We start from the raw sequence: 115343 nt of genomic DNA, 5'->3' as shown, positions 1-115343 counted from the left end.
TGACCTGCATCAGGCCTTTGGAGGGGATGCCGGCCGCGGCGTTGGAGTCGTAGAGGTTGATGGCACGCGGGTTGCCGCCCGACTCGCGCATGGCATTGCGGTAGATGCCGTCGTAGCTGCCCGGAATGCCGTGCTGGCCCATCACGAAGAGCGCGTGCTTGATCCAGCCGTCGAGGTTGTCGGAATAGGTCTGCGGGACCACCTGCTGCAGCGGCTGCGGCAGGGTCTGCAGGAATTGCTGAGCCTGGTCCTGCTGCGTCTGCGGCAATCCCTGCACCAACTGCTGCAGTTGCGGCGGCACAGCGGGGGCATCGGCGTGGGCCGCGACGGGCACGGTGACGACGGCGGCGAGGACGGCGAGGGGTAACAGTCTTCTGATCTGCATGGCGATATGAACTCCGGATGCGTCGAACGGTGGTGGGACCAACGCGACGATCTACAGAACAAAAGCCCGCTCGCCGCGGTGAAAACAGACCGTTTGTCTGCTTCTTGGCGAGTCACAGACTGATTGCGGCAAGTTAACGTAAACATAACGTCAAGTGAATAACAGATGTTATTACGCTGAGAAAAATCGGCTGGACCTGCAGTGATGTGTGCGACCGATCACACACCGGGTTTATCTCGATCAGGTCACGCGCCCTCGGCGCATGCGGAACTCGGGTCGCCGCGCCCGCCTAAGGCGCTGAGACACAAGCGAACCCGGGCGCGCAGCGGGCGCGCCCGGGGACAGGTTCAGCCGGCGGGCACAGCCCGGCAACCGGCAGCGCCACACGGCGAGCGAGGCGCTGCCGATTCGCCGTCGGCCATCCCGGCGGTTGCCGAACCGGTCATTTCCGGCGCATCAGCAGGGCCGTAGCTCCGCACCGCCGTCAAACGCACCTGGCGAAGGCCGTGATGGGCAGCGGCGAGCAGGCGGCGGCGATCAGGCGGCGGTGCCGGCCACCGAGCCGCTACCCGCCGGGTGCTGTCCGCCCGCGACAGGTTCGCCTGCCGGGTGATCGTCGACGCTGTCGTCGCTCACACCGACCGGCAGGGTGGGCAACGGTCCGTCCAGTTCCTCGGCCCAGCGGACGACGTTCGGTGGGCGGTAGGTCGGGCACGGCGCGGCACAGTCTGCGAGGTAGACACGTCGATCACCCGGAGCGGACAGACGGCGCCAGGAATCCGCGTAGAAGCGGGGGTTGCGCGGATGCAGCGCCCAGCCCACGCGATTGAGGACGCGGTAGAAGACGGTGAGTGAATCGTGCGCCCGCGGAGGCGAATCCGGCACCGTGACCGCCGGCTCCGCCGCCGCGACCGAGGGCACGGGGGGCACGGCGGCCGGGCGGTTCAGGAGTTGTTCGATGCGCTCGTCGTCGAAGCTCAATCCGGCGGTCCGCGCCTGCTCCACCATCCACCGCAGCGTGATGTCGGAGAGCCGGCTGTCGGCGTAGCCACCGCCGATATCGGTGTGCACACCCTCGAACCAGATCTGCTGCACCCGGTCGGCTCCGCTCGGGCCGCCCTCGGGGTCGTCGGTGATCTCCCACAGGCACGGTGCGTACATCCGGCGGCGTTCGTCGATCGCGAGTGCCTGCCGCGCGTACCGCACATTTCGCGACAGCCGCACGTCGTGGAAGCGGTAGCGCCACGACGTCAGCAGCGGCACCCCGAGCGCGCCGACGGTGTCGAAGACGCCGAGGAAGGTGATCGGCACCGGATAGACGCAGTTGCGCTCACGGAATTCGATCCACTCCGGCCGATCCGGACCGTCGGGATCCACTTTGCGCTGACGGTAGATCTTCAACGCCTCGGGATAGGCGCGCTCGACCATCGCGTCGGCGGTGAGCAGTCCGAGCCGGTTGATCATCCCGACGAGACTGCGGGCGGTATAGGCGCCGCGACTGAAGCCGAAGACGTAGATCTCGTCTCCCGGTTCCCAGTTCAGTGCCAGCTGCCAGTACATCGTGGACAGGTTGGCGTCGAGGCCGAGCCCGAACGCGCCGCCGAGCAGTTTGTCGGCCAGATAGCCGCGGGAGCCGGGGCCGTCGACATAGAAAACCCGTTGTCCCACATGGTCGCCCGCGTCGGTGACGGCGCTCGACCGCACCGACTCGGCGATCTTCACAACATTGGAGACCGTCGGATTGCTCTCCGATCCCCACGTGCCGTCACAGCACACAACCAAACGCTTCATACCGGCAATCCTCCCGCCCCGTACCGTGCCGCTCGCGAGTAGCGAACTACTCGAATTATCCCGCCGGGCGCGTGATTACGTTAATGCTCGCCGGCATCGGAGGGCAGAGATGCGAGTAGTGGGAGCCCGCCCGTCCGCGATCCGCCGGCAGCTACCTGGGACGGCGTTCGACGGCGAAGAGAACGACGGCGACGAAGAAATGATGACGGCCGACCGCCCTCGTCTCGGTCGACCGTCATCGGCGAGACGGGGAGCGGCACGATGACCGCCGACCGCCGTGACGCACCGATCTGCCCTTCCGGACCGTTCGTCTCTCGCAGCCGGGTTATCGCCGCCGGGCCCGCGCGGCGTTACCGGTGCCACTCGAATCCGTTCCGGCGATCGCCCGCCCGCCGCGGTCGCGGCGGTGAGGTTCGCCACGGCGATGCGGGGCATTCCCGGCGATTCCGGGAGACTCGCCCGACACGCCGAGCTCCGAATTGCACGCATGTAGTTCCCTGGCGTCGGCTGTCGGTCCGGTCGACTAGGATTCCTCGCGTGGCCGACTCGGGATTCGTACATCTGCACAATCACACCGAGTACTCGATGCTCGATGGCGCCGCCAAGATCACGCCCCTGTTCAAGGAGGCGGAGCGGCTCGGGATGACCGCGGTCGGGATGACCGACCACGGCAATATGTACGGCGCCTCGGAGTTCTACAACTCGGCCAAGAAGCAGGGCATCAAGCCGATCATCGGCATCGAGGCCTACATCGCGCCCGAGTCCCGGTTCAACACCAAGCGCGTGCAGTGGGGTGACCCGAGCCAGAAGAGCGACGACGTCTCCGGCTCCGGCGCCTACACCCATATGACGATGGTCGCCGAGACCGCGACCGGTCTGCGGAACCTGTTCAAGCTGTCGAGTCTGGCCTCGATCGAGGGCCAGCTCGGCAAGTGGGCGCGCATGGACGCCGAGATCATCGCCCAGTACGCCGAGGGGATCATCGCCACCACCGGCTGCCCGTCGGGCGAGGTGCAGACCCGGCTGCGACTGGGGCACGAGCGCGAGGCGCTGGAGGCCGCGGCCAAGTGGCAGGAGATCTTCGGCAAGGACAACTTCTTCCTCGAGCTGATGGACCACGGGTTGTCCATCGAGCGCCGGGTGCGCGAAGGCCTGATCGACATCGGCAAGAAGCTGGGCATTCCGCCGCTGGCCACCAACGACTGCCACTACGTGCACGAATCCGACTCCACGAATCACGAAGCGCTGCTGTGCATTCAGACCGGTAAGACGCTGTCGGACCCGACCCGCTTCAAATTCGACGGCAGCGGCTACTACCTGAAGTCGGCCGCGGAGATGCGCGAGATCTGGGACGGCGAGGTCCCCGGAGCGTGCGACAACACCGTGCTGATCGGCGAGCGCGTGCAGTCCTACGAGGATGTGTGGACCCACCGCGACCGGATGCCGAAATTCCCGGTGCCCGAGGGTGAGACCGAGGCCTCGTGGCTGCGCAAGGAGGTCGCGCGCGGCCTGGAGTACCGCTTCCCCGACGGTGTCCCGCAGAAGTACCTCGATCAGGCCGAGTACGAGATCGACGTGATCCTGAAGATGGGCTTCCCGGCCTACTTCCTCGTCGTCGGCGACCTGATCAACCACGCCCGCGAGGTCGGGATCCGGGTCGGGCCGGGCCGCGGTTCGGCCGCCGGTTCGCTGGTCGCCTACGCACTGAAGATCACCAATATCGACCCGCTGCCGCACGGTCTGCTGTTCGAGCGATTCCTCAATCCCGAGCGCGTCTCGATGCCCGATATCGATATCGACTTCGACGATCGCCGCCGCGGTGAGATGGTCCGCTACGCCACCGAGAAGTGGGGCACCGACCGAGTCGCCCAGGTCATCACCTTCGGCACCATCAAAACCAAGGCGGCGCTGAAGGATTCGGCCCGCGTCCTGTTCGGCCAGCCCGGCTTCGCGATCGCCGATCAGATCACCAAGGCGCTGCCGCCGCCGATCATGGCCAAGGACATCTCGGTGTCGGGTATCACCGACCCCGAGCACGAGCGGTACAAAGAGGCCGCCGAGGTCCGCACCCTCATCGAATCCAATCCCGATATCGCCAAGATCTACGACACGGCGAAGGGTCTGGAAGGCCTGATCCGCAACGCCGGCGTGCACGCCTGCGCGGTGATCATGTCCTCGGAGCCGCTGACCGACGCGATCCCGGTGTGGAAGCGAGCCCAGGACGGCGCCATCATCACCGGCTGGGACTATCCGTCGTGTGAGGCCATCGGCCTGCTGAAGATGGACTTCCTCGGCCTGCGCAACCTCACCGTGCTCGGTGACGCGATCGACAACGCCAAGGCCAACCGCGGCGTCGACGTCGACCTCGACGCGTTGCCGCTGGACGATCCGAAAACGTTCGAACTGCTCGCCCGCGGTGACACGCTGGGTGTGTTCCAGCTCGACGGTGGGCCCATGCGCGATCTGCTGCGACGCATGCAGCCCACCGCCTTCGAGGACATCGTGGCCGTCGGCGCGCTGTATCGCCCCGGCCCGATGGGCATGAACGCGCACAACGACTACGCCGACCGCAAGAACGGGCGCCAAGAGGTCAAGCCGATCCACCCGGAGCTCGAGGAGCCGCTCAAGGACATCCTCGGCGAAACCTACGGTCTGATCGTCTATCAAGAGCAGATCATGCACGTCGCCCAGAAAGTGGCCGGCTACTCGCTCGGACGAGCCGATATCCTGCGCCGCGCGATGGGTAAGAAGAAGGCCGAGGTGCTGGCCGCGGAGTTCGAGGGCTTCGAGGCGGGCATGTTGGAGAACGGCTACTCCAAGGCCGCGATCAAGGCGCTGTGGGACACCATCCTCCCGTTCGCCGGTTACGCGTTCAACAAATCGCATGCCGCCGCCTACGGCCTGGTCTCCTACTGGACCGCCTACTTCAAGGCCAACTATCCGGCCGAATACATGGCCGCCCTGCTCACCAGCGTCGGCGACGACAAGGACAAGGCCGCGGTCTACCTGTCGGACTGCCGCCGCCTCGGCATCACGGTGCTGCCGCCCGATGTCAACGAGTCCGAACAGAACTTCGCGCCGGTCGGCACCGATATCCGCTTCGGCCTGGGCGCGGTGCGCAACGTCGGCACCAACGTGGTCTCTTCGATCATCGCCGCACGCACCGAGAAGTCGAAGTTCACCGACTTCTCGGACTACCTGAACAAGATCGACACCATCGCCTGCACCAAGAAGGTCACCGAATCCCTCATCAAGGCAGGCGCTTTCGACTCCCTCGGACATCCGCGCAAGGGCCTGCTACTCGTGCATTCCGATGCCATCGACGCGGTGATGGCCACCAAGAAGGCCGAGGCGATCGGGCAGTTCGACCTGTTCGGCGGGCTCGACGACGCCGACGATTCGATCTCCTCGGTCTTCGACGTCAAGGTGCCCGACGAGGAGTGGGAGGCCAAGCACAAGCTGGCCCTCGAACGAGAGATGCTGGGGCTCTACGTGTCCGGCCATCCGCTCAACGGGGTCGAGCATGTGCTCGCCGCACAGGCGGACACGCCGATTCCGGCCATTCTGCAGGGCGATGTCAAGGACGGCGCCCAGGTGACCATCGGCGGCATCCTCGCCTCGGTGACCCGGCGCGTCAACAAGAACGGAATGCCCTGGGCCTCGGCACAATTGGAGGACCTCACCGGTGGTATCGAGGTGCTGTTCTTCCCGCAGGCCTATTCGGTGTACGGGATGGACATCGCCGAGGACGCCGTCGTGCTCGTGAAGGCGCGCGTCTCGGTGCGCGACGACCGGATCTCGCTGATCGCCAACGATCTGGTGGTGCCGGATCTGTCGTCGATCGGTATGGAGAAGCCTCTGGCGGTGACGATCCCGACCCGGCTGTGCACTCCCGACAAGGTGAGCGCGCTCAAGCGGGTCCTGTCCAGCCACCCCGGCACCGCCGATGTGCACATCCGCCACGTCGGATCACGCGAGAAGACCACGATGCTCAAGGTCGCCGACAACCTGCGGGTCTCCCCGTCCTCGGCACTGATGGGTGATCTGAAAGCGCTGCTCGGCCCGGGCTGCCTGGCGAGCTGAGGCACACCGGGGCGCCACGCCGGACTCCTCGATGGTCCGTACGAGGGGCTGGGCGCACGCGGATTCGACTACCGTGCGCGGGTGGTGTCGCCGTCAGGCGGTGCTACCTCGGTGGGCAACAGCTCCCACAATCCATCGCAGCGCCGCCGCGCCGGCGGCGACCAGGACGGCGAGCTCTGCGGAACCGGTGATGAGGCCCAGAATCAGCGCGAGCAGCGCGCCCAGCGCGACGGACTCGAGCTTGTACACCGGCCACGGCACCCCCGCGATCCGCACCGTATGCGTAGCACGGCGGACCGGGCGAACGATGGGGCTGACCGCTGTCATGTCGTCAGGCTACACGTATCCGGAATTTCGGTCCACCGAACATTTGCGGCGATCCGGTCACGGCGATCCGGTCACGAAGGACGTGGGGAACACATCCGTGGCCGTCGATGTTGTGCCGGGCATGCCACTCACCGGAGATTACGCACCCAGCACATCCGACTGGGCCCGCGAGCAGGCCGAGAAATACGAGGCTTCCAACGGGTCCGAAGCGAATACCCTGCTCGACCGCGGGATGCCGATCATCCTGGTCACCAGCATCGGCGCCAAGACCGGCAAGCTGCGCAAGACTCCGCTCATGCGGGTCGAGCACAACGGCGAGTACGCGGCGGTAGCCTCACTGGGCGGCGCTCCGAAGCATCCTGTCTGGTACTACAACCTCAAGGCCAACCCGACCGTCGAACTGCGCGACGGCGATGTGGTGAAGGACTACACCGCACGCGAGGTGACCGGCGAGGAGAAGGCAGTCTGGTGGGAGCGCGCCGTCGCGGCCTACCCGGACTATGCCGACTACCAGGAGAAGACCGCCCGCGAGATCCCGGTCTTCGTCCTGACCCCGAAGTCCTGATTCACCCGGATCACCACGGTCACCGGTCCACGACGATCACCGCCGCGACGCCCGGCCTACGGTCCGGGCGTCGCCGGTTTCCGGGCGTTCCGGACCGCTACGGAAACTGCCGCGCGCCGGACCGAGCGCGACCGATAGCATGTTCGGGTGTCTGAACCGCTGGATGTCGTAGAGAAAGTATCCGCTCCGCTGCCCGAACTGAGCGCGGACGAGATCGACGCGGCCGCCAAGCGAATTTCCGACATCGTCGAGCCGACGCCGCTACAGCGAATCGAGCGGTTGTCGGCGGCCACCGGCGCGAACGTCTACCTCAAGCGCGAGGACCTCACCGCGGTCCGCTCCTACAAGCTGCGCGGCGCCTACAACCTGATCGTGCAGCTCGATGCGGGCGAACGCGCGGCCGGAGTCGTCACCGCCAGCGCCGGCAATCACGCCCAGGGCGTCGCCTTCGCCTGCCGCGCGATGGGGATCCAGGGCCGCATCTACGTACCGACCACCACGCCCAAGCAGAAGCGCGACCGCATCCTCGCCCACGGCGGCGACTTCGTGGAATTGATCGCCGTCGGCGACACCTTCGACGCGGCGGCCGCGGCGGCCGCCGACGACGTCGCCCGCACCGGCGCCACCATGGTCCCGCCGTTCGACGACGCCCGCACCGCGGCCGGGCAGGGCACCGTGGCGGTGGAGATCCTCGAACAGCTGCCCAGCGCTCCCGATCTGGTGATCATCCCCGTCGGCGGCGGCGGATGCCTGGCCGGCATCGGCACCTATCTGCGCGACCGCTCGCCGGCCACGGCCATCCTCGGCGTCGAGCCGGCCGGTGCCGCCTCGATGACGGCCGCCCTCGTCGCGGGCGGTCCGGTCACGCTGCCGCAGATCGATCCCTTCGTCGACGGCGCGGCCGTGCGGCGGGTGGGCGACCTGCCCTATGCCACGATCTCGAAATTCGGCGGGCGCGTGGTGTCGCATGCGTCGCTGCCGCTGCTCATCGGCACCGAATCCCCCAGGGGCGCGGGCTCTTTCCGCATGATGCAGGTCGACGAGGGCGCCATCTGCACCGCCATGCTCGAGCTGTACCAGAACGAGGGTGTGATCGCCGAACCGGCGGGTGCGCTGGCGGTGGCGGCGTTGGCGGAGATCGATATCGAGCCGGGGTCGACGGTGGTGTGCCTGCTGTCGGGCGGCAACAACGACATCTCGCGCTACGGCGAGATCATCGAACGGTCACTGGTGCACCGGGGCCTCAAACACTATTTCCTGGTGAACTTCCCGCAGGAACCCGGCGCGCTGCGCCGGTTCCTCGACGAGGTGCTCGGCCCCGACGACGACATCACCCTCTTCGAATACGTCAAGCGCAACAACCGGGAGACCGGGGCCGCACTCGTCGGCATCGAACTGGGCGTGCCGTCCGGCCTGGACGCACTGCTGGCGCGCATGGATGCCTCGCCGATCCAATGCCAGCAGCTGGATCCCGACTCCCCCACCTACCAGTACCTCACCTGATCTCTACGAACGAACTGCCCTGTGCCGCGAGATGTTCTGCGGCACAGGGCAGTTCGGCGTCCGATCAGGCAGCGCGGCGCTGCGACGAACGACGGCCGTCGCGCATGGCCCGCGCGCCGCGAATCACCAGCGGCAGCACCCAGGCCGCGGCCAGCTGATCCCACACGAACGACTGGGGCGTGAACCGGTTGTGCACGAATCCGACGGACAGGCCCAGCCGCGGTTCGGCCCAGCCGAAGGATCCGGCCAGGCCGATATGGCCGAATCCGGAGGAGGCCCCCGGAATAGGGAACGTGTGGTATCCGAGATGCCACATCATCGGGAAGTAGAACAGGGCGTGATCGAGCCGGCGCGTCTGCACGCGCCGGATATGACGCATGGTCTGCGCCGACAGATATCGGCGACCGGCGATCATGCCGTCGTCGGCGAGCACGCCGTAGACCGAGGCCAATGCGCCCGCGGTGAATACGCCGTTTCCGGCGGGCATTTCGGTGGCGAGGATCGACGGCTCGTCACCGTCGAAGAGGGCATGCACGCCCGGCAGGAACAGCGCACGAATCGCGGCGCCGGGCGGACCCGGAAAACGCCCGGCCTGCCCGAGGAGCAGGGCACCCAGTGCGGTGCCGGCCACGGCCAGCCGGGAACCGGCGAGCGCGGCGACGGTGGTGGTCGAGTCCGGCGCCGGGCGCCCGAGATGCAGGCCGTCGATGCCCAGCGGCTCCGAGACTTCGGTGCGGAACAGCTCGCGCATACTCGTACCGGTGACCGCGCGGGCCAGTCCCGCCAGCAGCCATCCATAGGTGAGTGCGTGGTAGGCCGGCACCCCCAGCAACCGGTCCGGCGCGGCGGCGGCCAGCCGGTGTTCCATGAGTTCGTGGTCGAGCACCTCGTCCAGTCCGCCGGCGACACCCGGCAGCGAGGACAGTCCGGCGCAGTGAGTGAGCAACTGCGCCACCGTGATTCGCGATTTTCCGGCAGCGCCGAATTCCGGCCAGTATTCGGCCACCGGGGCCGCGTAGTCGATCAGGCCGCGGTCGGCCAGGCGGTGGATCACAGTGGAGGCGATGCCCTTGGTCGCGGAGAACGCGACGCTACCCGTATCGCGGGTCCAGGGCGTGGTGAGATCGGAGTAGCCGGTCCAGACATCGACCACCGGCTCACCGTGCCGAAGCACGGTCAGACCGCCTCCGGCTCCGGCACGGCCCCCGACAATACGCGCGAAATTGCGCACCAAGGGTTCGAACTCGACCGCGGCCGAGCCACGCACACCTGCGGGCAGAGCCGCAGAACCTGCGGGTAAAGCGTCGTTGCTCACATACCCTACGGTACGGGCGTACCGTTGTGCGGGCAACGACGTTGTCCGCACAGTGACACCCCCGAGACCGGTTCGAGCCGGACCGCACACGGCGCCGACCCTGTCCGTGATCTTCGGACCACGTGCCCACCCAGTGTCGTGACCTGCCGAAACACCTCTACACCCGCTGCGGTGTGTCATGGTTGAGACATGCGATCGTTGCGGTCAACGAGGTCCGAATTGCCGGAATCCCGCGGCTGGGCGGGAACCTCGCCGAGATCGCGGCGGCATCGGGATCTGATCGTGGCAGTGGCCACGCTGCTCGCCGTGGCCCTGGTGGCCGCCTGCTCGAGTTCCGACAAGGTGACCGCGACGCCGCGCCCGGCCCCCGTCGTCGGTGACTGGAACGCTGTCCTGCCGCTGCCGAACCAGCAGCTGCCGATCGGGGTGACCTTCACCGAAGACGGTGGGAGCGTGACGGTTCCGGCGCAGGGCATCTTCGATCTGCCGCTCGAACAGGTCGATACCAACCCGGATGCGATCGCCTTCACGATCCCCGGATTGCCGGGCGATCCGCATTTCACCGGCCGCTACGACCGCCGCGCCGATACCGTCACCGGAACCTTCACCCAGTCCGGTCACGATCTGGCACTGACCATGCATCGGGGGAAGGTGCCGACTCCGCTGCGCCCGCAGGAGCCGCACCCGCCGTGGCCGTACCTCTCCGAGGACGTGACCTATCGCAGCGACGGCATCACCATCGCCGGGACGCTCACCCGGCCGCGCGGGCCGGGGCCGTTCCCGGCGGTCGTCCTGGTGACCGGCAGCGGCCCCCAGGATCGCAACGAGGAGATCGCCGGGCACAAACCGTTCCTGCTGCTCGCCGATACCCTCACGCGCGCCGGATACGCCGTCCTGCGCACCGACGACCGAGGCGTGGGCGGCACCGGCGGCCAACTCGACACCTGCAGCTACACCGACCTGACCGACGACATCATGGCCGGGCTGGGCTATCTGCGCAGCCGTCCCGATATCGACGGCAACCACATCGGCCTGCTCGGCCACAGCGAGGGCGGCTATCTCGCGCCGCTGGCCGCCACCCGCCCCGACAGCCGGCTCGCCTTCGTGATCATGATGGCCGGACCGGCCGTCTCCGGCTCGGATGTGCTGCTCGCGCAGAACGACCTGCTGCTGCGCAGCGAGCACGCCGACGCCGACGCCATCCGCAAGCAGGTCGGCTACATCACCACCCTGACCACGTTGATCCGCACCGGCGACGACGAACAGATCCGCCGCTTCGCCACCGAGCACAACGACTCCCTGCCACCGGAGCAGCGGCAGCCGCAATCGGCGATCGATCAGCTGACCACCCCGTATTTCCAGGCCCTGGTCGACTACGACCCGGCGCCGGCCCTGCAGGCACTGCGTATTCCGGTGCTGGCCTTCTACGGAACCAAGGACATGCAGGTTCCGGCCGCCCAGAGCGCCCCGGCCGCGCGGGCGGATCTGGCGGGCAACCCGAATGCCGACGTCCACGTATTCGACGGCCTCAACCATCTGATGCAGCCCGCCGATACCGGCAGCCCGAAGGAATACCCGACCATCGAAACCACCATCGCACCCGAGGTACTGAGCTACATCACCACATGGCTCGGCAAATACGTCACCCCCGTGCCCTGACGGGTAGCGGCGCGCAGGGCGACTTGACACAGTGAGAGGGTGGGAATTTACAGCGAGCGGGTGCTGCCGCGGTTGACGGATCGGGTCTGTGGAGTGCCGGCCAACGATCGGCTGCGCCGACGGGTGTGCGCGGGGTTGCGGGGCCGGGTGGTGGAGATCGGATTCGGCTCGGGTCGCAACGTGCCGTTCTACCCCGCCGGGGTGAGTCGCGTCAGCGCCGTGGAGCCGGCGGATCTGGGGTGGCGACTGGCGGCGGCGCGGGTCGCGGACTCGCCGGTGCCGGTGGAGCGGGCGGGCCTGGACGGGCAGTCGTTGCCGTTCGCGGACAACAGTTTCGACAGCGCGCTGTCGACGTGGACGCTGTGCACGATTCCCGATATCGCCGTCGCGCTGCGGGAGGTGCGGCGAGTTCTGCTGCCCGGCGGCACATTTCATTTCGTCGAGCACGGGCTGGCGCCGGATGCGAACGTGCGTGCCTGGCAGCATCGGCTCGATCCGGTTCAGCAGGTGATCGCCGGTGGATGCCACCTCAATCGCGATATCCGCGGATTACTGGACGAGGCCGGATTCGAGATCACCGAAATGGATCGGTTCTACGATTCTCCGGCACCGAAAACCTTCGCCGCACTGTCGCTGGGTATCGCGGTCTCGCCCTGACAACGGGGGAATTCGATCGAAAAAAGACCGGCGGCCGAAGCGAATTCGGCCGCCGGTCGCACACTATCGCTGTTCGCCGGTCGCCGCGGGCCATCCGCCGTACGGCACGGTCAGCAACTCCATGTAGTGACCGCTGGGGTCGAGGAAATAGATACCGCGACCGCCGTCGTTGTGGTTGATCTCGCCTTCCCGGCTCTGCCGCGGATCGGCCCAGAACCTCAGGCCCCGATCCCGGATTTTCGCGTAGGCCGCGTCGAATTCGGATTCGGACACCAGCAGGGCGTAATGCTGCGGCTGAATCTCGGTGATATGCGGCGGGACCGGAGCGAAATCGAAGGTGACACCGTTGTGCACGGTGACCGGAATGAACGGCCCCCACGGCGTTCCCACGCTCAATCCCAGAATATCGGCCCAGAACTGCGCCGATTCCCGATTGTCACGACAGCCGACAATGGTGTGGTTGAACTGGATGGACAGGATTTCTCCTCTGATAGTGACGATCCCGACCCCGGACCGGTACTCGTCGGCCTACGGGAGCATCGCCACGAATCCGACATTAACCCAGCGCGTCCCGCCGTGCCAAGCGCCGGGATCGGTGCAGCGCGTCGGCGGTGAATACCGCCAGAGCCGTCCAGATCAGCCCGAATCCGATCCAGCGCGAGGCCGGCATCGGCTCGTGCCCCACCAGCACACCCCACGCCAATTGCAGTGCGGGAGTGAGATATTGCAGAATTCCCATGGTCGACAGCGGCACCCGCGAGGCGGCGAAGGCGAACAGCAGCAGCGGAATCAGTGTCACCGGGCCGGTGGCGACCATCAGGGCGGTGTGGCCGGCGCCGTGCCCGAACTCGGCGTCCCCGCGCACCCCCAGCGCGATGACGACCGCCAGTGCGAACGGCGCGGACACCACACCCTCGGCGGCGACGCTGCGCATCGGGTCGAGCCGGATCACCTTCTTCACCAGACCGTAGGTGGCGAAGGAACAGGCCAGCACGAGCGCGATCACCGGTGGCTTGCCGTAGTCGACGGTCAGCACCACCACCGCCGCGCCGCCGAGCCCGAGCGCCACCCACTGCGGCCACACCAGCCGCTCCCGGAACAGCACCACTGCGAACAGGACCGTGACCAGCGGGTTGATGAAGTAGCCGAGCGCGCATTCCACCACGTGCCCCGACGTCACGCCGTAGACGTAGGTCCCCCAGTTGATCGAGATCGCCGCCGCCGCCACCGCCGCCAGCCGCCAGGTCCGGCCGTCGATCGCTCCCAGTTCGCGCAACCGCCCGGCCGCCAGCAGCAACACCAGCACCACGACCAGGGTCCACAGAATCCGCTGCGCCAGGATCTCCACCGGCCCCGCGAAACCGAGCAATCCGAAGAAGGCGGGGAACATGCCCCAGATCAGATACGCCGCCGCGCCGACCGCCACACCGCCACCGGCCGGAGAGCGCCTCCACCGTCCTCGACCCCCGACGGCACCTCCCGCGCCGGTCGCCTCCTCCACGTCGTTCACCGATCCACGCACCCGCACCAGCCGCACGCTACTTCCGTCCGGTAACGCCTGTCGAGCGGGTTTCGGACCACGCGCTCATTCGTCGGCACGGCCGCGGACCGCCGCGGTCACGGGTGCCCGGCGGTCGCCGGTCCGCTCCGGCGCCGGGAGCGGATTCGTTCAGGGCGAGATCGGCAGAATTTCAGCCTGCGGGAGGCGGACCACTCCGTCGAGGTAGCGGTGGCAGCGGCCGGTGAGCAGCACGCGCGAGCCGATGACCGTGCAGCGCAGGCGGCCGGTGCGGGCGGAGAGCTGGCGGGCCGACAGATCGCCGCGGCCCAGATCGCGGGCCCACAGCGGTGCCAGCTGGGCGTGCGCGGAACCGGTGACCGGGTCCTCGTCGACACCGACGCCGGGGGCGAAGAAGCGGGAAACGAAATCCGTGTGGTCGCCGGGTGCGGTGAGGATCACCCCGCGGCGCAGCACCGGGAAGGCGGCGAAATTCGGGCGGGCACGAACCACTTCCGCTTCGGTGGCGACCACGACCACCTCGTCCTGGCCGGTCAGCACGCGCAGCGGCCGCACCCCGAGGGCCGTGATCAGATCCGGGTCCGGGACGGTGTCCACGGATTCCACGAGCGGCAGATCGAGTTCGAGTTCGTCGCCACTGCGGCTCACCCCGAGCCAGCCACTGCGGGTGTAGAAGTGCAACTGGCCGGCGGCGGGATGCATATCGTCGAAGATCTGCGCCGCGGTGGCGAGGGTGGCGTGCCCGCACAGGTCGACCTCGGTGGCCGGAGTGAACCAGCGCAGCCAGAAGGCCGGGCCGTCACCGGGCGGCAATCCGGCCTCCACCGGCAGCGCCGAGGTGTAGAAGGCCGTTTCCGACAGCCGGTTCTCCTCGGCCAGTCGCTGCAGCAGCTCGTCGGGCAACCAGCCGAGCAGCGGCATCACCGCGGCCGGATTACCCGTGAAGGGCGCATCCGCGAACGCATCGATCTGATGCAGCAGGACCTCCATACTGCCGAAGGTACCCGCGTTGCGAATCGATGCGTGGCACAAGGACGTTCACGGCGCGCCATACCATGCGACCAGTTGACGCGCGTCGCGGCTCAGTCCTTGCGCCCCAGCGGCTTCCGGCCCGGCGAATCCGGGAACAGGTGCCGCTGTTCACCGGTCACCATCGCGGTGACCCACCACGCCACCTCCACCAGCACGATGCCGACCGCGCCGCAGGCGAACGCCACCCCGGTCAGCTCGGCATTCGACGGGTCGAGTTTGAAGAAGTGGCGGGTGAACGGCACCGTGAACAGGATCAGATAACCCGCGACCGAACCGGCGATCAGCAGGATCTTCCACCAGTTCCACGGCCGCGCCACGATCGCCAGCACCCACACCGCGATCACCAGCAGCGTGATCAGCGCCGTCGTGCCGATCTGCACCTCGCGCGCCTCCGTCGGCAGGCTCTGGTCGGCGCTCCAGTAGGCGATCAGGTAGGCGATGAAGGTCATCACCCCGATCACCGTGCCGGAGGGTACCGCCAGCCGCAGCACCCGCGGCACGAAACCCGTTCGCGCCCTTTCGTTGTTGGGAGCCAGCGACAGGATGAAGGCCGGAATGCCGATGGTGAACCAGGCGGCGATCGTGACGTGCCGCGGCAGGAACGGATACGACAGCGGGGCGTAATCGAAGATCTGCGATCCGATGCCGGCCACCCCCACCAGGAAGGCCAGCAGGACCGAGTACACCGTCTTGGTGAGGAACAGATTCGAGACGCGCTCGATATTGCCGATCACCCGCCGGCCCTCCCCCACCACATACGGAAGGGTGGCGAAACGGTTGTCCAGCAAGACGATCTGCGCGACCGCGCGGGTGGCCGGACTGCCCGATCCCATCGCGACACCGATATCGGCATCCTTGAGCGCCAGGACGTCGTTGACGCCGTCGCCGGTCATCGCGACGGTGTGCCCGCGCGACTGCAACGCTCCCACCATCGCCCGCTTCTGGTCCGGGCGGACCCGGCCGAAGGTGGTTTCGCGGTCCAGCACATCGGCCAATTCGGCCTGGGCGGCAGGCAATCGGCGCGCGTCGACGGCGTGCTCACCACCGGGCAGGCCGAGCGAGGAGGCCACCGCGCCCACCGACACCGCGTTGTCGCCGGAGATCACCTTGATCGAGACGTCCTGGCCGGCAAAGTAATCCAGCGTTTCGCGCGCGTCCGGGCGAACCCTCTGTTCCAGCACCACCAGCGCCTGCGGCGTCACCGTGCCCGGCGCGTCCGGATCGTCGACGGGCCGATCCGAGGAAGCCAGCAGCAGCACCCGCAGCCCCTGCGCGCCGATGTCCTGGGCGGTGGCGGCGATGCCGGAATCCGGGTCGAGGAGCACATCCGGCGCTCCGAGCAGCCAGTTCCCGTGCTCGCCGTAGGAGATGCCGCTCCACTTCTTGGCCGAGCTGAACGGCGCGACCGCGGTGGACGACCAGTCCGGATCCTCGGTCATGGCCTCGGCGATGGCGAGCACGCTGGCGTTGGGGCGCGGATCGTCGTGGGCGAGCGCGGCCAGCACCGAACGCAACCGGTCTTGCGGCACATCGCCGACGACCCGCAGCTCCGACAACCGCATCCCGTTCTCGGTGAGGGTGCCGGTCTTGTCCGCGCAGACCACGTCGACCCGGGCCAGGCCCTCGATCGCGGGCAGCTCCTGGACCAGGCATTTGCGCTGGCCGAGCCGCACCACACCGACCGCGAACGCGATCGAGGTCATCAGCACCAAGCCCTCCGGCACCATCGGGACCAGCGCGGCGACCATACCGTTCAGCGCGTGCTGCCAGTTCTGATGGCTGGAGAACAGCTGGTTGTAGATCGTGACCAGGCCCGCCGGAATCAGCAGGTAGGTGATGACCTTCAGGATGGTGTCGATACCGCTGCGCAGCTCCGAATCGACCAGCGTGAACTTCGATGCCTCGTGCGCCAGCTGCGCGGCGTAGGCGTCCTTGCCGACCTTGGTGGCTCGGTAGGCGCCCGATCCGGCGACCACGTAGCTGCCGGACATGACCTTCGCGCCGACCGACTTGTCGATCGGATCGGCCTCACCGGTGAGCAGGGATTCGTCGACCTCGAGCAGTTCGCATTCGACGACCTCGCCGTCGACCACGATCTGGTCACCGGGCCCCAGCTCGATCAGATCGTCGAGCACCACATCCTTCGGGCCGACCTCGGTGGCGGCACCGTCGCGGCGCACCACCGGTTTGGCCTGGCCGACGATGGCGAGTTTGTCCAGGGTCCGCTTGGCGCGCAGCTCCTGCACGATGCCGACCACGCTGTTGGCCACGATCAGCAGGCCGAACATGCCGTCGATGATCGATCCGGTGGCCAGGACCAGCACGAACAGGACGCCGAGGATGGCGTTGATCCGGGTGAACACATTGGCCCGGACGATGTCGGCAACCGATCGGCTCGCCCGATCCGGCACATCGTTGGTCTGCCCGTCACGAACGCGCTGCGTGACCTCGGCCGCGGTCAGGCCCGGTGCGCGCGCTTGCTGCTCGGTGATCGACATGTCCGACAGCCTAGAGCGTTTCCGGCGAATCGGACGGCACGCGGTCCCGGCCCCACAGGCGGGCAATCATCCGGCATCCGGCCGTACGCGCGGTGCGATCCGGCGATCGACGATGCGGCGGGTGAGCGCGACCAGATCGTCGCCGCGCAGCCGCGGATATCCGTGCAGGAGCGCGACCCACTGCGGCGGAATCGCCGACAAACCCCAGCGGGCGCCCAGTAACCCGCCCGCGACGGCGGCGGTGGTATCGGTATCGCCGCCCGCGCGCACGGCCGCTTCCAGTGCGGCCGGCAGGGATTCGGTATGGGTGATCGCCCACCACGCCGTCTGCAGCGCGTGCACCACCCAGCCATTCTTCGGAAAGTCCGCGGGAGTGCCGGATTCGGCCTCGTCCAGTACCGCGGCCCAGAAATCGGCGTCAACGAAGGCCAGGCCGCCGCGCACGCCGTCGTAGTCGCCGTAGAGCACGGCATGCCGGATCGCCCACGACCACAGCACGCACGCCTCACCGGCCCGGACGTCGCTGTGGGTGAGTTCGCTCACCGCCCGGGCGGCGCGGGCGCAGTTGTCCGGGTCGTCGAGATAGCACAGGGCGAGCGGCGCGGTGCGCATCAGCGATCCGTTGCCGCCGGTGAGCCCGTCGAGTTCGAAGGAGCGCCGGCGCATATCGGCGGCGTCGGCGCTGCGCCACTGCAGCACCTGACTCGTCTGATATCCGACGTCCTTGGGCCGGCTGTCCCACCAGCGCACGAACTCCCGGGCGACGGCGTCCAGGCCCGCCGGGTGGTGCAGCGCACCGTGTTCGGCCGCCGCGAGCGCGATACCCACCGCCATCGCGGTGTCGTCGGTCCACTCCCCCGGTTCCCACCGCAGCGAGCCGCCGCCGCGCATTTCGATCACCGAATCCGGTGCCGGATGGGTGAATTCGTATCCGGCGCCCAGTGCGTCACCGGCGGCCGTCCCCAGTAGCACCCCCTGCGCCCGGTCCCGCTGCCCTGCGTCTCGATCCACCGGCACATCCTCTCCCCTCGCCCGCTGCCTCGATTATGCCGCGCGGCACCGACAGCGCAGGCCGGCCTCAGTGGTCGGGAATCGGGCCGTCGTCGGGTCCCGGCGCCACGACGTCGACGTGTTCGGGCAGCAGCGGCACCACCGCGAACGCGCCCGCGGAGGCATCCGGCGGCAGCGCCTGCACACTGCGAATCCCGCTGCGCGAGGCCAGACCTCGCAGCTCGGCGAGAGTGCCGCGGACCACGAAGTTCACCGCACAGGCGCAGCCGGAGTGCAGGCGCGCGGCCAGCACCGCCGCCAGGCGCCGGGAGCGGTCGTCGTCGGCCTGCACGTGATCCATCGCGCCGGCGGCCGCCGCCTGCGCGGACCGCAGCGCGGCGGTCCCGGCCGGGACCGGCACGGTGATCACCGGGGTGTACACGCGCTCGATCGGAACGTGGTAAAGCACCTGCGAAATACGCAGTCCCGCACCGATGTCGACGACGGCAGCGGTGTTCAGGCCGGTATCGGAGGTCACCAGCGCCCAGCGGGGCGCGGTGTCGGCGCCGGACAGCGATTCGTGCGCGCGCTCGAGATAGTCGGCGACGCGTTCACCGGAGTCCGGCCCGAGCCGGTCGGTGCCGAGGACAGACGCGCGCGGCGGCCGCGCCCAGCCCAGGACCACCACGGCGATCAGCAGCACCACCACGACCGCGAAACCGATTGCGGGGCGCCACTTCTCACTCACCGGCCGCACCCGTCACACCGCGCGCAGCACATCCAGGGCATGCTCCAGATCGTCGGGATAGTCGCTGGTGATCTCGATCCAGCGGCCGTCGGCGGGATGGGCGAAGCCGAGACTGCGCGCGTGCAACCACTGCCGCTGCAGACCCAGCCGCTCGGCCAGTCGCGGATCGGCGCCGTAGGTGAGATCACCGCAGCAGGGGTGGCGGATCGCGGAGAAGTGCACGCGGATCTGATGGGTGCGCCCGGTTTCCAGGTGGATGTCGAGCAGGCTCGCGGCCTGGAACGCCTCGACGGTGTCGTAGTGGGTGACGCTGGGCCGGCCGTCGGCGGTGACCGCGAATTTCCAGTCGTTGCCGCGGGCCCGCCCGATCGGGGCGTCGATGGTGCCGCTGGAGGGATCCGGATGTCCCTGCACGAGCGCGTGATAGCGCTTGTCGACCGTGCGCTGTTTGAAGGCCCGCTTGAGCACCGTGTAGGCGTGCTCGGACTGCGCCACCACCATCACCCCGGAGGTGCCGACGTCGAGCCGGTGCACGATGCCCTGGCGTTCGTGCGCGCCGGAGGTCGAGATGCGGTACCCCATCGCCGCCAGTCCGCCCACCACGGTGGGACCCGACCAGCCGACACCGGTGTGCGCCGCGACGCCGACGGGCTTGTCGACCGCGACGATGTCGTCGTCGGCGTAGAGGATCTTCATGCCCTCGACCGGAGTGGCCTCGACGGTGAGCTCCCGTTTCGGTTCCGGGAACTCCACTTCCAGCCAGGCCCCGGCCACGAGCCGATCGGACTTCCCCGCCGCGGCGCCGTCGATCTGCACCGAACCGTCCTCGGCCAGTGCGGCGACCGCCGTCCGTGACAGGCCGAGCAGCCGCGAAAGCCCGGCGTCGACCCGCATGCCGTCCAGACCGTCGGGGATCGGCATGGCTCGTGTCTCTCTCATTCGCCCGCCTTCCCGTCCTGATCGTCACCGGCGCGGGCGCCCTCGTCATCGTCGTGGCCGGCGCGGGTGCCGTCGGGTTCGAATCCGAACACCGTCAGCACCACCAGCAGAATCGCCCCGCACACGATCGAGGAATCGGCGACGTTGAACACCGGCCACCATTTGGTGACGGCGATGAAGTCGATCACATGTCCCTGCAGCGGGCCGGGCGAACGGAACAGCCGGTCCACCAGATTGCCCAGCGCACCACCGAGGACCAGGCCGAGACCGATCGCCCAGCTCAGCGAGCGCAGGGTGCGGCCGATGCGGATCACCCCGATCACCACGGCGACCGCGATCAGGGTCAGCAGCCACGTCATGCCGGTGGCCATGGAGAAGGCCGCGCCGGAATTGCGGATGAGGGTCAGCCGCACCACGTCGCCGATGACCGAAATCGGTTCGCCGGGGGTCATCTTCGCCACCACCAGGGCCTTCGTGCCGAGGTCCACGGCCAGCACGACGGCCGCGATCAACAGCAGCCACGGCAGGCGGCGCGGGAAGGCCGCCGGGGTGCCGGAGGTCCCGTTCGTCGCGGAATCGCCGGGAGCGCCGGCGCCCGAGCCGTCCCGCGCCGGAGCGGAATCCGCGCTGTCGCCGCGGGTGCCGGATCCGTCGTCGCGGTCGGCGCCCCGATCCGCCGCGGATTCGCGCGGGGGTTCGTCGGGGTCGTCGAGGTGCTGCTCACGCGGCCGGTCCGTATTCACAGCTAGACATCATTCCTTATCACGTCATCACCGGTTCGCGGTGCTGTCACCCAGCGCGTGGCCGGACGGGAGTCAAAGCTGTTTTTCAGGAACCGGTCGTACCCTGTTCGGCGTGACGGTGTTGTCTTCCCACTCCTGCGCCTCGGTGACCGGTCTGCGCCCCGCGGGCGCGTCCGGCCGGGGCCCGAATCCGCGCGCGGTGCGCTCGGGAGTGCTGTTGATGGTGCTGGCGGTGACCCTGTCCGCGCTCGGCGTCGGTTGCAGCGACGGGACCGAGGCCACCAGCGACGCCGAGGTCGAGCCTTCGGGTTTCGGCAAGGAGGTCACCCTGCCGATCTCCGCCGCGGTCGCCACCCTGGTCACCCCGGGCGAGGAACCGCACGCTCCGCTGCGCCCGGCCGTGCGCCCCGGCACCTCCCAGCAGGTGACCCTGCGCACCGACCACCACGTCGAACAACAGATCAACGATCAGGCGGTGCGGGACTTCTCGCCGCCGTCGGTGGCCATTCCGCTGACCGCGGACGCGAAGGCCGACGGGGTGGACCTCGTCCTCGGCACGGCCACGTCACCGGACCCGGCCCTGGATCAGCAACTGGTCGCGGCCGACGGATCCCACGCCGGCATCGAGTTCACCGACCTCGGCGCCGTCACCGCGCTGCGGATGGCACCGGCCCCGTCGACGCCCGACACCGCGCGCGCCGCCATCGAACAAGCCTTCTACCAGGCGGTGTACGAGGCGATCGCCTTCCCCGCCGACGCGGTCGGCGAGGGTGCGGTGTGGACGGTGCATCAGCGCGTCTCGGGAGTGGTTCCGCTGGACCAGATGACGACCGCGACGCTCACCAAGCGCGACGGCAATCTGCTGACCATCGCCCTCGACATCACCCAGACGCCGAAAACGGCCACCTGGCAGCTGCCCAACAATTCGGGCGACCTCGACATCATCGACTACCTGATGCACGGTGCGGGCACCATCACCGTGGATCTCGGCCTGCCGCTTCCCGTTTCGGGCGCGATCACCATCGGCGGCAATCAGTGCTACCGCGATCCGCACACCGATGTGCTGCTGCGCCAGGACGTCCGGACGCAGGTGCGATGGGGCGAGTGAATCGCGCCGCGGTCGTGCTCGCGGGCGTCGTCGTCGGGGTGAGCGCATGCGGGCACCACGACGATTCGCTGCCGTCGCTGCCCGCGACGGCGACCGTACCGCCGATCACCGCCCCGGCCGTCACCGATTCCGATGCGCTGCGGGCGCGATTGCTCACCCCGGCCGATCTTCCCCCGGGGTTCACGCAGCTCGAGGACGCCTCGGCCGGTAACGGGCAGACGCCGCCGGACCGCTCCCGCACCGATCCGGCCGAATGCGCGAAAGTGCTGGCACCCGTGGGTGATCTGTACAGCGGGCCGTCCGCCCGGGGCGCGGTGCACTACTCGTCGCCGAACTTCGCGAGCATCGATATCGATATCGCCAGCTACGCCGACGGCAATGCGGCGCAGGCGTTCGCGGCGGCGCAGAAGCTGCTGCGCGACTGCCGCAGCTATTCCGGCACCGACGCCGACGGCACCTCCGTCGACTACCGGCTGGGCGGGCTCGATCAGCCGAAGGCCGGTTCCGCGTCGAGCTCGTTCCAGATCCGCACCACCAGCGGCGGCATGTCGCTGTATTCCGCGGCCACGATCGCCGTCGTCGGCAGCAGCGTCGTGCAGATCGCGGAAACCTCACCGGCGCAGGTGGATCCGTCCTCGCTGCAGGACCTCACCACCAAGCAGGTCCGGCGACTGGAGGGCGTCGCCGGACCGTAGGGGCCTCACCCCCAGGCGGTGTTGATGTGGCCCGGATTCCACATGCCGCCGTGGGTCTCCCGAGTCACCGTGGGCACCGCGGCGGTCGCGGAGGTGTCGCGCGGTGTCAGCCGCTGCAACTCACCCCAGTCCCGGCGCCAGTCGTCCTTCAGATACGTGGCCAGGGTCTGCGAGCTCAGCAACTGCTGGCTCCAGCCCAGCGGGCCGCCGCCGTCGTGGCTCTCCCACAGCGTGGTGTCGTGCGCGGCGGTGCGATCGGGCAGGATGCGCCAGCTCGGAACCTGTGCGATCCCGTCGCGGTGATCGTAGGGCCGCTGGCACGGGAACTGCAGTCCCACTGCCCAGTCCAGCAGCACCGGGCTGCGCGAGCCCACCATGTCCTGCAGGGTCGTGGTGCGCGGGACGCGCGGCGGCGTCAGCGCCACCCACTGGTTGGGGTCGCGGCTGCTGTCCTGGGCGACGATGCGGATCACATCGGCCTGCGGCGGAATCTGGCCGAACGGCACACGCAGGTTGCGCCACGACGGCGTCGGCCCGATATCGACCGGGATCACCGAGCCCAGCGCATGCGCCTCGGTCGGTGAGTCGCTGGTGCCGTATTCGATCTCGACGCGCTGGCCCGGGGTGACCACGCCGTCCTTGTCGACCGAGCGAATGCGCCCGGCCGCGGTGATCGCCACGATGCCGGTGCGCTCGGCGGCCGGGGGCAACCGGTACCAGCCGGTGGTGAGTTCGGCCGGATCCTGCTCACCGGCGGTGCCCAGTTCCGGTGTGGTGGCCGAGTCCAGGCCGTACGGCAGTGGCGCACCGGCGGTTTGGGTGCCGGCCTCGCCCTGGTTCTTCCCGCTGTCGAAGGCGCTGGAGATACTGCTGCTGTTTGTCGGCTCCCCCTCCGGGGTCAGATCGCCGACCCCGTTGGGCACGAATCCGGTGGCGCCGGCGGTGAAGGTCGTCTGCGGATCGCCGGTCAATGGCGGCAGCATCGAGGCGTTGGGATCGGTTTCGACCAGCACATCGTTGGCCAGCCCGCACGGTTTGCCCAGTACCGCATCCACATTGGAGCGGGCCAGCGAGAACGCCGGATACTGGGCGACCGCCCCCTTGGCGAACGAGGCCATCTCGAACACCACCAGCAGCGCCGCGGCCACGGTCAGCGGCGGGATCTTCGCCCATCGCCACGCCGGTCGCGAAATCCGGTGCGGGGTACCGGGTTCCGGTGCGCGCACATGCCACCATCCGGCCAGTGCCAGCAGCACCACGGCCACGGCGAGGAAGACCTTGCTCAGCCCGAAGCCGTGGACCGACGGCGGTTTGTCCCACCACGGAATGCCGTAACTGGACACGTACCACCATTCGTTGACGCTGGTGAAGATCTGCGCCATCACCAAGGCCACCACGGCGCCGAACAGCGCCCGGTTGCGCGGCGACCGCATCACCCGCGGGCCGACCGCGACCGCGGTCAGCACCGCTACCGCACCGGCCAGTCCGGCGTACACGCCGTTGTGGTGGGTGAATTTGGTGGGTGTGGTCGCCATCAGCAGCATCGACGCGAAGGTGATGCCGAGCAGCCGGCGCGCCGGCCCGCCCGCCGTGAACGGGATCCGCCCGCCCTTGCGCAGCAGGACGAAGACACAGACGAGCAGGCCCAGCCACATCGCCACCATGCCGAAGCGTCGCCCGATCGAACCGTCGGCGGTCGGCATGAACAGCCACTGATAGTTCAGGTAGTCGTTGTACCAGGGGTCGGACGGGCCGACCGCGGTGTGCACGCGGCGCATCTCGAACATCGCCGAGAGCGGCTGCACCGCGAACGCGAAGGCCAGCACCAGGGCACCGGCAGTCGCCAGCGGCGCGAGCAGGGCACCGTAGCCGTACCCCACGGCCCAGCGGGAGCGGGGTTCACCGGTCCGCGGATCGGCGGCCAGCTCGCGCGCCCGGGCACTGCCGAAGCGGAACACCGAGCGCATCCCGGCAAGCAGCGGCGCCACGCAGATCACGCCCGAGGGTGCCGCGGTGAAACTGAACGCCGCCACCAAAATCGCGATCGCATACGGCAGCAGGCGCCGGGTCGCGATGGCACGTTCGACGAAACACCAGGTGAGCAGGACACAGACCGCGATCACCGGTTCCGGCCGCAGACCGTTGTTGTAGGGCAGCCAGACCGCCAGGAAGATCAGCGCGCCGGTCCACACCGCCACCCGGTCGTGGCGCACCGCCACCCCGAGGCGGGGAATCACCTCCCGGCTCAGCGCCAGCCAGGTGACCACACCGGCCAGCAGCGTCGGAATCCGCATCCACGGACTCGCGGTGCTGATCTCGGTCATATGCGCGATGATGTCGTACGGCGGTGTGCCGACCGGGTTCTCGGGCACACCGAAGAACCGGAAGTAGTTGGCCATATAACCCGACACCAGCGACGCGCGCGCCATGCCGAACTGATAGCCGTCGTCGGAGGTGGTCGAGCCGATGAAATGCCAGATCACCAGTCCGCCCAGGACCACGGCGTCGACGGCGCCGAAGCTCCACCAGCGCTGCGGCAACCAGCGCCGGATGCGACGGCCGTCGAGCCGGTCCAGGCGGAACAACGCGGCCAGCGCGATGAGGGTGAACACCACCGCCAACACGGTCGCGATCCGCTTGATCACGGTGGGCACCACGGAGAATCGGCTGTCGACCTGAGCGGTGACGCTGGTTCCGGCGGCCCGGGTCAGGTCGCTGTACACGCCCACCAGCTGCGGTCGCCAATCACCCTGCAGCGTCACCGGTTTCGCGTCGGTGCCGGTGAAAGTTGCTGTGGTGTGCGAGATTTCGGAATGCACCGTGAACGCGCAGTCGCCACCGAGCCGGTCCACCGGCACACTGGCCAGAGACTGATTGCGCAGCACCGCTTCGAACTGACCGGGCTTACCGTCGGTGCCGGGCCGCACCCGCGCGACGAAACCGTAGCGCTCCAGGTCCGGGGCGCCGGCCGGGATGGTCGCGGTCAGCGTGGAGCCCTGCGCGGGCAGCTGCGCGATCGCCGCGCACGGGACGGTGGCGTCGAAGGTCAGCGGGGCGTAGGAGACCAGCGGCGCGTCGATGCCGCGGGTCGAGCCCTGCTGCGGCCACGACAGCGTCGTGTGGTCGACCTGGACCGGCAGCAGCGGTACGGCGATGGCGCACAGGGCGCCCAGGAGTCCTGCGATCAGCGCGATCGGCTGGGCCCAGCGAGCGAGTCGTGACCGGTCGACCCGGTGTCCCTGTCCTGCCGCAGGCGTGTCGTCCGCCCTCACCATCGTGTCGGTCACGGAGGCAGATGCTAGCGCGGGGTGTCCGGGACGAGCGAAGTCGTCCGACCTTTCTCAGTCTTTGTTTAGTTTCGTTGTGACTCCGGCACGGCATAGCCCCTCGTCATCGCCCTGCCGACGACTCGGGCCGGTACGACGAGAACTACTCGCACGCGGGCGACTGCTGGCCCAGGTTCTTCAGTCCGGCGCAGGCCCAGCTCTTCTGCAGCTTCCAGCTGTTGTCCTGGGCGACGAACGGCACGTCGGCCTTGGTCGGCGCACCGCCGTTGACGGAGAAGTCCACCTTCGCGGTCAGCGTGTCGCCGCCGAGATACGCCACATCGGTGACGTTGATCTTGGCGTTGTTCTGCTGGTAGGCGTCGGTCAGCTTCTGCATCATCTCGGGGTCCTTGGCCAGGGCGTCCTGACCGTCCTCGAGCCACTGCGCCTTCTGCGCGGCCGGCACGCCCGGGTCCAGCGCCTGCGCCAACTCCGAGTTCAGATCGGCGACCGTGGGCACCGGCGGCACGTTGGCAGCCGAGGTGGCGGCGGCCTTGGTCGTGGTGGACTTGTGGCTCGAGTGCTTGTCACCGCTGCCGCAGGCCGACATGCCGAGCGCAGCCACGACTGCCAGGGTGGCGACCGCGATGCGTCCAGTCATCTGAAGCTTCAATGCTCGTCCTTTGCGTTCGAGTTGGTCTGGTTCCGTTCACGTGACAGCTCCCACCCGACCGGCGGCAGTGCACGAGTGGCCTCACGCTACCCGCCAAATTTCAACGAAGACTAAGGAGCGGATCGGCCGGGGTGAGATCGTCATCGTCGGCAGCGAACGTATACGCCGGTCCCGGCCCTGTCGAGCGGGTCTCGAATCGGACGGTGACCCGGCCGTGCCCGCTGCCCTGTACCCAGCCGTGGCCATACCGGGGATGGCCGACATCGCGTCCGGGATACCAGAACTCGGTGGTGTAGGAACGCGTCGGCGGCGGCACCACGGGCTCGGCCGCCGGCGCCGACGCGGCGATCGGCTCTTCGAAGATCGCGGCGCCCACCGCACCGGTGTCGCGGTCGAGTTCGGGGAACAGTGATTCCTGCCGCACCGCGGACAAACCGCCGAATCCCACGCCCACCAACCGGATCGAGCCCAGTTCGACGGGATCGATGGCCGAGCGCTGAGCCGCGGCGGTGAGCGTGGCCGGATCGGTGGTGGCATAGGGCAACGTGAGAGAACGCGTCACGATGCTCATATCGCCCTTCTTCAATTTCAGGACCACCGTGCGGGCCGCGCGACCGTCGCGCAGCAGCCGCCGGTGTGCGGCCTGGGCCATCGCCTCGATCGCCGGGCGCAGCTGCGCCAGCGTGACGATGTCGGTCTCGTAGGTGGTTTCGGCGCTGATCTGTTTGGCCTCGGCCCGCTCGGCGACGGGTCGTTCGTCGATCCCGCGGGCGAGCCGATGCAGCGCCGCGCCGACACTGCCGCCGAGCAGCGAGACCGCCTCCGGCTCGGGCAGCGCCGCGAACGCACCGACGGTTTCGATGCCCACCGACCGCAGCCGATGTTCGGCCACCGGCCCGATACCCCACAGTTTGCGCACCGGCAGCCCGGCCAGCAGCGCCTGCTGTTCGGCCGGTGAAATCACCCGCACCCCATCGGGTTTCGCGAGTCCCGAGGCGATCTTGGCCAGTTGTTTGCCGGTACCGGCGCCGACCGAGGCCACCAGCCCGGTTCGCTCCCGCACCGATTGCCGCAGCTGCTCGCAGAATGCGCGCACCCGCCGGACATCGGCGCCGGCGAGTTCGGCGGGTTCACCGAACGCCTCGTCGAACGACAGCGTCTCGAGCACCGGAATCCACGACCGCAGGGTTTCGAAGACCTGCCCGCTGACTTCGCCGTAGACCACCCCGCGCGGCGGGATCACCACGGCGGTGACGCCGACCAGCCGGCGCGCCTGATGCATGGGCATCGCCGACCGGGCGCCGAAGACCCGCGCCTCGTAGCTGGCGCCCGCGACCACGCCGCGGCCGCCCATCCCGCCCACGAGTACGGGCCGGCCGCGCAGCGTCGGGCGGGTCAGCTGTTCGACCGAGGCGAAGAAGGCGTCCATATCGATGTGCAGCACCCAGCGGCGCGCCGCGACCGTGTCGGCGCCGAAATTGCTGTCGGATTCCTGTGCGTGCAGATGCACGGCCGGCCCACCCCTGGCACCCGTACCGACCCCGGCGGATGCGCGCTGACCAGGCACGAGACCGCTGGTAGCCGCATCGGGGACAGAGTGCATACCCGGAAATCTACGCGTGGGGACCGACATATCCGGCGGCGGAAGTGTGTGATGATCGGTTCATGACCATCCGCAAGGCAGTGATCCCAGCCGCCGGCATCGGCTCCCGCCTGCTGCCGCTGACCAAGGCCATCCCCAAGGAGATGCTGCCGGTCGGCGACAAACCGGTGATCGAGCACACTGTGCGGGAGCTGGTAGCCTCCGGCATCACCGATATCACGATCGTGGTGAGCGGCGGGAAGTCCCTGATCCAGGACCATTTCCGTCCCAATCCGGCATTGGTGGCGCAGCTGCGCGCCGACGGCAAGTCCGCCTATGCCGACGCCGTGGAAGAGGTCGGCGAACTCGGCCGGCTCGGCCACATCACCTATCTGGACCAGCACGGTCCCTACGGCAACGGCACCCCGGTGCTCAACGCCGCCCGCACGCTGGGCGACGAGCCGATGCTGGTGCTGTGGCCCGACGACGTCTTCGTCGCCGAGGTGCCGCGGGCGCAGCAGCTCATCGACGCCTACAACAAGACCGGTTCGCCGGTGCTGGCGCTGATGCCGATGGATCCGGCCGACTCCCAGCGCTACGGCGTGCCGGTGGTCGAGGATTCCTTCGAGCCCGGCCTGATGCGCATCAGCGGGCTGCGGGAGAAGCCGAAGCCGGAGGACGCGCCCTCGGCCTACGCCGCGATCGGCGGATACGTCGTGACCCCCGGCATCGTCGACGAACTGCGCAAGCAGGTCGACAAGTGGTACACCCACCGCACCGGCGAGGTGTACCTGACCGACGCGATCAACGTGTTCGCCGCCTCGAACCCGGTCTACGGACAGGTGATTCGCGGCCGCTGGTACGACACGGGCAATCCGGCGGACTATCTGGTCGCCCAGTTCGCCTCCGCGCTCAGCCATCCCCAGTACGGGCCGCTGCTGCGCGAGCTGTGCAAAGAGTGACCAGCACGGTGTAACGACCCGCCCCTGGCGGGGACGGGCGTGGGGGAAGTGCGGCGTTCAGCCGCCGTCGGCGGCGTTGTAGCGCTCCAGATAGGCGGCGAGCTGGGCGACGTCGCGATCGTCCCAGTCGCGGAAGCGCTCGGTCACCGCGGCACTGCGCGCGCGTTCGGAGTCGGCCGCGACGCGCCTGCCGTCGGGCGTGGCGTGCAGGACGTGATTGCGGCGGTTGGCCGGGTCGACCTCCTTGACCAGGTAGCCCTGCTTCTCCAGCGCCGCCACCTGCCTGCTCATCGTGGATTTGTCGAGCACGAAGTAGTCGGCCAGTTCGGCGGCCAGGCAGCCGTCGCGCGCGATCACCAGATCGAGAATGCTGTAGGCCACCAGCGGCAGCTCCGGATGCAGTTCCGCGGCGCGACCACGGGCGCGACGGGCGAACGCGGTGAGCTCACGCTGAATTGTCTGAATCGCCACAGTGCGCGACGGGTATGGCTGCGACCCCTTCATGGTTGTATAGTACAACAAACAATAGTTGTATTTACCAACCTTTGGAGTGGCGAACATGTCTCCGCACCAGCTACGGCACATGGCCGGACATCTGCTGACCCCGTTGCTCATGTGCCTGGGCATGGGCCTGGCCTATCTGGGCGCCTTCCACCAGCCCGAGCCCAACCACGTGCAGGTCGCGATCGTCGGCGACAGCCCCGAGGTCAAGGTGATGGCCCAGACGCTGAAGGACCGGGCGGGTGACGCGCTCGAGGTCGTCACGCTCGCCGACCGCGCCGATGCCGTCGACCGGCTGCGGCATCGGGATCTGGCCGGCGCCTTCGTCCCGGATGCGCAATCCCCCGAACTGCTTGTCGCCAAGGCGAATTCGGACACCACCGCCATGGCCGTCGAGACCGTGTTCGGCGCCGTCACCGCCCAGCAGAATCTGCCGCTGCACACGATCGACGTCGCGCCCACCGCCTCGGGCGACCCGACCGGACAAGGCCTGTTCTTCGTGCTCGTCGCGCTCAGTATCGGCGCCTACGGCAGCGTCGCCGCGATCAGCGTCGCCGGAGCGGGCACGCGCATGGCCGTGCGGGCGCTCACCGCGGTGGCCACCTCGTTGGTCGTGAGTGTGATCGGCATCGTGCTCGCCGGACCGGTCTTCCACGTCGTCGACCACGACTACGCCTCGATCTGGGCGATGGGCTGGTTGTACGCCGCGGGGATCCTCTTCATCGGCATCGGCCTGCACCCGTTCCTGAAGCGCTGGACCACGCTCGCGGTGATGGTGCTGTTCGTGATGCTGAACTTCACCACCTCCGGCGGCATCTACCGACCCGAACTGCAGAACGGCTTCTTCGGCGCCCTGCATTCGTTCTGGAACGGCGCGGGCTTCGTCGAGGGCGCCCGCAGCCTGCTCTACTTCGACGGCAACGGCGGCCTCGGCGGCCGGATCGCGAGCCTGGCGCTGTGGTTCGCGGCCGGTGTGGTGCTGGTGCTGGTCGGCGGCGTCTACGAACGCCGCCGCGACGCGCAGTCCACGGCACATGTTCCGGCGCACGCGGCCACACCCGGCGCCGCGCACTCCGCCGTCCCGGTCACCAGCGGAATGCCTGTCGAAGCACACCGCCCCGGTACATCGATGCCCGAGAACGCCGCAGCCCGCGGAGACATCGACGAGGACTCCGACGCCGAGGAGGAGATCGAACAGGCGGTGGGCATCTGAGCTCCCGCCCCTCCGAGCGGATCGGCAGATCGCGATTCGGGACGCACGCACACCGCCGAGTAGTCGGCGAGTGTCCGGACTACGGCGCGAGATCCCGCAGCCCGGACACTCGGCTCAGAAGAAGCGCCGGATCGCGTAGATGTCGAATTCGCTCAGCGGCGTCAGTCCGATCGGCACGCCGGGCCCGTAGGCGTTGAGCAGCATGCCGCCGCCGGCGTAGATGCCCTCGTGCGAGCCGTCGGTATTCACGATGACCACATCGCCGGGCATCATCGCGCCGACCGGCACGGCGCTGCCGGCGGTGGCCTGCTCCCAGGTGGTGCGCGGCAGCATGATGCCGACCTGCCGGAACGCCCACTGCACCAGCCCGGAGCAGTCGTAGGCGTTGGGCCCGGTCCCGCCCCATTCGTAGGGCTTGCCCGCCTGCGAACCGGCGATGCTCAGGGCGATCGACGCCCGCGGGCTGGGCAGCGGTAGCGCCGCCGAACCGCTGGCGCTACCGGAGCCTGATCCGCTCCCCGACCCGGAACTGCTCCCGGAATCGCCGGAGAGGGAGGAACTGCCGGTGTCGGCGGGTGCGGCGGTGGCCGGACCCGCCCAGATCGATACGGAGACGGCCGCGGCGATCGCGGCCAGGAGATAGCGGGTGGATCTGCGGCGCGAGGATCCGCGCACGGATGACGGTGCCATGTGCTCGCCCTTCATTACATGTAGCCACCACGGCACGCCGACCGGCGATTACACAGCACACAGCATGGACTTGGGATGGCCGCTTCCCCACGGGCATCTCAGCCGGTCAACTACCTGGTAGTGCAGTTTTCAGCGGGGGTCGATCCGGGAAAAACACCTAAGCTCAACTAAAGAGTGACGGTTGCTGTGACATAGCTGTTTTAGCGCAAGTCACATGCACACCACAAGTGCCAATCCGCAACCGTGATCCGCTCCGGCCTCACAGGACACACTCCAGGTCATACCGGGAATCGGCGAATCGCCCACCCCGCTCGCACCTGTCGCCGCCCGCCACGGCCATGTGTAACCCTCGTCTAGCTGGGTATACGTGGGACCGACCCCGACCTGACAGCGGACGCGACCTGCCCACGCAACCCATCGATCTCGCACCCGCCCTTTCCCCTAGGCGGGCAGAAATTCGCAGCGCGGTAACGAACGAGCCCGGTCCGCCAGAAGCGGACCGGGCTCGTTTCGCGACTCGCGCGCGTACTCAGGCCTTGGCGATCGCCGCGCGTACACCACCGACCACGTCGGCAGCCCCGGCGCCCGCCGCGCCGAAATCGAGTGCGGTGGCGAGGATCTCTCCGGCGATGAGGTCACGGTGGGTCCGCGCCCACTCCGCACGCTCCTGCGGCACCTCCAGGACCACGGTGATGCGGTCGGAGACGTCGAGGCCCAGCGACTTGCGGGTCTCCTGCAGGTCGCGGATCAGGTCACGGGCCCAGCCCTCGGCCTCAAGTTCCTCGGTGACCTCCGAATTCAGCACCACCAGGCCGGCGTTGCCGGGCAGGGCGGCGGTGGATTCGGGTTCGGCCGCCACCAGGCGCTGGGTGTACTCCTCGGGCAGCAGCGCGATGCCGTCGTCGCGGCCGGGGACCAGCGCCTTGACCACACCGTCGTCCTCGCGCCACTGTCCGGACTTCACCGCCTTGATCACGTGCTGGACGTCCTTGCCCAGCCGCGGACCGGCGGCGCGGGCGTTGACGACCAGTTCGAACCGGCCGTGGGCGGCCACATCGGTGGTCAGGTCCACCTTCTTGACGTTGACCTCGTCGGCCACGAGATCGGCGAACGGACGCAGCCGCTCGGCATCGGGCGCGGCGATGGTGACCTCGGACAGCGGCAGCCGCACCCGCAGGTTCTGCGCCTTGCGCAGGCTCAGCACCGTCGAGCACACCGACCGCACCTCGTCCATCGCCGACACCAGTTCCGGATCGCGTGGCAGTTCGGTCTCGCCCGGCCAGTCGGTCAGATGTACCGACCGCTCCCCCGTCAGCCCACGCCAGATCACCTCGGTGATCAGCGGCAGCAGCGGGGCGGCCAGCCGGCAGGTGACCTCCAGCACGGTGTGCAGGGTGTCGATGGCGTCGCGGTCCTCCTCCCAGAACCGCGAACGAGACCGGCGCACATACCAATTGGTGAGCGCGTCGGCGAACGAACGCAGTTCGTCGCAGGCGGTGGCGATGTCGTAGACCTCGAGCGCCTCGGTCATCACATCGCGGGCCGCGGCCAGTTTGGCCAGGATGTAGCGATCCAGCACATGCGCCGAATCCGTCCGCCACACACCGGGTTTCGAGGCGTAGAGCTGCAGGAACGTCCACGCGTTCCACAGCGGCCGCAGCGCATGGCTCACGCCTTCGCGGATGCCGCGCTCGGTGACGATCAGGTTGCCGCCACGCAGCACCGGCGACGCCATGAGGAACCACCGCATGGCATCGGAGCCGTCGCGGTCGAACACCTCGTTGACGTCGGGGTAGTTGCCCTTGGACTTGGACATCTTCAATCCGTCGTCGCCGAGCACGATGCCGTGCGCCACAACGGATTTGAACGCCGGCCGGTCGAACAGCGCGGTCGAGAGCACGTGCAGGTTGTAGAACCACCCGCGCGTCTGCCCGTTGTACTCGACGATGAAGTCACCCGGGCTGTGCGCCGGGCGATCGGGCGTGCCCTCGAACCATTCCTTGTTCTCGAACGGGTAGTGCACCTGCGCGTAGGGCATCGACCCCGACTCGAACCAGCAGTCGAGCACCTCGGGTGTGCGCCGCATCATCGACTTCCCCGTGGGGTCGTCGGGGTTCGGGCGCACCAGCTCGTCGATGCCCGGCCGGTGCAGATCCGCCGGGCGCACGCCGAAGTCGCGTTCCAGCTCGTCCAGTGAGCCGTACACGTCGACCCGCGGGTAGGCCGGATCGTCGGAGATCCACACCGGGATCGGCGCACCCCAGTACCGGTTGCGGCTGATGTTCCAGTCGCGCGCGTTCTCGAGCCACTTGCCGAACTGGCCGTCGCGGATGTGCTCGGGCACCCAGGTGATCTGCTGGTTCAGCTCCACCATGCGGTCGCGGAACTTCGTGACCGCCACGAACCACGAGGGCACCGCCATGTAGATCAGCGGCTGACCCGATCGCCAGCTGTGCGGGTAGGAGTGTTCGATCGTCTCGTGCCGCAACAGCTTTCCGGCGGCCTTGAGGTCCTTGATGATGACCGGATTCGCGTCGAACACCATCAGGCCCTCGTACGGCGGCACCATCGAGGTGAACTTGCCGCCGGCGTCGAGCGGCTGCACGACCTCGATCCCGTTGGCGGAGGCGACGTCCATGTCCTCCTCACCGAACGCGGGCGCCAGATGCACCACGCCGGTTCCGGAGTCGGTGGTCACGTAGTCGGCGTTCAGCACGCGGTGGGCGTGGGGGTGGCCGAGGAAGAAGTCGAACGGCGGCCGATAGCGCAGGCCTGCCAGCGCCGCGCCCGAGTGCTCCGAGAGCACCTCGAGTCCGTCGTCGGCGGTGCCGAGTTCCCGGGCGTAGTGCGAGACCCGCTCGGTGGCCAGCACGTAGCGCTTACCGTCCTTGCCGCGCACGTGGGCATAGGTGATGTCCGGGTGGACCGCGATCGCCAGGTTCGACGGCAGCGTCCACGGCGTAGTGGTCCAGATCAGCGCGTTGGCGCCGTCGAGCTCGTGCAGCGGATGATCGGGCGCGACCTCGAGCAGCATGTCGACGGTGACCGCCGGATCCTGGCGCATCCGGTAGGCGTCGTCGAGGCGCGCCTCCTGGTTCGACAGCGGCGTCTGCTCGTACCAGCTGTAGGGCAGCACCCGGAAGCCTTGGTAGACAAGACCTTTGTCGTACAGCGACTTGAACGCCCACATCACCGACTCCATGAAGTCGAGATCGAGGGTCTTGTAGTCGTTGTCGAAGTCGACCCACCGCGCTTGGCGTGTCACATAGTCACGCCACTCATTGGTGTAACGAAGCACAGAGGATTTGCACGCGGCATTGAATTCCGCGAGGCCCATCGCATCGATCTGTGATTTGTCCGTGATACCGAGTTGCTTCTCCGCTTCGATTTCCGCGGGCAATCCGTGCGTGTCCCAACCGAAGCGCCGCTCCACGCGCTTACCGCGCATCGTCTGGAACCGCGGAACCAAATCCTTCACATATCCGGTGAGCAGATGTCCGTAATGTGGCAAACCGTTGGCGAACGGCGGCCCGTCGTAGAAGACGAACTCGTCGCACCCCTCGGCGGACGCCGGCGCAGACACTGCGCGGTTGTCGATGCTGGCACGGAAGGTGTCGTCGGCGGCCCAGTAGTCCAGCACCCGGCGCTCGAGCTCCGGGAACGACACGCTCGCGCCCTGCCGCGAGCCGGCATCCGCGGCGGTGAAGTCGACGCGGGGATAGGCGTTGCGGGTGGATGTCTCGTCCGCCATGGCGGCTGTGGTCTCCCTCGTGCCAGTGCGCTCGTTCGGCGCAGTCGGTGGGCACGGGGACGACGTCGGCGCCTGTGCGCCGCTGCCGCGGTACCACCCCGCTTGTCCGGCCGGATGTTCCGGCGGGCGGACCTCTCGTTGCGAGCTGTGACGGGCTCACCCGTTCGGTTCTACTGGGCGCCGGTGGGCGCCGTTCTTCCGAAGGCTCCCCGGTGATGGCCGGATCACTGCCGATCTACAGGTTTGATTGTAGCCAGTGCGGGCAACGTTATTTCCGTGCCCTGCTCCCCACCCCGTTCACCGCACCCGTGCCTGCTCAGCGTTTGGCATGACGGCCGGGACGCGATTGCGGGCCGTCCTCGGGCTCACGCATGGCCAGCGCGCTGACCAGCAGCAGGATCGCACCGATCACGCAGACGACGATGCAACCCCACGCCCAGATCACCGATCCGGTCGTCAACGCCGTCACCAACAGGGCGAAGCCGATCGCGGCCAGGACGAGCGTCAGAACGAGCATGGTCACCCCCTAGGCGGGCAGGGCGGGCCGCAGCGCCCCCGAGGGGCCGGGCGGCTCGGCAGAACTACGACCACACAGCGGCATGCGACGCCGGACCCCGCGTATCGGCGGGGTGGCGGGCACCCGGGACGAGCTATTTGCCACCCTTGGCGTACGACGCCGGACCGTGGCTGTTCGATACCGCCTCGAAGGCCTCGCCACCGTCGACAGGAACGGCCGAACCGCGGTTCTCCAGCTCCTCGAGCTGCGATTCCAGGTAGGACTTCAGACGCACCCGGTACTCGCGCTCGAAGGTCTTCAGCTGCTCGATGCGGCTCTCCAGCACGCTGCGCTGCTGGGTGATGGTGGCCATGATCTCGGTGTGCTTGCGCTCGGCGTCGGCCTGCAGGGCGTCGGCCTTCTCCTTGGCCTGGCGCAGCTGGCTGTCGGACCGGGTCTGCGCGTCCGACAGCAGCGAATCGGCCTTCTGCCGCGCCTCGCCGACCATCGCGTCCGAGCGGGTCTGCGCTTCGCTGACCATTCGCTCGGAATTCGCCCGGGCGTTGGAGAGCAGCTGTTCGGCCTCGGCCTTGGCGTCGGTGGTGAGCCGGTCGGCCATTTCCTGTGCCAGGCTCAGCACCTTCGCGGCCTGCAGGTTCGCATCCGCGGCGGAGTTGTCCTTGGGAGCCACCGGCGCGGCGGCCTGCACCGGCATCGGCGGCGCAACGGGCGCGGGTTTCGGCGGTTCCGGTTGCGGCGGCGCGGGTTTCACCGCCTGCGGCGCGGGACGCGACTTCTTGGCATCCGCCAATTCGGCATCCAGCTCAGCAACCCGCTGGCGCAGGTCCGCATTCTCCTCGATGAGGCGCGAGAGCTCCTGTTCGACCAAGTCGAGGAAGGCGTCGACTTCATCCTCGTTGTAGCCGCGCTTCCCGATCGGCGGTTTGCTGAACGCGACGTTGTGCACATCGGCTGGAGTCAGCGGCATGGAAGGATCCCTTCGCGCTTCGTACGGAGATCTAGCGTAGATCTTCTAGCAAGCTCTTCTTCTCGGCCCATTCTGTCACACCGGAGCTATCGGCTGCCCGAGCCTGCTGACGATGGACATCAGAATGAACACGATGAAAAGCAGGACCATAATCGACAGATCCAGTCGAATTCCCCCCAAGTTCACGGGAGGTATCAGGCGCCTCAACAGTTTCACCGGCGGATCGGTGATCGTGAAGATCACCTCCAGAACGACGGCGACGAACCCCCGCGGATGCCAGTCGCGCGCAAAGCTGCGGATGAACTCGACGATCACTCGGCTGATCAGCAACAGCCAGAAGAGGAACAGGAGTACATACAGCACCTGAAACAAGGCCACCTGTCCACTTTGCCTCAGATTCGGTGTCCTGCAAACTCCCCGCGCCGTGCATCCGGCGTCCTTTCCCCCCACGCGGCTCACCCGACCGGGGCCGCCGCCGCGCCGCGGCACCCGGTTCGGGGTTTATTTCTGGTTGTAGAAGCCGTTTTCGGCGATGCGCCGGCGCTCCTCGGCCGATACATCGACATCCGACGGTGAGAGCAGGAACACCTTGGTGGCCACCTTGTCGAACGAACCACGCAGCGCGAACGCCAATCCGGCGGCGAAATCCACCAGGCGGCGCGCGTCGGCGTTGCTCATTTCGACCAGGTCCATGATCACGGGCGTACCGTCACGGAAACGCTCGCCGATGATCGCGGCCTCGGCATAGGTGCGCGGACGCAGTGTCGTGATCTTGGACAACGGACCTCCGTCCTCGAAGACGGGGGCGCGGCGCGGAGCCGGCTCGAACCGGGCGCGCTCCTCCATCCGCCGCTCTTCCATCCGCCGTTCGGCCTCGGGATCGACCGCCAGCGCACCGTGCGTGGTGCCACGCACCATCGGAGTGCCACCGCCGAGCCCGCGCGAGCGGCCCGAAGGTGCGGATTCGATCCGGGTCGGGCGGCGCAGGGGCTCGTAACGGTCGTCGGAGTAGGACTCGTCGGCGAACTCCGAGCGGCGCGGCACCGTGTAGCCGGGCTGATAGGGCGCCTTGTAGGCCGGCTCCGGGTAGCCCGGATCGTCGGCGAAGCGGTCGTCGCCGAAACGCGAGCGCCCGGCGTCGTACGGATCGTCGTCGAAACGCGAGCGGCGCACACCGCGGTCGTCCGCACCCAGCGGACCACGGTCGTCGATACCCCGAGGGCCACGGTCGTCGACGTAGTCGTCTTCGTATTCCTCGAGCGGGACCATGCCGAAGTAGGCCTTGAACCTGTGCAGCGTACTCATGCTCCCACCTCACTAACGCTGGGCTCCAGCACGAGCATGCTCGTGGCTGCGCTGATGTCTCGCTCGCTACGCTCGCTCATCCTGGTCGACCTTCCTACGGCCCCGACTGACCTGGGGTGTTGAAGTCCTGCTCAGACCTCGTCAGCCCCAAGCATATGTTTCGAATGTGACTGATGAGGTTTCTTTGCTACTGCGAGGTTATCGGTCGCGCGCCCATCAGAGCAGTACCGACACGCACGCAGGTAGACCCGTGTCGAATGGCGGCCTCGAGGTCGCCCGACATGCCCGCCGACAACTCGGTCGCGCCCGGATGCGCGGCCAGCAGCGTGCGATGCAGACCGGCCAGTTCGGCGAAGGCCGGATCCGGGTCCGCGCCCAGCGGCGGAATCGCCATCAGGCCCGCGAGCTGCAGATTCTCGGATTTCGCGACCTGATCGGCGAGCGCCGGGAGATCATCCGGGACAACGCCGCCGCGCGCCGGATCGCGATCCAGGCTCACCTGCAGTAGCACACGCAGCGGATCCGCGCGCGCCCCGTCCGCACGCGCGGCCGCCGTGGCGGTGTCAAGGGCCCTCACCAGACGCTCCGAATCCACCGAGTGCACCGTATCGGCCCAGCGCACAACCGATTTCGCCTTGTTGCGCTGCAATCGGCCGATCATATGCCAGCGCATCTGCGCCAGATGGCCTAATGAGGCCACCTTGGCGGAGGCCTCCTGCTCCCGCGATTCGCCGAATTCCCGCCGGCCGAGCCGATACAGGATCTCCACGTCGGAGGCCGGGAAGTATTTGGTCACCGGCAGCAACCGGACGGTGGCCCGATCGCGCCCGGCGGCGCGGCACGCGGCATCGATGCGATCTTCCAGGCGTGCGAGAGCGGCGGCGAGCTCGGCCTCCCGAGACTGCTGCATCCCCGGCCCGGATTCTGTTGTGCCGACCTCGGATTCGGCGTGATTCACCGCTCCCCCTCCATCCAGATCACCCCGGCGATGCGGCCGGTGGGCGCGCCGCGGCGGTGGCTGAACAGGGTTTCGTCGGTGATGGTGGAGCGCGGATCGACGGCGACCGCGCCGACCCCGGCCGCTTCCAGCTGACGGCGGATGCCGGCTCGCAGGTCCAGCCCGGGCGTACCGCGCCGGGTCGTGGTGGCGCTGCCGGGCAGATGGGCCTCCACATCGTCGCGCATGGCGGCGGGCACCTCGTAGTCCTCGCCGCCGGCGGCCGGTCCCAGGAAGGCGCCGATGCGGTGCGGCTGGGCGCCGACCGACATCATCGCCTCGAGGACCTTCGGCACGATGCCGATGCGAGCGCCGACGCGTCCGGCGTGCACGGCCGCGATCACACCGGCCTCGTCGTCGGACAGCAGCAAGGGGACACAGTCGGCGGTGAGGACCACCAGCGCGAGATTCGGCACGGTGGTGACGAGCGCGTCGGTCACCGGAACCGGTTCGGCGCGCGGGCCGTCGACGATCTCGACGTTGCGGCTGTGCACCTGCTCCATCCAGACCAGGCGGCCGGGCGGCAGGCCGATGCCCTCCGCGAGTCGAATCCTGTTGCGGCGCACGGCTTCCGGATCGTCGCCGACGTGGTCGCCCAGGTTGAACGAGTCGTAGGGCGCCACCGAGAACCCACCGGCCCGCGTGGTCGTCACCCGTCGCGTCCGAACCGAAGCCTGTGTCATATCTCCGAGATTAATAGGCCGCGCCGGTTCGGAGTCGAGCCCGCCGCCGAGTGATCCGGAACGGATGTGGCGAGGCGGCGGAACGGGGCACAGCGCGAGCATGACCGCCGAAGTACCCACGGCGTGCGAGTTCATGCACACGACTTTGCCGCCACACGAGATCGCGGCGTTCACCACCGCCGGGTGCGACGGCTCCCCTCGCGGTGTCCGGTATCACACGTCGTCGCCCCGGGACATCGACGGCGACACCCGACGACCCACACCAGACCCTGCCCGGTGCCGGACCACCGGAATTTCCGTGGCACACAGGTTTCGATCGGCCTCCACGGGCCGGAAACGCCGCTGCCCCCTCCGAAACGTCGGAGGGGGCAGCGAGATCGGCGTCTGCTACCGGCGCATGAAATCGGGGACGTCGACGTCATCGGTGTCCTCGTCCGGCATCTGAATGTGTGAGCGGCTGTTGTGCGCGATGGTCGGTTCGGCGACCGGGCGCGGTTCGTAGGACGGGGCCGGGCCACGCGCAGGCGTCGGGTCGGCCGTGCGCTCGGGCTCCGGCTGGCGGGTGCTGCCGAACTCGCGGCGGGTAGTGGACTGGCCGATGTCTCCGGCTCGGCCCGCGCCGATATTCGTTCTGCCCGCCGGTTCGATGCGCCGGGCCGGGGTGCCCCCGTCGAAGCCGGCGGCGATCACCGTGACCCGGACCTCGTCGCCGAGCGAATCGTCGATCACCGTGCCGAAGATGATGTTGGCCTCGATGTGCGCGGCCTCCTGCACCAGCGAGGCGGCCTCGTTGATCTCGAACAGACCGAGGTCCGATCCACCCGCGATCGACAACAGCACGCCGTGCGCACCGTCCATCGACGCCTCCAGCAGCGGCGAATTGATCGCCGCCTCCGCGGCTTTCACGGATCGTCCCTCGCCGCGCGAGGAGCCGATGCCCATCAGGGCCGAACCGGCGCCGGACATGACGCTCTTGACGTCGGCGAAGTCGACGTTGATCAGACCCGGGGTGGTGATCAGATCGGTGATGCCCTGAACACCGTTGAGCAGCACCTCGTCGGCGGAGCGGAAGGCGTCCATCAGGCTCACCGCCGCGTCGCCGAGCTGGAGCAGCCGGTCGTTCGGGATCACGATGAGGGTGTCGCAGGATTCGCGCAGCGCCTGGATACCGGCCTCGGCCTGGTTGCTGCGCCGCTTGCCCTCGAAGGAGAACGGCCGCGTCACCACACCTATGGTCAGGGCGCCCAGCTTGCGGGCGATCGAGGCCACCACGGGCGCGCCACCGGTACCGGTGCCGCCGCCCTCGCCGGCCGTCACGAAGACCATGTCGGCGCCCTTGAGCACCTCTTCGATCTCGTCCTTGTGGTCCTCGGCGGCCTTGCGGCCCACCTCGGGATCCGCGCCGGCGCCGAGACCGCGGGTGAGTTCGCGGCCGACGTCGAGTTTGACGTCCGCATCACTCATCAGCAGTGCCTGCGCGTCGGTGTTGACGGCGATGAACTCGACTCCCTTGAGTCCCTGTTCGATCATCCGGTTGACGGCGTTCACGCCGCCGCCGCCGATACCGACGACCTTGATCACTGCAAGGTAGTTGTGCGGGGGCGTCATGGGCTCTCGCCTTCCTTCGATCCAAAGCCTGTCGTTTTCGGATTCTCGGCAGAGCGCCGATTCGAGGTCCCCGGTCCGCCCGGGTTTTCACTCGGACAAACCCTAAACCTGAACCATAGGGTTGGCGTTATGTCAAGTATCCGACTGGTGCGGAACGCTATTCGCACCCGTCGCGATCCGTGCGCAGGCGCGCCGACACGAGGGTCAGAATCTTGTGTGATCCGTCTCGTCCGAGCCCGTCGGGCATGGTACCGCGAACGGCCGCCGCAGGCACCGAGATCGGGTCTCGATATCCGCACGACCGCGGATTCACCGGCCCCGCACGCGACTGCGGCACCCGGACGGGCCCAGGTGCCACGGCCATCACGCACGGCCATCGACTCCCGGCCGCCGGTCGAAAACCGCAACGGCACAACGAGTGTCACTATCTTACCGTTACCAGATCGGGACTCGAAACGTCGAATACCGTTCCCGGGCGCGTCAGCACCGGAAGCACCACCGCGGCTTTGCGTTCGGAGTCGTCCGTACCGCCCCAGACCACCGTGCGGTCGTCGCGCAGCTTCAGTTCGATATCCGAAACCGACCGCGCCACAACCTCTCCCACCTGCGCACGAAGCGCCGGCGGGGCGGCATCGAGAACCGCGACCGCGGCCCGGGTCACCGGATCGGCGCTGCCGGGGTGGTCGGTGACCAGCTTCGCGACGCCCGGCGGCGGCGGTTCGATCGCGAATTCGACGCTGTCGGCGTCGAGCAGATGCGGTCCCTGCGGACTGTCGAAGAACACCACCGCGGTGCGCTCGTCCACCGTGACCCGCACCGTGGACGGAAACACCCGCTGGACCCGCGCCGCCCGCACCTTCGGCAGCGACGCGACCCGGCGCGCGATCGCGTCGGTGTCGATGCGCAGCATGGAGCGGCCGCCGGGGATCTGCAGCACCGCGCGCACATCCTGTTCGGGCACCGCGGACGCCCCCTCGACCTGCACGGTGCGCACCGAGAGCGCGGGAGTGAAGTAGGCGACCACGAGCAGCACGATCACCACGACCACGATCGGCGCGCCCCACAGCAGGATTCGCCGCCACCGGCCGTCGAAGGGCAGCCGCGCGCGGGTCCCGGCGCGGCGGAGACGGTTGTCGCCGTCCGCCGCGAACTCGTCCTCGGCGTCCGGATCGGACTCGTCGATCGTCGCGCGGCGTGTCATGTCCACCTCCCTCTCCGGCCGGCACCGCCGGGCGGGGGCGCCGTGTTCACCGTCCCGTCGACGGGCGTACCCGCAGTCCGTCCAGAATCTGCCCGCCGAGCATCGTCACGTCGCCGGCTCCCATGGTGATCACCACGTCCCCCGCACGCGCCAGGCTCGCGGCCTGCCGGCCCACCCGCGACATATCCGGTTGGTAGTGCACGGGTTTGGTGACCGCCTGGGCCACCAGTGCGCCGTTGACCCCGGGCAGCGGCTTCTCGCGGGCGCCGTAGACGTCGAGGACCACGACCTCGTCGGCCAGCGACAGCGCCGCGCCGAACTCCTCGGCGAAGGTGGCTGTGCGGCTGTACAAATGCGGCTGGAACACCACGATCACCCGCCCCTGCCGGGAGCGGGCGCCGTCGGCCGCCTCCTGGCGGACCAGTTCGGCCGCCGCGCCGAGCACGGCGCGTACCTCGGTCGGGTGGTGGGCGTAGTCGTCGAAGACCCGCACCCCGTTCTCCCGGCCGACGAACTGGAAGCGCCGGTGTACGCCGCCGAATCCCTCCAGGCCCTGCAGGATTTCGTCCACGTCGGCCCCGGCGTCGCGGGCGGCGAGCAGCGCGGCGAGGGCATTGAGGGCCATATGGCGGCCGGGCACCGACAGGCGCAGCGTGCGCGGCGCGGGTTCGTCACCCAAGTGCACCGTGGCCACACCGCCCACGTCGCGCGGCTCCCAGGCCACCAGCCGGGCCTGCATCGGCACCGGCACGTCGACCGTTTCCGCCGAGCCGTAGCCGGCCACCCGGATATCGAGCTCCCCGGCCGCCACGCGCTCGGCGACCCGGCGGGCCAGTGCCAGCGAGCCCGGATCGTCCAGGCAGACCACGAGCAGTCCACCGGGGACCAGTCGCGCCACGAAGTCGTCGAACACCTGGACGTAGGCCTCGTCGGAGCCGAAGAAATCCAGATGATCGGATTCGATGTTGGTGACCACGGCGACGTCCGGATCGTATTGCAGCAGTGAGCCGTCCGACTCGTCGGCCTCGGCCACGAAATAACCGCCGGTGCCGTGATGGGCGTTGGTGCCCGCCTCGTTCAGCTCACCGCCGACGGCGAACGACGGATCGAAGCCGCAGTGCTGCAACGCCACCACCAGCATGGAGGTGGTGGAGGTCTTGCCGTGGGTACCCGACACCAGCAGGGTGTGGTGGCCGCGCATCAGTTCCGCGAGGACCGTGGGACGCATGAGCACCGGCACACCGCGCCGATTCGCCTCGACAAGTTCGGGATTCGTCTTCGGGATGGCGGCATAGGTGGTGACCACCGCACTCGGGCCGCCCTCCAGCAGATCCAGCGCACTCGCGTCGTGGCCGATGCGGACCTGGGCACCGCGTGCCCGCAACGCCAGCACGCCGCGGCTCTCCTTGGCGTCCGAGCCCGACACCTCGCCGCCGCGGGCGAGCAGAATCCGCGCGATCCCCGACATGCCGGCACCGCCGATGCCGACCATGTGGACCCGCCGCAACAGTTCCGGCAGTTCGGCGGGAGCCTGCCCGGTGTGGTTCACCGGGTCCGCGGCTCCCACTGCGGCCGTCTCGTTTCCTCCGGTCACCGTCCGGTCACCTCCAGCACGATTCGCGCCACCGTATCCGCGGCGTCGCGATGTCCGGCACCGGCGGCGGCGACCGACATGTTCGTCAGCGCGGCCGGGTCGGTGAGCAGCGCGATCACCTCGTCCATCACATACTTCGGCGTCATCTCCGCATCGGCGACGATTCTGCCACCGCCCTGCGCGACGATCGGGCGGGCGTTGAACTCCTGCTCGCCGTTGCCGTGCGGCAGCGGCACGTAGAACGCCGGCAGGCCGACCGCCGACACCTCGGCCACGGTCATCGCGCCCGAGCGGCACACCGCGGCGTCGGCGGCGGCATAGGCCAGATCCATCCGCGACAGATACGGCACGGCAACGTATTTCGCGCCGTCGCGACCGGATTCGGTATCGATGCCCTCCAGATCGAGGGTGTTCTTGGGACCGTGCGCGTGCAGCACCGAGATACCGGCCGCCAGCAGTTGCGCGGCCGCGCCGGACACCGCCTCGTTCAACCGGCGCGCGCCCTGGGAGCCACCGAAGACCAGCAGCACCGGCCCCTGCTGGGGCAGGCCGAAGTGGTCGCGGGCCTGGTTGCGCAATCCGGCCCGGTCGAGGGTGGCGATCGAGTCGCGCACCGGAATTCCGACCACCTCGGCGTCGGCGCGCCCACGTGCGTGCACACCCGAATTCGGCACGGCGGCGAGGACACGCGCCGCGCGGCGGGCGCCGAGCTTGTTCGCGATCCCGGCCTTCACATTGGCCTCGTGCACCACCAGCGGCACCCGGCGCGAGCGCCGCAGCACTCCCCCACCGGCCGCGAGGTAGGCGGGCACCGAGACGTAGCCGCCGAATCCGATGATCACATCGGCCTCGACCGCGTCGATCACCGCGCGGGTGCGGGCGACCGCGGCGCGGACCCGGCCGGGCAGGCGCAGCAGGTCGGCGGTGGGTTTACGCGGCAGCGGGACCGGCGGAATCAGCTCCAGCGGATAGCCGCGTTCAGGGATCAGCGTCGTCTCCAGCCCGCGCTGGGTGCCCAGTGCGGTGATCCGGATCGAGGGATCCAGCCGGCGCAGTGCGTCCGCGACCGCCATCGCGGGTTCGATATGCCCGGCCGTGCCCCCACCGGCGACGATCACCGAGAGCGTCCGTTGCCCGGAACCCGTCGTGCCGCCGCTCTCGCCGGTTGTCACCTCGAATTACCTCGTTCTCTCGCATGTGTCATCGGATAGCTGGGCTCCCAGGCCCGGGTCGTGCGCCACGACGACGCTCCACGCGCCTCCCGCCGTCCGGCGTCGGCGCTGCGTCGTCGTGCCGAATCCGAATCTATCGACCGCCGGGGTATCGCCGCACCCCCACCCCGCGCCTGAGCGGCCCCGCGGGACGTGCCCGCGCCGCGCGACCGACCGGATTTGTCCGACCGCTTGCGCGCCGGCGGCAGTTCCCGCCGGCGCGGGCCGGAGACCGCGCGGGCCCGGCCGGCGCGAGCGGGTGCGTAGGTTTCCGGGATCGGCAGCCGCAGCAACCGGCTGAACCGCCCGTCCTGCCCGGCCTTCAACGCGGCGATCGCCTCGGGTTCGTGCCGGGCCGCGCTCGCGATCAGGCCGAACATCATCAAGGTGATCGCCAGCGACGAACCACCGGCCGACACCAGCGGCAACTGCAGGCCCGTCACCGGCAGCAGACCCACCACGTAACCGATGTTGATCAGCGCCTGCCCGGTGATCCAGGTGGTGGCGGCCGCGGTCAGCAATCGCAGGAACGGATCGGCCGACCGGCTGGCGATGCGCAGGCCGACGAAGACGAACAGCGCGAAAAGGCCCAGCACCAAGGCACATCCGAGAAATCCGAGTTCCTCGCCGATGATGGCGAAGATGAAGTCGTTGTGCGCGTTGGGCAGATAACTCCACTTGGCCCGGCTCTGGCCGAGCCCGCGCCCCCAGATCCCGCCGTCGGCGAGGGAGAACAGCGCCTGGCGCGCCTGATAGCCGATGCCCTGCGGATCGTCGCCGGGATTGAAGAACGCGCGCATGCGATCGGAGCGATAGCCGGCCGACAGCGCCAGAATTCCCGCCGCGACCGCACCCGAGACGGCGATGGTCACGAACAGCCGCACCGGCAACCCGCCGAACCACAGCAGCGCGACCAGCACCAGGCCGACCGCGATGGTCGTCGACAGGTTCGGTTCCAGCACGATCAGCAGACAGACCAGCAGACCGGCCGGCACCAGCGGCACCAGAATGTCCTTGTAGCCGGTCTGGTCGCTGCGGCGGGTCGCCAGCAGGTGCGCACCCCACAGGATCAGGGTGACCTTCACGATCTCCGACGGCTGCACCGAGACGAATCCGAGGTCGAACCAGCGCCGCGATCCCTGCACCTGCGAACCGATGCCGGGAATCAGCACCAGCACCAGCAACAGCACCGACGCCGCGAACAACGGGAACGACAGCTGCCGCAGCACCCGCATCGGGATCCGCAGCGCCACGTAGAACAGCGCCGCGCCGAGTGCCGCGAAGAACGCCTGCTGCATGAACAGCGAATACGCCGAACCGCCGTCGGCGTAGGCCTCCACGCTGGACGCCGACAGCACCATCACCAGCCCGAGCACTGTGAGCAGGGTGGCGATGGTGACGACCAGGTGGAAATCGGCCAGCGGGCGCGCCAGCCAGGCACCGAACCAGGTGCCCACGGGCTTGCGCGCCGGTTTCGTCACTGCTGGCTCCCGATATCTCTCTCGTCCAGGGCCTGCACCGCCGCCACGAAACTGCGGCCGCGGTGGGTGTAGTCGGCGAACATGTCCAGGGAGGCCGCGGCCGGGGCGAGCAGGACGGTGTCACCGCGCCCCGCGTATCCGGCAGCGATGCGTACCGCGCGGGCCATCACCGCGTCGGCGCCGTCGATCTCGGCGACCAGAGAGGCCGTGGAGGGTTCCCCGCTCATCTGTGCATCGTCACCCGAACCGAGCTCGACCACCGGGACATCCGGCGCGTGTCGCGCCATTGCCGCCGCGATGACCGGCGCGTCCTGACCGAAAACCACCGCGGCGACGAGACGCTCGGCGACCTCCTCGATCAGATCGTCGATATGGGCGCCCTTGAGCTGACCACCGGCGATCCACACCACCTGCGGATGCGCCAGGATCGACGACCGCGCGGCGTGCGGATTGGTCGCCTTCGAATCGTCGACGAATCCGACTCCCGCCAGTTCCCGCACGAAGGCGGCGCGATGTGGGCCCACCTTGTGCTCGGCCAAGCCCTCCTTGACGAACTGCGGGGCCACGTCGATGGCGCGAGTCAGCGCGGCCGCGGCCAGCGCGTCGGCGACACCGGCGGGTCCGGGCGGGCTGATGTCGCCGACCTCGGCCAGGATCGCGGCCTTGGTGAAGGCGCGGTCCAGCAATTTACCGTCGACCACGCCGAGTTCGCCGTCGGCAGGCACCCCGATCCGGAATCCGACGGTGCGGCGCGCCTTGGACTTTCGCGCCAGCGCGGCGGCGACGGGGTCGTCGAGGCCGACCACGCCGACCCGTCCGGTCAGGGCACGCGCCTTGGCCGCGGCGTAGGCGTCGAGGCCGCCGTGCCAATCCAGATGATCCTCGGCCACATTCAGCACCACACCTGCCTCCGGGCGCACCGACGGCGCCCAGTGCAGCTGGAACGACGACAGCTCGACCGCGAGGATCTGCGGTCCCGGGGTGCGGCGCAGCGCGTCCAGGATCGGCAGCCCGATATTGCCGCAGGCGACGCTGGGCAATCCGGCCGCGCGCAGGATGGCGTGGGTCATCTGGGTGGTGGTGGTCTTACCGTTGGTTCCGGTGATCACCAGCCATTTGCGCACCGGACCGTAGAGCCGGGCCTGATCCACCCACCAGGCGAATTCCACATCGCCCCAGACCGGAACGCCCTCGGTGACCGCGGAGACCAGCACCGGCGAACCCGGCCGCCAGCCCGGGCTGGTGATGACCAGCGCGAACCGTTCCAGCGCACCGGGTTCGACGAGTTCGGCCGCGGTGGCGGTGTCGAGGCCGAGTTCGGCGGCCTCGGCCATCGCCTTCTCCCCGGCGTCGGTGACGACGGGGCGGGCGCCGATATCGCGCAGCGGCTCGATCAGTGAGCGGCCCGACACCCCCCATCCCGCGACGAGAACGTCACGGCCACGCAGAAATTCGAGCATGGGACCCGGTGATCGCAGGGCCCGCGGAGTATGTTCGACCATCGCTGCTTACCCGACCTGAGAGAGGTATTCGCTGTAGAACAAGCCCAGACCCACCGCCGCCGCGATTCCGGCGAGCAGCCAGAACCGAATGATGACCGTCGTCTCCGCCCATTTGCTCAACTCGAAATGGTGATGGAACGGCGCCATCTTGAACAGCCGGTTGCGGGTGGTCCGGAACACCGCCACCTGCAGCACCACCGACACGGTCTCGGCGACGAACAGCGCGCCGATCACGACCATGAGCAGTTCGGTGCGGGTGGTGATCGACAATCCGGCCAGCAGGCCACCGAGGGCCAGCGAACCGGTATCGCCCATGAAGATCTTGGCGGGAGCCGCATTCCACCACAGGAATCCGACGCACGCGGCCGCGCCCGCGGCACACACCAGCGCCAGATCCAGCGGATCGCGCACGTTGTAGCAGCCGGCCTCGGCCTTGAACTCGCAGGCGTGGTAGTACTGCCAGAACGTGATGATCACGTAGGCGCCCAGCACCAGGCTCATCGAACCCGCGGCCAGGCCGTCCAGGCCGTCGGTCAGATTCACCGCGTTCGACCACGCGACCACGACCAGGCAGACGAACGCCAGGAAGATGATCACGCTCATCGAGACGGTGTTGATCTCGCGCACGTACGACAGATGCCGGCTGGCCGGGGTGCGCCCGCCCGCGCCGCGGAACTGCAGCGCGAGCACTCCGAAGATCACCGCGGCGCCGAGCTGGCCGATGTACTTACCGGCGGCGGTCAGGCCGAGGTTGCGCTGTTTGCGCAGTTTGATGAAGTCGTCGATGAAGCCGACCACGCCGAGCGCGGTGGCCAGACCGAGAACCAGCAGACCCGAGACCGAGGGCCCGTCGGCGTGATAGCCGATCCCGATCAGATGCGAGCCCAGATATCCGGCCCACATGCCGATCAGGATCGCGACGCCACCCATGGTCGGGGTGCCGCGCTTGGCCTGATGACTCTCGGGGCCGTCGATGCGGATTTCCTGGCCGAATCCGCGCCGGGCGAACATGCGGATCAGCAGCGGCGTCAGCAGGATCGATACCGCCAGCGCGATCCCCGCCGCGAACAGAATCTGCCTCATCCAGCTGCCTCCGTGCCCTGCCCACCCGATGCGAGCACGTGCTGCGCCACCGCCCACAGACCGGCGGAGTTCGACGCTTTGACCAGTACCACGTCACCGGCCGCGATCTCGTTGTCCAGCAGGGCGATCGCGGATTCGATATCGGGTACGAGGATCGATTCCTCGCCCCACGAGCCTTCCATGACCGCGCCCTGGTGCAGCGCGCGGGCCGGGCGCCCGGTGCCGACCACGATCAGCCGGTCGACGTCCAGCCGCACCGCGAGCCGTCCGATGGTGTCGTGTTCGACGACCGATTCCTCGCCCAGTTCGGCCATTTCGCCCAGGACCGCCCAGCTGCGCCGGCCACGCGGCGCATCCGGCGTACCGCCGGCGCGCGACATCGACACCAGCGCCTTGAGCGCGGCGCGCATGGAATCCGGATTGGCGTTGTAGGAGTCGTCGACGACGGTGACCCCGTCGGCCCGGGTCCGCACATCCATCCGGTGCGCCGAATCGACCGTCGCACCGGCCAGGGCCCGGGCCACGGTGTCGAGATCCGCACCGCATTCCAGCGCCACGGCGGCCGCGGCCAGCGCGTTCGAGATCTGATGCTCGCCGTACACCGCCAGATGCACCTCGGCGTGAGACCCGTTGGCGTGCAGGGTGAATCGCGCCCGCGCCTCGGAGTCGAGCACGATGTCGGTGGCCCGAACGTCCGCGCCGGACGCCTGACCGAAGGTCACCACCCGGGCCCGGGTCCGCTCGGCCATGGCCGCCACCCGCGGGTCGTCGGCGTTGAGCACCGCGACGCCGGTGGGCGGAAGCGCTTCCACCAGTTCGCCTTTGGCCTGCGCGATGGCGTCCCGGCCGCCGAATTCACCCAGGTGCGCGGTGCCGACGTTGAGGACGACACCGATCCGCGGGGGTGCGATCTCGGTCAGCGCCTTGATATGGCCCGGACCGCGCGCGGACAGTTCCAGCACCAGGAAGCGGGAGTCGGCTCCCGCGCGCAGCGCCGTCCACGGATGGCCCAGTTCGTTGTTGAAGGATCCGGGCGGGGCGACCACCGCGCCCAACGGCGCGAGCACCCGCGCCAGCAGGTCCTTGGTGGAGGTCTTTCCGGCCGAACCGGTCACCCCGACCACGTTCAGGCCGGCGACGGCCAGCCGGTGCACACTCGCCCGCGCCAATTTCGCCAGCGCCGCCAGCACCGCGGCGCCCGAGCCGTCGGTGTCGTGGGCCAGCACATAGGAACGATTCGCCGACGCGCCGGCCGCGGGGGCGAAGGGTTCGACCACGATCGCCGGCACGCCGACCGGCCGCGCCGCCAGCACCGCCACCGCACCCGAGGCCACGGCCTTGCCCGCGTAGTCGTGCCCGTCGACATGCTCCCCCGGCAGGGCCAGGAACAGGTCGCCGGAATTGATTCGGCGCGAATCGAATTCGACCGCACCGGTCACCGTCACCGCGGGATCGCCCACATCGTGCAGCGTGCCGCCGACGATCTCGGCGATCTCCCGCAGAGTCATTTCGATCATGAAACCGTCAGGTCTTTCGTTTTACGTTCCAGGGCCTGTCCCAGCACCTCACGGTCGTCGAACGGATACTTCACACCCGCAATCTCCTGCCCGGTCTCGTGTCCCTTACCTGCCACCAGCACCACATCCCCCCGCCGTGCCCAATCCACGGCGGCGGCGATGGCGGCGGCCCGATCGCCGATCTCGCGCACCTCACCGCGTTCGGCCTCGGCGATGCCCAGCGCGCCCGCGCGGATCGCGGCGCGGATCTCGGCCGGATCCTCGGTGCGCGGATTGTCGTCGGTGATGACCAGCAGATCCGCGCCGCGCGCCGCGGTGGCGCCCATCAGCGGCCGCTTACCGGCGTCGCGATCGCCACCGGCGCCCACGACCACGGCCAGGCGGCCGCCGGAGTCGCGCAGATGCCGGCGCAGCGTCGCGATCACCGATTCCACCGCGGCCGGCTTGTGCGCGTAGTCGACGAGGGCCAGGAAATCCTGTCCCGCGTTCACCCGCTGCATCCGGCCGGGCACATCCACCTCGCCCAGCGCCGCGGCCGCCACCGCCGCGTCGACACCCGCCGCGGCGCACACCGCGATCGCGAGCAGGCCGTTGGCGATGTTGTAGCGCCCGGGCAGCCGCAGCCGCGCCGAAATCTCACCCGCGGGACCGATCGCGGTGAACTGCTGCCCGCCGTCGGCCAGCGCGGCGGCGCCGGTCACCGTCCATTCCGGTTCGGTCTCCCCGGTCGGGCAGTCCGCGGTCGCCACGGTGACGACCCGGGCTCGCCCGCCCGCCTCCCGCGCCAGCCGCCGGCCCCAGGCGTCGTCCACGCAGATCACACAGGTGTCGGCCGCGACCTGTCGCTGCGGCGCGCCCGGATCCGGGACGAACAGCCGGCGCTTGGCGGCGAAGTAGTCCTCGAAATCGGCGTGGAAGTCCAGGTGATCCTGCGACAGATTCGTGAACGCGCCGACGGAGAAGTGCACACCGTCCACGCGGCCCAGCGCCAGCGCGTGGCTGGACACCTCCATCACCACGGCCTGCACGCCCTGTTCCACCATCAGCGCGAACATCGCGTGCAGCTGCGGCGCCTCCGGTGTGGTCAGCGCGCTGGGCACCCGGCGGTACTCGACGGCGGCGCTCGCACCGGCCGCGGTCTCCTCCGGATTCGGATCGACGCGCCGCGCGATCCGCGTCTCGATCGTGCCGATCAGCGCGGTGGACAGCCCGGCCGCGGTGAGGCCCGCCTCCACCAGATACGAGGTGGTGGTCTTGCCCGAGGTGCCGGTGATGCCGATGACCTGTAGTCGCCGCGAGGGGTGACCGTACACAGCCGCCGACAGTTCGCCCAGTACCGCGCGCGGATCGTCGTGCACGAGCACCGGCACATCCAGTTCGCCGATCAGCTCCGCCCCCGCGGCGTCGGTGAACACCGCGACCGCGCCGCGCTCCACGGCGTCGGCGGCGAAGCGGGCGCCGTGGGCCTTGGCGCCGGCCAGACCTGCGAACAGGTCACCGGGCTGCACGGCGTTCGAGCGCTGTTCGATGCCGGTGATCTCGATCCCGGCCGGGTCGCCGGAGTTCAGCCGCGCACCGGTCAGTTCGGCAACGGCCTGCACCGGCGTCGACAACGCAACGGCGGGGCGAAGCACCTGCGGGCTGGGCTGCACGGGCACCAGGCTCCTTTCGTGGGCGCACATCTGTGCATCGGGTCGAGATTCGGGGTCGGGGAGTCAGGTTACCTGTGGGCGATCGACGGCCACGCAGCGTGGCCGCCTCGCGCGCACCGGGTCCCCGGACTCACCGCGCCCGCACCCGCCCGTGCGGCGGGCCGCAGACGGACACCCACGGTTCCGAAACCGGACATTCAGGCGCACACACCACTACATCGCCTGGAGCACAAGCTGTTTCGGCGGCACGGTGGACGGCGGAATCCGATCGCGCTGCAGCGCCCAGGAGGCGATGCTGTGGAACAGCGGCGCCGCCGACTGCCCGCCACTACCGTCGGTGCTGCGCACGGGGGCGTTCAACATGATGCCGATGACGTAGCGCGGATTGTCGGCCGGGGCGATCCCGGCGAAGGTGATCCAGTAGCGATCGCTGGAATAGCACTGGCATTTGTCGTCGATCTGCTGCGCGGTTCCGGTCTTCCCTGCGATCTGATAGCCCTCGATCGCCGCGGGCGCGCCCGTACCCTGCTGATAACCCATCGGATCGCGCTGCACCACGGCCTGGAACATCTGCCGCAGCGTACTCGCGGTCTGCGGGCTCACCACCCGCACGCCGTCCGGCTGCGGTTCGCCGGTGCGGTGCCCGTCGGGGCCGATCACGTCCTTGACGATGCGCGGCGGGATCCGCACACCGTCGTTGGCGATGGCCTGGTACATCCCGGTCATCTGCAGCAGGGTCATCGAAAGGCCCTGTCCGATGGGCAGATTCGCGAACGTCGAGCCGGACCACTGGTCGCGCGGTGGCACGATGCCGCCGCTCTCGCCGGGCAGTCCGACACCGGTGCGCTGCCCCAGGCCGAAACGCTTGACCATATCCGCGAAGCGGTCCTCACCGACTCGCTGCGCGAGCATCAGCGTGCCCACATTCGACGACTTACCGAAGATGCCGGTAGTGGTGTAGGGCATCACGCCGTGCGACCACGCGTCGTGCACGACCACGCCGCCCATGTGGATCTCACCGGGGACCTGGTGCACCTCGTCCGGATTGGTCAGGCCGTACTCGATGGAGGCCGCCGCGGTGATGATCTTGTTCACCGAACCGGGCTCGTAGGCATTGGTCACCGACGGATTGCCGATATCGGCCGAGGCCCAGAACTTCGGATCCTGCGCCGGATTGAAGGTGTTGTCGTTGGCCATGGCCAGCACCTGGCCGGTGTGGGCGTCCAGCACCACCGCCGAGGCGTCCTGCGCGCCGGATTTGTCCTTGGCCTCCTGGACCTGCTGCTGCACGTAGTACTGCAGATCGGAGTCGAGGGTCAGTTCGACATCGGAGCCGTTGACCGCGGGCACCTTGTCGCGCTCGCTGCCGGGGATGACCGCCCCGTCGGAGCCGCGATCGTAGGTGTGCGAACCGTCGGTGCCGGCCAGCGTCGCGTCCATCGACGCTTCGAGCCCCACCTGGCCGTGCCCGTCCCAGCCGGTCGCGCCCACCACGTTGGCCGCCAGCGCGCCGCCCGGATAGACCGGCGTGTCCTGACGTTCGGTCCCCACTTCGGGGAACTTCTCGGTGATCTCGTCGGCGACCCGGGAGTCGACGTTGTAGGCCAGATAGGTGAACTGGTCGTCGCTGCGCAGTTTGGCGAGCAGTTCCGCTTCGGGGGGCGCGTCCTTGCCCAGCTTCTCGTGGATCGTCTTGGCGATCTCCTCCAGCCGCTTGTCGACCTCGGGCGCCTTGTCGCTCTTCGCCCGCGCGTCGGCCAGATCCTTGCGCACGGCCACCGGCCGGAAGTTGAGCTTCTTGGTCACGACGGTGAACGCGAGCCTGCGGCCGTCCCGATCGAGGATGGCGCCGCGTTGCGCCCAGTCGGTCTGATGCACCGTGCGCTGGCTGGCCGCCTCGGCCGACAGGTTGGGCGCGGAAAACGTTTGCAGCCAGAGCAATTGCATCGCGACGACGAGCAGCGCCACCAGCATGAGGACGCGCCCGACTCCGAACCGCAGCCGCGTGGAGGCATCCGCGCGCGAACCCGCCCGCGGGCGGGGAGCGCGGCGCGGCCGGGCGGGTGTGGATCGCACACCCGCCCGGCCGCGTCCCGTGGCACCTCCGCCGGTTCTGCCTCCGCCGCGGCCGGTCATCGATCGGCCCCCTCGGGTGCCGCCTGGACCACCGGCTGAGTGCCGGCCGGCTGCGCGGCGGGTGCTACGGGCGCGGGCGGACCGGCCGGTGCCGTCGGTTGGATACCCGCGGGTGCGACCGGCGCCGCCTGCGCCGCGGGCTCCGGTTCGGCAGCGGGTGCGGCCGGGGCCGCCTGTGCCGCCGGTTGAGTCCCGGCCGGAGGTGCGGCCGGCGCCGCCGGTGCGGCCTGTACCGGTGCCGGAACCTGCGTCGGCTGGGCCGGCGGATGCGGCGCTGTCGTCGTCGGCGCCGGGGGCGGATTCTGATCGGCCGGACCGGGAGCGGGAGCCGGCGGGGCGGGGGTCGTGGTCACCGGGACCAGCCGTTCCCCTTGAGCCTGAGCGAGTTTCGGCGGCAGCGCACCCGGCTTGGCGGGAGTCGTGTTCAGCGGCGGCACCGGCGCGCCCTCGGCCGGTGTCTCCTTGCCGACCACCGTCACCGAACCGTCGGGAGCCACGAGCAGGCGGGCGGGATCCTTGGCCGGGATCATGCCCAGCTCGCGTGCGCGGTTGGCCAGTTCGGGCGCCGAGTCGGCGGCCTCCACCTCACGCTGCAGTGCCGCGCGCTCGTCGAGCAACTGCCGGTTGATGCGGCGGGCGTCGCTGAGCTGATAGCTGTCCTCGGCGGCATGCGTGGTCAGCACCAGGGTCGCGAGCAGACCGCAGCCGAGCAGGGCGAGAATCGCCGCCACGAACGGCAGCCGCCCGGCCATCATCGACCCGGCGCGCCGGGGCAGCGGCGGAAGCACGCGCTCCCCCGCCCGATTGCGCCGGCGCGCATAGGCGCGTTGGGCCGCACCGGATTTCACGCGGTCGGCGCTGTGCGCTCGCCGCGGCGCGGACCGCTGCGTCCGCTGTGGTGCGTCCACCCGTGTCCGCACGCTCATATTCCTGCCTCCCCTACCGATTTCCTGTGGGACTGCCCGTCGTAGTGCTGCCGAACCGGCAATACCCCCGTCGCCGGATCGCTGTCACCCGGCCGCCTGTATTCGCTCCGCGGCCCGCATGCGCACCGGCGCCGCGCGTGGGTTCTCCTCGATCTCCGTTTCGCTCGCCTTCTCCGCGCCCCTGGTCAGAATCGCGAATTCCGGTCCCATGCCGGGCAATTCGACGGGCAGGTCCAATGGTGTGCGCGAGGCCGAGGCCTGCGCGAAGATCTGTTTGACGACCTTGTCCTCCAGCGACTGGTAGGACATGACGACGATCCGGCCGCCGACCTCCAGCGCCGCCAATGCCGCCGGCACCGCGGCCTCGAGCGACTCGAGTTCGCGATTGACCTCGATCCGCAGGGCCTGGAAGGTGCGTTTGGCGGGGTGCCCGCCGGTGCGCCGGGTTGCCGCCGGGATCGCGTCGTAGAGCAGTTCCACCAGTTGGGCACTGGTCGTGAACGGGCGCTGCGCGCGCCGGCGGACGATCTCACTCGCGATCCGGCCCGCAAAGCGTTCCTCGCCATAGGTTTTCAGGATCCGGGCCAGATCGCCGTGGCTGTAGGTGTTGAGCACATCCGCCGCGGTGAGGTCGGACGTCGGGTCCATCCGCATGTCCAGCGGGGCGTCCACCGAATAGGCGAAGCCCCGCTCGGCCTCGTCGAGCTGCATCGAGGACACACCGAGATCCATCAGCACCGCGCGCACGGAGCCTCGTTCGGGCAGCCCGGCCTGGCGCAGCGCGCCGGGCAGGCCGTCATATCTGGTGTGCACCAGCGTGATTCGATCGGCGAAGGGCGCGAGCCGCTCGCCAGCCAGGCGCAGCGCCTCGGTATCGCGATCCAGCCCGATCAGGCGGATCGCGGGATAGGTCCGCAGGAAATGTTCGGCATGCCCGCCCAAACCGAGCGTGGCGTCGACGAGGACTCCGCCGGATTCCAGTGCGGGGCCGAGGATTTCGTCGGCACGACGCAAAAGAACCGGAACATGGCGGGGGCGGTCGCTGTCATGGTTCACCTCGACCTCCCGGATCCTGGCTCACGGTGCTTGCGACGGGTGGATGGTCTAACGAGTGGACAGCCAATGCCCCGGGGTCTCTGACCGAACACGGCACCTGGCGTTGGGGAAGTACGTCAGGGTCCGTGCCGGGCAGAGGCCGCAGGGCACTCGCCTGTCTCGGATCAGAAAATTCCGCCCAGCGACTCGTCTCCTGCCAGCGAGTAGTCCTCCTCGTGCTCGGCGAGGTAGGAATCCCACGCCTGTTTGTCCCAAATCTCGAGCAAATCGACCGAGCCGATCACCACGCAGTCCTTGGACAGATTCGCGTAGCGGCGATGTTCGGCCGACAACGTGATCCGGCCCTGTCCATCGGGACGTTGCTCGTCCGTGGACGCCGCCAAGGCACGAACGAAAGCCCTTGCCTGCGGGTTGCTTCGGGACGCCGCCGCGGCTCGCCGCGCCAGGGCGGTGAACTCTTCTTTGGGATAGACGGCAAGGCTGTGGTCCTGACCTTTCGTGACCATCAACCCTCCCGCCAGTTCGTCGCGAAACTTCGCAGGCAACGTCAGTCGCCCTTTGTCGTCCAGGCGAGGCGTGTAGGTACCGAGAAACACAGTCTCGACACCTCCCGCTCGATCACCTCGTCTGGTCGGCGCTCTTATCAGTGCGCGCTCCACATTACCCCACTTTCCCCCACTTTCAATCGAAAGCCGCGGTGATCTCGGTCCCCGGCTCGGGGATTGAGCAGGTCAACTCAGCTATCACCGCGGTGGGGAGATTTCGTCGAGTTCCCCCGACACGCGCCGCCGGCGAGCCGGGCAGCCCGACAACCATCAGCAAACCCGCAGCTGGGAGCGGCCCCAGCCGGTGGTGGGCGAGAGTGGGGACCGGGCGTGGGGAAAGGTGGGGAAATGCGGGGACCGACGAATCCGCCACCCCGTGAACGCGATCCGGATCACTCCGCGAAAGAAAAACGACACGCCGCACATCACGGCGTGTCGTTCGAGGCGGTTCAGTTGTCGGCTACTCGCCGCTGGGCACGGCAATCATCGCGCAACCACATTCGGCCGCTCGCCTCCGCTCCCGCGGACGCGAGCGGAGGCTCAGCTGTCCTGCTCGAAGCGGCGCCTGAACCGATCTTCCATGCGGGCGGAGAAGCCACCGGCCTTGCGTTGCTTACCCTTTGCCGCACGGCCGGGAATGCCACCGGGACCGGAGGGGGCGTCGCCGCTGCCTCGGCCGCTCTTGGTCATACCCGAGCCGCCCAGCAGCAACAGCACACCCGCGCCGAACATCACGATGAAGCCGAGCAGGCTGATGATGGGGAATCCGCCGGGCTTGACGGGCAGGGCGATTCCCGCAATGAGAAGAACGAGGCCGAGGACGAAGAGCGCGGCCGCCTGAAGTCTGCGTCTTCCGGTGGCAGAGCGAAGCCGACCACCACGCACGGTCGAGGCGAATTTAGGGTCCTCAGCATAGAGCGCGCTCTCGATCTGTTCGAGCATGCGCTGCTCGTGCTCGGAGAGTGGCACGGTACCTCCCCCGGCACTAGGTCCTGGTTGTCGCCTCCGGGTAGACGACAAGTAGCCGACCTTGGCGGCTACTGCCACCAATGATACGAGTTCGATCAGTGCGCTACCACCTACTCGCCGATGTTCACGCCGTACCGTCGGCGAGCCAGCCCGGCGCGGGACGCAACCGGGCCGCCGTGATCGCCAGCGCATCCTCCACATCGCGCAGGAATGCCTCCACCCGCGAGGCGAACTCGTCGGCCTGGGTATCGCTGATCGCCCGGTCCAGTCCGGCCTCGAGCGCGGCACGGGTCTCGGAGAAGGAACTGAAGTAGTCCGACCACATCACGAATTCCGGTGCGGCCTGCTGCATCAGCACCCAGGCGTTGCGGGAGCGGGCCCGCGGTGCGCGGTCGGCACCGGTCGCGGCCAGCACCGCCCCGGCCCCGCGCAGCGCCGCGAGGTAGGCGCTGCGCAGCCGCTCACGCGGATCGGGTTCGGCCCAGGCCTGCTGCACCATCGTGTCCGCCCGGTCGAGCAGTCCGCCCGCTCGGCCGGCACGTCGTGGATCGTCCATCCGACCAGCCATCTCGACACCTCCACATTTCGCATACCGCGCCCGGTCGACCGTGCCGAACCGAACAGGTATTCGAACGTTTCAATTGAATGTGAATATAGAGACGACCACCGACAGACTTTCGCGCCGAACGCGCGCCGCGCACCCTGGATGGGGACCCCCGCACCCCACGCACCCAACTCCGACGCCCGCCCCCGACACCACAGACACCTTCGACAGACAGAGACGGCCCCGAAGATATGGCTCCCCGCTCATGACCGCCGTCAGGCCCCGCCACACCCCCGCGCCCGTCGTCGTCGACCTCTCGGCAGCGACGTTGCGCCACCGGCTGCACGACGCCCTCGCCGTGTACGTCGCGGCGATGGACTATCCACGCGGCACCGAACACCACCGCGCCCCGATGTGGGCCGAACACACCACCCGGCCGGGCTGGCAGGCCGTCGCCGCGGTGGTCCCCGACGACAGCGGCCAGGTCGATCTGCGTACCGCGCCGATCGTGGCGATCGCCTACGGCTATCGCGGCGCGCCGCACCAGTGGTGGCATCAGCAGGTCCACACCGGCATGCGCCGCTCGGGCTGGCCGGAGCAGACCGCGCGGGCCCTGCTGTCGGACTACTTCGAACTCACCGAACTGCACGTCCATCCGTCCGCTCAGGGCCGCGGCATCGGCGAGACCCTGCTGGTACGGCTGCTCGAGCAGCGCACGGAGGCGGCGGTGCTGCTGTCCACCCCGGAGGTCGACCACGAGGCCAACCGCGCCTGGCGGCTGTATCGCCGGCAGGGATTCACCGATGTGGTCCGGCATTTCGTCTTCTCCGGCGATACCCGGCGCTTCGCCGTGCTCGGCCGCCGGCTGCCGTTACGGACGCCCGAACAGTGACGACACTGGTTCTCGGCTCCGGCCACAACGCACTGGTCGCGGCCTGCTATCTGGCACGCGCGGGACATCCGGTCGAGGTACTCGAGCGCGACGAGGTGCTCGGTGGCGCGGTGTCGACGGTCGAGCGCTTCCCGGGCCATCTCATGGACCGCGGTTCCTCGGCGCACATCATGATCCGCCACACCGGCATCATCGAGGAACTCGAGCTGGAGAAGTTCGGCCTGCGCTACATCGATTGCGACCCTTGGGCTTTCGCCCCCGCACCGGTGGGCTCGGATGCCCAGCCGATCGTCTTCCACCGCGATGTCGACCGCACCTGCGCCTCGATCGAACGGGCCTGCGGCCCCCGCGAGGCCGAGGCCTACCGGAGGTTCGTCCGAACCTGGGGTCCCCGGGCCCAGCGGGTGATGCGGGCGTTCGGCGGCGCGCCGACACCGGGCCGGTTCCTGCGCGCGTTCTGGGGCCTCGACGCCCGGGCCGGCGGCAGCGCGCTGTCACGTGAATTCCTGCAGTCCGGAGATGCCTTGCTGGACAGCTGGTTCGACGACGAACGGCTGAAGGCGGCGCTGGCCTGGTTCGGCGCGCAGTCCGGACCGCCGATGTCGGAACCCGGCACCGCGCCGATGGCCGGTTTCGCCGCCCTGATGCACACGCTCCCGCCCGGCCGCGCGGTCGGCGGGAGCGGTGCGCTCACCACGGCACTCGTGGCGCGGCTGCGCGCCGACGGTGGCACCGTCTCAGCCGGTGACGGGGTAACCGAACTGCGCCGCTCGGGCGAGGGCTGGCGGGTGCGCACGGCGAGCGGCCGCGACCTGTCCGCCCGCACCGTGATTTCCGGCACACACGTGCTCACCACCCTGGAGTTGTTGCGGCGCGGCGGATTCGACGACACCGTACTCGCCGACTGGCGGCGGCGTATCCGGGTCGGCCCCGGCATCGGCATGGTCGTGCGGACCGCGACCTCCGCCCTCCCCGTATACCCCGGTGCCACACCGGAGGAGTCGACGCGCGGACTGCAATTGCTGGTGACCGATCGACGGCAGTTGCGACTCGCCCACGCCGCCGCGCTGGCCGGGGAACTGCCGCCGCGTCCGGTGGTGCTGGCCATGAGTTTCAGCGCCCTCGACCCCACGATCGCACCGCCCGGTGAACATCAGCTGTCACTGTGGGCGCAGTGGCATCCGCACCGGCTCGCCGACGGCAGCGAGTGGAGCGCGCACGGTGAGCGCGAGGCCGACCGCATCATCGCCGAAGTCGATTCCTACGCACCCGGTTTCGCCGATTCGGTGCGGCAGCGGTATGTGCAGACACCCGCCGATCTGGAGACCGAATTGGGGCTCATCGGCGGCAATGTCATGCATGTGGAGATGTCGATGGATCAGATGTTCTTCTGGCGGCCGATTCCGGAACTGTCCGGACAGAAGGTGCCGGGGGCGCCCGGGCTGTATCTGACCGGCGCCTCCACCCACCCCGGCGGCGGAGTGTCGGGCGCCAGCGGGCGCACCGCGGCGGGGCTGGTGCTGCGATCGCTGCGCCGCGGTCGCTTCACTCGGCGATGACGGCGCGGCAATGGCCGGCGGTGACCGCCGTGGCCTGGGTCGCGGCCCAGATCGCCTATCCCCTCACCGACGGCTCGGCGCGCGATCGGGTGACGATCCTGATCGTCGCGCTGTCGGCGGCCACCGCACTGCTGCACGCCTGGGTGGCCCGGGGCATCGGCTGGGCGGCCGGCTACGCGATGATCGTCGGCGGCGTCGGCGCGGTCGCCGAGATGATCGGCACCGCAAGCGGATTCCCGTTCGGCTGCTACCACTACGCGCACGGGCGGCTCGGTCCCGATCTCGCGCAGGTGCCGCTGCTCGTGCCGGTGGCCTGGGTCGGCGGTCTCTACCCCATCTGGGTGGCGACCGGGCTGCTGTGCCGCCGCACCGCCACCCGCATCGCCGCGACGGCCGTGGGGGCGGTGGGCTGGGACCTCTACCTCGACCCGCAGATGGTGGCCGACGGGCAGTGGACCTGGTGTTCGGCCCACCCGGGCCTGCCGGGAATCGGCGATATCCCGTATACGAACTACGTCGGCTGGTTCGCAGTCGGCGCCCTGATGGCGACACTGCTCGCCGTGCTCGAACGCCGCTGCGCACCGCGCGGCGCCGGACCCGCCGTACCGATCGCGGTGCTGTTGTGGACCTGGTTCGGATCGGCCCTGGCCCATGCGGTGTTCCTGGATCTGCCCGCGTCCGCGGGGTACGGCCTGATCGGTCTCGGGCTGGTGGCGCTACCCACGGCGGTATGGGTGCTGCGGGCGGCGCGGCACCGCGACCGGCTGCCCGCGCCGCCGTAAACGCCCGTCGCGTGCCGACGATCACTGTGGCTCATGGCACGATGTGTGCCGTGCAGCCGAGTCCGACACCATCGATGCCAGAGTCGACCCACACGCCGCGGCGAACACGGCGTCATCGCCTCTGGTCCGTAGCCCTGCTGGCGCTGCTGCTGGCGCCGTTGCTGACCGGCTGCCTGCGGGTCCAGGTATCGATGGGCGTGTCTTCCAACGACCGCGTGTCCGGCCATCTGGTGGCCGCCGTGATCCCGGCCAACGACAAGGACAAGGGCCCCGAGCTGAAGGCACCCGAAACCCTGGCCGCGAAGATCCGGGTCGAGCCCTACAGCCAGGACGGCTACGTCGGCAGCCAGGTCTACTTCGACGACCTGACCTTCGGCGAGGTGCAGCAGCTGGGCGCGCTGTCGGATCAGACGCAGGGCATGTTCAACCTGCAGTTCATCCGCACCGGTGACAAGGTCACCCTCACCGGCCGGGTCGACCTGAAATCCGTTCCGCCGCAGGGTTCCGACGTGCAGTTCACCGTCGCCTTCCCGGCCCGGGTGGCCACCACCAACGGCACTCGCCAGGGCGATTCGACGGTCTCGTGGAAGCTGCCGGCCGGCGATGTGAGCACCGTGCGCGCCGAGGTCAACTACGCCGACCCGAACACCCGCTCCTTCGCCGGATGGGCCGGCATCGTCGGCGGCATCACCCTCGCGGTGGCCGCCATGGTCGCGGTGCTGGCGTATCTGAATCGCAACCCCACGCCGCCGTGGCGTCCGCGGGTGAAGCAGGACGCCTGATCAGGGACCACGATGGGCGTCCGTGAGCACCGCCTCCGCCGTCTCGGCCCAGCCGGGAACGGCCACATGACACGGCTCGGTGCGCGGAAGGTCGTCGAGCCGCTCGTCACGGCGGGCGCGATCGTGGCCGGCGCGGGATGTGCGATGGCACTGGTGAACCGGCTCGGCATGCGGCGGCTGCGGGCCGATGCCACCCCCGCGATCGAGCCGGTGATCATCGCGATCCCGGCCCGCGACGAAGCACCACGACTACCGCGACTGATCGCGGATCTGCGTGCCCAGCAAGGTGTTTCGCGCATGCGGATCTGGATCCTCGACGACGGATCCACCGACGGCACCTTCGCGGCCGCCGTCGAGGCGATCGGTGACGACGATCGATTCACCGTGGTCGCCGCCGACACCGACCCCGAACCCGGATGGACCGGCAAGAACGCGGCCTGCGCGCGTCTGGCCGAACTCGCGGGTGTCACCGCCGACCCGCCGCCCGGCGTCCTGATCTTCCTCGACGCCGACGTACGGCTGCGCCCGCAGGCGATCGCCGCGGCGGTGAGCGAATTGCGCCGCAGCGGTGCGGGTTCGGTGTCTCCCTGGCCGTATCAGCGGGCGGGATCGCTCGCGGAGGCGCTGGTGCAGCCGCTGCTGTGCTGGTCGTGGGCCACGACGCTGCCGGTGCGGCTCGCCGATCGCGGCCTGCGGCCGTCGACCGCGGTGGCTTGCGGGCAGTTTCTCGTCTTCGACACCGCGGTCTATCGCGCGGTGGGCGGGCATGCGGCGGTGGCCGGTTCGATCACCGAGGATCTGGCGCTGGCGCGGGTGCTGCGCCGCGCCGGACATCGCACCGTGCTGGCGGCGGCGGGGACACTGGCGAGTACCCGCATGTACCGCGGCGCGGCCGAAGTCGAGGGCGGCTACACCCGCTGGCTGTGGTCGGCCTACGGCGGCCCGGCCGGCGCCCTGGCGGTGGATATGGTGGCCGCGGTCGCGTACGTGCTGCCCGCCCTCGCCGCGCTGTTCGGTCGCGGCCGGATCCGGCGGATAGGTGTCGCGGGCTACGGCGCGGGTGTCGCGAGCCGGCTGCTGGCCCGCTCACTGGAATCCGGGACGCTGCCGCGCGGCGCCGATATCGGTGCGGCGCTGGCACATCCGGTGTCGATCGGCGCGTATCTGCGCCTGTCGGGCCGGTCGTGGCTGCTGCATCGGCGCGGGGCGCTGCGCTGGAAGGGCCGCCCGGTGCCGGACGGCCCGGACCGTTCCCGGCCCGGGCGCGCCGAACTCAGGGCACCGAGGTAACGCCGACCGTCGGCAGGAACGCGCAGGTGTTGGCGCCGTTGCGGACCGTGCCGAACACCGCCGCCAGCACCGTTCCGGAGCCGGTGTCCACCGGCACCGCGCGCACGCCGCCGACCGGCAGCGCCGCCAGGAAGAAGTTGCGGATCGCCTGCTCGAACGCCGGGCGCACCTCCGGCGGCAGATTCGGCGGCACCATCGAGCCGACGACCTGGGACAGCGGGCCCATCGCGGCGAATCCGCCGCGGCCGTTGGACACGTTGAACCAGGCCACCTGCATACCGGTGGTGTCGGCGCCGTCGGGGCCCATGCCGTAGGGGACGAAGGCGAACATCGTCTGCCCGGCCTTCACCGCGGACAGATCCAGCCCGGGCACCGGCACCGCCAGCTTGGGCCACGGCCCGGGTACCGCACCGGCCAGCGCCGGGACGAGTCCGAGGGTGCTGCCGTCCTGGCAGAACGCCGACCCGGACGGATACAGGAACGGCTGGATGCCCAGCTGTTTCAGCGATTCGACCGCGGTCTGATAGGCGGTCAGCAAATCCGTCGCCGCCGCCGGGTTCTGGCCCACGGCAGCGATGGTGGCGACGGGGTCGGGCGGGGCGGCGGTCGCGGCGGCGGCGCCGGCGAAGGTCAGCGCACCGGTCACGGTGAGCGCTGCGGAAAGACGGACGAGACTGGTCACCACGGCCATCGGGGTTCTCCTGAGTTCGGCGGAACATCCGCACCAGGGTCGGTCCGCCGGGCCGCACAGCATGACTCGGGGACCTCCGCGTCGTCACGGTGCACGAGAGGGTACCGCCGGTGGAGGCGAATGCGCGGCAACTCGCCCGCGAAACGCCGATCAGGCGCTGACGGCCGCCGGGGTCACCGTATAGCCGAGGTTGGTGAGCACCTCGGTGGTCGCCTTGGCGAAGTTCAAGGTGATGAAATGCAGGCAGGGCGCACCCTCGTCGATCAGTCGCTGCCCGATCTCGGTGGCGATCTCGATGCCCACCGCGCGCACGGCGTTGCGATTGGCCTCCGGATCGTTTCCGGCCGCCTGCTCGAGCCGCTGCATGACCCGCGCGGGCAGCGGCCGGCCCGACAACTCCTCGGCCCGCTGCACGGTGCGCAGCGAGGTGATCGGCATCAGCTCGGGAATGATGGGCTTGGCGCCCTGTTCGGCGTCGTAGGCCGCGACCCGATCCCGCAGGCGCAGATAGTGTTCCACGTCGAAGAACATCTGCGTGATCGAATACTCCGCTCCCGCACGCAGTTTCGAGACCAGATAACGAGTGTCGTGCTCCAGGTCGGGAGACCGGTAGTGGCCCTGCGGGAACGACGCCACTCCCACGTGGAAGTCGCCGAGCTCGCAGACCATGCGGACCAGTTCCTCGGCGTATTCGACACCGTCGGGATGTTTGCGCCACTCCCCCAGCGGATCGCCCGGCGGGTCGCCGCGCAGCACGAGCATGTTGCGGATGCCGGCATCGGCGTAGCTGCCGACGATGGACCGCAGTTCGGCCACGCTGTGCCCGACCGCGGTCAGATGCGCGACGGTCAGCAGTGTGGTTTCGCGGGCCAGCTGCCCGGTGATGCGCGCGGTGCGATCGCGGGTGGATCCGCCCGCCCCGTAGGTCATCGATACGAACGCCGGATGCATCCGCTCGAATTCACGGGCGGCGCGCCACAGCCGCGCCTCGGCCGCGGCATCGCGCGGCGGATTGAATTCCACCGAGAACGGGATGGTGCCGTCGGGGCGGCGGCCCAGCTGCCCCACCACGGAGGGAGTTCCGGACGGCGTCCGGGAAGGTCGGCCTGGGGTCGATCGTCCCCGTACATTGTCGAAACTCACCGGTCCAGTGTAGTAGGACGACCTCTTCGGACGGGCCGCCCGGCCCGGATCCGCGCCGGTCCAGCGGCCGGTGCGCCTGCGGCCGGAGCTGTGCATCGGTGTCGCGGCCCACCGTCCGCCCCGACGGCGCCGGGCCGGCGGTCCCCACCCGCCTGCGCTCCGCCGACCGACCACCCCGAGCGCCACGAGACGGTCGCGCACGGACCGGCCGACCGGCCGCGATCTCGCCCGTCCGATGCGATGCGGTGCCGGTCACGCACCGGCTACGGCGCTGTCGGGCGACGGAACCGACGCAGTAAGGTTCACGGTGGGCCGCTGGACGCCGCGATACGACTTCCCCGCGACGACCGGCCGGGACCGCCGCAGCCGTCGCCGGTGCATACACAGGGTCTCGCCCCGGCCACATCCTCGGCACGCCGGAGCCGCCCCGGCGTACCCGGCATCGGCTCGCCGATACGACGAACTACCTGGAGGTTGCGTTGTCCGTTGGTCCGGCCAGCCCGGCACGTCCGGCGCCGAACGACTCCGCGGCGCTGGTGCGCGCGGTCGAACAGGCGCTGACCGGATTCTTCGCCGACCGCCGCGAACTGGTCGCCGAACTGGGGCCGGTGGTCATCTCCGCGACGGCCGCCCTCGAGGATTTCGTGCTGCGCGGCGGCAAACGGACCCGACCGGCGTTCGCCTGGACCGGATGGCTCGGCGCGGGCGGCGATCCATCCGGTGATCAGGCCGAATCGGTGCTCACCGCGTGCGCGGCCCTGGAACTGGTGCAGGCGTGCGCACTGATCCACGACGACATCATCGACTCCTCGCGCACCCGGCGCGGCTTCCCGACCGTGCACGTGGACTTCGAAGATCGCCACCGCGACCACGGCTGGGGTGGCGATTCGGCGCATTTCGGAGTGAGCGTGGCGATCCTGATCGGCGATTTGGCGCTGACGTGGGCCGACGACATGGTCGCCGCCGCCGGCCTGGACGCCGCGGCCCGGGCGCGGTTCGCGCCGGTGTGGGCGGCGATGCGCACCGAGGTGATGGGCGGCCAGCTGCTCGACGTGCACGGTGAGGCCGGCGCCGACGATTCGGTGGCCGCCGCGCTGCGGATCAACCGGTACAAGACCGCCGCCTACACTGTGGAGCGGCCGCTGCATCTGGGCGCCGCGCTGGCCGGGGCCGATCCGGAGCTGATCGCCGCCTACCGGGAGTTCGGCACCGATATCGGCATCGCGTTCCAGTTGCGTGACGACCTGCTCGGCGTCTTCGGCGATCCGGCCGTCACCGGCAAACCGTCGGGTGACGACCTGCGCGAGGGAAAGCGCACGGTCCTGGTCGCCGAGGCGCTGCGCCGCGCCGACGCCACCGATCCCGCCGCGGCGCGGCTGTTGCGCTCGTCGCTGGGCACCGACCTCGCTCCCGATCAGGTCACCCGGTTGCGCGACCTCATCACCGGGCTCGGCGCCGTCGACGATGTCGAGCGCCGCATCACCGAACTGACCGACCGCGGCCTCGGCGCGCTGGCGGCCAGCTCGGTCACCCCCGAGGCCGGCGATCGGCTGCGCGCGATGGCGCTGGCCGCGACCAGGCGGGTGTCGTGAAAACCGTTGCCGGACGGTGCGATCGGATCGTCGTCGTGGGCGCCGGCCTGTCCGGGCTGGCGGCGGCGCTGTATCTGACCGGAGCCGGGCGCCGGGTGACCCTGCTCGAACGCGCCGATCATCCGGGCGGACGAGTCGGCCTCTATCGCGGGCCGGACTACGAGATCGATTCCGGCGCAACGGTTCTCACCCTGCCCGGGCTCATCGACGAGGCGCTGGCCGCGGTCGGCACCGACACCGCCGCCCACGGACTGCGGATCCACCGACTCGATCCCGCCTACCAGGCGCATTTCGCCGACGACAGCGTGATCGGGGTGTATCCGGATCCGGAGCGAATGGCGGCCGAGGTGCGCCGCGCATGCGGAGACGCACAAGCACAACGCTATCGGAACCTGCGGGACTGGCTGGCCCGGATCTACGCCGGCGCCTACGACCAGTTCATGGACACCAATTTCGATTCCCCGCTCGATATGGTCCGCATACCCGAGAAGCGCGCGGCGCTGTGGGAACTGGTGCGGCTGGGCGCGTTCGGCCGGCTGGGCCCGCGGGTCGAGCGCATCCTGGGCGATCCGAAGCTGGCGCGGCTGTTCACCTTTCAGGCTCTCTACGCCGGGACCGCACCCGCGCAGGCGTTGGCCGTCTACGGCGCGATTCCGCATATGGACACCTCGCTGGGCGTCTACTACCCGGTCGGCGGCATGCGGGCGATCACCGCGACGCTGGCGGCCGCGTTCACCGGCGCCGGTGGGCAGCTGGAACTGAACTGCGAGGTCAGCGGTATCGATTACCACGCCGGGCGCGCACGGCGGGTCCGCACCGCCGACGGGCGCGACTTCGACTGCGATGCGGTGGTCCTGACCGCCGATCTCGGCTCGCTGAGCCGTTTCGGCATTCGCCGGCACCGTCCGTTGCGGGCGGCACCTTCCGCGGTGGTCGCGCACGGCACCATCCCGGCCGAGGTGGCGGCGCGGTGGCCGCTACAGGCCCACCACACCATCGATTTCGGCCGGGCCTGGGAGGAGACGTTCGCCGAAATCGCCGCCCGGCGCGGCCGCGGGCGACTGATGAGCGATCCGTCGCTGCTGATCACCCGGCCCGCGCTCAGCGATCCCGGCCAATTCGTCGAACGGCCCACCGGACGCTACGAACCGCTGTCGGTGCTGGCGCCGTGCCCGAATCTCGATGCCGCGCCCCTGGATTGGCCGCGTCTGGGACCGGCGTACCTGCGAGAACTGCTGGCCGTACTGGAGCAGCGCGGATACCGGGGTATCGCCGGACATTTCACCGTCGATCACCTCGACACGCCGCAGACATGGCATGAGCAGGGAATGATCGCCGGAACGCCGTTCTCGGCCGCGCACCTGTTCCGCCAGACCGGACCGTTCCGCACCCGCAATCTCGCTCGCACCCCGGCCAACGTGGTGCTGGCCGGATGCGGGACCACGCCGGGGGTCGGCGTGCCGACCGCGCTGCTGTCGGGAAAACTGGCCGCCGAACGCATTACCGGCCCCTTCCGGCACGCCGACGGCGCCACGGCGCCGACCGGCGCGCTAGGGTTGCCGACAACCCATTAAACTGGCCCGCGAACTGACCACTCCCGCGGTTCCGCACCGCACCGACATTCCCGGGGGGAAGACGAACCATGCCGACCCCCGATATGGACACTGCCCCCGCGACAGCGCCGATGACCAGCACCGTTACCACGGTGCCGGTGACCACCGTGCCGGTCCCCGAACCGGCCGTGCACACCGTGCGCTGGTGGGTGCGCTGGGCGGGCGACTTCTTCCGCAGCCCCGAGGGCCACGCGGCCCTGCTCGGCTTCTGGGGCGCGGTTCTGATCACCTTCGGCGGCTTGGGCGCCGGCGCGGTGCGCCGCAGCGATCCCCTGCTGGAAGCGGCCCACCTGTCCTGGCTGCGATTCGGGCACGGCTACGCGCTGGCCACCATCGTGGTGTGGCTGGGCGTGCTGTCGATGATCGTCGCGTGGGTCCGGTTGGGACGCATCACCATCGGCACCGGCGCCCGCCGCGGCCCCGGCAGCACCGTGACGCTGAACGAACTGCGGGTGATCGTCGGCATCTGGATTCTGCCGCTGCTGTTCGCGGTGCCCATGTTCAGCCAGGACGTGTACTCGTATCTGGCGCAGGGCGCGCTGTTGCGCGACGGTTTCGACCCGTACAAGGTCGGGCCGGTGGTGAATCCCGGTGTGCTGCTGGACAATGTGAGCCCGGTCTGGACCACCACCACCGCACCCTACGGCCCGATCTTCCTGCTCATGGGGCAGGCCATCACCAGTATCACCGGTGACAACGTGGTGGCCGGCACCATCGCGATGCGCCTGGTCATGCTGCCGGGATTGGCCCTGATGATGTGGGCCGTCCCCCATATGACCAAACACCTCGGCGGTAAGCCGACGGTGGCGCTGTGGCTGGCGGTGCTCAACCCGCTGGTGCTGATCCATCTGATCGGCGGCGTGCACAACGAGATGCTCATGGTCGGCCTGATGGCGGCCGGCATCGCCCTGGTGCTGGAGCGCCACCACGCGGCCGGCATCGTGGTGGTCGCGATCGGTGTCGCGATCAAGGCGACTGCCGGGGTGGCGCTGCCGTTCCTGGTGTGGATCTGGATGATTCACGAACGCGAGCGGCGAGCCGCGGAGAACAAGGGGCCGCTGCCGCACCCGATTCGGACCTTCGTCAAGATCGCGGGCCTCGGCGTGTCGGTGTTCGCGGTGGTCTTCGTGGCCGCCTCCGCGGCCGCGGGTGTCGGTATCGGCTGGCTGACCGCGCTGTCGGGGTCGAAGAAGATCATCAACTGGCTCTCGCTGCCGACGATCATGGCGCACATGGTCACCTGGGTGACGCCGCTGAATCTCGGCGAGGTGCTGGTGTGGACGCGCGGACTCTGCGCGCTCGCACTGGTCGCCATCCTGGCGTGGACCTGGTGGCGCTACAAGAGCTCGGAACGCGATGCGGTGATGGGCATTCTCATCGCCTTCGTCGCGATCGTGATCCTGTCGCCGGCGGCGCTGCCCTGGTACTACTCGTGGCCGCTGGCGCTGGCCGCCGGATTCGCCATGTCGACCACCACCCTGATGATCCTGGTGGGATTGTGCACCTGGCTGATGCTGGTGTTCCAGCCGGGCGGCTCGATCGGCCTCTACAACGTCTGGCACGTCGCGGCGGCCACCTTCGTCGCCGTGGTGGCGGCGCTGTCGCTGCGCAAGGTGGATCCGCTGCGGCTGCGCGCCGATTCGGGCAGACCCAAGCAGTGACCGGCCGCGGCGCCGACGCCGAACTGGCGGCCGCATACCGGCATTGCAGAGCCATCGCGGCGGAACACGGCCGCACCTATTTCCTGGCCACCCGGTTACTGTCACCGCCGCAGCGGTCGGCGGTGCACGCGCTCTACGCGTTCGCCCGTACCGTCGACGATGTTGTCGATCGCGCCGAAAGCACTTGCGACGCGGTCGGTTTCGGTGCGCTCGGCGCCCAGCGCTCCGCCGCGGCACGGGATCGCGCCTCCGTTCGCACGAGCAGTCAGGCCGCGCCCGATTCCGGAAACCCCGACCTCGCGGCGGCATTGCGGCTGGACCGAATCGACACGCAACTCCGTACCGCACTGAAGGATGCGGGGCTCCTCGCCGAGATGTGGTGGACCGCTGCCGGCACAACGGAGGCCGAGACCCCGCTCGCGGAAAGCGTAGCGATCGACGCCCCGGTACTCGCCGCCCTCGTCGACACCGTCGCCCGGTATAGCATTGCGCCCGACCACTTCCGGGTGTTCCTCGATGCCATGCGGATGGATGTGCCGGGTAGCCCGCTGTTCCGGAACCGGTATGCGGATATGGGCGAATTGCGAGAGTACATGCGCGGTTCGGCCGCGGCGATCGGACTGCAACTACTCCCGATCCTCGGCACGGTGGTGCCGGTGGCCGAGGCCGAACCGGCGGCCGCCGCGCTGGGTGAGGCGTTCCAGCTCACCAACTTTCTGCGGGATGTCGCCGAAGATCTCGATCGCGGGCGCATCTACCTGCCGGGCGACGAACTTGCGGCCTTCGGCGTCGACGCCGATCTGCTAGCTCATTGCCGGCGTACCGGCCGGACCGATCCGCGGGTCCGCCGCGCCTTGGCACATCTGATCGCGACGAACCGCGCGGTCTATCGCACCGCCGCGCCGGGCATCGATCTGCTCCGGCCGCGGGTACGCCCCGCCATTCGCACCGCGGCCGTGCTGTACGGGGGAATCCTCGACGAGATCGAGCGCCACGACTACGCCGTATTCGACCGCCGCGCAACGGTTCCCACCGCACGGCGGCTCCGGGTCGCGGTCACCGAATTGGGTTCCGGATTGCGCCGCCCGGCGAATCCGGTCTCGCTGCTGCGCGCCCCGCTCCCCCACGTTTCTCACACCGCGGTCCCCCGCGCGTTCGGCACGGCACGGCCGAACGCGCCCCGCGCCTGACACCGAACTCACCGTCACCGACGGACCTCTGCCCCGCCATCGCCCTCGACCCGTCCGAAGCGACCACCGCGCGGCACACCGACGACGGCCTGCAGGCCGCGACCAGGGCCGCCACCGGCGTCACCGCGGTCGAACTGCCCGACGCCGACCGCCCCAGCGCGGCGCCACCGCCGACTGTCTCGCGCGGCACTCGCAGCGTTGAGCGGGCGCGCTCCCGATCCGGGACCGAACGCTCGCCTCAGAACGGTTCGGCCGCGGCCCGGCGGACGACCTCGCGGGCGAGCGGCCCGTGGATGGCGTCGATCGGGCGGCCGGGCAGGGTGTCGTCCTCGGCGTAGATCCACTCGAGGATTTCCTCGTTCGTATATTTCGCATCCCGCATCACCGTGATGAGGCCGGTCAGGGGCTTGACGACCGCGCCCGAGGAATCGAAGAAATCTTTCGGGATACCGGCGATACCGCCGCGGCGGATCGCGATCAATTGATGATCGCGCAGCATCTGATGCACTCTGGTCACCGCGATACCGAGTTGTTCGGCCACATCCGGCAACGGGAGCAGGGTTACCGATTCGGGAACGACATCGTCGCTGCAAGGAAATGCACTCACCCGCACAACGGTAGTCCGTCGGCATCCGGATACGGCGTACGCCCGGTTTCGACGTGGGCGTTAGCACGTCATCAGCGACCGTGACGGCGCACGCCTATACGATCGGGGGTGCCGTCACGGGGGCGGCAACCGCTAGGTGAAATTCGGAGGACAGCAGTTGATCGGCCAGATGCTGGACGGGCGCTACCGCATCGACGCGCCGATCGCGCGCGGTGGGATGTCGATGGTGTTCCGGGGAGTCGACACCCGGCTGGACCGGCCCGTGGCGATCAAGGTGATGGACCCGAAGTTCGCCGGCGACCCGCAGTTCCTGACCCGCTTCGAATTCGAAGCCCGCTCGGTGGCCAAGCTCAAGCACCCCTCGCTCGTGGCGGTCTACGACCAGGGCATCGACGGGGAGTATCCGTTCCTCATCATGGAGCTCGTCGAGGGCGGCACCCTGCGCGAACTGCTGCGCGAACGCGGCCCGATGCCGCCGCACGCGGTGCGCGCGGTCGCCGAGCCGGTGCTGCGCGCGATCGGGGTCGCGCATGCCGCGGGACTCGTGCACCGCGACGTCAAACCGGAGAACGTGCTCATCTCCGATGCCGGTGAGGTGAAGATCGCCGACTTCGGCCTGGTGCGGGCGGTGGCCGGCTCGAATATGACCTCGGCCAGCGTCATCCTCGGCACCGCGGCGTACCTGTCGCCGGAACAGGTCACCGCCGGGAACGCCGACGCCCGCAGCGACGTGTACTCCTTCGGCATCCTGATCTTCGAAATGCTCACCGGCCGTGCGCCGTTCACCGGCGACACCTCGCTGTCGATCGCGTATCAGCGGGTCGAGAAGGACGTGCCGAGCCCGAGCCGGTTCATCGAGGGCGTGCCGCCGGAATTCGACGATCTGGTCGCGCACGCCACCGCCCGCGAACCCGCGCATCGCTTCGCCGATGCCACCGAGATGGCCGCCGAACTGAATCGCATCGCCACCGTGCTGCACCTGCCCGACTACCGGGTACCGGCCCCCCGGGAATCGGCCGAACACCTGTCCGCGCGATACCGCGTCGTGCAGACCCCGGCCGCGGCCCCCGGACCGGCCCACACCCCGCAGCCGGTCACCGAGGCGACGACCCGGCTCGCGTCCGAGCCGGGGCGCACCCGGGTCATGACCGCGGCCCATCCGATGCCCGAGCCCGAACCGGAGCGTCCGCACCAGCCACCGGCCCCGCCACATCGGCCGGAATTCGTACCCGATCGCGGCAGATCCCGGCGCCGGGTGCTCATCTGGGCGGCCGTGGTGGTGGTGCTCGCGCTGCTGCTGGGCATCGGCGGCTGGTGGCTGGGCGTCGGCCGTTATTCGTCGGTGCCGGCGATCGCCGGGATGACCACCGAACAGGCGACCGCGAAGCTGAAGGACGCCGGATTCGGGACGACCGTGCGCGACAAGGCCTCCGACATCATTCCGGTCGGCGGGGTGGTCGGCACCGATCCCTCCGCCGGGGCGAAGGTGCTGAAGGGGTCGACGGTCGCCGTCCTGGTGTCCAGCGGACAGCCGCACGTGCCGCAGTTTCAGCCCGGCCAGGACACGAAGACGGTGAACCAGCTCATCCGCGATGCCGGGCTCACCCCCGTCGACGGCGGCGAGAAACCCAGCACCGCCCCGAAAGGGTCGGTGGCGCAACTGGATCCGGCCCCCGGCACGGTTCTGCCGACCGGCGCGCAGGTGAAGGTCTACCGCAGTAAGGGTTCGCAGCCGGTGAAGCTGCCCGATGTGCGCGGCAAGACCGTCGAGGAGGCGAAGGCGGCGCTGCAGAACGCCGGACTCTCCGTCGGTGACACCCGCACCGACTTCGACGCGAGGATCAAGTCGGGTCAGGTCGCGGGCACCGATCCGGCCGCCGGCACCCAGGTGCTCTCCGGCGCCACGGTGACGCTGATCGTCTCCGACGCCATCCAGGTTCCCGATGTCACCGGCAAGAACGCCGCCGTGGCCCGCTCCGAACTCGAGGGGATGGGCCTCAAGGTCGTGCTGAACCAGGTGTTCAGCGGCGACCGCGGGACGGTCCGCGTGCAGTCACCGTTCGGCGGTTCGAATGTGGCGCCCGGATCCACGGTCACCCTCACCGTCCTGCCGTTCTGATCCGAGCTCAGCCGAGCACGCCACCCACATCCGCGCCGCCGAGCAGTTCGGCCTCGCTGATGCCCAGCCGCCGACTGGCCAGGTCGAGCGCCTGCTGCAGCACCGCGCTGGCACTGGCGCCCACCACCTGGGAATGTTCGAGCCGGCCGTTGCCGCGCACCACCCGAACCCGGCAGCGCCACGCGATTCCGGCGCGGTCGACCTCCGGGCGTTCGATCACGATCGTCACCGGGACACCGTCGATCTCGAGCACATGTTCGGCGAGGGCGGCGATCGGCCTGCTCGCAGTTTGCAATCCCCTGGCTACCGATGCGCTCTGCATAGCGATCCTCTCAGCACATTTCCCGCACAGCCCATTGCCGCTGCAGTGTCACGCCTGGAAACCTAGTGCAGGTTCGAGCGTTCAGCAACTGGACAGCTAACTTTTGCGGATCATGTCACGACCGCGTGATTTCCCGGCAGGCGGTGTCAGCCGACCGCCAGCAACGGATCACCGGTCTCCGGATCGTTGATCGCCACCACCGCCGCGGTGGTGAAAACCTCCACCGGCACCCCGCCGATACTCGGGCTGATGTTGGTGGTGATCTGCGCGGCGGCAGCGGCAGGCGCGTAGCCGTGGGACACGTCGAACTCCCAGGAGATCTCGTAGCCCCAGCAGATGTTGAAGATCAGCAGGCGGCTGCCGTCGCGCAGCACGACCTCCGACGGAATCCCGTCGCGGTCGCGATCGCGCAGCAACCGCAGGATGGTGCGATCGGCGTTGCCGATCCGGAGCGCGCTCTGCGCGCTGGCCGGACCTTCCCCGCGCGGGCGGCCGTCACCGCGCGAGGGGCCCTCGTCATTGCGAAATACGACGTCCACTACGGCCGATCCGTCACCGCAGCATCTCGGCGACCAGGAATGCCAATTCCAAGGACTGCTGGGTATTGAGACGCGGGTCGCAGGCCGTCTCGTAGCGGTCCTCCAGATCCAGATCCGAGATGTCCTGGGCGCCGCCGAGGCATTCGGTGACGTTCTCGCCGGTGAGCTCGATGTGCAGGCCGCCCGGATGGGTGCCCAGCGCGTGGTGCACCTCGAAGAAGCCCTGCACTTCGTCGACGATGCGATCGAAGTGGCGGGTCTTGTAGCCGGTGGAGGATTCGTGGGTGTTGCCGTGCATGGGATCGCACTGCCAGATCACCTGATGGCCGGTGGCCTGCACCTTCTCGATGATGGGCGGCAGCACGTCGCGGACCTTGGTGTTGCTCATCCGCGCGACCAGGGTGAGCCGGCCCGGCTCGTTGGTGGGATCGAGCCGCTCGACGTATTCCACCGCCTGATCCGGCGTGGTGGTCGGGCCGATCTTGATGCCGATCGGGTTGGCCAGCAGTTCGGCGAAGGCGATATGGGCGCCGTCGAGCTGCCGGGTGCGCTCACCGATCCACAGGAAATGCGCGGACAGGTCGTAGAGCACCGGATCGCCGGCGGCGTTGTGGGACAGCCGCAGCATCGCTCGCTCGTAGTCGAGGACCAGCGCCTCGTGGCTGCAGTAGATCTTGGCCGACTGCAGGCTGGGATCCTGCACCCGGCAGGCGTTCATGAACGCCAGGCCGCGGTCGATCTCGGAGGCCATCTGCTCGTAGCGGGCACCCGCCGGCGACTGCGCGACGAAATCGCGGTTCCAGTCGTGCACCTTGTGCAGATCGGCCATCCCGGCGCCGGTGAGCGCGCGCACCAGGTTCATCGCCGCGCTGGCGTTGGCGTAGGCGCGCACCAGCCGCGAGGGGTCGTGCTCGCGCTGGGCCGCGTCGGCGACCAGCGCGTTGACCATGTCGCCGCGATAGGACTTGAGGCCGAGTGCGTCGACGTCGGCCGAGCGGGGTTTGGCGTACTGGCCCGCGATCCGGGCCACCTTCACCACCGGCAGGCTCGCGCCGTAGGTCAGCACCACCGCCATCTGCAGCAGGGTGCGGATGTTTCCGCGGATATGCGGCTCGGTGTTGTCGGCGAAGGTTTCCGCGCAGTCGCCACCCTGCATCAGGAAGGCTTCGCCGCGGGCCACCTCGGCCAGTCGCAGGCGCAACTCCTCGACCTCGGCGGGCACGCACAGCGGCGGCACACTCTCGAGGACGGTGCGCATGGTGGCGGCCTGCTCGGGATCCCACGACGGCTGCTGCAGGGCGGGGCGGGCGAGTGCGGCGTCGAGTCGCCGACGGAGCTCGGCAGGCAACGGTGGCAGTTCCGGCAAGCGATCGATCGGTACGTCGACGGTCCAGTTCACCAGATCAGAATACGGACCTTCCGCAATCCCGGGGTAACCCGGAGGGTAGGGGGCGATGATTACGTCGGCGCGGGCGGGGCCGTAACCTCGAGCCGGGCCGGGTCGGGCGGTTCGGCCGAGATATCACCGCGAGCGCCGGTGTACGCCGAATCGGAAAGGGCACGACCGCGTGAAATATTTTTATGACTGCGAATTCATCGAGGACGGGGTGACGATCGATCTGATTTCGATCGGCGTGGTCTGCGAGGACGGTCGGGAATATTACGCGGTGTCAACGGAATTCGACCCCGAGCGAGCCGGGCAGTGGGTACGGCGCAATGTATTGCCGAAACTTCCCTCCCCCTCCTCGCCGCTGTGGCGCAGCCGGCAGCGCATTCGCGACGACCTCTATCAATTCCTGGTACCGCGACCGACCGTGCGTCCGGAATTGTGGGCGTGGGTGGGGGCCTACGACCATGTGGCGTTCTGCCAGCTGTGGGGGTCGATGGTGGATCTGCCGACGGCCCTGCCGCGCTACACCAACGAGCTGCGCCAGCACTGGGATCACCACGGCCGGCCGGAGTTGCCGCCGGTGCCGGCCGACGCGCACGACGCGCTGGCCGACGCCCGGCACAATCTCGCCAAGTACGAGGCCATCGAGGCGTTCCGGCGCAGCGGCGCGATCACCGGTATCGATCGGCGGTAGGCGGCGGGCGCCGCGCTGCCGATACGACTCGGCCCCCGGACGGTTGTCCGGGGGCCGAGAACGTAACGGCGAAAGTCAGCTCGCCAGGGTCTCCGGGATCCGTTCTGCCTCGGGGCGGCTGCCGGAGGGCACGCCCTTCTTCAGGCTGGCGGCGTAGACGTCGACGTACTCCTGACCCGACATCCGCATCAGCTCGTACATGATCTCGTCGGTGACGGCCCGCTCGACGAAGCGGTTACCGCCCATTCCCTCGTAGCGGGAGAAGTCGATCGGCGCACCGAATTTCACGGTGACGCGGCGGCGGCGCCACCGGAACGGGCCGGGAGGGCACACCTCGTCGGTCCCGATCAGCGCCACCGGGATCACCGGCACACCGGTCTCCAGGGCGAGGCGTGCCACACCGGTCTTGCCCTTGTACAGGCGGCCGTCGGGCGAGCGGGTGCCTTCCGGGTACAGGCCCACCATGCGGCCCTCGCTCAGCAGTTTGCGAGCGGTGTTGAGCGCATCCTCGGCGGCGCTGGCGCCGCTGCGGTCGATCGGATACTGGCCGGTGCCGGAGAAGAAGAACTTCTGCAGCCGGCCCTTGAGTCCGGGCGTGGTGAAGTATTCGGCCTTGGCCAGATAGGTGATGCGACGCGGGCTCAGCAACGGGGTGAACAACCAGTCGGTGAACGACAGATGATTGCCGGCGAGGATGACTGCTCCGTCGGCGGGAATATTCTCCACGCCCTCGACCTTCGGCCGGTTGTAGATGTGCATGAAGGGCCCGACCAGCACGAATTTGAGCAGCCAGTAGAACATTGCGTCCTTTCCCCTGTGATTGTCGAACGGGACCGGCCTCGTCGCAGGCACCTCCGTCGGCACCGACTCTACCGTCGCCGACCTGCTGCGACCAACCCCACACGAGGTATTTCACATGCCCGCAATCACATCGGTGAAATCGGGTACACATGAGGTGCTTACATGCGCGAAAACCGACCGGGCGTCGAGCGAATCGGCGAGATGTACGACGCCCCGGATCGTTTGCTCCCTACCTCGTGCGCCCCGGCCGCCCGTTCGACGCCCCGGCGCGAGAAGCCGATCCGCTTCCCGTCGCGCGGCATCGGCGGGGAGGAGGAAGACTATTCCCGGCCTGCGGCGGAGCGAGGTCGGCTCACGGCCGCCGAATCGACACCGCTGCCGGTTGTCCGCGAACGCCCTTCGGCCGCCCCGGTCTCGAGCGCCGTGCGCGCGAGTTCGGCCGCGCCGATCATCCCCGCCGCCTCACCCAGTTGCGTGGTGCGGATGCGAGCCAGCGGGCGATGACGGCCGCCGGTGATGGCGGCGGCGTAATGCTCGCGCGCGTCGTCGAGGAACAGCGGCGCCGAGGAGCTGACGCCACCCGCGATGACGATCAGGTCGGGATCGAAGATGTCGCTGACGAAGGCCAGTCCCAGCCCGAGCCAGCGGGCGAAATCGGCCATCACGTGCAGCGCCACCGGATCACCGTCGTGGGCCGCGCCCGCGACCCGGCGCCCGGTCAGCGATCCCGGATCGCCGACCACCTCGCGTGCCAGGATCGTCGAGGGCATCGGATCGGTGGCCAGCATTTCGATCGCGGTGTCGACCAGAGCGGTACCGCTGCAGTAGCGCTCCCAGCAGCCGCGTTTGCCGCACGGGCAGATCCGGCCGTGCGGCACCACCTGCAGATGGCCCAATTCCGGTGCGACACCGTAACTTCCGCGATACAGCCGCCCCTCCACCAGCAGCGCCGCGCCGATGCCGGTGCCGATGGCGACCAGTACGCCGTTGTGCGCGCCCGCGGCCGCGCCGAATCGGTATTCGGCCCACATCGCCGCGTTGGCATCGTGTTCGAGGATCACCGGCAACCCGAGCCGGCGTCCGAGCCGACCGGCGACCGCGGTGTCCTCCCACGGCAGATGCGGCGCGAAACGCACCGAGGAGCGGGATTCGTCGACGAATCCGGCGACCGCCAGCCCGACCGCACCGATGTCGTGGCGCGCACACAGTTCCCGGACCGCGCGGTCGAGGCCGTCCTCGAGTGCGTGCGCGGAATGCGGCGTCGGCGCCTGGACGGTGTCGAGAACCTCCCCGTCCCCGTCGACGACCGACGCCCGGATATTCGTCCCGCCGACATCGATGCCGACGGTGAGCGGAGCCTCTCTTCCGACCCTGCTGGTCATTTCTTGATCCGCACCGGGATGGGAACGTATCCGGGTCGCTCGACCGAATCCCGCCCCCGCCCAGCACGTTCGGCCGCGCGCCGGCCACCGCGGCGCGCCTTGCTCCCCTGATCGTCGGCCGCCGGCTTCGCGCCCCGGGCCTTCTCCGTAGCGCCGCCGCGCTCGTCTCCGGGCGCGTCCGCATCCCGTCGGACACCCTTCGCGCGGCGGTCGGCACCGGGAGCACTGCCACGCGCTTCGGCACCGGGACCACTCCCGCGCGCTTCGGCCCTGGGATCACTGCCGCGTGTTTCGGCTTCGGTCCCACTGCCGCGCACCTCGGCACCGCGGTCCGACACATCGCCGGCCGCCCCGCCCGCGATCCACCCGTCGTGCTCCGTTCGCTCCGAACTCGGATCGGCGCCGACTTCCGTTGCCGCGGAATCGTATTCGCCGGATTCGTCGTCGGCGTCCGGAAGGTCGTCCGGGAGCAGCGGTTCGACCGGCACTCCGGCCAGCGCCTCGCGCAGCACGGTCACGATCGCGGTGCCGTGGTCGGCGACCGCGGCGACCACCTCGTGGTGTTCGCCGCGAACCAGCGCCGCGGTCGCGCAGACGGGACACCAGCTGCAGCTGTCCCATTCGCGGCCGTCGGCGGCCGCGCGGCGCAGGGCGGGTTCGACTCGTTCGAGCAAGGTTTCGGCGAGGGCGCGCAGTTCCTGGGCGAATTCGCCGAAACTGTCCTCGTGGGCGTGGGTCATTGCGGCCAGACCCCCGGGTCGGGCCGGAAACGCACGATGAGCTGCTCACCGTCGAGTTCGGCGCTGTCGACCGTGCACCGCCGCAATACCGGCGCCAGTCGTAGCCGCCGCCGGACCCCGTCCGCTCCCACGATCACATCGTCCTCCACTCGTCCGAGTCGCAGCGTGCCCGGGTCGACCACCGGCAGGCGCATCCGCAGCGTGAATACCGAATCCAGCCCGGTGCCCGACTCCCACCGCACCTCCGGCTCCCCTGCCGCGGTGCCCGGCTCCGGCGTCGTGTCGCCCAGCATAGGGTCTGGCTCGGCAGTCGGCGGGTTGCCACGAACGGGCAATGCCTGCGCCAGCGCCGACAACGCCCGCGGTCCGACCGGTTCCGGGCCGCTGTGATGGGCGATCACCACGGGCACGTCGGGCATCCGGCGGCGCAGGTCCGCGATCACGTCGAGTTGTTCCGCGCGCCGCTGCAGGTACCACTGCACCGCGGGGTGCGCGCCGCCGTCGGCCGGCGGCACCGGCGGCAGCACTTTGTTCACCACCACCGCGTCCAGGCGTATACCCAGAAGCGCCGCCGCCGAACGCACCCGCGCGGATTCGGCCAGCGCGACCCGTTCGGCGCCGGTGATCAGCCGCGCCCCGGTGCGGTGCGAATCGGCGAGCAGATCCCGAATCGCCGTGACCGCGGCCGCGATCCGCTCCACCGTCGCCGCCAGCACCGCGCGCCGCATATCCGTACCGGTCGCGCTCAGCACCCGGGCATGGGTGGGCCAGATTCGCTCGAGGTAGCCGAGCAGGGTGTCGGGTGCGGTGACGATGCGCAACATATCCGCCGAGGGCGGGCAGTCCACGATGATCAGATCCCAGTCGTCCTCACCCGCGAACTGGGCGATCTCGGTCAACGCCAGTAGTTCCTGCACGCCCGGCAGTCCGGTGAGTTCGGCGGGATCGAGTGCGGCGAGGTCGATGCCGTGATCGTGGCCGGCGCCGGACAGCATCCGTGCGACGTCGCGGAACCGATCCTCCAGCAGCGCAAGCGAATCGATCTCGATGACGTCGAATCCGGGGGCGACGGTCACCACCCCGGCAACCGTGCCGGGATCGTGCGCGAAGCGGAAACCCAGTGCGTCGCCGAGCGAATGAGCCTGGTCGACCGAGGCGACCAGCACGCGCTGTCCGGCCTGCACCGCAGCGATGGCCGCCGCGCAGGCGAGCGTGGTCTTACCGACTCCGCCCTTGCCGATGAACAGTTCGAGACGGGTCGTGACGGCACCACGACCGCGCTGCGGAGGCCGGGTCAGCCTTCGACCCGTTTCTTGAGTTCTTTGAGGGCCGTATCGGTGATCACCTTCTCGGCCTTGCGTTTGAACATCCCGATCATCGGGATGGTGAGGTCCACGGTCAGCTCGTACACCACCTGGGTGGTGCCGTCGGGCTGCTCGATGAGCTCGTAGGTACCGTCCTGCGCCTTCTGCAGGTCGCCACTGACCAGTTGCCAGCTCACCGCCCGTCCGTCGGCCCGCCAGGTGTAGGACAGCACGTAGGTGTCCTTGACGACGCCGGCGTCCAGCACGAACTTCGCCGTGCGGGCCCGTCCGTCGGGGAAGGTCTCCAGTACGTCCACCGATCGTGCCGCCGATACCCATTCGGGATACGACGGTAGATCGGCGATGACGGCCATCACCCGATCCGAGGGGGCATCGATGGTGATCGACCTCTGGGTCCGGTCGGCCATGACTGACAGCGTTTCCTTTCGACCTAGCGTGACGGCGCCACACCGGCCGGACGGCCGGCCTCCAGCCGCGATTTCACCTCGAACGACATCTTCTTGCCGGCGACCCGCCGGGAACGGTTGGCGGCCATCAGGGTTCGGGGCGAGAGTGCGGCCGCGCCCGGCGGTTCGGCATGCATGAAGTAGTGCAGGATCACCCCGTCCAGCGACGGCTCCAGCCAGACCTCCATGGTGCCGGTCAGCGGCCCGCTGACCGACCAGCGAATTCCCTTGTCACCCCGGTCTTCTCGCACCTCGAGGGTGAGGTCGGGCCACCAGCGGTGCCATCGCGACCGATCGGCCAGGACCTCGGCGACCGCGGCGCCGGGCGCGGCGACGAAGGTCTGGTCGGCCACCTGGATGCTGCTCACGGCTGTGGCTCGCTGCTGCGCTCGCTCATGAAGCCCGAGCCTACTGGGTCGGAGCCCGGAGGCGGTAACGCAGTGCCGAGCCCGCGCGACCTGCCGTCACGCGCGGCCGGGGCGCCGGCCGGCTCACCGGACGGAGCCGTCGGATCCCAGGACACCGGAATGCGCGCCGGGATCGAGCAGACCGCGCAACCGGCCGCCCAGAACGTCCCAGCGCCACTGGTCGGCGACCCATTCGCAACCGGCGGCGCCCATCCGCGCCGCGGCGTCGCGATCGGACAGGATGTCGACGACGGCGGCGGCCACGGCTCGTTCGTCGCGCCCGTCGACCACCGTGCCGGTGCGGCCCTCGAGAACGGTTTCCGGTGCGCCGCCGGAGTTTCCGGCGACCACGGGCACGCCGGTGGCCGATGCCTCCAGATAGACGATGCCGAGGCCTTCCACGTCGAGCCCGGCGCCGCGGGTGCGCGAGGGCATCGCGAAGACGTCGGCGAGGGTGTGGTGGGCGGCCAGTTCGGCGGCGGGGACGCGACCGGTGAACACCACGTCCGACTCCAGGTCCAGCGCGCGCACCAGCGCGCGCAACTTCTCCTCGTACGGGCCACCGCCCGCGATGACCAGCACCGCGCCGTCGATGCGGCGGCGGATCTCGCGCATCGCCAGAATCAGCATGTCCTGGCCCTTGCGCGGGACCAGCCGCGACAGGCACAGCACCGTGGGCCGCTCGCCCAGGCCGTACCGGGCGCGCAGTTCCGCCCGCGCGGCGGGGTCGGGACGGAAGACGGTGCTGTCCACCCCCGGCGGCAGGTATTCCAGGGCAGCCTGGGCGCCGAAGGCCGCGGCGAAGCGGCGGCGCGTGTATTTGCTGACGTAGGTGACGACATCGGTGTGGTCACCGATCACCCGCAGCACCTGCCGGGCGCCCGGCAGCATGGACCAGCCCACCTCGTGGCCGTGGGTGCTGGCGAGGATCCGATCCGCGCCGAAACGGCGCAGCGCCGGCGACATCAGGGCCAGTGGCGCGGCCGCACCGAACCAGACGGTATCGCATCGTTCGTCACGCAGCAGCGTGGCGGCGCGGCGCAGCACCAGCGGGGTCGGCAGCATCAGGGTGGTCGGGTGGCGCACCACCCGGAACGGCTGCTGGGCATCGAACCGCAGATGGGAGTCGCCGCGCCAGCGGGGCGCGTAGACCACGAGGTCCTCCGGCGGCATCCGCAGCGCGAGCGAATGAACATACGACTGGATGCCGCCCGGCCGGGGCGGAAAGTCGTTGGTGATCAACAGCGTGCGGCCCATGGGGGCGAGTCTATGGGTGTGGCCGCCACGTCCGGCGCAACGGGTGTGGCCGCCGCGTCCGGGCTCCTAGGCGGCCACGCGGGCCTTGATCCAGTCGCGCCAGGCGGAGACGAATTCGGTTCGGCCCAGGCCGAGTGTCTCCCGCAGGCCGCGATCCAGCGCGGCCTGGTCCTGGGGGCCGGTGGCGAGCCGGTGGTAGAGCGCCACGAGTTTCGGCTCTCCGAATCGGTCGGCGACGAACGCGTTGGCCGACCAGGCCTGTTCGTAGGCCAGGGCGGCATCGGCGCCGGGGCTCGGCGTGAACGCGGTATCGGACGGCAGGTCCGCGGGCAGCTCACCGGAGCGGGCGCGGGTGGTGACGGTCGGCGCGAGCTGCGCGAAACGCTGCTGATCTCCGCGGTGGCCGCAGTACTCGGCGAACCCTTCCAGCACCCACTGCGGGGAACCGTCGACGGTCCCGGCCCGGGCGGCGACGTGGGTGAGTTCGTGGCGCAGGGTTTCGCGCAGACCGTCCGGGCCGAGCCGGCGCCCGGCATCGGGCGAGAAAACGATCCGCTGACCGGTGGGCTGGGTGCCGGGTACGAACGGATCCGACACCGAGGCCGCCGCGACCTGGTCGGACACCGGACCGGTGGCGTGGGTCAGCGCCGCGAATTCGGAACTGCTCGACGCGACGGCCACCACGGCTTCGTGGGCCCAGTCGGTACCCCACACCTGGGAGACCGCCGTGACCGCCGGGCCGGCCTCGCGGGCGAGCTGGTCGACGTCGCCGCGCTGGTACGGATGCCCCAGTACCACCGACAACTTGCCGTCGTCACCCGAAACGTGTTGCGCGACAACGGGTCCGTACGAACTCATGACGCGCCGCAACTCGGGCAGCTGCGGATCGGCGTGCGAGGGCGCGGAATCGGTTTCCGCGGCGGCGGGCACGGTGTGCAGGCCTGTCTTCGGCAGCAGCAGTAGGGCGCCGCCGGCCGCGGTCAGCGCCACCACCACGGCGAGGGTGGCGACGAATTCGAAGCGCCCACGATGCGCCAGCCATGTCCGGACCCGCAACAATCCGCTCATACGACACGATCCTCACGTCGGTGTGATGACTCGCCGCCAGATTCTCGCAGTGTTTACGGCATTCCGATCCAGTATCGGCGCGCGGAATGGAAGGGGGTGTTGCCCATCGGCGCCACCGCGACCGGCACACCGAAAGTGGAGGCGTGCAGGATCATGCCATTTCCGGCGTAGATGCCGACGTGCGAGGCGTCCGAATAGAAGAACACCACGTCGCCGGGCTGCAACGAGTCCCGCGACACCGGCGTGCCGACGGTGGCCTGCGCCTGGCTGGTGCGCGGCAGATCGATACCCACGTGGTGGAAAGCCCACTGCACCAGGCCGGAGCAGTCGAACTGATCGGGGCCGGTCGCACCCCAGACGTACGGGTCGCCGACGCGGGTCAATCCCGCGGCCAGCGCGCTGGTACCGCTGCCCGGGACCAGGCCGCGCAGCAGGGTGTCGCGGTCGAAACCGGGCGGGAACAGCGATCCGGCGAGGGTGGATTTCTCCCCGGCCGAGAGCGCACCCCAGGCCTGGATGACCTGAGCCATCGCGCCCTGCAGATCGGCGCGCTTGTGTTCGAGGTCCGCGCGCACCTGGTCGGCCTTCTGCGCGGCGGCCTGCGCGGCGTCGGAGGCGGATTTGGCGGCGGTTTCAGCGGCGGTGGCCGAATCGGTGGCCTTGGAGAATTGCGTCAGCTGATCGGCGGTCTGCGTGGACAGCACATCCAGCGTCGACATCTGGTCGAGCAACTGCTGCGGGGAATCGGAGACCAGCACCGAGAACAGCCGGTTGGTCCGGGCGCCCTGATAGGCGGCGATCGCGGTCCGGTCCACGGCCGGTTGATATTTGCGCACCTCGGCCTTGGCGGCATCGAGGGCCTGGGTCGCGGTCGCGAGTTTGGCATCGGCGTCGCGGGCCACGCCCTGTTTGGCTTCCAGATCGCCCTGCGCGGCCAGCGCCTGCTGGTTGAGCTGCTCGGACTGATGCGACAACTCGATGAGCCGCTGCACCGCGTCACCGGCAGTGGCCGGTTGTTCCGCCGGAGCCGGATCGGCCGTCGCCAAACCACCGGAAGACGCTCCGAACACGAGCGCGCCCACTGCCAGTGAGCCGCCGACCAGGCGTCTGGTTCTGTTGTTGCGTTGCGCGTTGCCCTTGTGCGCTGTCACGGCCTGCCGTGCCCCGTTCTCTCGTCCCGAGCTGGAAACCACGAAGGTCTCGATAAGGTTACGGAACGGCGACCGTCCATGTCCAGCAGGGCACGAAACGATCACGCCGTATAGCCCGAATGCCCGGATCGGCGGTCCGAACTGTGCGGAATGCGCCGATCCGGGTGGGTCGAATCAGTAGCGGCGAGCGCCCGCGACCGGCATCGAGGAGATCGGGGCGACCTTCACCGGCTCACCGGCGGTCGAGGCGTGCACCACGTTGCCGTCGCCGACATAGAGCGCGGAGTGGCTGCCGCCGTAGAAGGACACCACGTCACCGGGCTGCAGCGCATCCAGCGAGACGGGGGCGCCCTCCTCGAGCTGTTCGTAGCTCGTGCGCGGCAGTTCGCGCCCGGCCTGCTCGTAAGACCACTTCACCAGGCCCGAGCAGTCGAAGGCGTTCGGGCCGGCGGCACCGTACGAGTAGGGGGCGCCGACCTTGGACAGGGCGGCATCGGCCGCGCGCTGACCGACGGTCTGCTGCGGCGCGAACGGCGCGGGAGCGATCCCCGGAATCTGAATGCCCGGCGGGACGGCGCCCTGCGGAACGGCGCCGAGGACCTGATCGGGAACATCGAAGGTGCCGACGCCCGGTACGGTGACCGGCGCGGCCGCGGCGGTGGTCGCCGGGAGCAGCAGAGCGCTGAGGGTTGCTGCGCCAACGGCTCCGGCCGCAACGGCCCGGCGGGCGGTACGAGGCAGCCCCTGAACCTGTCGCTTGATCGCCATGATGCGGTACTCCTCATCTGCCCCACGACGCCGCACCCGGTGGTGCGTCGGACTCCGTGAGGTCTCGAAAAGATTACGAGGGCATAACGGTGCGTTGTAAAGCCCGGACGCGTCGTCTCGGGTTCAGGTAAAGGCCCCCGCTCGACAGCATGCGAGATAGCTCACAGTGATCACGAAACGATAACGACGGCTGTCGCCGGATGCGTTTACCCAGGTGCATCCCGTCCCGAGATCAGGCGAGCCACCACCGGAGCCGAGAGGCGCTCCGGCGGGAAACCGCAAGTAACCGAGAGCATGTCGGCCGGAAACCAACCGAACAGTCCGCACGTTTGAGAACCGGCACCGCACAGTCAAGCCCGGCTTCGCCGTCGCCGTCGCAGACCTCGCTCGTTCGCCGCTAATTCATAGCTATACCGAATTACCGTGACCCTGATCACTTTTCGGCATACTCGTGCAATCCGAACCTCGCAGAGCGCAAATCTCGCGCCGGTCCGGCTGCCCGCCGACATCCGGAACGATCCTGTCGGACCCTGCGCCTACGCTGCTCGCCGTGCCCTCCCCCGTACCGCGACCGGCCCAGCTGGCCCTCGAACTTCCCGGTCACGGCGGTGACGAGCCCGAGATCGCACTGCGAGACGTCACCTTCGTCGTGGTGGACCTCGAGACCACCGGGACCCGGCCCGACGGGGACGCCATCACCGAAATAGGTGCGGTGAAGGTGCGCGCCGGCGAAGTACTCGGCGAATTCGCGACGCTGGTCGATCCCGGCTGCGCGATTCCGCCGCAGATCGTGCAGGTCACCGGCATCACCACCGCGATGGTCCTGGAGGCCCCGCGAATCGAGGCCGTGCTCCCCGGATTTCTCGAATTCGCGTCGGGCGCAGTGCTCGTCGCCCACAACGCGCGCTTCGACATGTCCTTCCTGAAGGCGGCGGCCCAGCGCTGCGAGACCGCATGGCCGGCCTTCCAGGTGCTGTGCACGGTTCAGCTGGCGCGGCGCATTCTCGATCGGGACGACGCGCCGACGGTGCGGCTCTCGGCGCTGGCTCAGCTCCTCGGCGCCTCCACCCGGCCCACCCACCGCGCCCTCGACGACGCGCGCGCCACCGTCGACGTCCTGCACGCGCTGTTCGAACGGGTGGGCAATCTCGGGGTCCAGACCCTGCCCGAATTGATGGACTATCTGCCCGAGGTCACCCGCCGCCAGCGCTCCAAGCGCATCCTCGCCGCCGATCTGCCCGCCGCACCGGGGGTGTATCTGTTCCGGGGACCCTCGGAGGAGGTCCTCTATATAGGGACGGCGGTGAATCTGCGCCGGCGCGTGCGCAATTACTTCACCGGCTCCGAAACCCGTACCCGCATGCGGGAAATGGTCATGCTCGCCACCCGCGTCGATCACGTCCGCTGCGCGCACGGACTGGAAGCGGGGGTGCGCGAGCTGCGCCTGCTGGTGGCGCACACCCCGCCCTACAACCGGCGCTCGAAATTCCCCAAGCGCGCCTGGTGGCTGACGATGACCGACGAGCCCTTCCCCCGATTCGCGGTGAGCCGCACCCCCACCGCAGATGCTCTGGGGCCCTTCCATTCCCGCACCGACGCCACCGAGGTCGCGGCAACCCTCGCGGAATACAGCGGACTGCGGACCTGCACGACACGCATCCCCCGCGGCGGGGTGCACGGCGGCGACTGTCCGCCCGCGGCCGTGGGCGCGTGCCCGGCGGCGATCTTCGGCGAGCGGGCGCCGGGCGCACAGTACGCGGCCGCCCCGCGGGCCGTACGGGATCTGTTCACCGGACGCGACGACGCACCCTTGCGCGCGATCGCCGCCCGCATCGACGAGTACGTCGCCGCAGAGCATTTCGAGGCCGCCGCGCGGCTGCGTGATCGCACCTGCGCCGTGGTGCGGGCGCTACGGCGCACTCAGCGCCTGGCCGCCCTGGCCCGGATCGCCGAGCTGATCGCGGCCCGCCCCGACGGCAGCGGCGGCTGGGAATTCGCGGTGATCCGCTACGGCCGCCTCGCCGCCGCCGGAACCGCCGCGCGCGGTATCCCGCCGATGCCGGTGGTCGAGAGCCTGGTCGCCGCCGCCGAGACGGTCCGCCCGACCACGATCACAGCAAACCCGTCACCGGAGCCGCGCATCCCCACCGACACGGATGATCTGCACGATCCCGACCACCCGCCGCTGCGCGGAGCCCCACCCGAGGAGACCGGCGTGATCGCCCGCTGGCTCGACCAACCCGGGACCCGCATCGTCCGCACCAGCGACGGCTACCGGGAACCGCGGCTGGGCGCGGGTCCCTGGCTCGCCTGGGTCGAACGTGCCGAGGCGGCCACCCGCGTGGAATCGGCTGCGAGCGAATACCTCACGCGTACCAGCGCGTAGTAGCTCACGGCCGGTTTTCACCGGACACCAGGCGCGAGCGCGGCACTCACTCCCCCAGCGAGAACCCCGCCTCCACATCCGCACTCGAATACGACTTGAAGGCGATATGCGTCGTCGTGCGCAAGACTCCGGCGGTCTTGTTCACCCGGCCGGTCACCACCTCGGCGATCTGTTCGTGATCGCGCACCCGCACCACCGCGATCAAATCGACGTCTCCCGCGCACGAGTAGACCTCGGCGACGCCGTCGAGATCGGCCAGTGCCTGCGCGGTTTCGGGAATCCGGGCCGCCTCGGCGTGGATCAGAACGATCGCGGTAATCATGAGCGCGAGTCTAATTGCGCGCCGCCGACGAGCCCGCACCGTGGCCGTATCGCCGCAGGAACGCGGTCGCCACACGGCACCAGCCGCACATGACACGGCCGCACATACGACGGAGCCCCGAGCCGAATGATCGACTCGGGGCTCCGAAACAGCGAACTCAGTGGCTGTGCTTGCCGCCGCTGCCGCTGGTCTGCTCCTGGTAGGTGGCCAGGACCTCCAGCTGCTTGTGCTCGGCCTCGTGCTCGCTCGCGGTGAGTGCCTCGGCCTCGGCGGGCGGATCGGCCCGCAGGAACGAACCCGAACCCGGCTTGCCGGCCCAGCCCAGCTTGTTCATCTTCTTCGGCACCGGCGCGCCCTGGTACTCCAGCGGAATCGGGTGGCCGTGGGCGTCGACCGGGCCCAGCGGCTGGTGCACCTCGATGTACTCACCGTGCGGCAGGCGCTTGATCACACCGGTCTCGATGCCGTGCTCGAGGACCGTGCGGTCGGCGCGCTGCAGGCCCAGGCACAACCGGTACGCCAGGAAGTAGGCGATCGGCGGCGCGAGGAGCAGGGCGATGCGGAAGAACCAGGTCGTCGCGTTCAGCGACACGTCGAACTTCAGCGCGATGATGTCGTTGACACAGGCCAGGGTCAGCACCAGGTAGAAGGCGATGGCCATGGCGCCGATCGCGGTGCGCACCGGCACGTCACGCGGACGCTGCAGGATGTTGTGGTGCACCGTGTCGCCGGTGAGGCGCTTCTCGATCCACGGGTAGGCGATCAGCACCGCGAACACCAGACCCATGATCAACGCGACCCAGAACGGAGCCGGAACGGTGTAGCGGCCCAGATACAGCTCCCACGGCGGCATCAGACGGGCCATACCGTCGGTCCACATCATGTAGAAGTCGGGCTGCGAACCGGCCGAGACCTGTGACGGGTTGTAGGGACCCAGGTTCCAGATCGGGTTGATCTGCAGCACACCACCCATGACGGCGAGCACGCCGAGGGTGAACATGAAGAACGCGCCCTGGTCGGCGGCGAACACCGGCACGATGCGGGCACCGACCACGTTGTTCTCGGTGCGGCCCGGTCCGGGGAACTGGGTGTGCTTCTGGTACCAGACGATCGCCACGTGCGCCGCGATCAGCGCCAGCATGATGCCCGGGAAGAGCAGCACGTGCGCGATGTACAGACGCGGGATGATGATCGTGCCCGGGAAGTCACCGCCGAAGATCAGCCAGTGCATCCAGGTGCCGACCAGCGGAATACCCATGGTGATACCACCGAAGGCGGCCCGCAGACCGGTACCCGACAGCAGGTCGTCGGGCAGCGAGTAACCGAAGAAGCCCTCGAACATCGCCAGGATCAGCAGGAGCGAGCCGATAACCCAGTTCGCCTCACGCGGCTTGCGGAACGCGCCGGTGAAGAAGATGCGGAACAGGTGGATGATGATCGAGCACGCGAACAGCAGCGCCGCCCAGTGGTGCACCTGGCGGACGAACAGACCGCCGCGCACCTCGAAGGAGATGTTCAGCGCCGTCTCGTACGCCCGTGACATGGTGACGCCGCGCAGCGGCTGGTAGGCGCCGTGGTAGACGACCTCGCTCATCGACGGATCGAAGAACAGCGTCAGGTAGATACCCGACAGGATCAGGATGATGAAGGCGTAGAGCGCGATCTCACCCAGCAGGAACGACCAGTGGGTCGGGAAGACCTTGTTGATCGACCGTTTCACGAACGCCGCGGCACGGTACCGCTCGTCCATCTCGTTGGCCTGTGCGACCACTTTGCTCGGACTCATGAACGACGCTCCCAGAAGGCCGGACCGAGCGGCTCGATGAAGTCGCCGTTGGCGACCAGGTAGCCGTCGGTGTTGACGGTGATGGGCAGCTGCGGCAGCGCGCGGGCGGCGGGACCGAAGATCGGCTTACCCCACTCGGTCGCCGAGAACTGCGACTGATGGCACGGGCACAGGATCCGGTTGGTCTGCTGCTCGAACAGCGAGGTCGGGCAGCCCAGGTGAGTGCAGATCTTCGAGTACGCCCAGTAGTCACCGAAGTTGAAGCTCTCCTGGCCCCTGCGCTTGATCGCCTTCTGCCCGTCCTCCGGGCGCAGGCGGATCAACATGACCGCGTTACGGATGCCACGCAGCGACTGGAGGGTCTCCTCCTCGTTGCCGCGCCACTCCTCTTTCCACGGGAACACGGTCTCCATGGCGCCGGCGTCGAGGTCCTCCGGCCGCACCAGCACGATGTCCTCGGGCCGGCCGGTGTCCTTGCGCAGGTAGATCGTCTGGCCCGGGAAGTCCGGAGTCCAGCCCGACACCCACAGCGGGGACTTCATGCCCTTGGCCCACGGGTTCTTGATCATGCCGCCGACGAACAGGAACAGTGCGCCGATACCCAGCACACCCACGCCCAGTCCAGCGGTACGGGTGATCATCTTGCGACGTCCCAGCGTCGAGGTCTCCAGCGCGTCCGACAGCTGCGCGCCCAGGGTGCGCCGGTCGACCTCGTCGGAGGGACCGTCGTGGCGGGTCTGGATGGAGATCTCGTTCGGGACGAACTTCTTGCGGATGATGACGGCGGCGACACCGATGGCCAGCACCGCGATACCCAGCAGCAGGCCGTAGAGCGGCGTGGCCAGCGAGTACAGGCCGTTGCCGTCCTCGTTGCGGCCCTTGTACTCCCAGGGCCAGAACAGGAAGACGCCGATCAGCCCGGCGGCCGCGAGGGCGGAGATGGCGAACCAGAACGTCACGTGCCGCTCGGCGCGCTTCTCCGCGCGTGTGCCCGGAACCGGCCAGCGCGGAGCGCGGTAGACGACGTCGACGCCGTCGCGCGCGGTACCGAGTTCGACCAGCTCGGCGGTCGACATCGCGTCGAGCTGCTCCTCGGTGGGGTTCAGGTTCACGCCCTTACCGCCGCCATCCTCAGGCCGGCTCATCTCGTTTCGCTCCTGTTCGCTCATGATCGCGATCCGATCCACATCGCGGCGCCGACCAGCACGATGATGCCGGCGACCCAGATGGCGATGGCCTCGGTCGCGGGACCGAAACCGCCCAGGCCGTATCCGGCCTCCGGCTTGGTCTCGGTGCGGTCCTTCACATAGGCCACGATGTCACGCTTCTCCTCCGGAGACAGCTGCCGGTCGGAGAATTTCGGCATGTTCTGCGGGCCGGTGAGCATCGCGGTGTAGATCTGCTGCGCGTTGGCCTGCTCCAGCGACGGCGCGAACTTGCCGGAGGACAGCGCACCGCCCTTACCGGTGAAGTTGTGGCAGGACGCGCAGTTGAGGCGGAACAACTCGCCACCGCGTCCCAGGTCGGCTCCCTTGATGAGGGAATCCTGCGCGATCTCGCCGTTCGGGTCGCGAACCACGGTCGGGCCGCCGCCGTTGGCCGCCACGTACGCGCCCAGCGCGTCGGTCTGGCGGGCGTCGAACTTCGGGGGCTTGCGCTGGATCTGCGCGCCGTTACCCGCGGCGGGCATGCGACCGGTGGACACCTGGAAGTAGACCGCCGCCTCGCCGACACCGATCAGGCTGGGGCCGCGGTCCTGAACACCCTGCAGGTTGGCGCCGTGACAGGTGATGCAGGAGGTCTCGTAGATCTGCTTACCCTCGCGGATCAGCGCCGACTGATCCTCGTTGGCCGTCGCGACCTGTGCGTGCGGGGTGAGCGCCGATGCCGCGAAGCCGGCTCCGACGAGGCCCATCAGAAGAACCAGACCGCCGGCGAGCTTGCGGCGCATCCGGCGCTGCTTGCGGGTCTTGATGGCCTGGTTGTTCTCAGCGCTGCCGATCCCGCTCGTGGGATCTGGCGCTGACGGGGGAGATGAACTCATCTGTGTCCCTTTGGAGTAGACGGAACCGACTTGTGCAAAGTGTGTATTTGTCGCGGACCGCGCGTGACGGCCGCCGCCCGGCTAGCGGACGAAGTAGATCGTGGCGAACAGCCCGATCCAGACGATGTCGACGAAGTGCCAGTAGTAGGAGACGACGATGGCCGCGGTGGCCTGCGCCGGCGTGAACTTACTGACCTTGGTGCGAATCAGCAGGAAGATGAACGCGATGAGACCACCGATGACGTGCAGACCGTGGAAGCCGGTGGTGATGAAGAACACCGAGCCGTAGATGCTGCTCGAGATGGTGGTGCCCTCCGAATAGAGCGCGTGGTACTCGGTGCCCTGACCGGCCACGAAGAACGCGCCCATGAAGAAGGTGAGCAGGTACCAGCGGCGCAGGCCGAAGACATCGCCGCGCTCGGCCGAGAACACACCCATCTGGCAGGTGAAGGAGGAGGCGATCAGCACGGCCGTGACCGGCACGGCGAGCTTGAGGTTCAGCTCGGTCGGTTCCGGCGGCCAGTTGCCATGAGCCTGGGCACGAGCGACGAAGTACATGGCGAAGAGGCCGGCGAAGAACATCAGCTCGCTCGACAGCCAGATGATGGTTCCGACGCTGACCATGTTGGGCCGGTTCAGCGAATGCACACGCTGAGTAATGGCCGATCCTGGGGTCCCTACTGCGGTCGTCACGCCGGTAAGTATGACTCGTCGTAGTACGACAGGCGTAGCCGGGTGCGAATTCGGGGTGTCGGGCTCGGAATCATCAGCGCGCGTGCGGGTCTGGAGCCCGGTTCGGCGTGTCCGGTGAACCCGCAGGTCGAGCGTCGATGCGACCACGGTGACCAGCGGAAATCCCGAGTATGCGATGCTGCGTCGACGCGCGGAGGAAGGCGGGTGGCATGGGAATTCGATCGGTGTGGCAGCGGCTGTCGGGCCGGGGTGCGGCGACGGAATTGGATCCGGCGCGAACGGATCTGATGGTCGTGGTGTCCAGTTTCGACGATGCCGAAGCCTGCTCGAGCGCGCTCGCGCGGGCGAGCGGATGGCGCGCCGAGGAGCAGGCCCTGCTACGCCACCATCTGCGCATCCCGGCCACCGCCCGGGACGAGGTCGTCGACATCGCCGCCCAGGACGGCTACTCCCCCGCCGCGACGTCCGAGGCTTCCGATCCGACCGGCAGTCATATCGAATTGGTATTACAGCGGGTGCAGGTCCTGGACGCGCTGCACTGCTCGCAAGAACGGTCGCGGATGGCCGGATTGGCGCAGCGGCACGAGGGCACGGCGGTGGGCTGGGACGCACTACAGCCGAGCGGAATCGAGCCGGGATCTCCGTAATCTTCTTCCGCAATCTTCTTCCGTAACGCCGAGAACAAAGAAATTGCCTCCGCCGATTAGGCTGCTAGCCGGGCGGCCGACGACGATCCGACGGCCCCCACGCCCGCGCGGACGAGCGATGTGGGTGTCCGATCGCGAACGGGAGATGTGATGAGCGCGCGCAGCTGGCCCGAGATTCTCGGTGCCCTGACCGACGGGGTCGATCTGACCGCGGAGGAGGCGGCGTGGGCGATCGACGAGATCTTCTCCGACAACGCCACCCAGGCGCAGATCGCGGCCTTCGGCGTGGCCATCAAGATGAAGGGCCCCACCGCGATCGAGCTGTCCGGCCTGGCGACCGGCATGTTGAGCCATGCCCGGCGGGTGTCGCTCGATATGGGCGCGGTCGACATCGTCGGCACCGGCGGCGACCGCTCCGGCACGGTCAATATCTCCACGATGTCCTCGATCGTGGTGTCCGCGGCGGGCATTCCGGTGGTCAAGCACGGTAATCGGGCCGCGTCGTCGAAGAGCGGCGGCGCGGACGTGCTCGAGGCGCTGGGCGTGCGGATCGCGTTGAGCCCGGAGTCGGTGGCCCGGTGTGTGCGCGAGGTGGGCATCGGCTTCTGCTTCGCCCCGCTGTTTCATCCGGCGCTGCGGTTCGCCGGTCCGGCGCGCAAGGAGATCGGCATTCCGACGGTCTTCAACGTGCTCGGCCCGCTGACCAATCCGGCGCAGCCGAGCGCGGGACTGATCGGATGCGCCTTCGCCGAGCTCGTCCCCGTGATCGCCGGGGCGTTCGCCGAACGCGGCGCCAATGCGCTGGTGGTGCGCGGAAACGACGGCCTCGACGAGATCACCACCGCCGATACCACCGATGTGTGGGTCGTCGCCGCGGGTGAGAAGTACGAGACCGTCATCGATCCGACGCTCCTAGGCATCCCCCGCGTGGATCCGGCGGCACTGCGCGGCGGCGATGCGACCGTCAACGCCGCGATCGCCCGCGACATGTTCAACGGCGCCCCGGGGCCCGTCCGCGACGCGGTCCTGCTCAACTCCGCCGCCGCGATCGTCGCCTTCGAGCTGACCCCCGAGACCGCCCGCACCGACATCCACGAGCTGCTGCGCCCGGCGCTGGAGCGGGCGGCGGCCTCGGTCGACACCGGAGCGGCCACCCAGTTGCTCGACCGCTGGGTGAAGGTGAGCAACGAGCTCGGGGACTGAAACCGGGGAACAGTCCCCGGGCTGTCACTTCAGGTAGCGCACGATGCTTTCCGCGACGCACGCGGGCTTGTCCGCCCCGTCCAGTTCGATGGTGACGGTCCGCACCGCCTGGATGCCGCCGGGGATCTCGGAGACCGAGTCCAAGTGGACGCGGGCGCGGATGCGGCCGCCCGACGGCACCGGCGTGATGAAGCGAACCTTGTTGAGCCCGTAGTTGATTCCCATCGTGATGCCGCCCACCGTGGTCGCCTGGTTGCTCAGCGGCACCAGCAGCGACAGGGTGAGGAATCCGTGCGCGATGGTGTGTCCGTAGGGGCCCTGCGCGGCCTTCTCGGCGTCGACGTGGATCCACTGGTGGTCGCCGGTGGCGTCGGCGAAGGTATCGATGCGGTCCTGGTCGACCTGCAACCAGTCGCTGACACCGAGTTCGGTGCCCACGGCCGCGGCGAGCGCGTCCAGATCGGCGAAATCGGTCATGTCCGGTCCCTTCCGTGCTGCCGGGGCGTTGCGCCGGCAGCTCACATGAAACGTTGTTTCAGTTCGCGTTTGAGCACCTTGTGCGTGGGCCCCAGCGGCAGCTCGGAGACGAACTCCACGCGCCGCGGGTATTTGTACCGTGCCACATGCTCGCGGCCGTAGGCGACGACTTCCTCGGCGCTGAGCTCACCGGCCGGCACGACGACCGCCACGATCTCCTCGCCGTAGTTCTCGTCCGGCACTCCGATCACCGCCACCTGCGCGATCCTCGGATGCCGCAGCAGCGCCTCCTCCACTTCGGTGGGATAGACGTTGAATCCGCCGCGGATGATCATCTCCTTGATCCGGTCGACGATCCGCAGATATCCCTGCTCGTCGCGCACGCCGAGGTCGCCGGTGCGGAACCAGCCGTCGACCACGGCCCGCGCGCTCGCCTCCGGATTGCCGGTGTAGCCGCTGAACACGTTGTGCCCGCGCACGACCACCTCACCGACGCTGCCGGTCGGCAGCAACTCGATGCGGTCGGTGACGCCGGGATCGGCGATCTCCACGTCCACGCCCCACACCGGATGTCCGACGGTGCCGGCGCGCGGTCCGAAGACCGGCTGGTTCACCGCCGCGGTCGGTGAGGTCTCCGAGAGCCCGTACCCCTCGAGGATCCGCGCGTCGAACACCTCCTCGAACCGTTCCAGCACCGGCAGCGGCAGTGCCGCACCCCCGGAGATGCACAGCCGCAGTGCGGGGAGTTCGGCGGCGCCGGCGGCCGCCTCGATGAGTCCGTGATACATCGTCGGGACGCCGTGGAAGGTGTTCACGCGTTCGGTCACCATGAGCCGAATCGCCTCGGGCGCGGTGAATCTCGGCATCAGGACGAGGGTCGCGCCGACCCGCCAGGTGGAGTTCATCGAAACCGTCTGCCCGAATACGTGGAACAGCGGCAGCGCGCCGAGAGCCACATCGTCGCGGTGCACATCGTTGGCGTCGAAGGCGTTCACGGTGGCGCACATGACCATATTGAGATGGCTGAGCTCCGCCCCCTTGGGCCGGCCGGTGGTCCCGCTGGTGTAGAACACCACGGCGGTATCCAGCGGCGAGCGCGGGACGAACAGCGCGATCGCCTCGCCCGTCAGGCCGTCCGGTCGCACGCAGGCGATGCCGACCCGGCGGGCCGCCTCCGCACCGACCGATTCCACCTGCGGATGGCAGATCAGCAGCGTCGCCCCGCTGTCGCGCAGGACGAATTCGGCCTCGTCGGCGGTGAGCAGCAGATGCACCGGCACCACCGTCGCCCCCGCCGCGAGGATCGCGTAGTAGGCCCGGGGAAAGTCGGCCGTATTCGGGCACATCAGCGCGACCCGATCCCCCGGCCGGATACTACGCTCGATCAACGCGCCGGCCTGTTCCCTTGCCGCACGCCACAATTCGGCGAAGGTGAGCCGACGCTCGCCCTCGATGAGCGCCACGTGCCCGGGTCGGCGCCGCGCCGGTTCGGCGAGGATGCTCGCCAGCGACAGCGTCGCGTTCACAGCCCCATATCCTTGGCGATGATCATCTTCATGACCTCGTTCGTCCCGCCGTAGATGCGATTGACCCGATTGTCGGCATAGAGCCGGGCGATCGGATATTCGTTGATGAAGCCGTAGCCGCCGTGCAGTTGCAGGCAGCGGTCGATGACGCGCGCGGCGACCTCGGTGCAGAACAGCTTCGCCGAGGCGGCGTCGGCCGCACTGAGTTCACCGGCGTCGAGGGCCTCGAGAGCCCGGTCCACCACGGCCTCGGCCGCGTCGACCTCGGCCTTGCAGGCGGCGAGCTCGAATTTGGTGTTCTGGAACGAGGCGACGGGTTTGCCGAAGACGTTGCGCTGCTGGGTGTACTCCTGCGCGAACCGCACCGCGGCCGCCGCCTGGGCGTAGGCGCCGGCGGCGATGGAGAGCCGCTCCTGGGGCAGATTCTGGCCCAGGTAGGAGAAGCCCTTGTTCTCCTCGCCCAGCAGGTCCTCGACCGGCACCCGGACATCGGTGAAGTTCAGCTCGGCGGTATCGGAGGCCCTCAGCCCCAGTTTGTCGAGTTTGCGGCCGATCGTGTAGCCCGGTGACTTCGTGTCGACCACGAGCAGCGAGATGCCGAAGCGGCGGTCGTCCTCGCGGGGCGGCGCGGTGCGGGCGCAGACGATCACCCGGTCGGCGTTCACGCCACCGGTGATGAAGGTCTTGGCGCCGTTGAGCACGTAGTGCGTGCCGTCCTCGGAAAGCTTGGCGGTGGTCCGCATTCCGGCCAGATCCGACCCGGTGCCGGGTTCGGTCATGGCGATGGCGAACATGATCTCGCCGGCGGCGAATCCGGGCAGCCAGCGCTGTTTCTGTTCCTCGGTGGCGAGCTTCTTCAGATACGGCAGGCACAGTCCGACGTGCACGCTGGATCCGCCGAACGACACACCAGCGCGTGCCGTCTCCTCCATGAGGATGGTCTGGAATTTGAACGAGTCGATGCCGGCGCCGCCGTATTCCTCGGGCACCTCGATGCCGAAGACGCCCAATTCGGCGAGTTTGTAATAGAAATCGCGGGGCACGATGCCCGCCTCCAGCCACGTGTCGTAGACCGGGACCACTTCGGTCTCGACGAATTTGCGGACCGTGCCGCGGAAGGTGTCGTGGTCCTCGGTAAAGCTGGTTCTGCGCATGATGTTCTCCTGGAACGGTTTCAGAGCCGACGGCCGCCGTCGACGTAGATGGTCTGGCCGGTGATGAAGGACGCCTCGTCGGAGGCGAGGAAGGCGACGGTGTTCGCGATGTCGTCGGGGCGGCCGACCCGGCGCACCGGAGTGATCTCGGCCGATTTCGCCTGCCATTCCTCGACCGACACGCCGACGCGGGCCGCGGTGGCGGCGGTCATCTCGGTGACGATGAAGCCCGGCGCGACCGCGTTGACGTTGATGCCGTAGGGGCCCAACTCGATCGCCAGGGTGCGGGTGAGTCCCTGAATGCCCATCTTGGCGGCCGAGTAGTTGGCCTGGCCGCGGTTGCCGAGCGCCGAGACGCTGGAGGTGTTGACGATCTTGCCGTAGCGGCGGGCGACCATATGCCGTTGTGCCGCACGGGAACACAGGAACGCGCCGCGCAGGTGTACCGACATCACGGTGTCCCAGTCGTCGGCCGACATCTTGAACAGCAGGTTGTCGCGCAGCACGCCGGCGTTGTTGACCAGGATGTCGAGCGACCCCAGCTCCGCGGCGACGCGATCGAAGGCGGCGTCGACGCTCGCCTCGTCGGTGACATTGCAGGCCAGCGGGACGGCCACCCCACCGGCGGCGACGATCTCGTCCGCGGTTGTCTTGCAGGCGTTCTCGTCGAGGTCGGCGATGGCCACGGCCGCCCCGTCGGCGGCCAGGCGGGCCGCGGTGGCCGCACCGATACCCCGGGCGGCCCCGGTCACCACGGCCACTCTGCGCTGATCTGTCATCGAATTCTCTCCTCGAAATCGGTTGTCACACGAAGGCGTTCACGCCGGTGAGGGCGCGGCCGATGAGTAGTTTCTGGATCTGGCTGGTGCCTTCGTAGAGGGTGAGCACCCGCGCGTCGCGCAGGTACTTCGACACCGGGTATTCGTCGATGTACCCGTATCCGCCGAATACCTGGATGGCGTTGTTGGCCGCCTTCACCGCGGCCTCACTGGCGAACAACTTCGCCACCGAGGCCTCGGTGCCGAACGGTTCGCCGCGATCGACCAGGTCGGCGACTCGCCAGGCCAGCAGCCGCGCGGCCTCCACATCGACGGCGATGTCGGCGATCAGCTCCTGCACGAGCTGGTAGGAGGCGATCGGTTTACCGAACTGTTCGCGTTCCCCGGCATAGCGCACGGCGGCCTCGAGGCAGGCGCGGGCGACCCCGACACATCCCGCGGCCACGCCCATGCGCCCCTTGTCGAGGGCGGCCATCGCGATCCGGAACCCCTGTCCCTCGCCGCCGAGTCGCGCCGAATCCGGCACCCGCACCCCGTCGAGCACGATCTCCGCGGTCGCCTGTCCGCGCAGACCGAGTTTGCCCTTGATCTCGGTGCGGCCGAAACCCGTCGCGTCCGTGGGCACGAGGAATGCGGTGACCCCCTTGGGTCCCGGTCCGCCGGTGCGCGCGAAGATCAGCGCGATATCGGCCCAGGTGCCGTTGGTGATGAACATCTTGGTGCCCGAGAGCACCCAGTCCTCGCCGTCGCGGACGGCACGGGTGGTCAGATTCGCCGCGTCGGACCCGGTGCCCGGTTCGGTGAGGCCGAAGCAGCCCAGCGACTCTCCCGCGCACAAGCGGGGCAGCCAGTCCCGCTTCTGCTGCTCGCTGCCGTAGCTCTCGAGCGATTTCCCGACCAGCCCGAGCGAGACCGACACGATGCCACGCACCGAGCTGTCGCCGCGGCCGAGTTCCTCGAGCAGCAGGCAGTACGACAGCGCGTCACCACCCGAGCCGCCGTACTCCTCCGGGATCTCGATACCGAGAAAGCCCATGTCGCCGAGCTTGCGCACGATCGCGGTATCCACCGATTCGGCGCGATCCCAGGCCGCGGCGTAGGGCACGACCTCCTTGTCGACCCAGGCGCGGGCAACCTCGCGCAGCTCGCGGTGGGCATCGCCGAGTTGCAGATCCATGACGGAAAACTCCTAACCGAACGTTGTTAGGTATCTATTGCCACGATAAACTAACAGCGTTCGGATGTTCAAGGCCCCGGTGCCCGACGGTGTAGGTTGACTCGGCACGGTCCGGTTTCGCGGCGAAGGAGGTGGCGAGGATGCCTCGGCCACGGGTACCGCTACTGAGTCGCGAACGCATCCGCGAGACGGCACTGGAATTGATCGACCGCGACGGACTACCCGAGCTCTCGATGCGGAAACTGGCCGCCGAGCTGGGCGTTCAGGCGGCCTCGCTGTACGGCCACTACCCCACCAAGGACGATCTGCTCGACGATATCGCCGCCGGCATCATGTCCCATGTGGACGCCTCGGCCTTCGAAACCGCCGACTGGCGCACCGGCCTGATCTCGTGGGCGCGTTCCTACCGCGCCGCCCTGGTCCGCCACCCCAACTTCGTCCCCTACCTGGCCTCGGGCCCCGGTAAGCGCGAGGAGAATCTGCGCGCGGCCGACGCCGTGCACGGCGGCTTGGTCCGCGCCGGCTGGCCACCCCGCCAGGCCACCATGATCGGCGCGGCCACCCGCTACGTGGTGATGGGTTCGACCATCGGCTCGTTCTCCCGCGGCTTCGTCGACGACGTCCAGGTCTATCGCGACCGTTACCCGCATCTGGAACAGGCGCACCTGCTGCGCGCCAAGGCCGACGAAATCGACTCGGAGAGTTTCGAATTGGCGCTGGAATCGTTCGTCACGGGCCTGGAGATCCGCTTCGCCGCCATCCAGCAGCGCCGCGCCCGCCGCCGCGAGAAATCCGCCGAGGTCTGACCCCCACCCGGCGGAAACGCCGGGGGCCGGCGCGGTGATTCCGAGCCGGCCCGCGGCGGGTACAGCGATCTCAGAGGTCGGCGAAGACCGATCTCACCTCGTCTTCGGTCAGCCCGTAGTCGGCCAGCGAATACTTGTGCGCGGGCTTGCGGTCGCCCGATTTGCTCTCCTCGTCGAGCGCCCGCATCGCGTTCCGGGCCGCCTCGGTGTAATCCAGCCCGAACGTCGAATAGATCTTCTCGACGGTGCCGAACGGATCCGCCCGCAGATCCTCGAACTGGATGTCGAGGAACTGATCGGGGTTGTATCGCGCACGCGCGGAATTGAATTCGCGCAGGCCCCGCGACCAGAGTTCGAGCTGAGTGCGGCCGATCGTCTCCCCGACGAAGGTGTTCGACCAGCCCTTGGTGGCCTGTTCGGACAGGCTGCACGACGAACCGACGATGGTCACCGGGTCGCGGTGGGTCTGGATGATCAGCGCGTCGGGGTAGACCTCCATCAGCGCGTCCAGCGCGAACAGGTGGCTCGGGTTCTTCAGCACCCAGCCCCTCGTGTCACCCAGGCCGATCAGCTGCAGATTCTGCTTGTGCCGCTGATAGGCGTTGGTCCAGTCCTGCTTCTGCAACCACTGCGAATAGGTCGGCAGATAGGCCAGTGATTCGTAGGCGATGGATTTCACCGTCTGGCGCAGCAGCTGCCAGCATTCCTCGACCTCGGCGGCACTCATGTAGTGCAGGCCCATGAATTCCGGATTGTCGATGTGATGCTGCGCGAAACCGGCGTCGATCTGCTGGAACACCGGATTGTCGGCCCAGGTCTCGCGCGGCGGCCGCGGCTGCGGCAGTTCGGTCAGCCACATCTCGAGCGCCTGATGCTGCGGGTCGGCGGCCAGCAGCCGATGCAGCGCGGTGGTGCCGGTGCGGGGCAGGCCGGTGACGAAGATCGGCCGCTCGATCGCGGTCTCGGCGTAGCCGGGATTGGCCTTCCAGGACGCCTCGCTCAACGCGCGCGCGACCAGTGCGCCGCGCAGGAAGTAGCGGTTCATCTTGGAACCGAGTTCGGTGAGGTCGGCGTCGCGTCGATACGAGTCGAGCAGCACACCGAGCGCCTCGGTGTAGTCGTCGGGGCCGAAATCGGTGAGCCCGCACGCCTTGGTGGCGGATGCGTGCAGATCCTCGACGGTGCCGACGTTGGTACGAGCGGTGGTCATGAAATTCCGTTCCTCACACGTGGTATTCGCCGCAGTTGACGTCCAGGGTCTGGCCGGTGATGGCACTGGCCCACTCGGAAGCGAGAAACACCACGGCCCTGGCGATCTCGTCCGGTTCGGGCAGGCGCTTGAGATCCGACCGGGAGGCGGTCTGCTCGTACACCTGGTCGACCGTGATGCCGTACTTCTTCGCGACCTCACCGAAATACCACTTCAGCTGATCGGCCCAGATGTAGCCCGGCGCCACGCTGTTGACCCGAATTCCCTTGGCGCCCAATTCGGTTGCCAGCGTCTGCGACATGGCCAGCAGCGCCGACTTGGCGACCTTGTAGCTGCCGTAGCGCGGTTCGGAGTGCCGCAGCACCGACGAATTGATCATCACCACCGCGCCCCGGGTCTTGGCCAGTTCGTCGGTGAAGGCCTGGGTCGCCCGCAGCGTGCCCAGCACCGTCAGCTCGAGGCTGTCGCTGATCTGCCGGAAGTCGGTGCGCGCCAGCGACTTCATCGACGGCATCGCGAACGCGTTGTTGACCAGCGCGTCGACCCGGCCGAAGGTCTCCACCGTGCGCTCGACCAGATTCGCCACCGCGGCGTCGTCGGTGATGTCGGTCGGCACGATCAGGCTCGTCCCGCCGGCGGCGTCGATCTCGTCGGCCACCTCCCGCAGCCGCGATTCGGTGCGCGCGGCCAGCACCACCTTCGCGCCGGCCGCGGCCGCCTGCACGCACAGCGAGCGGCCCAGTCCGGGACCCACGCCGCTGATCACGACCACCTTGTCGGCCAGCAGGCCCGTTCCGGCGCTCATCCGAGCATCCGATCGGCGAAACCGCGCTGGCGGTCGGCGATGCGGGCGCGCCAGCCCTGCTCGTCGATCCGGTTGAGTTCGTAGTGCGGCAACTGCGCCGCCACCTCGTCGAAGGGCACCAGGGCGATTCGCGGCCCGTCCGCGGGGGTCATCTCCCGGGCGACGCGCTGCCATCGGAACTGCAGGATGCCGCGGCGGCGTCCGGTGGTCTCGATCCAATTGGTGATGCCCGGGTTGCGAGCCGAGACCACCATGCGGATCATCCCGTCCGGATCGACCTGGGCCTGAGCGCTGTTGAGGCTGGTCTGGTGGTTGACGTAGTCGAGGGAGATGTACCAGCGGCTACCGAGCTGAAATCCCTGATAGGGCGCATCGGATTTCGGCACCGTGATAACCAGCGCCTGGTCGTCGTCGAGATCGAAGTGGCCGACCGAGGAGTACTGCGTGCTGAGTCCGCCCGGGGTGAGCCGCGGTTCGGTGAGGGTGTTCACCGGCAGGTCGAGGTAGAACCACTTGGGGAAGTTGAACCAGGTGTGGATGCGCTGCACCAGCGCCCGCGCCGCGGCCCGATACCGCTTGCGCAGCTGGTCGACACCGGGCTCGGGGGCCGCGGTGCCGACGGTGTCGAGCCGCTCGATGCGGATGCTGCCCTTCGTCTCCGCGTTCCAGTCGCCGTAGACCTCGCGCACCGCGAGCATCGAGGCACCCTCGCCGAGGACGAAATAGTTCGGCCCGGCATCGGCTTTCGGCGGGCCGAAGCGGAGCTGGTAGCTGCCGTCGGCGGCGATCTGCAGGCGGCGGTCGTCGAAGGCGTCGTCGCCGTTGGGAACGTCGGTGGCGGTGTAGTCGCCGCGCAGCACCTGGAAGCTGAGGTCGACGGTACTGCCGCGGACACCGGTGAGCAGATATTCCGCACCCGGCTCGACATTGGCGTGGTAGTAGAGCGTATCCGGGTTGTCCAGGCCCATTTTCGCGTGCGGGCCGGTGGAGCTCACGAAGTACGGGTGGCTGGTGCCGTGCGTGCCCGACAGCTGCAGGCACGCGGCGATACTGCCCGCGAGGTAGTCGTATCCCTCGGCGAGATCCTTCTCGTCGTTGATGAAATCCGCTGCCGCGATCAGCTTCTCGGTTTCGGCGATCGCCGCGGTGAACGGTTCGGTGAGCGACCCGCCGCCCGGAAGTCCGTTTCCGGCGGCGGTATCGGTTCCCGGTGACGATCCTGTCGATGTACTCATGTCGTCCTAGCGTGTTGTGCGGGCGGAACTGCGGTTCACAGTCTCAGTTCGCGGCGGATCAGCGCGGCGATTTCGGCGGGTGAGCCGTGATCGGGAGTGATCACGAGCTCGGCGTGTTCGGGGCGTTCGTAGGGCGAGTCGATGCCGGTGAACTCCGGCAGCCGGCCCGCGCGGGCCTTGGCGTACAACCCCTTCGGATCCCGGCGCTCACACACCTCCAGCGGGGTGTCGACGAAGATCTCGTGGAAGTCCAGGCCGCTCGCGGCGTGCACGCCGCGCGCCTGCTCGCGCTGGTCGGCGAACGGGCTGATCACCGAGACGATGGCGATCAGGCCGGCGTCGGCGAACAACGAGGCGACCTGAGCCACCCGGCGGATGTTCTCGCGCCGGTCCTCGTCGGTGAAACCGAGGTCGGCGTTGAGCCCGTGCCGCAGATTGTCGCCGTCGAGCCGATAGGCCGGGCGGCCGGCGGCCACCAGCTGGCGCTCCAATTCCACGGCGATCGTGGACTTTCCGGAGCCGGACAGACCGGTCAGCCACACCGTCGCACCGGCGTGCGGGCGCTGGCCGCGCCCCACCGAGGAGCTGTGCCAGACGACGTCCTCGCGCACCACCTTCGGCGCCGCCGAGGCGTCCGGCGCCGCCTCCGGCCCGGTGTCGCGGGCCAGGATCATTCCGGCGGCCACGGTCTGATCGGTGTCCTCGTCGATGAGGATGAAACTGCCGGTGCGGCGGTTGTCGCGGTAGCTGTCGACCATCAGCGGGCGCTGACTGCGCAGCGTGAGGCGGCCGATGTCGTTGAGCGCCAGGGCATTCGCGTCCGTGACACGGTGCAGGGTGTTGACGTCGAGCCGGTAGTCGAGGTCGTGGACCTGGACGCGGGTGGTCTGGGCGGCGGTGCGGATCGCGTAGCGCGCACCGGGCCGCAGTTCGGTGGTCTCGGAGAACCAGCACACCATGGCGTCGACCTCATCGGCGATGTGCGGCCGATTTCCCGGGCGGGCCAGCATATCCCCACGCCCGACATCGACTTCGTCGTCGAGTTCCACCGAGACCGCCATCCCGGTGAACCCCTCGTCGACCTTCACCCCGCCCGGTCCCCAGATCCGCGCGACCCGCGACGAACGCCCGGACGGCAGCACGACCACCTCGTCGCCGGGTTTGAAGATGCCGCCTGCGATGGTCCCGGCATAGGTGCGATGCCCGGCCCCGCTGGTGCCGGCATCGGCGTGCGGGCGGATCACGTACTGCACCGGCAGCCGCGCGTCGATCAGATTGCGGTCCGAGGCGATGTGCACCTGTTCGAGGTGGCTCAGCAGCGGCGGGCCCGCATACCACGGGGTGTGCGCGGAGTCGGTGACCACATTGTCGCCGTGCAGCGCCGACACCGGCACGAAACTCAGATCGCCGACGGTCAGCTTCGCCGCGAAATCGGCGAATTCCTCGCGGATCTCGTCGAATCGCGCGGCCGACCAGTCCACCAGATCCATCTTGTTCACGCACACCACCAGGTGCGGCACCCCGAGCAGCGAGGCCAGGAACGCGTGCCGGCGGGTCTGCTCGACCACGCCCTTGCGCGCGTCGACCAGGATCAGCGCCAGATCCGCCGTGGAGGCGCCGGTCACCATATTGCGCGTGTACTGCACGTGCCCCGGGGTGTCGGCGATGATGAACTTGCGACGCGGCGTGGTGAAGTAGCGGTAGGCCACGTCGATGGTGATGCCTTGTTCCCGCTCGGCGCGCAGGCCGTCGGTCACCAGCGCCAGATCCGTTGCGGCGTCGCCGCGTTGGGCACTGGCGCGTTCGATGGCGGCCAGCTGATCGGAGAACAGGCTCTTGGAGTCGTAGAGCAGGCGGCCGATGAGGGTGGACTTGCCGTCGTCGACGCTGCCGGCTGTCGCGAGACGTAACAGATTGCGGCTCATCAGAAGTAGCCCTCCCGCTTGCGGTCTTCCATCCCGGATTCGGAGATGCGGTCGTCGGCGCGGGTGGCGCCGCGTTCGGTGAGCCGGGTGATCGCGGTTTCGGCGATCACGGCCGCCGGATTGTCGGCCTCGCTCTCGATACATCCGGTGCAGGTGGCGTCGCCGACGGTGCGGAACCGCACCGTCGTCTCGAACACCGGTTCGTCCGGGCCGGGTGTCAGGAAAGGATTGGCGGCCAGCAGCATTCCGTCGCGGCGGAAGACCGGGCGGCGGTGCGCGTAATACAGCGGCGGCAGTTCCACCGCTTCGCGGTCGATGTACTCCCAGATATCGAGTTCGGTCCAGTTCGACAGCGGGAACACCCGGATGTGCTGGCCCGCACGGTGTTTGCCGTTGTAGAGGTTCCATACCTCCGGGCGCTGCGCCCGCGGCTCCCAGGCACCGAATTCGTCGCGGAAACTGAACACCCGCTCCTTGGCGCGCGCCTTCTCCTCGTCGCGGCGCGCCCCGCCGAACACAGCGTCGAAGCGATGTTCGCCGATCGCGCGCAGCAATGTGGTGGTCTGCAACCGATTCCGGCTCTCCCCCGGGCGTTCGGTGACCCGCCCGGCGTCGATATCGTCCTGTACCCGCGCCACCAGCAGCCGCGCGCCGAGCCTGGCCGCCGTGCGATCGCGGAATTCGATCACCTCGTCGAAGTTGTGCCCGGTGTCGACGTGCAGCAGCGCGAACGGCAGCGCCGCCGGCCAGAACGCCTTGCGGGCCAGCTCCAGCATCACCGCCGAATCCTTACCGCCGGAGAACAGCAGCACCGGTCGTTCGAAGGTGGCCGCCACCTCCCGGAAGATGTGCACCGATTCGGCCTCGAGGGCCGACAGATGCGACAGCTCGTATCCCGTCCGCATCACATTCGCCTTGTCCGCATCGCTCGCATCGCTTCCCCGGATCCCGAAATCTCGACCACTTCGGAGTTGCGTTGTCGAATATTCGACGCTATTGTTCGATATTGTGACACCGACGATAAGCGGACAGCTGCGCGTCGGTCAAGGGGCTGTTGACGACGGCGCGTGTTCGCAGCCGCCATACCGGGTGCGAAGTCGCTGCATCGTCCTGAGCCGCGACTCCGATCCGGCGCACGCAGATCCGACGGCTCGAGAGCCGACCAGCGCCTCGAAGTCCGGTCCTCCACCGCGCCGAAGCCGGGATTCGCCGACCATTCAGCGCTCGGGACCGGGAAGCCGGCCCGACTCGCACCGGTACGGTGAGCGGCGGCGCGGACCGGTGTGACTCGTCACCGCTATCGACCAGAAAGGGCGCGATGTCCGAGAGCACCGAGGTCACTCCTACCGCCTCCGCGGGATCACCACCCACGCATCGCGTAGTGCGGGTAATCGAACTGCTGTCGCGCCGGCCCGCCGAGCACTTGTCGCTGGCGCGGATCGTGCGCGAGACCGGACTGTCGAGGGCGACGGCACATGCGGTGCTGACCCAGCTCACTACCGACGGCTGGACGGTGCGCGATCTCGACGGCAACTACGGGCTCGGGATGGGGCTGCTCGCCGTCGCACGCCGCGCGGAGGCGGCCTTCCCGCTGCGCCGCCTGGCTGCCGACCTGCTGCGGGAATTCGTTGCCGAACAGGGCTTTCCGGTTTTCCTGGCCGAGCGCGACGACGGTTCGATCATCATCACCGAGGTCGCCGGCACCCCGTCGGTCCCGTGGATCCGGCAGGGCCGCCGCCTGCCCCTGGCACCGCCGGTGGCCCGTGAATTCATCGCCTGGGCACCGGCTTCCGAACGCACCGCCTGGATCGCCCACGCCGACCCCGCCCATCGCGAACGCCTGCTCGCGGTCCTCGACGCCGTGCGCGACCGCGGTTACTCCGTCGAGCGCCTCGCCGACGAATCCGCTCCGGTCCTCGAAGCCCTTGCCGCCCTGCGCAATTCCCCGGTCACCGATCCACTCCGCAACCGCCTGGGCAGCATGATCACGGACCTGATCACCATCGACTACCTCCCCGACGAACTCGGCGCCGAAAACGCCGTAGTCACCGTCGCCGCCCCCATCTTCGCCGGCGACCGCGTCATCGCCGCCGTAGTCGCCTGCCCCGACACCCGCCTCTCCGCCCAGCGCCTCACCGCCCTCGGCGCAGCGATCACCGCCACCGCGGAAAAGATCACCCGAACCACCACCGGCACCTGACCGATCGGCATGCTCTGCCCGCACACAGATGCGCCCGCCAACCGAGCGAAGGCAACAGCAATCGTCTCCTCACCGAGGGTCCGCGCACATCGACGCGGAAGCAACTACGGTCGGGATGTGCCGACCACAACCTTCCTCCGCCGTTCCAACCACCACCGCCGTACCGTTCTGTCCCTGCGGATTTCGATCGCCGCACTCGCACTGACCGCAGGTTTGTCCGGCTGCGATTCCGAGACCGCCACGCCCGCAACGTCTACCACCGGTGCGAGCACGGCAGCCGCCACCGCCACGTCCGGTACACCGAATGCCGCCAACCCGGCACAGCCCACCGGCACGACCACATCCCCCGCGGCCGGCACGGTCAGCGTCCCGGATGTACGCGGCGACCGCCCGGCCCTCGCCGACCAGCTCCTCACCGCCGCAGGCCTGCACGCACACATCACCGGCGGCACCAGCCGCGGCCCGGGTGGCGGCCAATGCGTGATCACCACTCAGAATCCCGATGCGGGCGTCTCGGTCCCCACCGGCGCCACCATCGAGCTCACCACCGGCGAGGTCGGCGGCGGCCAGTGCTGAAATCGGCTACCGCCGCGCGATTTTCGGTTGTCACGGGCCCCGCGGTCGACCGATGATGGCGTCCACGATCGAACAGCGGCGGGAGTGGCAGTGGGTGTATGGGGCGGCGTCTGCGCCTTCGACGAGCAGAGATTTCGCGATGTCGTGATTCCCGCGCTGCGCGCAGGGCACGAACATCCCGTTGTCACCGGGGCATTGCAGCGCATGTACGCGCACGGCCGCGCAATGATCGACGACGGCGACCCCCTCGGCGAACCCGTGCCGTGCCGGTTCGAAGGATTGGCCGCGGTAGTGGCCCACCTCGACGAGTCGTTCACCACCTGCGACCTGGGGCGCGACTTTCGGGTCGTCGGCGGCACACTGACCGAGCCGGGCCGCCGCCCGGGCGAGCCGGGCTGGGGGTATTGGGAACTGGTTGAACTGGTGGAGTGGGTCGTCACCGGCGAGGCCGTGCGGGCCTGGGGACATCTGGGGTTGAGGGTGCCATCCCCGTGGTCGATCTTCCCGTCGCTACTTCTGCGGCACGACTCACGTCCGGAACCGGACAGCGAAGTGTTCCGGGTACAAGAGCTTCTCGTGCGGCTGGACACGCACTCGGGCTACTGGGTGCACGGCGGTGGCGGCTTCGGGGAAGGTGTCGGCGGCTGGTTGAACGCGCCGCAGACGCACGAACTCGCGACGCTGCTACCACGTCACGACCCGGATGCGGATCGGCAGTCGCAACGGGAATCGTTCTGGACGGTGGTGGACTGGGCCGTCGAACGCGATCTCGGTCTGCTGTGGGGACGCGATCTCGAATTGTTCTACTCCGACGAACCAGCGGCGATGTTCGACGCAGGAGCGACACCGGCGGATCGACTGGCCTGATCCCGACCCGGCCGGCGTCGTGACACCCGACGGCCCTACCCGCGCAGGCGGTAGCTCGGCCCCGGATCGGAGGCCACATACTCCGCCCACGTGCGCGTGCCGTCGGCGTGGTCGGGGCAGGTGTTGTCACCGGCGCGGAAAGCGCGGGCGATCGTGCCGGGTAGCGGGAGCGGCACCGTGCGGTGCGGGCGGCCGTGGTGTTGCTGCCAGATCTTCGCCAGTTCTTTCAGGGTGAGCACCTGTGGGCCGCCGAAATCGTCCGCGCGGGTGCGTGGTTCGCCTTCTACCAAGTCGGTGAGGCGGGTGGCCACATCTTCGGTGGCGACCGGTTGAAAGCGGAAATCCAAGGGCAGCGGCGCAATCGGGAGCTTCTGCACCGCGGACAGGACCGCGGCGATGAGGTCGTGGAATTGGGTGGCGCGCTGAATCGTGTGCGGCACACCGCTGTCGGCGATCAGTTGTTCGCAGGCGAGTTTGTTGCGGTAGTAGCCGAAAGGGATGCGGTCGATGCCGACGATCGACACATAGATCAGATGCCGCGCTCCCCCGACGGCCGCGAGCAGGTTCCGGGTCTGCTCGATATCGGGTTTACCGAACCGCCGGAAATCCGAAGCCGCGTGCACGATCGACTCCGCGCCCTCGGCAGCGTCGCGCACCCCGGCACCGGTCGTCAGATCCCCCACGTGCGTCCCCGCACCCGGGCGCCGCGACAGCACCCGCACGTCGTGCCCGCGTTCCCGCAGCCGATCCACGACATGCCGCCCGAGCGCTCCCGTCCCACCGGTCACCAGCACTGTGCCCATGCCCCTACCCAACCCCGCACCCGGAGTCCGGGCAAGCACCCGATAGTCGATGTCACATCCGAATCACCACACCCGACCGCCACCATCGGACCGCCGCCGCACGAGACGGTAAGTGTCTGCAGATCGGGTGATGGTGAATCAATCGTGCAAACCTCGCCGAATTCGGCGGTTTTCTGCATTCCTATGGCGGTTTGCACGAAAAGTTCAGGGTACGTCCGCCGCGCCGTATCGGCGGACACGCCGTCCGAACCACACTGCGCGGGAACCGATTCCACTTGCACCGCGTCGAAGTATCCGGGGGCGCCGAATGCCGAGACCGGTGGCGGCCGATCCCGAACGGCATCGGATTCAGTCGCAAGGACGGACATATGATTGCTCGGCGTTCGGATATCGCCACATACATCGGGGGGGCGTACGCACTCGCATGGGTGCTGGCGTCGATTCCCTGGATCGACGGGAAGGGGCTGGAATCAGTCCCGTGGCTGAACGATGGCGCGGCCCTCATGATGTTCGCCCCGACAGTGGCCGTTCTCGTCGCACGGTCGAGGATGCGGCAGCCTGTGCTCGCGCGCCCCGCCGCACCGGGCGTCCCGGCGGCTCCCGGCTTCGCCGCCGACGTCGGCCTCGGCCTCGGTCCGGCACCTGCCCGCACTGCTCGGTTGATCGTCGCCGCCTGGCTCGGCACGCAAATGGTCGCGTGGATCGCCTATGAGATCAGCGCGGCGCTCGGCTGGTTCCATTTCGATCTGGGCAAGTTCGACACCTCGACGGTGGTCGCAATACTGTTCGAGACACTGACGACGTCCGTCATCGCGACGCTGCCGAACGCGCTCGGCGAGGAGATCGGCTGGCGCGGTTGGCTGTTGCCACAATTGATCTCCCGCTACGGCACCCCGGTGGCGCTGGTCGCGACCGGGGTCGTCTGGGCCCTCTGGCACGCTCCGCTCACACTGCTCGGTTACGGCTTCACCGATATCGGCGCCTGGTCGGCATTGGCGTACATCCCGTTCGCCATCTGTTTCGGCGCCGTCCTCGGCTGGCTGCGGCTGCGGTCGGCCAGCGTGTGGCCCGCCGCGGTCGCGCACGCGTCGTGGAACAGCGGAGTGTTGATCTTCGGCGCCCTGCGGTCGGCCGACTCGAGCGAGCACGCGCACACGCTACTGGGCGGTTCCGGGCTCCCCGGGTGGATCCTGTGGGCGGCCGTCGCGGCCGCATTGTTCGCCTTCGCGCCGGTAGCGAAAACCCCCGCACCTGCACTGCGAACTTCGGTGCAGACGTAGCGCCGCTACTGTGGTTAGCTTTGAGGCCATGAGTACCACGCTCGCTGCTCTGCCGGAGGAATATCTGCCCCGCGACACCGCGGATGTCGTTCGCACAGTGCGGGATTCACGACCGCAACCGCTGACCGTGCGCGGCGGCGACCACAGCAGCGAGCCGCTCGACGACGAACCGGCCCCGCCCGACCGTCGCATCGTGATGTCGCTGCGCCGGATGAACCGGGTGCAGGCGGTGGACGCCGATGCGCGGCTGGTGCGCGTGCAGGCCGGCGCACGGCTGTCCGATATCGATCGCACCCTGGCCGCACACGGCCTCGGCCTGCCGATCGTCGGCGACCACCGCGAGATCACGGCCGGCGGTTTCGCCGCCGTCGGCGGGCTCAGCGCGGCCTCGCACCGCTACGGCATGTTCAGCGACAACGTGGTCGCCCTCGAATACGTGGACCCCGAGGGCAGGTTCGGCACCTGCGGGCGCACCCATCATGCCGAGCGATTCCACCGCATCCTCGGCGGAGCCGGGCGCACGGGCATCATCACGGCGCTGACGCTGCAAGCCATCGAGGTCGACAAGGACCACACCTGGCTCACCTCCGACGCGCACCGCTTCCTCGACTTCGACACCTTCGTCGAACACTCGCACGCCGAGATCACCCGCCCCGGCGATGCCCTGCTGCAGGTCGGCCGCTGGGTCGACACCGCGCCGCTGCGCGTCTCGCGTCCGGTCGGCACCGGGAACATCCAGCTGGGCACGGTCCGCTTCGGCCAGTGGTCGAGTCTGCACCCCACCACCGCCACCCCCTCGCTGCGGGCCCGCCGCGAACTGGGTGCGCGGGCGCGAAAGTCGTTGGGCGCCATCGCCTCGGCCGCGGGTGGCCGCGCCGGTATGCCGGTGCGCAACGCCGCCGCCGGTGCGCTGATGTTCGCCCCCAAGGTACTCACGTTGCGCGACGCCGAATATCTCGCCGACACCGTGATCAGCTCCTCCGAGCGCGGCCCGGCCTACCGGGTGGCGGTCTTCGCGCCCCTGAGCAGCTACAGCACCGTCTTCCACCGCCTGCACGACCTGTTCGCCGAACATCGCGAGCGCAGCGGCGCCATCACGGTCATCTCCGCCATGACCTACGGCGTGCGGTCCCCGTATCTGCACGAGTCCGCCGGCGAGGACCACGGCTTCATCACCTTCACCTGCCGCCTGCGCCCCACCGGCACCTACTCCGGCCGCTCCGGCGCCCCGGAACTGTTGCGCGACATCACCTCCGGCATCGACGACATCTGCCGCTCCGAACGCGCCCGCCGCTACCACACCCCCGACTGACCCACTGCGAAGACCGAACGCCCCGGCAGACATGTCGGGGCGTTCGGCATTTCCGGCGATATTCCCTCTCGGCGATATCTCGAAAAAGCCCCATCAACGACGAAGCGCCCCGGCCGAAGCCGGGGCGCTCGAGCGTCGGATGCTCAGTGCTTCTCGGGTCCCACGTGGTACTCGAACACCAGACCGGCGACCGAGGCCAGGATGCAGAGCACGCCCAGGCCGATCAGCCAATACTGGAAAAACGCGAAGCCGAGCGCGGTAACCGAGGCGGAACCGGCCAGCAGGATGGGCCAGAAGCTGCCGGGCGAGAAGAAGCCCAGGTCGCCGGCACCGTCGACGATTTCGGCCTCTTCGTAGTCCTCGGGGCGCAGATCCAACCGGCGCGCCACGAAGCGGAAGTAGGTGCCGACGATCAGCGTCAGTCCGGCGGTCAGCACGATGGCGGTGGTACCCGCCCACTCGACGCCGGTGCGGGACTGGCCGGTGAAGAATCCGTAGACGACGGCCACGATGATGAAGAACACCGTGAGCAGCTCGAAGATGCGTGCTTCGACCTTCATGTCTGTTCAGTACCCTTCTTACTTGCTCTCGGCCTGGCTGGCTTCACGCGCGGTGCGACGGGTGTCGAACGGGTGCGTGGTGGTCGCGACCGGCGACTCGCCGATGCTCGACAGGGCCTCGGCATTGGTCTTACCCGCTTCGCGGGCGGCGATGTACTTGTCGAACTTGTCCGGCGTCACGGCACGCACTTCGAAGTTCATCATCGAGTGGAAAGTACCGCACATCTCCGCGCAGCGGCCGACGAAAGCACCCTCGTGCTCGATCTTGGTGATCTGGAAGGTGTTGTCGGAGTGGTTTTCCTTCGGGTTCGGCATCACGTCGCGCTTGAACAGGAACTCCGGCACCCAGAAGGAGTGGATGACGTCGGCGGAGGCCAGCTGGAATTCCACGACCTTGTTGGTCGGCAGCACCAGCACCGGGATCTCGTTGGACGAGCCGATGGTCTCGACCTTGTCGTAGTGCAGGTAGGAGATGTCGTTGGCGGGCAGGCCGTGCACCGGACCCGGCTGCGGGTGGCCGTCGGCGGTGCGCTCCTTGTACTCGGACTGGATCTGCTCGTTCAGCGCCTGACGGGTCTGGTCGACACCCTCGTAGACCTGGCCGTTCTGACCGACGACCTTCTGGTAACCGAACTTCCAGTTCCACTGGAACGCGGTCACGTCGACGACC

102 protein-coding genes (2 of these 102 cut by a window edge) are annotated in these 115343 nt (G+C 68.9%); 29 read left to right on the top strand and 73 right to left on the bottom strand.

Annotation, left to right across the window (positions count from 1 at the left end; genetic code table 11):
* Together A5789_RS35415 and A5789_RS09785 are read right to left on the bottom strand one after the other, a co-directional pair.
* Positions 1-385, bottom strand: the 5' portion of a protein-coding gene (locus tag A5789_RS35415) for a transglycosylase SLT domain-containing protein (RefSeq protein WP_081879377.1). Its footprint begins 137 nt before the window's first position; the window shows 385 of its 522 coding nt (coding positions 1-385); the start codon lies at positions 383-385; the stop codon falls past the left edge of the window.
* A gap of 537 nt (positions 386-922) precedes the next feature.
* Complete coding sequence (locus tag A5789_RS09785; RefSeq protein WP_082856913.1) at positions 923-2176, bottom strand: DUF2235 domain-containing protein; 1254 nt, start codon at positions 2174-2176, stop codon at positions 923-925.
* Between the two features lie 537 nt (positions 2177-2713).
* Here A5789_RS09785 and dnaE point away from each other — a divergent pair.
* Complete coding sequence (dnaE, locus tag A5789_RS09780) at positions 2714-6259, top strand: DNA polymerase III subunit alpha (protein ID WP_064902269.1); 3546 nt, start codon at positions 2714-2716, stop codon at positions 6257-6259.
* A gap of 93 nt (positions 6260-6352) precedes the next feature.
* Here dnaE and A5789_RS09775 read toward each other — a convergent pair whose 3' ends face one another.
* Positions 6353-6586: a hypothetical protein gene (locus A5789_RS09775; protein WP_030514680.1), complete on the bottom strand. Its 234-nt coding sequence runs from the start codon at positions 6584-6586 to the stop codon at positions 6353-6355.
* A 121-nt stretch (positions 6587-6707) separates the two neighbouring features.
* On the opposite strand from A5789_RS09775, the gene A5789_RS09770 reads away from it, so the two are divergent.
* Together A5789_RS09770 and ilvA are read left to right on the top strand one after the other, a co-directional pair.
* Positions 6708-7151: a nitroreductase family deazaflavin-dependent oxidoreductase gene (locus A5789_RS09770; protein ID WP_063012971.1), complete on the top strand. Its 444-nt coding sequence runs from the start codon at positions 6708-6710 to the stop codon at positions 7149-7151.
* Positions 7152-7298: 147 nt separating this feature from the next.
* Positions 7299-8654: a threonine ammonia-lyase IlvA gene (gene ilvA / locus A5789_RS09765; RefSeq protein WP_064902270.1), complete on the top strand. Its 1356-nt coding sequence runs from the start codon at positions 7299-7301 to the stop codon at positions 8652-8654.
* A 64-nt stretch (positions 8655-8718) separates the two neighbouring features.
* Here ilvA and A5789_RS09760 read toward each other — a convergent pair whose 3' ends face one another.
* Positions 8719-9969 carry a serine hydrolase domain-containing protein gene (locus A5789_RS09760; RefSeq protein ID WP_063012925.1) on the bottom strand — a complete coding sequence of 417 codons (1251 nt, stop codon included), beginning with the start codon at positions 9967-9969 and terminating at the stop codon, positions 8719-8721.
* Positions 9970-10251: 282 nt separating this feature from the next.
* Here A5789_RS09760 and A5789_RS09755 point away from each other — a divergent pair, with 282 nt between their 5' ends.
* A complete protein-coding gene (locus A5789_RS09755) occupies positions 10252-11628 on the top strand; it encodes an alpha/beta fold hydrolase (RefSeq protein ID WP_308248199.1) in 1377 nt (458 codons plus the stop codon).
* A 39-nt stretch (positions 11629-11667) separates the two neighbouring features.
* Positions 11668-12285, top strand: a complete 618-nt coding sequence (locus A5789_RS09750; RefSeq protein WP_030514685.1) for a class I SAM-dependent methyltransferase — start codon at positions 11668-11670, stop codon at positions 12283-12285.
* A 63-nt stretch (positions 12286-12348) separates the two neighbouring features.
* Here the strand turns inward: A5789_RS09750 and A5789_RS09745 are convergent, their stop codons facing one another.
* From A5789_RS09745 to lspA, 8 genes are all read right to left on the bottom strand, one after another.
* Positions 12349-12762 carry a VOC family protein gene (locus A5789_RS09745; RefSeq protein ID WP_064902271.1) on the bottom strand — a complete coding sequence of 138 codons (414 nt, stop codon included), beginning with the start codon at positions 12760-12762 and terminating at the stop codon, positions 12349-12351.
* A 79-nt stretch (positions 12763-12841) separates the two neighbouring features.
* Entirely contained in the window at positions 12842-13711 is an 870-nt protein-coding gene (gene rarD / locus A5789_RS09740) for an EamA family transporter RarD (RefSeq protein WP_063012967.1), read from the bottom strand.
* Between the two features lie 243 nt (positions 13712-13954).
* Entirely contained in the window at positions 13955-14794 is an 840-nt protein-coding gene (locus A5789_RS09735) for a PhzF family phenazine biosynthesis protein (RefSeq protein WP_064902272.1), read from the bottom strand.
* 92 nt (positions 14795-14886) lie between these two features.
* On the bottom strand, positions 14887-17334 hold the full coding sequence (locus A5789_RS09730; RefSeq protein WP_064902273.1) for an HAD-IC family P-type ATPase: 2448 nt from the start codon (positions 17332-17334) through the stop codon (positions 14887-14889).
* Between the two features lie 66 nt (positions 17335-17400).
* The gene (locus A5789_RS09725) at positions 17401-18345 is read right to left on the bottom strand and encodes an ADP-ribosylglycohydrolase family protein (RefSeq protein WP_064923072.1); all 945 of its coding nucleotides are present in this window, start codon (positions 18343-18345) and stop codon (positions 17401-17403) included.
* Positions 18346-18412: 67 nt separating this feature from the next.
* Entirely contained in the window at positions 18413-19072 is a 660-nt protein-coding gene (locus A5789_RS09720; RefSeq protein WP_064902279.1) for a hypothetical protein, read from the bottom strand.
* Positions 19073-19084: 12 nt separating this feature from the next.
* Positions 19085-20011: an RluA family pseudouridine synthase gene (locus tag A5789_RS09715; protein ID WP_030514692.1), complete on the bottom strand. Its 927-nt coding sequence runs from the start codon at positions 20009-20011 to the stop codon at positions 19085-19087.
* Entirely contained in the window at positions 20008-20754 is a 747-nt protein-coding gene (gene lspA / locus A5789_RS09710; protein WP_064902274.1) for a signal peptidase II, read from the bottom strand. The genes A5789_RS09715 and lspA overlap by 4 nt, the downstream gene beginning before the upstream one ends.
* Before the next feature lie 112 nt (positions 20755-20866).
* Between lspA and A5789_RS09705 the strand changes: the two genes are divergently transcribed.
* Both A5789_RS09705 and A5789_RS09700 read left to right on the top strand, forming a co-directional pair.
* Positions 20867-21862 (top strand): hypothetical protein, encoded by a 996-nt coding sequence (locus A5789_RS09705; protein ID WP_227462937.1) that lies wholly within the window; start codon positions 20867-20869, stop codon positions 21860-21862.
* Positions 21850-22557: a sensor domain-containing protein gene (locus A5789_RS09700; RefSeq protein ID WP_064902275.1), complete on the top strand. Its 708-nt coding sequence runs from the start codon at positions 21850-21852 to the stop codon at positions 22555-22557. Before A5789_RS09705 ends, A5789_RS09700 begins: the two co-directional genes overlap by 13 nt.
* Before the next feature lie 5 nt (positions 22558-22562).
* On the opposite strand, the gene A5789_RS09695 is transcribed toward A5789_RS09700, so the two are convergent.
* From A5789_RS09695 to A5789_RS09685, 3 genes are all read right to left on the bottom strand, one after another.
* Positions 22563-25832 carry an arabinosyltransferase domain-containing protein gene (locus A5789_RS09695; protein ID WP_104366190.1) on the bottom strand — a complete coding sequence of 1090 codons (3270 nt, stop codon included), beginning with the start codon at positions 25830-25832 and terminating at the stop codon, positions 22563-22565.
* Positions 25833-25986: 154 nt separating this feature from the next.
* A complete protein-coding gene (locus A5789_RS09690; protein ID WP_104363133.1) occupies positions 25987-26484 on the bottom strand; it encodes a hypothetical protein in 498 nt (165 codons plus the stop codon).
* Between the two features lie 112 nt (positions 26485-26596).
* Positions 26597-27925 (bottom strand): DNA polymerase IV, encoded by a 1329-nt coding sequence (locus A5789_RS09685; protein ID WP_228794411.1) that lies wholly within the window; start codon positions 27923-27925, stop codon positions 26597-26599.
* Between the two features lie 236 nt (positions 27926-28161).
* Here A5789_RS09685 and A5789_RS09680 point away from each other — a divergent pair, with 236 nt between their 5' ends.
* Complete coding sequence (locus A5789_RS09680) at positions 28162-29040, top strand: UTP--glucose-1-phosphate uridylyltransferase (protein WP_063017888.1); 879 nt, start codon at positions 28162-28164, stop codon at positions 29038-29040.
* A 57-nt stretch (positions 29041-29097) separates the two neighbouring features.
* On the opposite strand, the gene A5789_RS09675 is transcribed toward A5789_RS09680, so the two are convergent.
* Positions 29098-29511, bottom strand: coding sequence for a MarR family winged helix-turn-helix transcriptional regulator (locus A5789_RS09675; RefSeq protein ID WP_227462856.1), 414 nt, complete (start codon positions 29509-29511; stop codon positions 29098-29100).
* A gap of 88 nt (positions 29512-29599) precedes the next feature.
* Here A5789_RS09675 and A5789_RS09670 point away from each other — a divergent pair, with 88 nt between their 5' ends.
* A complete protein-coding gene (locus tag A5789_RS09670) occupies positions 29600-30754 on the top strand; it encodes an ABC transporter permease (protein WP_064901572.1) in 1155 nt (384 codons plus the stop codon).
* A 114-nt stretch (positions 30755-30868) separates the two neighbouring features.
* Here the strand turns inward: A5789_RS09670 and A5789_RS09665 are convergent, their stop codons facing one another.
* From A5789_RS09665 to A5789_RS09550, 23 genes are all read right to left on the bottom strand, one after another.
* The gene (locus A5789_RS09665) at positions 30869-31444 is read right to left on the bottom strand and encodes a C40 family peptidase (RefSeq protein ID WP_063017899.1); all 576 of its coding nucleotides are present in this window, start codon (positions 31442-31444) and stop codon (positions 30869-30871) included.
* A 529-nt stretch (positions 31445-31973) separates the two neighbouring features.
* Positions 31974-35195: an isoleucine--tRNA ligase gene (gene ileS, locus A5789_RS09660; RefSeq protein ID WP_063017886.1), complete on the bottom strand. Its 3222-nt coding sequence runs from the start codon at positions 35193-35195 to the stop codon at positions 31974-31976.
* A 316-nt stretch (positions 35196-35511) separates the two neighbouring features.
* Positions 35512-35712 carry a hypothetical protein gene (locus tag A5789_RS09655; RefSeq protein WP_030514704.1) on the bottom strand — a complete coding sequence of 67 codons (201 nt, stop codon included), beginning with the start codon at positions 35710-35712 and terminating at the stop codon, positions 35512-35514.
* Between the two features lie 133 nt (positions 35713-35845).
* Positions 35846-36679 (bottom strand): DivIVA domain-containing protein, encoded by an 834-nt coding sequence (locus tag A5789_RS09650; protein WP_030514705.1) that lies wholly within the window; start codon positions 36677-36679, stop codon positions 35846-35848.
* Between the two features lie 75 nt (positions 36680-36754).
* On the bottom strand, positions 36755-37057 hold the full coding sequence (locus A5789_RS09645; RefSeq protein WP_030514706.1) for a YggT family protein: 303 nt from the start codon (positions 37055-37057) through the stop codon (positions 36755-36757).
* 123 nt (positions 37058-37180) lie between these two features.
* The gene (locus tag A5789_RS09640) at positions 37181-37984 is read right to left on the bottom strand and encodes a cell division protein SepF (RefSeq protein WP_030514707.1); all 804 of its coding nucleotides are present in this window, start codon (positions 37982-37984) and stop codon (positions 37181-37183) included.
* A 187-nt stretch (positions 37985-38171) separates the two neighbouring features.
* On the bottom strand, positions 38172-38894 hold the full coding sequence (locus A5789_RS09635) for a YggS family pyridoxal phosphate-dependent enzyme (RefSeq protein ID WP_064901569.1): 723 nt from the start codon (positions 38892-38894) through the stop codon (positions 38172-38174).
* Positions 38895-38938: 44 nt separating this feature from the next.
* Entirely contained in the window at positions 38939-39664 is a 726-nt protein-coding gene (gene pgeF / locus A5789_RS09630; RefSeq protein WP_030514709.1) for a peptidoglycan editing factor PgeF, read from the bottom strand.
* Positions 39665-40051: 387 nt separating this feature from the next.
* Entirely contained in the window at positions 40052-41272 is a 1221-nt protein-coding gene (ftsZ, locus tag A5789_RS09625) for a cell division protein FtsZ (protein WP_063017882.1), read from the bottom strand.
* 424 nt (positions 41273-41696) lie between these two features.
* Entirely contained in the window at positions 41697-42473 is a 777-nt protein-coding gene (locus A5789_RS09615; protein WP_082857377.1) for a cell division protein FtsQ/DivIB, read from the bottom strand.
* A 46-nt stretch (positions 42474-42519) separates the two neighbouring features.
* Complete coding sequence (gene murC / locus A5789_RS09610; RefSeq protein ID WP_063017892.1) at positions 42520-43965, bottom strand: UDP-N-acetylmuramate--L-alanine ligase; 1446 nt, start codon at positions 43963-43965, stop codon at positions 42520-42522.
* A gap of 98 nt (positions 43966-44063) precedes the next feature.
* A complete protein-coding gene (murG, locus tag A5789_RS09605) occupies positions 44064-45239 on the bottom strand; it encodes an undecaprenyldiphospho-muramoylpentapeptide beta-N-acetylglucosaminyltransferase (protein WP_063017878.1) in 1176 nt (391 codons plus the stop codon).
* Positions 45236-46759 carry a putative lipid II flippase FtsW gene (gene ftsW / locus A5789_RS09600; RefSeq protein WP_082940583.1) on the bottom strand — a complete coding sequence of 508 codons (1524 nt, stop codon included), beginning with the start codon at positions 46757-46759 and terminating at the stop codon, positions 45236-45238. Before ftsW ends, murG begins: the two co-directional genes overlap by 4 nt.
* Positions 46756-48219 (bottom strand): UDP-N-acetylmuramoyl-L-alanine--D-glutamate ligase, encoded by a 1464-nt coding sequence (gene murD / locus A5789_RS09595; protein WP_063017874.1) that lies wholly within the window; start codon positions 48217-48219, stop codon positions 46756-46758. The genes ftsW and murD overlap by 4 nt, the downstream gene beginning before the upstream one ends.
* A gap of 48 nt (positions 48220-48267) precedes the next feature.
* On the bottom strand, positions 48268-49344 hold the full coding sequence (gene mraY, locus A5789_RS09590) for a phospho-N-acetylmuramoyl-pentapeptide-transferase (RefSeq protein ID WP_030514716.1): 1077 nt from the start codon (positions 49342-49344) through the stop codon (positions 48268-48270).
* On the bottom strand, positions 49341-50861 hold the full coding sequence (gene murF / locus A5789_RS09585) for a UDP-N-acetylmuramoyl-tripeptide--D-alanyl-D-alanine ligase (RefSeq protein WP_064901540.1): 1521 nt from the start codon (positions 50859-50861) through the stop codon (positions 49341-49343). Before murF ends, mraY begins: the two co-directional genes overlap by 4 nt.
* Positions 50858-52543, bottom strand: coding sequence for a UDP-N-acetylmuramoyl-L-alanyl-D-glutamate--2,6-diaminopimelate ligase (locus A5789_RS09580; protein WP_064901538.1), 1686 nt, complete (start codon positions 52541-52543; stop codon positions 50858-50860). The genes murF and A5789_RS09580 overlap by 4 nt, the downstream gene beginning before the upstream one ends.
* A gap of 183 nt (positions 52544-52726) precedes the next feature.
* Complete coding sequence (locus tag A5789_RS09575) at positions 52727-54649, bottom strand: penicillin-binding protein 2 (RefSeq protein ID WP_082940582.1); 1923 nt, start codon at positions 54647-54649, stop codon at positions 52727-52729.
* The gene (locus A5789_RS37715; protein WP_227462783.1) at positions 54646-55575 is read right to left on the bottom strand and encodes a hypothetical protein; all 930 of its coding nucleotides are present in this window, start codon (positions 55573-55575) and stop codon (positions 54646-54648) included. Before A5789_RS37715 ends, A5789_RS09575 begins: the two co-directional genes overlap by 4 nt.
* Before the next feature lie 84 nt (positions 55576-55659).
* Positions 55660-56631, bottom strand: coding sequence for a 16S rRNA (cytosine(1402)-N(4))-methyltransferase RsmH (gene rsmH / locus A5789_RS09565; RefSeq protein WP_063017292.1), 972 nt, complete (start codon positions 56629-56631; stop codon positions 55660-55662).
* A gap of 164 nt (positions 56632-56795) precedes the next feature.
* A complete protein-coding gene (gene mraZ / locus A5789_RS09560; RefSeq protein WP_064927183.1) occupies positions 56796-57227 on the bottom strand; it encodes a division/cell wall cluster transcriptional repressor MraZ in 432 nt (143 codons plus the stop codon).
* Between the two features lie 489 nt (positions 57228-57716).
* Complete coding sequence (locus tag A5789_RS09555; protein WP_062966235.1) at positions 57717-58145, bottom strand: DUF3040 domain-containing protein; 429 nt, start codon at positions 58143-58145, stop codon at positions 57717-57719.
* Positions 58146-58269: 124 nt separating this feature from the next.
* Positions 58270-58713: an SAV_6107 family HEPN domain-containing protein gene (locus tag A5789_RS09550; protein WP_227462782.1), complete on the bottom strand. Its 444-nt coding sequence runs from the start codon at positions 58711-58713 to the stop codon at positions 58270-58272.
* A gap of 241 nt (positions 58714-58954) precedes the next feature.
* Between A5789_RS09550 and A5789_RS09545 the strand changes: the two genes are divergently transcribed.
* The 5 genes from A5789_RS09545 (at position 58955) to A5789_RS09525 (ending at position 63994) form a co-directional block, all read left to right on the top strand.
* Complete coding sequence (locus A5789_RS09545) at positions 58955-59581, top strand: N-acetyltransferase (protein ID WP_063017290.1); 627 nt, start codon at positions 58955-58957, stop codon at positions 59579-59581.
* The gene (locus A5789_RS09540; protein ID WP_064901534.1) at positions 59578-61140 is read left to right on the top strand and encodes an NAD(P)/FAD-dependent oxidoreductase; all 1563 of its coding nucleotides are present in this window, start codon (positions 59578-59580) and stop codon (positions 61138-61140) included. Before A5789_RS09545 ends, A5789_RS09540 begins: the two co-directional genes overlap by 4 nt.
* Positions 61141-61160: 20 nt before the next feature.
* Positions 61161-61922: a carotenoid biosynthesis protein gene (locus A5789_RS09535; RefSeq protein WP_321190232.1), complete on the top strand. Its 762-nt coding sequence runs from the start codon at positions 61161-61163 to the stop codon at positions 61920-61922.
* Between the two features lie 74 nt (positions 61923-61996).
* A complete protein-coding gene (locus tag A5789_RS09530; RefSeq protein ID WP_030514728.1) occupies positions 61997-62704 on the top strand; it encodes a hypothetical protein in 708 nt (235 codons plus the stop codon).
* A 66-nt stretch (positions 62705-62770) separates the two neighbouring features.
* On the top strand, positions 62771-63994 hold the full coding sequence (locus tag A5789_RS09525) for a glycosyltransferase family 2 protein (protein WP_064901532.1): 1224 nt from the start codon (positions 62771-62773) through the stop codon (positions 63992-63994).
* Here A5789_RS09525 and A5789_RS09520 read toward each other — a convergent pair.
* Together A5789_RS09520 and A5789_RS09515 are read right to left on the bottom strand one after the other, a co-directional pair.
* The gene (locus tag A5789_RS09520; protein WP_064901531.1) at positions 63978-64685 is read right to left on the bottom strand and encodes a hypothetical protein; all 708 of its coding nucleotides are present in this window, start codon (positions 64683-64685) and stop codon (positions 63978-63980) included. The genes A5789_RS09525 and A5789_RS09520 overlap by 17 nt on opposite strands.
* Before the next feature lie 150 nt (positions 64686-64835).
* Complete coding sequence (locus A5789_RS09515) at positions 64836-65828, bottom strand: methylenetetrahydrofolate reductase (protein ID WP_063833572.1); 993 nt, start codon at positions 65826-65828, stop codon at positions 64836-64838.
* A gap of 479 nt (positions 65829-66307) precedes the next feature.
* Between A5789_RS09515 and A5789_RS09510 the strand changes: the two genes are divergently transcribed.
* The 4 genes from A5789_RS09510 (at position 66308) to A5789_RS09495 (ending at position 71884) form a co-directional block, all read left to right on the top strand.
* Positions 66308-67420: a polyprenyl synthetase family protein gene (locus tag A5789_RS09510; RefSeq protein ID WP_227462781.1), complete on the top strand. Its 1113-nt coding sequence runs from the start codon at positions 66308-66310 to the stop codon at positions 67418-67420.
* Entirely contained in the window at positions 67417-68994 is a 1578-nt protein-coding gene (crtI, locus tag A5789_RS09505; RefSeq protein ID WP_064901528.1) for a phytoene desaturase family protein, read from the top strand. Before A5789_RS09510 ends, crtI begins: the two co-directional genes overlap by 4 nt.
* Positions 68995-69104: 110 nt before the next feature.
* Positions 69105-70694, top strand: a complete 1590-nt coding sequence (locus tag A5789_RS09500; RefSeq protein ID WP_082940588.1) for an alpha-(1->6)-mannopyranosyltransferase A — start codon at positions 69105-69107, stop codon at positions 70692-70694.
* Entirely contained in the window at positions 70691-71884 is a 1194-nt protein-coding gene (locus tag A5789_RS09495; protein ID WP_064901527.1) for a phytoene/squalene synthase family protein, read from the top strand. Before A5789_RS09500 ends, A5789_RS09495 begins: the two co-directional genes overlap by 4 nt.
* A 238-nt stretch (positions 71885-72122) precedes the next feature.
* Here A5789_RS09495 and A5789_RS09490 read toward each other — a convergent pair whose 3' ends face one another.
* On the bottom strand, positions 72123-72491 hold the full coding sequence (locus tag A5789_RS09490; protein WP_063017302.1) for an Rv2175c family DNA-binding protein: 369 nt from the start codon (positions 72489-72491) through the stop codon (positions 72123-72125).
* A gap of 136 nt (positions 72492-72627) precedes the next feature.
* Between A5789_RS09490 and pknB the strand changes: the two genes are divergently transcribed.
* Complete coding sequence (gene pknB, locus A5789_RS09485; protein WP_155525616.1) at positions 72628-74610, top strand: Stk1 family PASTA domain-containing Ser/Thr kinase; 1983 nt, start codon at positions 72628-72630, stop codon at positions 74608-74610.
* 7 nt (positions 74611-74617) lie between these two features.
* On the opposite strand, the gene A5789_RS09480 is transcribed toward pknB, so the two are convergent.
* From A5789_RS09480 to A5789_RS09470, 3 genes are all read right to left on the bottom strand, one after another.
* Positions 74618-74932: a hypothetical protein gene (locus A5789_RS09480; RefSeq protein WP_146097653.1), complete on the bottom strand. Its 315-nt coding sequence runs from the start codon at positions 74930-74932 to the stop codon at positions 74618-74620.
* A 146-nt stretch (positions 74933-75078) separates the two neighbouring features.
* A complete protein-coding gene (locus A5789_RS09475) occupies positions 75079-75471 on the bottom strand; it encodes a hypothetical protein (protein WP_030514739.1) in 393 nt (130 codons plus the stop codon).
* A 13-nt stretch (positions 75472-75484) separates the two neighbouring features.
* Positions 75485-76870: a class II 3-deoxy-7-phosphoheptulonate synthase gene (locus A5789_RS09470; protein WP_030514740.1), complete on the bottom strand. Its 1386-nt coding sequence runs from the start codon at positions 76868-76870 to the stop codon at positions 75485-75487.
* Positions 76871-77039: 169 nt separating this feature from the next.
* On the opposite strand from A5789_RS09470, the gene A5789_RS09465 reads away from it, so the two are divergent.
* Complete coding sequence (locus A5789_RS09465) at positions 77040-77555, top strand: polyadenylate-specific 3'-exoribonuclease AS (RefSeq protein WP_030514741.1); 516 nt, start codon at positions 77040-77042, stop codon at positions 77553-77555.
* 75 nt (positions 77556-77630) lie between these two features.
* Here the strand turns inward: A5789_RS09465 and A5789_RS09460 are convergent, their stop codons facing one another.
* The 10 genes from A5789_RS09460 to A5789_RS09415 all read right to left on the bottom strand — a co-directional run bounded on the left by A5789_RS09460 (position 77631) and on the right by A5789_RS09415 (position 86900).
* Positions 77631-78356 carry a 1-acyl-sn-glycerol-3-phosphate acyltransferase gene (locus A5789_RS09460; protein WP_030514742.1) on the bottom strand — a complete coding sequence of 242 codons (726 nt, stop codon included), beginning with the start codon at positions 78354-78356 and terminating at the stop codon, positions 77631-77633.
* A 320-nt stretch (positions 78357-78676) separates the two neighbouring features.
* On the bottom strand, positions 78677-79738 hold the full coding sequence (locus A5789_RS09455) for an ROK family protein (protein WP_063017263.1): 1062 nt from the start codon (positions 79736-79738) through the stop codon (positions 78677-78679).
* Entirely contained in the window at positions 79735-80478 is a 744-nt protein-coding gene (locus tag A5789_RS37710; protein WP_227462780.1) for a hypothetical protein, read from the bottom strand. The genes A5789_RS09455 and A5789_RS37710 overlap by 4 nt, the downstream gene beginning before the upstream one ends.
* Complete coding sequence (locus A5789_RS09445) at positions 80475-81719, bottom strand: ArsA family ATPase (RefSeq protein ID WP_321190234.1); 1245 nt, start codon at positions 81717-81719, stop codon at positions 80475-80477. The genes A5789_RS37710 and A5789_RS09445 overlap by 4 nt, the downstream gene beginning before the upstream one ends.
* 53 nt (positions 81720-81772) lie before the next feature.
* Positions 81773-82210 carry an SRPBCC family protein gene (locus A5789_RS09440; RefSeq protein ID WP_063017261.1) on the bottom strand — a complete coding sequence of 146 codons (438 nt, stop codon included), beginning with the start codon at positions 82208-82210 and terminating at the stop codon, positions 81773-81775.
* 23 nt (positions 82211-82233) lie between these two features.
* Positions 82234-82617, bottom strand: a complete 384-nt coding sequence (locus A5789_RS09435; protein ID WP_030514747.1) for a hypothetical protein — start codon at positions 82615-82617, stop codon at positions 82234-82236.
* A gap of 123 nt (positions 82618-82740) precedes the next feature.
* Positions 82741-83913 carry a glycosyltransferase family 4 protein gene (locus A5789_RS09430; protein ID WP_064901525.1) on the bottom strand — a complete coding sequence of 391 codons (1173 nt, stop codon included), beginning with the start codon at positions 83911-83913 and terminating at the stop codon, positions 82741-82743.
* Between the two features lie 66 nt (positions 83914-83979).
* Positions 83980-84981, bottom strand: a complete 1002-nt coding sequence (locus A5789_RS09425; RefSeq protein ID WP_064901523.1) for a hypothetical protein — start codon at positions 84979-84981, stop codon at positions 83980-83982.
* A 53-nt stretch (positions 84982-85034) separates the two neighbouring features.
* A complete protein-coding gene (locus tag A5789_RS09420; RefSeq protein WP_030514750.1) occupies positions 85035-86132 on the bottom strand; it encodes an NlpC/P60 family protein in 1098 nt (365 codons plus the stop codon).
* Between the two features lie 174 nt (positions 86133-86306).
* A complete protein-coding gene (locus A5789_RS09415) occupies positions 86307-86900 on the bottom strand; it encodes a C40 family peptidase (protein ID WP_063017254.1) in 594 nt (197 codons plus the stop codon).
* 550 nt (positions 86901-87450) lie between these two features.
* On the opposite strand from A5789_RS09415, the gene A5789_RS09410 reads away from it, so the two are divergent.
* The gene (locus A5789_RS09410) at positions 87451-89286 is read left to right on the top strand and encodes a DEDD exonuclease domain-containing protein (protein ID WP_082940581.1); all 1836 of its coding nucleotides are present in this window, start codon (positions 87451-87453) and stop codon (positions 89284-89286) included.
* Positions 89287-89332: 46 nt separating this feature from the next.
* Here the strand turns inward: A5789_RS09410 and A5789_RS09405 are convergent, their stop codons facing one another.
* The 5 genes from A5789_RS09405 to A5789_RS09385 form a co-directional block, all read right to left on the bottom strand.
* On the bottom strand, positions 89333-89608 hold the full coding sequence (locus tag A5789_RS09405; RefSeq protein ID WP_036500227.1) for an Lrp/AsnC family transcriptional regulator: 276 nt from the start codon (positions 89606-89608) through the stop codon (positions 89333-89335).
* Between the two features lie 157 nt (positions 89609-89765).
* Positions 89766-91394, bottom strand: coding sequence for a cytochrome bc complex cytochrome b subunit (locus tag A5789_RS09400; RefSeq protein ID WP_063017252.1), 1629 nt, complete (start codon positions 91392-91394; stop codon positions 89766-89768).
* Positions 91391-92539, bottom strand: a complete 1149-nt coding sequence (locus A5789_RS09395; RefSeq protein WP_063017294.1) for a ubiquinol-cytochrome c reductase iron-sulfur subunit — start codon at positions 92537-92539, stop codon at positions 91391-91393. Before A5789_RS09395 ends, A5789_RS09400 begins: the two co-directional genes overlap by 4 nt.
* Before the next feature lie 20 nt (positions 92540-92559).
* Positions 92560-93438 (bottom strand): cytochrome c, encoded by an 879-nt coding sequence (locus A5789_RS09390; protein WP_082940580.1) that lies wholly within the window; start codon positions 93436-93438, stop codon positions 92560-92562.
* Between the two features lie 81 nt (positions 93439-93519).
* Complete coding sequence (locus A5789_RS09385) at positions 93520-94131, bottom strand: heme-copper oxidase subunit III (protein ID WP_082940579.1); 612 nt, start codon at positions 94129-94131, stop codon at positions 93520-93522.
* A gap of 209 nt (positions 94132-94340) precedes the next feature.
* Here A5789_RS09385 and A5789_RS09380 point away from each other — a divergent pair, with 209 nt between their 5' ends.
* Both A5789_RS09380 and trpD read left to right on the top strand, forming a co-directional pair.
* A complete protein-coding gene (locus A5789_RS09380; RefSeq protein ID WP_064901518.1) occupies positions 94341-94778 on the top strand; it encodes a hypothetical protein in 438 nt (145 codons plus the stop codon).
* A gap of 150 nt (positions 94779-94928) precedes the next feature.
* Positions 94929-95981, top strand: a complete 1053-nt coding sequence (trpD, locus tag A5789_RS09375; protein WP_064901516.1) for an anthranilate phosphoribosyltransferase — start codon at positions 94929-94931, stop codon at positions 95979-95981.
* 24 nt (positions 95982-96005) lie between these two features.
* Here the strand turns inward: trpD and A5789_RS09370 are convergent, their stop codons facing one another.
* Genes A5789_RS09370 through A5789_RS09350 form a run of 5 tightly spaced genes read right to left on the bottom strand, consistent with a single transcriptional unit; the run spans position 96006 to position 101094 of the window.
* Complete coding sequence (locus tag A5789_RS09370; protein ID WP_063017243.1) at positions 96006-96458, bottom strand: MaoC family dehydratase; 453 nt, start codon at positions 96456-96458, stop codon at positions 96006-96008.
* A gap of 41 nt (positions 96459-96499) precedes the next feature.
* Positions 96500-97984 (bottom strand): long-chain fatty acid--CoA ligase, encoded by a 1485-nt coding sequence (locus A5789_RS09365; protein WP_064901514.1) that lies wholly within the window; start codon positions 97982-97984, stop codon positions 96500-96502.
* Entirely contained in the window at positions 97981-99138 is a 1158-nt protein-coding gene (locus A5789_RS09360; RefSeq protein WP_064901513.1) for an acyl-CoA dehydrogenase family protein, read from the bottom strand. The genes A5789_RS09365 and A5789_RS09360 overlap by 4 nt, the downstream gene beginning before the upstream one ends.
* Positions 99139-99158: 20 nt before the next feature.
* Positions 99159-99917, bottom strand: a complete 759-nt coding sequence (gene fabG, locus A5789_RS09355) for a 3-oxoacyl-ACP reductase FabG (protein WP_064901511.1) — start codon at positions 99915-99917, stop codon at positions 99159-99161.
* 25 nt (positions 99918-99942) lie between these two features.
* Entirely contained in the window at positions 99943-101094 is a 1152-nt protein-coding gene (locus A5789_RS09350; protein ID WP_064901509.1) for an acyl-CoA dehydrogenase family protein, read from the bottom strand.
* Positions 101095-101234: 140 nt separating this feature from the next.
* Here A5789_RS09350 and A5789_RS09345 point away from each other — a divergent pair, with 140 nt between their 5' ends.
* The gene (locus A5789_RS09345) at positions 101235-101900 is read left to right on the top strand and encodes a TetR/AcrR family transcriptional regulator (protein WP_064901507.1); all 666 of its coding nucleotides are present in this window, start codon (positions 101235-101237) and stop codon (positions 101898-101900) included.
* 70 nt (positions 101901-101970) lie between these two features.
* Here the strand turns inward: A5789_RS09345 and A5789_RS09340 are convergent, their stop codons facing one another.
* The 5 genes from A5789_RS09340 to cysD are packed head-to-tail and all read right to left on the bottom strand — an operon-like array spanning position 101971 to position 107980.
* A complete protein-coding gene (locus tag A5789_RS09340) occupies positions 101971-103110 on the bottom strand; it encodes a sulfotransferase (protein ID WP_063018251.1) in 1140 nt (379 codons plus the stop codon).
* Between the two features lie 13 nt (positions 103111-103123).
* Positions 103124-103915: an SDR family oxidoreductase gene (locus A5789_RS09335; protein WP_063018253.1), complete on the bottom strand. Its 792-nt coding sequence runs from the start codon at positions 103913-103915 to the stop codon at positions 103124-103126.
* Entirely contained in the window at positions 103912-105150 is a 1239-nt protein-coding gene (locus A5789_RS09330; RefSeq protein ID WP_064901505.1) for a hypothetical protein, read from the bottom strand. Before A5789_RS09330 ends, A5789_RS09335 begins: the two co-directional genes overlap by 4 nt.
* A 35-nt stretch (positions 105151-105185) precedes the next feature.
* Positions 105186-107075 carry an adenylyl-sulfate kinase gene (gene cysC, locus A5789_RS09325; protein ID WP_064901503.1) on the bottom strand — a complete coding sequence of 630 codons (1890 nt, stop codon included), beginning with the start codon at positions 107073-107075 and terminating at the stop codon, positions 105186-105188.
* Complete coding sequence (cysD, locus tag A5789_RS09320; RefSeq protein ID WP_030514770.1) at positions 107075-107980, bottom strand: sulfate adenylyltransferase subunit CysD; 906 nt, start codon at positions 107978-107980, stop codon at positions 107075-107077. The genes cysC and cysD overlap by 1 nt, the downstream gene beginning before the upstream one ends.
* 413 nt (positions 107981-108393) lie before the next feature.
* Between cysD and A5789_RS09315 the strand changes: the two genes are divergently transcribed.
* The 3 genes from A5789_RS09315 (at position 108394) to A5789_RS09305 (ending at position 110718) form a co-directional block, all read left to right on the top strand.
* A complete protein-coding gene (locus A5789_RS09315; RefSeq protein ID WP_063018258.1) occupies positions 108394-109275 on the top strand; it encodes an IclR family transcriptional regulator in 882 nt (293 codons plus the stop codon).
* A 117-nt stretch (positions 109276-109392) separates the two neighbouring features.
* A complete protein-coding gene (locus tag A5789_RS09310) occupies positions 109393-109851 on the top strand; it encodes a PASTA domain-containing protein (protein ID WP_064901501.1) in 459 nt (152 codons plus the stop codon).
* A 90-nt stretch (positions 109852-109941) separates the two neighbouring features.
* The gene (locus A5789_RS09305; protein WP_064901499.1) at positions 109942-110718 is read left to right on the top strand and encodes a hypothetical protein; all 777 of its coding nucleotides are present in this window, start codon (positions 109942-109944) and stop codon (positions 110716-110718) included.
* A gap of 35 nt (positions 110719-110753) precedes the next feature.
* On the opposite strand, the gene A5789_RS09300 is transcribed toward A5789_RS09305, so the two are convergent.
* Positions 110754-111521: an SDR family oxidoreductase gene (locus A5789_RS09300; RefSeq protein WP_064901497.1), complete on the bottom strand. Its 768-nt coding sequence runs from the start codon at positions 111519-111521 to the stop codon at positions 110754-110756.
* 368 nt (positions 111522-111889) lie between these two features.
* On the opposite strand from A5789_RS09300, the gene A5789_RS09295 reads away from it, so the two are divergent.
* Both A5789_RS09295 and A5789_RS09290 read left to right on the top strand, forming a co-directional pair.
* Positions 111890-112801: a CPBP family intramembrane glutamic endopeptidase gene (locus A5789_RS09295; protein WP_064901558.1), complete on the top strand. Its 912-nt coding sequence runs from the start codon at positions 111890-111892 to the stop codon at positions 112799-112801.
* Positions 112802-112829: 28 nt separating this feature from the next.
* The gene (locus A5789_RS09290) at positions 112830-114113 is read left to right on the top strand and encodes an FAD-binding oxidoreductase (protein WP_064901494.1); all 1284 of its coding nucleotides are present in this window, start codon (positions 112830-112832) and stop codon (positions 114111-114113) included.
* 143 nt (positions 114114-114256) lie between these two features.
* Here A5789_RS09290 and A5789_RS09285 read toward each other — a convergent pair whose 3' ends face one another.
* Entirely contained in the window at positions 114257-114673 is a 417-nt protein-coding gene (locus A5789_RS09285) for a cytochrome c oxidase subunit 4 (RefSeq protein WP_030514776.1), read from the bottom strand.
* 18 nt (positions 114674-114691) lie between these two features.
* Positions 114692-115343: the 3' portion of a cytochrome c oxidase subunit II gene (locus A5789_RS09280; RefSeq protein ID WP_082857405.1), read on the bottom strand. Its footprint extends 347 nt past the window's final position; 652 of the gene's 999 nt are visible here — the last part of the coding sequence; the start codon falls outside the window, past its right edge; it ends in the stop codon at positions 114692-114694.

The sequence above is a fragment of the Nocardia sp. 852002-51101_SCH5132738 genome, assembly GCF_001665695.1.
GTDB classification, from domain to species: Bacteria; Actinomycetota; Actinomycetes; order Mycobacteriales; family Mycobacteriaceae; genus Nocardia; species Nocardia nova.
The sequence above is the reverse complement of the archived record's forward strand: the minus strand, read 5'-3'. Positions and strand labels throughout refer to the sequence as shown.

Excerpts from the sequence above, each read along its gene's own strand:
- trpD (WP_064901516.1), top strand. The coding sequence starts at position 94,929 with ATGAGCGCGCGCAGCTGGCCCGAGATTCTCGGTGCCCTGACCGACGGG.
- A5789_RS09700 (WP_064902275.1), top strand. The coding sequence starts at position 21,850 with ATGGGGCGAGTGAATCGCGCCGCGGTCGTGCTCGCGGGCGTCGTCGTC.
- A5789_RS09690 (WP_104363133.1), bottom strand. The coding sequence starts at position 26,484 with ATGACTGGACGCATCGCGGTCGCCACCCTGGCAGTCGTGGCTGCGCTC.
- A5789_RS09670 (WP_064901572.1), top strand. The coding sequence starts at position 29,600 with ATGTCTCCGCACCAGCTACGGCACATGGCCGGACATCTGCTGACCCCG.
- A5789_RS09300 (WP_064901497.1), bottom strand. The coding sequence starts at position 111,521 with ATGGGCACAGTGCTGGTGACCGGTGGGACGGGAGCGCTCGGGCGGCAT.
- A5789_RS09715 (WP_030514692.1), bottom strand. The coding sequence starts at position 20,011 with ATGAGAGAGACACGAGCCATGCCGATCCCCGACGGTCTGGACGGCATG.
- A5789_RS09525 (WP_064901532.1), top strand. The coding sequence starts at position 62,771 with ATGACACGGCTCGGTGCGCGGAAGGTCGTCGAGCCGCTCGTCACGGCG.
- A5789_RS09370 (WP_063017243.1), bottom strand. The coding sequence starts at position 96,458 with ATGACCGATTTCGCCGATCTGGACGCGCTCGCCGCGGCCGTGGGCACC.
- ftsZ (WP_063017882.1), bottom strand. The coding sequence starts at position 41,272 with ATGACGCCCCCGCACAACTACCTTGCAGTGATCAAGGTCGTCGGTATC.
- A5789_RS09400 (WP_063017252.1), bottom strand. The coding sequence starts at position 91,394 with ATGAGTCCGAGCAAAGTGGTCGCACAGGCCAACGAGATGGACGAGCGG.
- cysC (WP_064901503.1), bottom strand. The coding sequence starts at position 107,075 with ATGAGCCGCAATCTGTTACGTCTCGCGACAGCCGGCAGCGTCGACGAC.
- A5789_RS09640 (WP_030514707.1), bottom strand. The coding sequence starts at position 37,984 with ATGAGTACGCTGCACAGGTTCAAGGCCTACTTCGGCATGGTCCCGCTC.
- A5789_RS09330 (WP_064901505.1), bottom strand. The coding sequence starts at position 105,150 with ATGAGTACATCGACAGGATCGTCACCGGGAACCGATACCGCCGCCGGA.
- A5789_RS09770 (WP_063012971.1), top strand. The coding sequence starts at position 6,708 with ATGCCACTCACCGGAGATTACGCACCCAGCACATCCGACTGGGCCCGC.
- ileS (WP_063017886.1), bottom strand. The coding sequence starts at position 35,195 with ATGGCGGACGAGACATCCACCCGCAACGCCTATCCCCGCGTCGACTTC.
- A5789_RS09615 (WP_082857377.1), bottom strand. The coding sequence starts at position 42,473 with ATGACACGCCGCGCGACGATCGACGAGTCCGATCCGGACGCCGAGGAC.
- A5789_RS09545 (WP_063017290.1), top strand. The coding sequence starts at position 58,955 with ATGACCGCCGTCAGGCCCCGCCACACCCCCGCGCCCGTCGTCGTCGAC.
- A5789_RS09405 (WP_036500227.1), bottom strand. The coding sequence starts at position 89,608 with ATGATTACCGCGATCGTTCTGATCCACGCCGAGGCGGCCCGGATTCCC.
- A5789_RS09650 (WP_030514705.1), bottom strand. The coding sequence starts at position 36,679 with ATGCCGCTGACTCCAGCCGATGTGCACAACGTCGCGTTCAGCAAACCG.
- A5789_RS09455 (WP_063017263.1), bottom strand. The coding sequence starts at position 79,738 with ATGACCAGCAGGGTCGGAAGAGAGGCTCCGCTCACCGTCGGCATCGAT.
- A5789_RS09655 (WP_030514704.1), bottom strand. The coding sequence starts at position 35,712 with ATGCTCGTTCTGACGCTCGTCCTGGCCGCGATCGGCTTCGCCCTGTTG.
- A5789_RS09350 (WP_064901509.1), bottom strand. The coding sequence starts at position 101,094 with ATGGATCTGCAACTCGGCGATGCCCACCGCGAGCTGCGCGAGGTTGCC.
- murF (WP_064901540.1), bottom strand. The coding sequence starts at position 50,861 with ATGATCGAAATGACTCTGCGGGAGATCGCCGAGATCGTCGGCGGCACG.
- A5789_RS09315 (WP_063018258.1), top strand. The coding sequence starts at position 108,394 with ATGTCCGAGAGCACCGAGGTCACTCCTACCGCCTCCGCGGGATCACCA.
- A5789_RS09460 (WP_030514742.1), bottom strand. The coding sequence starts at position 78,356 with ATGTTCTACTGGCTGCTCAAATTCGTGCTGGTCGGGCCCTTCATGCAC.
- A5789_RS09785 (WP_082856913.1), bottom strand. The coding sequence starts at position 2,176 with ATGAAGCGTTTGGTTGTGTGCTGTGACGGCACGTGGGGATCGGAGAGC.
- cysD (WP_030514770.1), bottom strand. The coding sequence starts at position 107,980 with ATGCGGACGGGATACGAGCTGTCGCATCTGTCGGCCCTCGAGGCCGAA.
- A5789_RS09415 (WP_063017254.1), bottom strand. The coding sequence starts at position 86,900 with ATGGCGATCAAGCGACAGGTTCAGGGGCTGCCTCGTACCGCCCGCCGG.
- A5789_RS09425 (WP_064901523.1), bottom strand. The coding sequence starts at position 84,981 with ATGAGCGGATTGTTGCGGGTCCGGACATGGCTGGCGCATCGTGGGCGC.
- A5789_RS09520 (WP_064901531.1), bottom strand. The coding sequence starts at position 64,685 with ATGGCCGTGGTGACCAGTCTCGTCCGTCTTTCCGCAGCGCTCACCGTG.
- A5789_RS09290 (WP_064901494.1), top strand. The coding sequence starts at position 112,830 with ATGAGTACCACGCTCGCTGCTCTGCCGGAGGAATATCTGCCCCGCGAC.
- A5789_RS09390 (WP_082940580.1), bottom strand. The coding sequence starts at position 93,438 with ATGAGTTCATCTCCCCCGTCAGCGCCAGATCCCACGAGCGGGATCGGC.
- A5789_RS09480 (WP_146097653.1), bottom strand. The coding sequence starts at position 74,932 with ATGCAGAGCGCATCGGTAGCCAGGGGATTGCAAACTGCGAGCAGGCCG.
- A5789_RS09340 (WP_063018251.1), bottom strand. The coding sequence starts at position 103,110 with ATGACCACCGCTCGTACCAACGTCGGCACCGTCGAGGATCTGCACGCA.
- A5789_RS09395 (WP_063017294.1), bottom strand. The coding sequence starts at position 92,539 with ATGAGCCGGCCTGAGGATGGCGGCGGTAAGGGCGTGAACCTGAACCCC.
- A5789_RS09380 (WP_064901518.1), top strand. The coding sequence starts at position 94,341 with ATGGGAATTCGATCGGTGTGGCAGCGGCTGTCGGGCCGGGGTGCGGCG.
- A5789_RS09730 (WP_064902273.1), bottom strand. The coding sequence starts at position 17,334 with ATGTCGATCACCGAGCAGCAAGCGCGCGCACCGGGCCTGACCGCGGCC.
- mraY (WP_030514716.1), bottom strand. The coding sequence starts at position 49,344 with ATGAGGCAGATTCTGTTCGCGGCGGGGATCGCGCTGGCGGTATCGATC.
- A5789_RS09345 (WP_064901507.1), top strand. The coding sequence starts at position 101,235 with ATGCCTCGGCCACGGGTACCGCTACTGAGTCGCGAACGCATCCGCGAG.
- A5789_RS09430 (WP_064901525.1), bottom strand. The coding sequence starts at position 83,913 with ATGGGCCGCACGCTGTTGATCACCAACGACTTTCCGCCCCGGCCGGGC.
- A5789_RS37710 (WP_227462780.1), bottom strand. The coding sequence starts at position 80,478 with ATGACCCACGCCCACGAGGACAGTTTCGGCGAATTCGCCCAGGAACTG.
- A5789_RS09775 (WP_030514680.1), bottom strand. The coding sequence starts at position 6,586 with ATGACAGCGGTCAGCCCCATCGTTCGCCCGGTCCGCCGTGCTACGCAT.
- A5789_RS09635 (WP_064901569.1), bottom strand. The coding sequence starts at position 38,894 with ATGCAGCAGTCTCGGGAGGCCGAGCTCGCCGCCGCTCTCGCACGCCTG.
- A5789_RS09440 (WP_063017261.1), bottom strand. The coding sequence starts at position 82,210 with ATGGCCGACCGGACCCAGAGGTCGATCACCATCGATGCCCCCTCGGAT.
- A5789_RS09685 (WP_228794411.1), bottom strand. The coding sequence starts at position 27,925 with ATGGACGCCTTCTTCGCCTCGGTCGAACAGCTGACCCGCCCGACGCTG.
- A5789_RS09550 (WP_227462782.1), bottom strand. The coding sequence starts at position 58,713 with ATGGCTGGTCGGATGGACGATCCACGACGTGCCGGCCGAGCGGGCGGA.
- A5789_RS09295 (WP_064901558.1), top strand. The coding sequence starts at position 111,890 with ATGATTGCTCGGCGTTCGGATATCGCCACATACATCGGGGGGGCGTAC.
- pgeF (WP_030514709.1), bottom strand. The coding sequence starts at position 39,664 with ATGACACAGGCTTCGGTTCGGACGCGACGGGTGACGACCACGCGGGCC.
- A5789_RS09695 (WP_104366190.1), bottom strand. The coding sequence starts at position 25,832 with ATGGTGAGGGCGGACGACACGCCTGCGGCAGGACAGGGACACCGGGTC.
- A5789_RS09500 (WP_082940588.1), top strand. The coding sequence starts at position 69,105 with ATGACCAGCACCGTTACCACGGTGCCGGTGACCACCGTGCCGGTCCCC.
- A5789_RS09360 (WP_064901513.1), bottom strand. The coding sequence starts at position 99,138 with ATGCGCAGAACCAGCTTTACCGAGGACCACGACACCTTCCGCGGCACG.
- A5789_RS09665 (WP_063017899.1), bottom strand. The coding sequence starts at position 31,444 with ATGGCACCGTCATCCGTGCGCGGATCCTCGCGCCGCAGATCCACCCGC.
- A5789_RS09335 (WP_063018253.1), bottom strand. The coding sequence starts at position 103,915 with ATGAGCGCCGGAACGGGCCTGCTGGCCGACAAGGTGGTCGTGATCAGC.
- A5789_RS09530 (WP_030514728.1), top strand. The coding sequence starts at position 61,997 with ATGCCAGAGTCGACCCACACGCCGCGGCGAACACGGCGTCATCGCCTC.
- murD (WP_063017874.1), bottom strand. The coding sequence starts at position 48,219 with ATGCTCGAATTTCTGCGTGGCCGTGACGTTCTCGTCGCGGGATGGGGG.
- A5789_RS09285 (WP_030514776.1), bottom strand. The coding sequence starts at position 114,673 with ATGAAGGTCGAAGCACGCATCTTCGAGCTGCTCACGGTGTTCTTCATC.
- A5789_RS37715 (WP_227462783.1), bottom strand. The coding sequence starts at position 55,575 with ATGAGCGTGCGGACACGGGTGGACGCACCACAGCGGACGCAGCGGTCC.
- A5789_RS09575 (WP_082940582.1), bottom strand. The coding sequence starts at position 54,649 with ATGACCGGCCGCGGCGGAGGCAGAACCGGCGGAGGTGCCACGGGACGC.
- murC (WP_063017892.1), bottom strand. The coding sequence starts at position 43,965 with ATGGTCGGCATCGGCGGTGCCGGCATGTCGGGGATCGCGCGGATTCTG.
- A5789_RS09580 (WP_064901538.1), bottom strand. The coding sequence starts at position 52,543 with ATGTGCGCCCACGAAAGGAGCCTGGTGCCCGTGCAGCCCAGCCCGCAG.
- A5789_RS09680 (WP_063017888.1), top strand. The coding sequence starts at position 28,162 with ATGACCATCCGCAAGGCAGTGATCCCAGCCGCCGGCATCGGCTCCCGC.
- A5789_RS09735 (WP_064902272.1), bottom strand. The coding sequence starts at position 14,794 with ATGGAGGTCCTGCTGCATCAGATCGATGCGTTCGCGGATGCGCCCTTC.
- fabG (WP_064901511.1), bottom strand. The coding sequence starts at position 99,917 with ATGACAGATCAGCGCAGAGTGGCCGTGGTGACCGGGGCCGCCCGGGGT.